Consider the following 86,349-nt stretch of genomic DNA (forward strand, 5'->3'; position numbering starts at 1 on the left):
CAACTGGCACACCGGCCAACCGGTCATGCGATCCCTGACCGCCTACGACCACTGACCCCTTGGAATCGATCATCTAGTTGAGGATCGTCGCGCTCGGCGTGGGCCTACACGGGGGAGTGCCGCCGGCGCTCCACTCACGATGCACCGATGACCAGCGAAGACGGCCAACCGGGTTTCCGGTTGCCGCTGAGGGCGGGTATCGACGAGAGTCGCCGTATGGCTGACTCACGCGCCGAGGCGGCGACCTCCGGCGGCGAACCCACGCGGACCTTCGGTTGGTCGTACCTGTTCGTTCATCCGGACGACGACCCACGCTCGGACGGCAACTTCGCTGACGAGCGGACCGTTCTCGTCGAGTATTTGCGCGACCAACGCCTCACCTTCGAGTTGAAGTGCGACGGCCTGAACGCCGAGCAGTTGGCCCGACGGTCGGTGCCACCGTCGACGATGTCGCTGCTCGGGTTGATCCGTCACCTGGCCGAGGTGGAGCGCGGCTGGTTCCGCAGGACAATGGCCGGCCAGGCGGCGCCCCAAAGGTACTGCTCGGACGACGATCCGGACGGCGACTTCGACGGCGCGGTCGCCGATCCGACGGTGGTCGACGAGGCGTACCGGGCCTGGCGTGCGGAGGTGGCGTTCTCCGAACAGTTCGTCAGCGAGGCGGCGGATCTCGACGTGCAGGGGCGGCAACGCGACGGCAACGTCATCGTGCTACGCAGGCTTCTGGTGCACATGATCGAGGAGTACGCGCGGCACAATGGCCACGCCGATCTCCTACGCGAACGTATCGACGGAAGGGTGGGTCAGTGATGGCCGATGGGTTCGACGTCCGGTTGACGCGGGCGCAGGAGCGCTACGAGCAGGCGGTCTTCGGTGGTGACGCGACGTCGTTGGACGAGGCCGAGCGGGATCTCGTCGCGGTGGAGGCGGACACGGCCCTGGCTCGTGGACGGCTGTTGCACGCCCGTTTCCTCGAAACCGGCGCGGAGGACGCGGCCGAGATGTCGCTCTTCGAGAGGGCGGCGCAGCTCTACCGCGAGGTGGGCGACGCCCGTGGTGAGGGTGAGGCGCTGTTCTGGGTGGGCACGGTCCACCAGGTGATCCGGCAGGACCAGGCCGCCGCCGATCCGGCCTTCGCGCGGGCGCGTGAGCTGGCGACGGAGGCGGGGGACGAGCTGACCCTCTCGTACGTGCTGCGGCACCTCTGCTTCGGCGAGCAGGCCGCCGGCCGGGTCGAGGCGGCGCGGGAGTTGCTGGAGGAGTCGACGCGGTTGCGCCGGAAGGTGTCCTTCACGCCGGGGGTGGCGGCGAATCTGATCGGTCTGGCGGACCTGGCGGCGAGCGACGGTGACCGGGACGCGGCCCGTGACCTGCTCGACGAGGCCACGTCACTGGCTACCGGCAGCGGCGCGTACGGCATCGTCCGGTGGATCGACGAGGCCCGCGACGAGCTGAAGCTCGCCTGATCACACGGTGGGTCCATCGCTGCGCGGCTCAGCCCTCTCCGTAGCGCCGAGCGGCGGTTGACCGTGTTTATTAACATCGCTCCATGGCGAGATCCACTACGGGCAGCAGCAGTTCCGGTTTCTGGGCGTGGGCGGTCGGCCTTTTGTTCGGCCTGGCGATCGGTATCCCTTCGTTCGGCCCGAAGGGAGGGGTGGCGTTCGGTGTCGCCATGGCCGTCGTCGTCGGTATCGCGTTCGGTGCCACCCGGAAGCGGGTCGATGACGGCGCCAACGGGGAGCCGTGATCGACTCGACATCGCCGATATCGGGGTGTCCGGGGGTGCGGGATACCGCGACATCGCTGAAATGGAGTGGATCAAGGGCGGCGCTGACCCGGACTCCGCGTTCGGTCGCGGAGGCGGTGGCCGTACAGGAGGAGTTGCGGCCGCTGGTCGACCTGGTCGGGCCCGGCCCGCTCGCGCCGGAGCCGGTGGCCGGCCTGGACGTGGCGTACGCCGAGAGCGGTGACCTCCTCGCGGCGGCCGTGACCGTGCTGGATGCTCGGACGCTGACCGTGGTGGATTCGGCGGTCAGCTTGGGCCGGCCCGCGTTCGACTACGTGCCGGGGTTGTTCGCCTTCCGGGAGGCGCCGGCTCTGCTCGCCGCCCTGGACGCGTTGAAGACCATCCCGGACCTGCTGGTCTGTGACGGGCACGGGGTGGCGCATCCGCGCCGGTTCGGGCTGGCCTGTCACCTCGGGGTGGTCACCGGCCTGCCCGCGATCGGAGTGGGAAAGACGCCGCTGGTCGGCGAGTGGGAAGCCCCGGCCGCCGAGCGGGGCGCCTGGTCGGCGCTGCGCGACGGGGGTGAGGTGCTCGGCCGGGTGGTGCGTACCCGGGACGGGGTCAAGCCGGTCTTCGTGAGCGTCGGGCACCGGATGAGTCTGGAGAACGCCGCTGCCCAGGTGCCCGCGCTGACGCCGCGCTATCGCCTTCCCGAGACGACGCGCACCGCCGACCGGCTCTGCCGTGACGCTCTCGCCCGGGCCGGACGCGGGTCGTAGACCGTAACGCCGCACACATACCGGCCGCTCTATGACCGGTGGTGGGAGTGGCCCGGTAGTAGCCTGTCCGGCGGACCCCACCCGGGGAGGAACGGTGAGGTGATCATGACGCTGCGTCGACGTGCCGCACGGCTCGCGACGGTCTGCGGTCTGCTGGTCGGTCTGGTGATGCTCGGTGCGTCACCCGCGCTGGCCGACGAAGACTCGGTCCGTGTGGGTGCGGCCAGCAGCTTCGCCGCCGGAGGTTCCCCGCAGGGAGTGAACGTCGCGGTGCGCAAGCGCTCCGAGGGATGCGTCCTGCTGCGTACGGCTCTGGGCCTGAGCCTTGAGGGTCTTGAGCCGGATCAGGTGGCGGTCCAGGTCAACGCGGGCGGACGCTGGTTCCCGGTGAGCGTGTCCGGTGGTGGTGGCAACGTGAGCACCGCGCAGACCTCGCCGGCCAAGCCGACGTTGTGCAAGGGCAAGGGCATCACCGTGCGGTACCGGGTGGCGTTCGCCGCCGGTACGCCGGGCGGTCGGCTCTCCGTGACCGGTGTGGGTCTGACCGCCGCCGGCCAGCAGTTGGGGCAGGGCAGCGACACGGCCAAGGTCGCCGGGCGGCTCTCGCCGTCGCCCACCCCGACGCCGTCGAAGAAGCCGACCCCGACCCCGACACCGACCCCGACCGAGGTCGCGGCGGCGGGCGAGGTGGTGGATCCGGCCGTACTGAGCCCGGCCTCCGTCGGGCCCTCGACGACGGCGGTGGCCGCCAAGGCCGGTGGTGGCGGTTCGCTGATCATGTTCTTCGGCATCGCGATGGTGGCGGTGGGTGTGTTGTTGATCGTGCTGCTGGTCCGCCGCTCCCGGCAGGACCGCACGCCGACCGACGAGCCCGGCCCGCTGCCGGGCAACCCCGGTGGAACCACCTACCGCGCCGGTGGCGGGTCGCCGGCCGCGCCCGGTCACCCTGGCCCGGTGTACGGCCAGCAGCCGCCGGCGGTACCCGTCCCGCGACCCGCTCCCGGCGGCGTCTACGGGGCACGACCCGCCACGCCCTCGCCGGACGCCACCCAGGTCATGCCGGACGCCACTCAGGTCATGCCGGGTGCCCCCGGCGATCCGGGTGCTCGGCCCCGGCCCGACGACCCGGACGGCGGCGACCACACCGTGTTCATGCCCCGGCTCCCCGGCTGAGCGGGGCGCGGTCCGGTCGCTCCGATACGCTCAGGTTCGTTGGAAACCTGCGGCCAAGGAGCGGAACTAGTGTCTGATCTGTCCCAGATCGTGAAGGCGTACGACGTCCGAGGGACGGTGCCGGACCAGTGGGACGAACGGGCCGCCGAGGCGCTCGGGGCCGCCTTCACCCAGTTGCTCAACGCCACTGACGAGCCCGGTGACGCCGTCGTCGTCGGGTACGACATGCGGGCCAGCTCGCCCGGCCTGGCGGCCGCCTTCGCCGCCGGGGTACGGGCCGAGGGGCGCTCGGTGATCGAGATCGGGCTCGCCTCCACCGACCTGCTCTACTTCGCCTCCGGCTCCCTCGGCCTGCCCGGGGCGATGTTCACGGCCAGTCACAACCCGGCGCAGTACAACGGCATCAAGATGTGCCGCTCCGGCGCGCGGCCGATCGGCCAGGACAGCGGGTTGGCGGAGATCCGTGACCGGGCGCAGGCGATGCTGGACTCGGGCGCGTCCCGCCCGGCGGGTGAGCCGACCCGGCCGGCCGAGCGGCGCGATCTGCTCCCGGACTACGCCGCGTACCTGCGCAAGCTGGTCGACCTCTCCGGCATCCGGCCGCTGAAGGTGGTTGTCGACGCCGGTAACGGGATGGGTGGCTACACCGTCCCCACCGTGCTCGGCGAGGCCGCCCTGTCGGCCCTGCCGCTGGAGATCGTGCCGCTCTACTTCGAGCTGGACGGCAGCTTCCCCAACCACGAGGCGAACCCGCTGGACCCGGCGAACCTGGTCGACCTCCAGCGTGCCGTCGTCGAGCACGGCGCCGACATCGGCCTGGCCTTCGACGGCGACGCCGACCGGTGCTTCGTGGTCGACGAGCGCGGCGAGCCGGTCTCGCCGTCGGCGATCACCGCCCTGGTGGCGGCGCGGGAGCTGGCCAAGCACCCGGGCTCCACCGTGATCCACGGTCTGATCACCTCCAGCGCCGTCGCGGAGATCATCCGTGAGCACGGTGGGGAGCCGGTGGTGGCCCGGGTCGGGCACTCCTTCATCAAGGCGGAGATGGCCCGCACCAACGCCGTCTTCGGCGGGGAGCACTCCGCCCACTACTACTTCCGGGACTTCTGGTTCGCCGACACCGGGATGCTCGCCGCGATGCACACGCTGGCCGCCCTGGGCGAGCAGTCGCTGCCGCTGTCCGTGCTGGCCGGCGAGTACGAGCGCTACGTCGCCTCCGGCGAGATCAACTCGACGGTCGCCGACCAGGCCGCGGCGGTGGCCGACGTGCGGGCCGCGTACCCGGACGCGACGACCGACGAGATGGACGGGCTGACGCTGCGCTTCGAAGACGGCGCGTGGTTCAACCTGCGCGCCTCCAACACCGAGCCGCTGCTGCGGCTCAACGTCGAGGCGCCCACCCGCGAGCGGATGGTCTCGCTCCGGGACGAGGTGCTCGACCGCGTTCGCCGATAAGATCGCCTGCGCCGGTCGGCACCGCCGTCGGTGACCCGCACTCGTGGAAGGAGCCGTGCCATGGCCCTGGATCCGCAGTTGCTCGAGATCCTCGCCTGCCCGGACACGCACCACGCCCCGCTGACCTACGACGCGGAGGCGCAGACGTTGACCTGCACGGAGTGCGGTCGGATCTTCGAGGTCCGCGACGATGTGCCGGTGCTGCTCCTCGACGAGGCGCGTGGCGGCCCCGGGCAGCAGTCATGATCGACGGTACGGCCGGGGTCAGCGGTCGGCGCGACGCCGACGAAGCCCTGCTCGACAACCCGAACGCGCTGGCCGAGCACGACCCGGGCGACATGCTGCGGCACACCGCCTCGGGCGGCGCCCAGGTACGCGAGAGCGCGGCGCTGGCCGCCGAGGCGAACCTCGCGGTGCTCGCCGACGACGGGCGGCCCCGGGCCGTGGTGATCGCCGGCATCGGCACGGCCGGGCGTACCGGTGACGTGCTGGCCACGGTCGCCGGGCCGCGCTGCCCGGTCCCGATCATCGGGCACCGCAGCGCAGGCGTACCCGGTTGGGTGGGCGCCGCCGACGTGGTGATCGCGGTGAGCGCGTCGGGTCGCAGCCCGGAGGCGCTCGGCGCCGCCGAGGCCGCGCACCGGCGCGGCGCTCGACTGGTCGCGGTGGGCGCACCGGACTCGCAGTTGCAGTCGGTGGCCGAGCGGGCCCGCGCGCCGTTCATCCCGGTGCCCCGACGGGCACCGGCCCGGGCCAGCCTCTGGGCGCTCACCGTGCCGGTCCTGCTGGCGGCGCGGTCGCTCGGCCTGGTGAAGGTCAATGAGGCGGACCTGGCGGAGACGGCGGCCCGGCTCGACGCGGACGCTGACCGCTGCCGGTCCACCGCCGACTCGTTCGTCAACCCGGCCAAGTCGTTGGCGCTGGGCCTGGCCGGCTCGATCCCGATCGTCTGGGGCTCGTCGCCGTTGGCGACCGTGGCGGCCCGCCGGTTCGGCGACACCCTGTCCGCGAACGCCCGCTACCCGGTGGTCACCGGCGCGCTGGGCGAGGCCGGGCGGGGGCGGGTCGGGCTGCTGGACGGCGTCTTCGGCGGCCTGGCAGAGGGCGAGCGGGACATTTTCGCCGACCCGTCGGAGGACGACGGCGAGGGCACCCGGCTGCGGCTGGTGCTGCTGCGCGACGGTGGGCTGAACGCCGACGAGGACACGGACGAGCCGCTCGCCGTCGAGGAGCGCCGCGCGGACGCGGTGCAGACCCTCGCCGAGCGCCGTGGCGTTCGGTGCGACGTGGTGACCGCCGAGGGCGGGTCGGCTCTGGAGCGGCTGGCCTCGCTGATCGCCGTACCGGACTTCGCCTCGATCTATCTTGCTCTGGCACACGGGTTGGACCCGATGGCCGTACCGGCCATCACTGAGATGAAGGAGCTGTCGAACCAGTGAACGAAAGCAGGGGGCGGCGCGGCACGAACGTCACCACGACCCGAAGCGAAGTGGCGGCGTGAGCGCGAACGGCGGGACGAAGGCGATCGTCGCCGCCCTGCTGGCCAATGTCGGCATCGCCGTCACCAAGTTCATCGCGTTCCTGCTCTCCGGGTCCTCGTCGATGCTGGCCGAGGCGGTCCACTCGGTCGCCGACTCCGGCAACCAGGGTCTGCTGCTGCTCGGTGGCAAGCGGGCGAAGCGCGCGGCCACGCCGGAACACCCGTTCGGGTACGGCCGGGAGCGCTACATCTACGCGTTCATCGTGTCGATCGTGCTGTTCAGCATCGGTGGACTGTTCGCCCTCTACGAGGGGTACCACAAGTGGTCGGATCCGCACGGCATCACCGAGTGGCAGTGGCTTCCGGTGGCGGTGCTGCTGGCGGCGATCGCCATGGAGTCGTTCTCCTTCCGGACGGCGATCAAAGAGTCCAACCACATCCGGGGCAAGCAGTCCTGGGTGCGTTTCATCCGGGGGGCCAAAGCGCCGGAGCTGCCGGTGGTGCTGCTGGAGGACTTCGGCGCCCTGGTTGGTCTGGTCTTCGCGCTGTTCGGCGTCGGCATGACGCTGGCCACCGGCGACGGCCGGTGGGACGCCGCCGGCACCGCGATGATCGGCGTCCTGCTGGTGGTCATCGCCATCGTGCTGGCCATCGAGACCAAGAGCCTGCTCCTCGGTGAGGGTGCCGAACAGCAGGACCTGGCGGCCATCGAGCGGGCCATCACTGAGGGCCCCGAGGTGGAGCGGATCATCCACATGAAGACGCTCTACCTGGGTCCGGAAGAGCTGATGGTGGCCGCGAAGATCGGCGTACCGTCCTGCGAGAGCGCCGAGGCCCTGGCTCGCGGCATCAACGCCGTGGAGGCGCGCATCCGTACCGCCGTGCCGATCGCTCGGGTGATCTACCTGGAGCCGGACATCTACAGCGTCGCCGCCGCCAAGGCCGGCACCGGCGCCGCTGCCGACACCGCCGTACCGCAGCCGCAGGAGACCGCGGGCGAGGCGGTCGGACGGCCCGGGGTCTGAGACGGTGGAACCGCTGTACGGACCGATCCGGGACTACGCCTGGGGGTCCCGCTCCGCCATCGCGCTGTTGCAGGGGCGACCGGTGCCCAGCCCCGGCCCGGAGGCGGAGCTGTGGTTGGGCGCCCACCCGGGCGCCCCGGCCAGCGTGGAGCGCGCCGGAGCCCGGGTGAGCCTCTGTGACCTGGTACGCGACGAGCCGGGGCAGTGGCTGGGCCAACGGGTGGCCGGCCGTTTCGGCAGCCGGCTCCCGTTCCTGCTCAAGGTCCTCGCCGCCGACTCGCCGCTGAGCCTGCAGGCCCATCCGGATGCCGAGCAGGCCCGGGCGGGGTTCGCCGCCGAGGCGGGTCTTCCTCCCGAGGAGCGCAACTACACCGACCCGCACCACAAGCCGGAGTTGTTGGTCGCGCTCACCCCGTTCGAGGCGCTGTGCGGCTTCCGCGATCCGGTGGAGTCGGCCGAGGCGCTCGCCGCGTTCGGCGTACCCGAGTTGGGGCCCGTGGTCGACGCGCTGCGCACCGGGCCGGCGGGCCTGCGCACGGCGGTGGGGACGCTGCTCGGCTGGCCGGTCGCGGAGCGCGACGGGCTGCTGCGGGCCGTCGTGGCGTCGGCGGTCGAGGGCCCGGACGCCGAGTTGGCCCGCCGGCTGGCGAAGGCCTATCCGGGCGACCCGGGCGTGCTGGTGGCGTTGCTGCTGCACCATGTGCGGCTGGTGGCGGGCGAGGCGATCTGGATGCCGGCGGGCAACCTGCACGCGTACCTCAGCGGCTGTGGCGTCGAGATCATGGCGGCCAGCGACAACGTGATGCGCGGCGGTTTCACGCCGAAGCGGGTCGACGTGGACGAGTTGGTGCGGGTGCTGCGCTTCGAGGTGCTGGACGATCCGGTGCGCGCCGCCCGGCACGTCGCCCCGGGGGTGGACTGCTGGGCGGTGCCGGTGGACGACTTCGCGTTGCACCGGGTGCGGGTCGGCGCGGACGTGCCGGAGGCCACGTTGGCTCTGCCCGGTCCCCGGGTGGTGCTCTGCGGCGCGGGCTCGGTGACGGTCGATGACGGGGCGGGCGCTCTGACGTTGACGTCCGGTCAGGCGGCAATCGGCACGGCGGCCGGCGAGCCGCTGCGGATCAGCGGTGACGGCGAGGCGTACGTGGCGACGTCGGGCCTGCGCTGATCCGACACAAGTCCGACTTTCCCGGAATAGCTTGACTCAGCATTGCCTGAGTGTGACTCTATGAGTACGCAGCGTTATCGCGACGACGGTCCGGCAACGTGCGGGGAACCAAACCGGGGGGATGCGCGGGGCGGGCGGAGGCGGGCAGCAGGTCTGTCCACCACCGACCGCCCCGTGCGCTGTCCGCTGCCCGTCCCCGGGCGGCCGTCGCTGGCGCGCGTAAGGTGGAGGATCGGCGCAGACATCGTTCGACAGGAGCTTTCATGACCAGCACCCTCCCGGCGGCCGCCAGCGGTACGCCGTCCGAGGCCCGGCCGAGCACGCTCGCCGACGGCGACTTCAAGGTGGCGGATCTGTCGCTCGCCGAGTTCGGGCGCAAGGAGATCCAGCTCGCCGAGCACGAGATGCCCGGTCTGATGGCGATCCGGCGGGAGTTCGCCGAGGCGCAGCCGCTCGCCGGCGCGCGGATCACCGGCTCGCTGCACATGACCATCCAGACCGCCGTCCTGATTGAGACGCTGGTCGCCCTCGGCGCGCAGGTCCGCTGGGCGTCCTGCAACATCTTCTCCACCCAGGACCACGCCGCCGCCGCGATCGTCGTCGGCCCGGACGGCACCCCCGACGCCCCCGCCGGCGTTCCGGTGTACGCCTGGAAGGGCGAGACGCTGCCCGAGTACTGGTGGTGCACCGAGCAGGTGCTCCTCTGGCCGGACGGCGAGGGCCCCAACATGATCCTCGACGACGGCGGTGACGCCACCCTGCTCGTGCACAAGGGCACCGAGTTCGAGAAGGCCGGCGTGGTGCCGCCGGTCGAGTCCGCCGACTCCGAGGAGTACGCGGTCATCCTCGAGCTGCTGCACCGCTCGTTGGGCGAGGACGGCCAGCGCTGGACCCGGATCGCGGCCGGCATCAAGGGCGTGACCGAGGAGACCACCACCGGCGTGCACCGCCTCTACGAGATGCACCGCGCCGGCACGCTGCTCTTCCCGGCCATCAACGTCAACGACTCGGTGACCAAGAGCAAGTTCGACAACAAGTACGGCTGCCGGCACTCGCTGATCGACGGCATCAACCGGGCCACCGACGTGCTGATCGGCGGCAAGATGGCCGTGGTCATGGGCTACGGCGACGTGGGCAAGGGCTGCGCCGAGTCGCTGCGCGGTCAGGGCGCCCGGGTCGTGGTGACCGAGGTCGACCCGATCTGCGCCCTCCAGGCCGCGATGGACGGTTACCAGGTCGCCACCCTGGACGACGTGGTCGAGCAGGCGGACATCTTCATCACCGCCACCGGCTGCTTCGACGTCATCACCAACGACCACATGGCCCGGATGAAGCACCAGGCCATCGTGGGCAACATCGGCCACTTCGACAACGAGATCGACATGGCGGGCCTGGCCAAGCGGTCCGACGTCGAGCGGATCAACATCAAGCCGCAGGTCGACCTGTGGCGCTTCGCCGACGGGCACGCCATCATCGTGCTCTCCGAGGGGCGTCTGCTGAACCTGGGCAACGCCACCGGGCACCCGAGCTTCGTCATGTCGAACTCGTTCGCCAACCAGACGATCGCCCAGATCGAGCTGTTCACCAAGACCGAGGAGTACCCGGTCGGCGTCTACGTGCTGCCCAAGCACCTGGACGAGAAGGTGGCCCGCCTGCACCTGGGCGCGCTCGGCGCGAAGCTGAGCACGCTCACCAAGGAGCAGGCCGCGTACCTGGGCGTCTCCCCGGAGGGCCCGTTCAAGCCGGACCACTACCGCTACTGATCAACCTTTCCTGAACCGGGCCGGCTGCGAGCAGCCGGCCCGGTTCGTCGTTTCCGCCGCCCCTACCCGCCGCGCCCGGGCCTCGCGCCCCCGCTCCCGCCTGCCCCCCGCCCGCGCGACCTTGCCTGCCCGACCTTGCCTGCCCGCCCCCGCGATCTTGCAGTTTCGGTGGACGATTTGCGCGGCTAGACCTGATATGTCGCCGCAGAAAGTGCAAGATCGCGGGGGTGCGGGGGCGGGGCGCGGGGTGCGGGCGCGGGGGTGGGTTAGTTGCGGCGGCGGGTGGGGCGGAGCCAGGTCCAGGCGCACCAGGCCAGCCAGGCCAGCGACACGACGGTGGCCAGGGTTCGCTGGCGTAGCGCGCTGAGCAGCATCACCACGGCCAGCACCGCCAGCCACGGCAGGAAGGCTTTCACGACGGGGATCCTCGCACGGTCGGTCGATGGACGGCGTGCGGCGGGGCGTCGAAGGCCAGGTCACGGGAAGAGTGAGCTTGCCATGAACAACTTGACGGGGCTGTTGAACTGGAGGAAGGTATGGCTGCCCTAAGTTAGTGAAGGCGTGCCTAATGAACACGGAGCGGGGATGTTCGCCACCTACCTGATCGGCCTGCGGGAGGGCCTGGAAGCGACCCTGGTGGTCAGCATCCTGGTCGCCTTCCTGGTGAAGTCGCAGCGCCGGGACCGGTTGCCCCAGGTGTGGGCCGGCGTCGGCCTGGCCGTCGCGCTCTCCGTGCTGTTCGGCTGGCTCATCGAGTACACCTCGACCTCGCTGCTGGCCCGTTCCGAAGATCGCGAGCTGTTCGAGGCGATCACTTCCGTCGCCGCCGTGGTGTTCGTCACCTGGATGATTTTCTGGATGCGCAAGGCGGCCCGCACCATCGCGGGTGAACTCCGCGGCAAGTTGACCGAGGCGCTCGCCGTCGGGTCGCTCGCCGTCGCCGGAATGGCCTGCCTCGCCGTGATCCGCGAGGGCCTGGAGACCGCGCTGATCTTCTACTCCGCGGCTCAGGGCGCGGCCGGGGACAGTGGACCGCTGCTCGCGCTCATCGGCGGCATCGTGACCGCCGTGGTCCTCGGCGTGCTGCTCTACGCCAGCGCCCTCAAGATCAACCTCAGCAAGTTCTTCACCTGGACCGGCGCGCTGCTGATCCTGGTCGCCGCCGGCATCCTCAAGTACGGCGTGCACGACTTCCAGGAGGCCGGTGTCCTGCCCGGCCTCGGTAACCTGGCGTTCGACATCACCAACGTGCTCGACCCGACCACCTGGTACGCGGCGCTGCTGGCCGGCATGTTCAACGTGACCCCCGCGCCCACCGTGCTCGAGACCATCGCCTGGATCGGGTACGCCGTCCCCGTCCTGCTGCTCTTCCTGCGCCCGACCCGCCGTACCCCGGCATCGGGAGCGGCCACGACGGGCCCGGCGGCGCCCTCCACGCCGGCGCCGGCCGCGGCCTCGGGGCCCGGTGTCGAGGCGTCCGAGCGCACGTCGCCGTCCACCACCACCGTCACCGAGCGCGGGGCCGACACCGGCGCCGAGGCCGAGGCCGAGGCGGCATCCGCGCCGCAGCGTGCCTGACCCCACGAGGAGAGACAGCTCAGATGCGTACCACCCGATTCTTCGCGCTGGCCGCTGCCGGCGTGCTGGCGACGGCCGGCGTCGCCGCCTGCTCCAAGGCTGACTCCGACAAGTCGGACGCGGCGGGCGGCCCGATCGTGGTCAAGGCCACCGACACGGCCTGCGACGTCGCCACGACCGACCTCGGCGCCGGAACGGCCACCTTCAAGATCACCAACTCGGGCGCGAAGGTCACCGAGTTCTACGTGTACGCCTCTGGCGACCGGGTCATGGGCGAGGTGGAGAACATCGCGCCCGGGTTGAGCCGTGAGCTGCACGTCGAGCTGCCCGCCGGCACGTACGAGACGGCCTGCAAGCCGGGCATGAGCGGCAAGGGCATCCGGGGCGCGCTCAAGGTCAGCGGGTCCGCGCAGCCGCTGACCGCCGACGCCGCCCTGGCCGGCGCCACCGACAACTACCAGCGCTACGTCAAGAGCCAGACCGGCGCGCTGCTGGAGAAGACCGAGGATTTCGTCGCCGCGGTGAAGGCCGGCGACGTGGCGAAGGCCAAGTCGCTGTACCCGGTCGCGCGCACCTACTGGGAGCGGATCGAGCCGGTGGCGGAGATCTTCGGCGACCTCGACCCCAAGATCGACGGCCGCGAGGAGGTCATCGAGGAGGGGATGGAGTTCACCGGCTTCCACCGGATCGAGAAGGACCTCTGGCAGTCCGGCGACATCAGCAAGGACGGCCCGATCGCCGACCGGCTGCTGGTCGACGTCAAGGAGATCGTGGCGAAGGCCAACGCCGAGAAGCTCTCCCCGCTCCAGCTCGCCAACGGCGCGAAGGAGTTGCTCGACGAGGTCGCCAGCGGCAAGATCACCGGCGAGGAGGACCGCTACTCGCACACCGACCTGTGGGACTTCGCCGCCAACCTGGAAGGTTCCAAGGCGGCCCTGTCGGCCCTGCGGCCCGCGCTGGAGCAGCGTTCGCCGGAGCTGGTCAAGCAGCTCGACACCGAGTTCGCGAACGTCGAGGCGCAGCTCGGCAAGCACCGCGACGGCGACGGGTGGAAGCTGCACACCGCGTTGAGCAAGGCCGAGCTCAAGGAACTCTCGGACGGCATCAACGCGCTCGCCGAGCCGATCAGCAAGGTCGCCGCAGTCGTCGCGAAGTGACCGGGACGCAGGGGGAGTCGAGTCGATGAGCGTACGCAGGTTGACCCGTCGGCGGGCTATCACGCTCGCCGGCGCCGGGGTGGCCGGAGTCGCGGGCGTCGCCGCCGGCGCGGGCGCGCTGGTCGGCGACTCGCGTGGTCCGGCGGCGGCCAGCGACCACCCGGCGGGCGCGGTGCCGTTCTTCGGTGAGCACCAGGCCGGCATCGTCACCCCCGCCCAGGACCGGCTGCACTTCGTCGCCTTCGACGTCATCACGAAGGACCGGGCCCGCCTGGTCGCGATGCTCGAAGAGTGGACGGCCGCCGCCGCCCGGATGACCGCCGGCCGTGACGCCGGTGTCCTCGGGGCGGTCGGCGGGATGCCCGAGGCCCCGCCGGACGACACCGGCGAGGCGCTCGGCCTCCCTCCGTCGCAGCTCACCCTGACCATCGGCTTCGGGCCCACGCTGTTCCGCGACGCCGACGGGCGGGACCGGTTCGGCATCGCCGACCGCCGCCCGGCCGCGCTGGCGGAGCTGCCGAAGTTCCCCGGCGACGCGTTGCAGGCCCCGATCTCCGGTGGCGACCTGTGCGTGCAGGCCTGCTCCAACGATCCCCAGGTGGCGGTGCACGCGATCCGCAACCTCGCCCGGATCGGCATGGGTGTGGTCAGCGTCCGCTGGTCGCAGCTCGGTTTCGGTCGTACGTCGTCGACCTCCCGGGACCAGGCGACCGCCCGCAACCTGTTCGGCTTCAAGGACGGCACGGCCAACCTCAAGGCCGAGGAGACCGACCTGCTGCGCGACCAGTTGTGGGTGCAGCCCGGCGACGGGCCGGACTGGATGACGGGCGGGTCGTACCTGGTCACCCGCAAGATCCGGATGCTCGTGGAGACCTGGGACCGGACCTCGCTGGCGGAGCAGGAGGAGATCGTCGGCCGGACCAAGGGCAGCGGCGCCCCGCTCGGGCGCAGCAAGGAGTTCGACGAGCCGGACTTCGCGGCGCGCGGTGACGACGGCAAGCCGCTGATCGCCGAGCACGCCCACGTCGCCCTCGCCCATCCGAGCCGCAACAACGGCGCACACCTGCTGCGCCGGGGCTACAACTTCGTCGACGGCTCGGACGGCCTCGGCCGGCTCGACGCCGGTCTGTTCTTCATCGCCTACCAGCGGGACCCGCGCCGGCAGTTCGTGCCGATCCAGACCCAGTTGGCCCGCCACGACGTGATGAACGAGTACCTGCGGCACGTCTCCAGCGGCCTGTTCGCCTGCCCGCCCGGCGTACGCGACGGTGGCGACCACTGGGGCCGGGTGCTCTTCGGCTGAGCGCCGCCGCGACTGGCCGGTGACGGCGGTGGTGGCGCCGGACGCCGCCGAGGGGGGATCATGGGGGCGGCCGGCGCGGGGGATCATCCCTCTGCCGGCCCTCGCACCACGCGGCGCCGCCGCCGCGGGTCGTGCAGGATTGCCGGCGGCGCTGTCGTTCCGGCTGACGCCGGTCCCACCGAACTGAACGGGGATGCAATATTAATCCCATGAGAGCCCGGGTCCTGGTGGTCGACGACGACCCCGCACTCGCCGAGATGCTCGGCATCGTGCTGCGCAGTGAGGGTTTCCTGCCCTCGTTCGTGGCCGACGGCGAGCGGGCGTTGGCCGCGTTTCGTGACAGTCGTCCGGACATTGTCCTGCTCGACCTCATGTTGCCCGGAATGAGTGGTATCGACGTGGCCCGGTCGATTCGTGCCGAGTCTGGCGTGCCGATCGTGATGCTGACCGCCAAGAGCGACACCGTGGACGTCGTCCTCGGGCTCGAATCCGGCGCCGACGACTACGTCGTCAAGCCGTTCAAGCCCAAGGAGCTGGTGGCCCGGATGCGGGCCCGGCTGCGCCGCGGCGAGGACGTCGCGCCGGAGATGCTGACCATCGGGCCGCCCGGCAACCAGATCAGCATCGACGTGCCCGCCCACACCGTCAGCCGCAACGACGAGGAGGTGAAGCTGACGCCGCTGGAGTTCGACCTGCTGGTCGCGCTCGCCCGCAAGCCGCGTCAGGTCTTCACCCGTGAGGTGCTGCTGGAGCAGGTCTGGGGCTACCGGCACGCGGCCGACACCCGACTGGTCAACGTGCACGTGCAACGGCTGCGCGCCAAGATCGAGCCAGATCCGGAGCGACCGGAAATCATCCTCACCGTGCGGGGCGTGGGCTACAAGGCGGGCACCGGATAGCCTGGTCGCACTGTGTCGACCTCGCCGCCCCCGCAGAACACCACAGCCCGCCGGCTCGCTGCCGGTCGGGAGGTCTGGCGTGTGCTGAGCGGCCGGGTCGCGCGGATGTTGGCCCGGGTGCACCAGACCTGGCGGCGCTCGCTCCAGGTCCGGGTGGTCACCATCACATTGGTCGCCTCCAGCCTGCTGGTGGGCGGATTCGCGTACCTGATCGCTGACAAGATCACGACGATCCTGCTCGACAACGCGCGCACCGACGTCCAACTGCGTCTCAAGGGCGGCGCCGGGTACGCGGCCAAGCAGGTCTCCCTCTACGGCCAGCCGCAGGAGGCACAGCTCCAGGAGACCATCGAGGGCACGGTCAACTACCTGGCCGGGGGCGACCCCCAGCAGACCAGTGGCGTGGTGGTGGCCATCACCGCCGCCGACTACCCGACGATGATCCAGACCCGTACCGCGCCGGCGGTCAACGTCCAGCCCCTGATCAGCAAGGAGTTGCGGGCCGCGGTCGCCAGCGGCAAGGTGGCCAGCCAGATCCAGACCGGGCGACTCACGGGCGAGCCGACGAAGTACCTGGTCTACGGCTCGCCGGTGCCGACCCGCTTCGGGCAGATCGAGCTCTACTACCTGGTGCCGCTGACCCGTCAGGACGCCACCGCCGCCGACGCCCGGGCGACCGTGGTCGGCACCGGCATCGCCCTGGTGATCCTGCTGGGGCTGCTCGCCGCACTGGTCACCCGGCTGGTGGTCAACCCGGTCCGGGTCGCCGCGCGGACCGCCCAGCGGCTCTCCGCCGGCCTCCTCGACCAGCGGATGGTGGTCAACGGCGAGGACGACCTCGCGTTGCTGGCCGCCTCGTTCAACCAGATGGCGACGAACCTGCAACGGCAGATCCTGCGCCTGGAGGAGATGTCCCGGTTGCAGCGCCGCTTCACCTCCGACGTGTCGCACGAGCTGCGGACCCCGTTGACCACGGTCCGGATGGCCGCCGACCTGATCTTCGCGGAGCGCGACGAGTTCGATCCGGCGGTGGCGCGCAGCGCCGAGCTGCTCCAGGCCGAGCTGGACCGTTTCGAGGAGCTGCTCACCGACCTGTTGGAGATCAGCCGGTTCGACGCGGGCTTCGCCATGCTGGACGCCGAGCCGACCGACCTGGTGCCCGTGGTTCACCGGGTCGTCGACCGGTTGGCCGGGCTGGCCGAGCGGGTGGGCGTGGAGATCGAGCTGGACCTGCCCAGCACCCCGGTGATCGCCGAGGTCGACCCCCGCCGGGTGGAGCGGGTGCTGCGCAACCTGGTCGGCAACGCCGTCGAGCACGGCGAGGCCCGGCCGGTGCTGATCACCCTCGGCATCGACGAGACCGCCGTGGCGATCACCGTCCGTGACCACGGGGTGGGGCTGAAGGTGGGCGAGGAGAAGCTGGTGTTCAACAGGTTCTGGCGGGCGGACCCGTCGCGGGCCCGCCAGACCGGCGGCACCGGGCTGGGCCTGTCGATCAGCCTGGAGGACGCCCGTCTGCATGGTGGTTGGCTGGAGGCCTGGGGAGCGCCCGGTCAGGGCGCCCAGTTCCGGCTCACCCTGCCGGCCCGCGCCGGTGACCGGCTCACCACGTCGCCGCTGCGGCTGGTGCCCGCCGACGCGGCATTGCCGTTCGGCGGTCCACGCGACGGTGGCCCGCTGGCCATCGGGCCGGGCAGCGGCGGAGCGTTGGCAATCGGCCCGGCGTCGGCCGACAGCGGCGAGCGGGAGGAGGTGCGATCGTGAGGGCTCGACCACTGCTCGGCGCTTTCGGCGCGGCGCTGCTCCTCAGTGCCGGTTGCGGCATCCCGGCCTCGTCCGACGTGCGGGTCGACGGCAAGGCCGGCACCGCGACCGAGGCCGGATCGAGCAACGGCCGCAGCAGCGAGCCCCCGTCGCGGGCCGCCAGCGGCAGCGACAACGCGGCCTTCGTGCGCAACTTCCTGTCCGCCGCCGCTGGCGAGCCGGACCGGGCGTACGAGCGGGTGAAGGCGTTCATCGCCCCCGAGCACCGGCCCCGCCTGCAGGACAAGAAGGGCAGCGAGGTCGCGCTGACCGTGGTGCGGCTGCGCGAGACCGTCTTCACCTTCAACAGCGACTCGACCACGACCGTCAAGATCACGGTGCAGCAGATCGGCGTGCTGCGGACCAACGGCACCCTGGCGCCCCCGGTGGCGACCGAGACCCAGTACGAGTTCCGGCTGCGCAGCGCGGCCCTCGGCGGAGCCGGCAGCGACGAGCGCGCCGGCCAGTACCTGCTCGACCCGCCGAGCGTGCTGCTGCTCAGCGACGTCGCCCTGCAGCAGTACTACCAGGACGAGTCGATCTACTTCTGGAGTTCCGACCGCACCCGGCTGGTGCCCGACCAGCGCTACCTGCCGTACGCGGTGCCGGACGAGCGCCGTGTCAACGAGGTCGTGCGGTGGCTGGTCGGCGGCCCGTCCGACTGGCTGCGGCCGGGTGTCGTCGGGCTGCCGGACGGCACCGAGCTGATCAACAACGCCACCGGGGCGAACAACCGCTGGGAGGTCAACCTGGACATGTCCGGCGACGACCAGAGCCGGATCGACCAGGTGATGACTCAGCTCGCCTGGTCGCTGGGTGACCTGCCGGGCGAGCTGGAGCTGAAGATCCGGAACAACTCGCAGCCCGTGCAGAACCTCGACGAGCGTCGGACGGCCCAGCGGCTCTACCCCGTCCGGGAAGAGCCGCAGCGGTACGGCGTCTACGAGGGCGCGATCCGCCCGCTCGACTTCGCCGGCGAGCCCAGCGGCGCGGTGCCCCTCACGCCGGAGGTCAACCGCAGCATCGTGTCGGCCGGTCTCGCGCGGGGCGTCGACCGGGTGCTCGCCGCGCTGGTGGTGACCAGCGGCAAGGACCGGCAGCGACTCGCGGTGGGCACGGGCGCGGACACCGTGGCCACCCTCGGCCGCAGCGCCGGGGAGTACGCCTCGATCGGCCGCCCGGTCTGGCTGCGTACCGTCGACACGCGTCCCGCGCAGGGGCTGGTGGTGGCCGACGGTCGCCTCTACCGCTTCGACGAGGCTGCCGGAATGGCCGAGGTGCCGCTCAACCTGCCCTCGCCGGAGGTCACCGCGGTCGCCTCCGCGCTGGACGGTCAGCGGGTCGCGTTGATCGCCGGCGGGCGGCTCTACGTCGCGGCGCTGAACCTCGACGGCTCCGGCAACGGGGTGTCCATCGGCCCGCCCCGGGCGCTGGTCACCTCGTTGACCAACCTGACCGCGGTGGACTGGATCGGGGAGGACCGGCTGGTGGTGGCCGGCTCGGCGGGCCAGCCGGCGATCTACGAGATCAGCGTGGACGGCGCCCTGGAGACGCCGCTGCGCACCGATGTGGGCGCCAAGGTCAACCACCTGACGGCGTACCCCACCAACCGCATCGTGCGCGTGCCCACCGGGGCGTACATGTACGAGGCGAACAAGGTGGCCTACCGCAGCAGCCCGTTCGAACGGATCGCGCCCGAGCAGGTCCGCGATGTCCCCACGCCGCCGGCCGGAGTCCGCCCGAGCAACCCGTCGGCTCCGTTCTTCCTCTACTGACGTCGTGCGCGGGCTCTGGGCGGACCTCGCCGACCTGGTCCTCCCCGCGGACTGCGCCGGCTGCCGGGAGCGTCGCCAACGGATGCGACAGGGGGTCTGCCCCTCCTGCGTCGCGGCACTGAGCGCGCTGCGTCCCCGGGTCACCCGCCCCACGCCCGCCCCGGCCGGCCTGCCGCGCTGCGTCGCCCTCGGCCCGTACGACGGTCCGCTACGGGAGGCGCTGCTGGCGTACAAGGAACACGGCCGGCACGGTCTGGCCCGTCCGCTCGGCGCGCTGTTGGCCGAGGTGGTCGCGGCGGCGGTCGGCGAGGTGCGTCCGCTGGCGCTGGTGCCGGTGCCGGACACGGCGGCTGCGGCGCGTGCCCGCTACGGCGACCACCTGGACCGGCTGGCCCGGCACTGCGCGGCCCGGCTGGGCCGGTGCGGCTGGCCCGTACGGGTGTACCGGCCGCTGCGTGCCCTGCCCCGGCCCGACTCCGTGACTCTGGACAGCGCGGGCCGCGCGGCGGCCGCCGAGGCGGCGTTCCGTCCCCGTTCCGGCGCGTCGGGTGGGCCCGGCCCTTCGGACGGCGGGCCCGCCGTGGTGCTGCTCGACGACATCGTCACCACCGGTGTGACGCTGGCCGCGGCGGCCCGGGTGCTGACCGCGATCGGATGGCGACCGGGCGTCGCCGCGGTTCTCGCCGCAACCGAGAAAAGACGCCACTTGTAACCGACCGTGTTTCCGTTTCACCCGTTGGTGTATGAGGTGCGAAAAATACCGGGTGGTCTTGGCGACAAGGGGTGACTGCCGGGCGAACAGGAGTTAGCGTTTCGCTGTCGGGGGTAGGAGGTCGTTCCATCCCGCCCCTGGCGGTGAGAGGAGGCGTAGCCGCACTGACCGGTCGACGCCAGCGGGTCTTCCTACGGCGTGCGACCGGGAAACCGGATCGAAGACGTCCGAGCAAGGGAGGTCACGTGGACATCGTGGTCAAGGGCCGCAACGTCGAAGTGCCGGACCATTACCGGGTACACGTAGCCGAGAAACTCGCAAAGGTCGAACGTTACGACCATAAGATTATTCGCATCGATGTCGAGCTGTTTCACGAGCGCAATCCGCGCCAGGCCGACCACTGCCAGCGGGTGGAGATCACCTGCGTGTCGCGTGGTCCGGTGATCCGGGCCGAGGCCTGCACGAACGACTTCTACAGCGCGCTCGACGCCGCCATCGCGAAACTCGATACCCGGCTACGCCGCGCGGCGGACCGCCGGCGCGTACACCGTGGTCGGCACGCGCCGATCTCCGTGGCCGCCGCCACCGCCGACCTGCCGGTCACCGACCTGGTGGCCGCCCCGCTGTCCGCGTCGAACGCCCGCGCCGGCACCGCCGTCGCGGAGCGCGTCGAGGAGGAGTACGACCAGCCGTGGCACCTCGCCCGGGAGAAGGTGCACCCGGCCGAGCCGATGACCATCGACGACGCGTTGTTCCAGATGGAACTGGTCGGCCACGACTTCTACCTCTTCCAGGACAAGGAAACCGGCCGCCCCAGCGTCGTCTACCGACGTCACGCCTACGACTACGGCATCATCTCCCTCGACACCTGAGCGACCCGTCGGGCACGGGGCCGTGGCGGTCGTCCGTCACGGCCCCCGTGCCTCGTCAGCGAAGATCGGTCGGCAGCAGGGCGAAGGTCAGGTCGTCGAGGCGGGTGCCCGCCAGACCGGGCAGGCGCCCCCGTTGCAGGCCCTCGCGCTGGAAGCCGACCCGCTCCAGCACGCGGTGCGAGGCGCTGTTCTCCGGCACCGTGCCGGCCGTCAGCCGGGCGAGACCGGCCGGCCCGAATGCCCAGGCCGCGAGCAGCCGGACCGCCCGGGTGGCGTACCCGTGCCCCCGCCACCGGGGGAGCAGCGCGTAGCCGATCGACCCCTCCCCGCTGGTCACCTCGGTGTACGACAGTCCGCAGCTGCCCGCCGGCTCGCCGGTCGCCACGTCGACGATCAGGAGCCGGACGATGTCGCCGGTCAACCACGCGCTCTCGGCCAGCCGGCAGCGCCGCTCGATCGACTCCCGCGTCGGTGGCACCGGCGGCGCCTGGTTGGCGACCACCTCCGGCCGGCTGTGCAGCCCGTACATCATCTCCGCGTCCTCCGGCGCGAGCCGGCGCAGCGCCACCACCTGGTCGGTGAGCACCCCGTCGGGCAGATCGGGCAGCAGCCGGATGGTCGGGCCGGGCGGATCCTCGGCGAGGCGTACCCACGTCAGCAGGTCGTACCGTCTGCCGTTCCGGTCCTGACCGGCGGACCGCCGCCGGCCCTCGTAGCCGAAGCCGGCGGCCAGTGCGACGCGCTGGCTGGCCGCGTTCTCCGGCTCGGTGTGCAGCTCCAGCCGCCGCGTTCCGGCGTCGAAGGCGTGCTGGCTCAGCGCGCGGGTCGCGGCGGTGGCCAGTCCGCGTCCCCGCGCCGCCGGCCGCAGCCAGTAGCCGATGTCCGCCTGACTCCGGGCGGGCATCGGGTTGCTCAACCCGGTAGCGCCGAGCAGCCGGTCGGTGGCCGGGTCCGCGATGGCGTACGCGGCGCCGCCGCCGGCCCAGACCGCCGGCGCGCCGGCCTGCACCCACGAGCGGGCGTCGACCTCGGTGTACGGGGAGGGCATGGTGGACACGAACCGCTGGCTGAGCGGGTCCGCGCACCCGTCGACCAGGTCCGCGATGTCGTCGGCGCGGAACGGCCGCAGCCGTACCCCGTGCGCCTCGATGACCGGCGGCGTGCCCGTCACGTCAGGTCCTCGGCGAGCAGCGCGCCCACCCAGGCGTCGACCCGTTCACCCCGGTGCTGGACCCCGCCCCGGGCCGTCCCCTCGAAGGTGAAGCCCGCCTTTTCGGCGGCCCGGCGGGAGGAGGTGTTGCCCACGTTCGCCTTCCATTCGATGCGCGCCACGCCGAGGGCCGTGAAGCCCCAGGCGCTGAGCGCGAGGAGCCCGGCCGGCATGTACCCCCGCCCGCGTGCCGCCGGGGCGACCATGAAGCCCACGTCCCCGAGTAGCGGGTCGGCGGGGGAGAGCCGCAGGTCCAGAGTGCCGACGTAGGTGTCGTCCGGGTCGGCGATCACGAAGCAGGCGGAGTCTTCCCGTGCCCAGGCATCCTGGGCGTAACCCCGGTAGCCCCGCGCGTCGGAGAGGTCGTACGGGTCCGGGACGGTGGTCCAGCGGATCGTCTCCGGGTCCCGGCAGGTCTGCACCACGGCGTCGAGGTCGCGCTCTTCCATCGGTCGTAGTCGCAGCTCAGCGCCGGCCGAGGTGGCGAACAGCGTCGGCTGCGGGCGGCCGAAGACAGCGGCCCGGCGAGCCGCCAGGGTGCCTCGGGCGGCCGGCCCGGTCGACCCGGGTTCGGGTACCTCGCCGGGCAGCAGCGAGCCGATCCAGCCGTCCACGCCGCCGTCCGGCGGGGGGTTCGCCCGGCGTACCCGGCCGTCGATCCGGAACCCGGCCCGCAGCGCGACCAGCCGGGAGGCGTGGTTGCCCACCTCCGCCTGCCACAGCAGCCGGCGCAGCCCCAGCTTCTCGAAGGACCAGCGGGACACCGCCCGGGTGGCCCGGACAGCCACGCTCCGGCCGCGCGCCCACGGGGCGGTCCAGTAACCGATCTCGCCGGTGCCGGCGTTGTCGATGGAGATCAGCCCGCACGAGCCGAGCAGGTCGCCGTTGGCCGCGTCGCAGACGGCGAACGGCGCCCTGATGCCCTCCGCCCATGCTTCCGGGCTCAGCCGCGTGACGAAATGGTGGGCGTGTTCGCGAAGGTACGGGCGCGGTACGGTGGTCCAACGCTGAATGTCCCGGTCCTGGCAGGCGCGGTACACGCCGTCGGCGTCCGCCTCCCGCCAGGGCCGCAGCAGGACGCCGTCCTCGATGATCTCCACAGGCTCCACCCGTGCATCGTGCCGGAACGTTCGCCCTGGGCGTAACCGGATAACGTCCCGGGCGCGGCCCGTGCGCGTGTTATGTCGGGTTCGGCGGAGCGGACCACCGCCACCAGTGACCATCGCGCCGATGTTGCGCCTACGATGGTTCGAGACTGTCTAGGGGAGCGTTGATCCGTGTCGATTCTGGAAAAGGTCCTTAACGCGGGCGAGGGCCGCATGGTGCGCCGGCTCAAGGCCATCGCCGCCGCCGTCAGCTCGATCGAGGACGACTACGTCAACCTCACCGACGAGGAGCTGCGCGGCATGACCGAGCAGTTCCGTGAGCGGCTCGCCGATGGTGAGACCCTCGACGACCTGCTGCCGGAGGCGTTCGCGGTGGCCCGCGAGGCGGCCGCCCGGGTGCTCGGCCAGCGGCCGTACGACGTCCAGGTGATGGGCGGCGCGGCGCTGCACTTCGGCAACATCGCCGAGATGAAGACCGGTGAGGGTAAGACGCTGACCTCGGTCATGGCCGTCTACCTCAACGCGCTCTCCGGCGACGGCGTGCACGTGGTCACCGTCAACGACTACCTCGCCCAGCGCGACGCGGCCTGGATGGGCCGCGTGCACGAGTTCCTCGGGCTGACCGTCGGCGTGGTGCTGCCCAACCGGCCGGCCGTCGAGCACAAGGCCGCCTACGAGTGCGACATCACCTACGGCACCAACAACGAGTTCGGCTTCGACTACCTGCGCGACAACATGGCCTGGTCGAAGGACGAGCTGGTCCAGCGGGGCCACAACTTCGCGGTCGTCGACGAGGTCGACTCGATCCTGATCGACGAGGCGCGTACCCCGCTGATCATCTCCGGCCCGGCCGAGCACTCGGCCCGCTGGTACGGCGAGTTCGCGGGCGTGGTGGCCCGGCTCCAGCCCGGCACCGACGGTGAGGGCGACTACGAGGTCGACCACTCCAAGCGGACCATCGCGGTCACCGAGCGCGGTGTCGCCAAGGTCGAGGACCGGCTCGGCATCGACAACCTGTACGAGTCGGTGAACACCCCGCTGGTCGGCTACCTGAACAACGCCATCAAGGCCAAGGAGCTCTACAAGCGCGACAAGGACTACATCGTCAGCGACGGCGAGGTCCTGATCGTCGACGAGTTCACCGGTCGCATCCTGCACGGCCGTCGCTACAACGAGGGCATGCACCAGGCGATCGAGGCCAAGGAGGGGGTGGAGATCAAGCAGGAGAACCAGACCCTGGCCACGATCACCCTCCAGAACTACTTCCGCCTCTACAACAAGCTGTCCGGGATGACCGGTACGGCGCAGACCGAGGCGAGCGAGTTCAACAAGGTCTACAAGGTCGGCGTCGTGAGCATCCCGACGCACCGCCCGATGGTCCGCGAGGACCGGCCGGACGTGATCTACAAGACCGAGAAGGCCAAGTTCAACGCCGTCATCGAGGACATCGCGGAGCGGCACCAGATGGGCCAGCCGGTGCTGGTCGGCACCGTCTCGGTGGAGAATTCCGAGATCCTCTCCCAGCTGCTGCGCCGCCGGGGCATCCCGCACAACGTGCTGAACGCCAAGTTCCACGCCCGGGAGGCCGAGATCGTCGCCCAGGCCGGGCGCAAGGGCGCGGTCACCGTCGCCACCAACATGGCCGGCCGTGGCACCGACATCCTGCTCGGCGGCAACCCCGAGTTCCTGGCGGCCAACGAGCTGCGCCAGCGCGGCCTCGACCCGCTGGAGAACGAGGAGGACTACGCCAAGGCGATGGAGGAGGTCCTGCCCACCTGGAAGCAGGCCTGCGACGCCGAGGCGGACGAGGTCGCCGCCGCCGGTGGCCTGTACGTGCTGGGCACCGAGCGGCACGAGTCCCGGCGGATCGACAACCAGCTGCGCGGTCGTGCCGGCCGGCAGGGCGACCCGGGTGAGTCCCGGTTCTACCTGTCCCTGCAGGACGAGCTGATGCGCCGCTTCCGGGCCGGCGCGGTCGAGGCCGTGATGGAGCGCTTCAACATCCCGGAGGACGTGCCCATCGAGTCGAAGATGGTCACCCGCCAGATCAAGAGCGCCCAGGCCCAGATCGAGGGCCAGAACGCCGAGATCCGCAAGAACGTTCTGAAGTACGACGAGGTGCTCAACAAGCAGCGCCAGGTCGTCTACGCCGAGCGGCTGCGGGTGCTCAACGGCGAGGACCTGTCCGAGCAGGTCCGCAACATGATCGACGACACCGTCGAGGCGTACGTGCGGGGTGCCACCTCGGACGGCTACGGCGAGGACTGGGACCTTGAGCAGCTCTGGTCCAGCCTCAAGCAGCTCTACCCGGTCGGCGTGACGATCGAGGAGCTGGAGGAGGAGGCCGGCGGCTCGCGGGCCGGCATGGACGCCGACTTCCTCGTCGCCCGCCTCAAGGATGACGCCAACGCCGCGTACGACCGCCGCGAGGAGCAGCTCGGCACCGAAGGGGTGCGCCAGCTCGAGCGGATGGTGCTGCTCCAGGTGATCGACCGCAAGTGGCGCGAGCACCTCTACGAGATGGACTACCTCCAGGAGGGCATCAACCTCCGGGCGTACGCCCAGCGCGACCCGGTGGTGGAGTACCAGCGCGAGGGCTTCGACATGTTCGCCACCATGATGGAAGGCATCAAGGAGGAGACCGTCGGTTTCCTTTACAACGTGGACGTCCAGGTCACCGAGCCGGAGCCCGAAGCCGACTCGGAAGAGGTCACGCTGCTCGACAAGCCGGTGGAGATCCGGGCCAAGGGTCTGAACCGTACGCCGCAGCGGCAGGGTCTGCAGTACTCCGCTCCGACCATCGACGGCGAGGCCAGCCCCGGTGCTGTCGCCTTCGAACAGGAGCAGCAGCAGGCACCGGCGCTCGGCGTGGGCCGCCCGCCCCAGGGCGCTCCGGCGGCACCCGGGCAGAGCGCACCGTCCGCCCCGCAGCGGCCGGCCTCGGGGCTGCGCGGCCCGACGCTCCCGTCGGCGGGGTCCCGGCGTCCGGCCTCCAACCAGGCCGACGCCGGCAACGGCCCGTCGCGCAACGCGCCGTGCCCGTGCGGTTCGGGTCGTAAGTACAAGCGCTGCCACGGTGCGCCCAACGGCGGCAACTGACCGACACCGCGTCCCGATGGGCCCCGACCGACAAGGCCGGGGCCCATCGGCGTCTCCCGCCCCGGGTCGGCCTGGCGTGTCCGGCCCGGGTCGGCCTGGCGTGTCCGGCCCGGGTCGGCCTGGCGTCTCCGGCCTCGGTCAGCGTCCGGCCGGGGGGTGAGATCGACTCCGCTTCCGGGAAGTCGGTGTGTCAGCGGCTGGTTGATGCCGCGCCTTCCTGCATGTCGAGCTGATCACTGCGCGGGCGAGCGGGTCAGAGGACGTGCAGGGCTGTGCACAGCCAGCGGCCCCGCCGGTGCTCCAGGCGTACCGCCATGGCCCAGCTGCGGCCACCAGGGCCGCTCACCACGGCGGCGGCCTCCACGGCTGCCTCGTGAGGTTCGCAGACCCGCAGCCGGGTGAGCCGCAGTGCCGGCCGGGTCGCCCGACGCCGCGCCGGACCGGCCCGCCCGGTGGCCCGAGCGAGTTCGGTGAGCAGGTCGGTCGCCCGGCCCGGGTCGAGCAGAGGGCGTACCTGAGCCGGCGAGCGGTAGCCGTTGACCACCTCAAGGCAGGTGCCGACGAAGCGGTGCGCGGCCCGGGTGGCCTCGGGCGCTGTCGTCGGGGGCAGGGGAGCGCCCGGGTGGTTGGCCGGATGCGCGGGCGTACGGCGTGGGGCCGTTCGGCGCACCGCGGGCCGGACCGGATCCGGTCGTGTCGAGGCGAAGAGGTCGAGGGCGAGCTGACCGTGGGTCGGCCCCGGCCAGTACGTCTCGTCCTGGTACGGCGGGTCGATGGGCGGGACGGGACGCAGGCGCACGGGTGGTCGGGAGACTCCGGGTCGACGCTCGCTCATCGCTGCCTCCCATGATCTTGCGTTTGCTTTCGTTTGCCTCCGACTCACTAGATTCTCGACCACAGAGTGGTCCCGGTCAATGACCCTCGCGGCGCATGGGCCGCGCACCCGCATGATCGACTCGGGATCGCGGATGTGGCGGTGTCCCGGCCGTTCGGACGGCACGACATCGGTGATCTGGAGTGGATCACCGAGCGGAGAGCCGGGCGTGGCTACTCGGGGTCGCGGTCGACGAGGGGGTTCTCGCGTACCCAGTCGGCGGTCTCGGCGTACTTCTGCGCGATGTACTCCTCTAGTCGCGCCCGCTCGACCCGCCACTGACCGCGCCCGCCGACCTTGATCGCCGGCAGCTCCCCGCTGCGGACCATGTGGTAGACCTGCGAGTCCGACACGTTCAGCTCGGCGGCCACGTCGGAGAGCAGCAGGAACCTCGGCTCCACAGGAACTCCCGGGGTTGACGTCGTTTGCCTCAGTTTGCCACCGACAGTGCTCACCGCCCAACGCTGCGGCGGCCATCGGTGGCGGACACACCGGCGGGAAACTTCCACCGGCCGGAGGCGAGGTGTATGACGGTCACGGCGTGCGGCATGATCTGCGCCCGTGCCGGCTACCGCCGGCACGGAATCGAGCGGGGAGACGACCGGTGACCGACGAGCTTGTCCGGGTGTACGTGCCGGCGACCGTACCCATGCTGGCCCGCCTGCGCGAGCAGGCGCTGACCGCCGACACCGCGCACGCGGTGACGCCCGCGCTGCGCGAGTGGTACGCCGAGGGCGACGAGGAGGAGTTGGAGTACGTCGCGTTCACCCGGGCCGCCCAGGACGCGCTGCACCTGCTCCGGGAGGATCCGGCCGCACCACGCCGCCGCGTGGTCGTCTCGGTCGACCTGTCGCCCGCCGCGCTCGGTCGTGGCGACGGCGAGCTGGGCTCGAGCCTGGTGACGTTGACCGACACCGTGCCGGTGGGGGCTGTCGCGGCGATCCATGTGGACGGCACGGATGCCGTCGAAGAGGTCGCCGCAGCGGCCGACGTGGTGGCCGAGGCCGCCGCCGGTGACCCGGACGCGCAGTTCACCGTCGACGGCGCCGAGGATCACGAACTTGAGTGGTACGACGTGACGGAGTTGGACATCCTGCTGCGCGCCGCCGGCTGAGCAGCCGGCACGCGTCTCAGCGGGCCGGGTCGGCGTCCGCCTCCCGGACCGCCGTGTCCGGCTCGTCCTCCTCGACGTCGTCGGCGGCGTTCGCGGTTGTCGTCGGCTCGGTGCCGGGTCGGCCGGTCGGGGTCGGCTCGTCGTCGATCTGTGCTGGGCCGAGCGTTCGGCCGAACGCGACGAGCGCGGTCAGCGCCCCCACGAACAGCACCCAGATGCCGTTGTCCACCCGCGAGGTGCCCAGCGACGTCTGCGCCACCGCGTCCGCCTCGCTGAGCGCGCTGGCCAGGTCGAGCAGTGAGCGACCGCCGATCCGGATGATCACTTCGGCGAGCAGCAGGAGCAGGCCCGGTCCGGCGCCTGCGAGCAGGTACGCCGGCCAGCGCAGCGCGCGCGTCTGCGGATCACGCCGCAGGGCTCGACGCCGCGCCCAGGTGAGGTAACCGAAGGCGAGTAGTCCGGCGACCAGGCCGCCGAGGAGCGACTCGGTGCGGGACACCCACTTGGCCGCGTCGACGAGCGACTGCTGGGTGTCGCCCGCGCCGAAGAGGTCGAACAGCGGGTCCCGGGCACGGCTGAATGCCACTACGAAGACCAGCGTGCCCAGCGCGGCGGTCACCACCGCACCGACCGCCGGGGCGGTCCGGGCGCCCGCGATCGCCCCGCCGATGATCGCGGCGGCCGCGGTGGTGCCGGCGATCACGTTGGTGGTCGAGGTGTCGAAGTAGGTGAGGTTGATCGCCACCGCGGCGAGCAGCCCGACCACCATCCCGGCCCCGATCGCGCCGACGAAACGCAGAGTGGCCCCGTCGCCGTACCGGCGGGACAGGAGGTTGCCGAAGGCCAGCGCGGTGGCCGCGCCGGCCACCAGCGCGGCGGAGATCACGCCGGGCAGGGCGAACGCGGACAGGCTGATCGCGGTGATGCCGGCCGCCGCCGAGGTGATGGCCTCCCGGGTCGACCAGAGCATGGCGGCCAACCAGCCGAGCGCCAGCAGCGCGAGGACCGCCGCTCCGGGCGCCGGGACGGGCCCGGCCGTCGGGGTGGTCGCGTCGACCTCCGGCTGGTCCGACTCCGCGGCTGAGTCGCGGCCGGGCTGCTTGGTCATCGTCTCCCCTTCGAGGCGCCAGGTCACCGACCATTCAGGGTACGCGGACCGCCGCGCCCCCCACCGAACGAGCCACACCCCCCGGGTACGTCGACCCGCCCCAGCCGAGCCCTCAGTACAAGTCGAGCCCTCAGTACAAGTCGAGCCCTCAGTACAAGTCGAGCCCTCAGTACAAGTCGAGCCCTCAGGACAAGTCGAGCGCCGTCGAACTGCCCCAGGGGCGGGACACGCTCGCAGCTCCGCAGGACGGGCGGCGCGTCGATTTCGCAGGACGGGCGGCACGTCGAGGCGTACCCCAGAAGGAGCCGCAATGGGCGCGCGGACGGCGACCAACGTCGGGGCTGGGGCGAGCGTCCCCGGCGGAGGGATCAAGCCTGACCGCCCGGAGCCGGGGACGCTCGCCCCAGCCCACCACCGCGACCGGTAACGGCCCGCCCCAGCCCCACCACGGCGAGCGGTAAGGAGAGAAAGGGCAGGGCGGTCCTTCGCGATCGAGTGACGGCGGCGGCAGGGCCAGCACCTACGCGTGAAACAATCGCGGGAGGTCCCGCCGCTGCTCGGCTACCCCGCGCGGCGTCCGGTGTCCGACTATCCGGTCGGTGCCCGCGGGTCCGGTTTCGCCACCGCTGTCGAGATCGCCAGGAGCCTTGATGGATGCCGTGTTCTCCGTTCCCGAGCCGCGCAACGAGCCGGTCCGCAACTACGAGCCGGGCAGCGCAGACCGGGAGCGGTTGCAGCGGCGGCTGACCGAGCTGGCCGCCGAGCGCATCGACCTGCCGATGACCATCGGCGGGGAGCAGCGGATGGCGGCGGGCGACCCGATCAACGTGGTGCAGCCGCACAAGCACGCGCACGTGCTGGGCGTGACCGCGCACGCCTCGCACGACGACGCCCGGGCCGCGATCAAGGCGGCCAAGGACGCCGCGCCGATGTGGCGGGCGTTGCCGTTCGAGGAGCGCGCCGCGATCTTCCTGCGCGCCGCCGAACTGCTCGCCGGCCCCTGGCGGGACACCCTCAACGCCGCCACCATGCTCGGCCAGTCGAAGACCGCGATCCAGGCGGAGATCGACTCGGCCTGCGAGTTCATCGACTTCCTGCGCTTCAACGTGCACTTCGCGCGGCGTCTGCTCGAGGAGCAGCCGGCGTCGTCGCCCGGCGTGTGGAACCGCTTCGACCACCGGCCCCTGGAGGGCTTCGTCTACGCGGTCACCCCGTTCAACTTCACCGCCATCGCCGGCAACCTGCCTTCCGCGCCGGCGCTGCTGGGTAACACCGTGATCTGGAAGCCGGGCCCGACCCAGCAGTTCGCCGCGCACTTCACCATGCGGCTCTTCGAGGCCGCCGGCCTGCCACCCGGCGTTATCAACATGGTGACCGGCCGGGGCGAGGAGGTGTCCGATGTCGTGCTCGCCGACCCGGACCTGGCCGGTATCCACTTCACCGGTTCGACGAAGGTGTTCCAGCACCTGTGGAAGACCGTCGGCGACAACATCGCGCGCTACCGGGGCTACCCGCGGTTGGTCGGCGAGACCGGCGGCAAGGACTTCGTGGTCGCGCACACCAGCGCCGACGTGGACGCCCTGCACACCGCGCTGATCCGCGGCGCGTACGAGTACCAGGGCCAGAAGTGCTCGGCCGCCTCGCGGGCGTACGTGCCGCGCTCGATCTGGGAAGGTGGCCTGCGCGACCGTCTGGCCGCGACCGCCGACTCGCTGACCTACGGCGACGTGGCCGACTTCGGCAACTTCGGCGGCGCGGTGATCGACGACAAGGCGTTCGCCCGGCACACCGCGGCGCTGGAGCTGATCAACGGCGACGACAGCTGCCGGGTGCTGGCCGGTGGCACGGCGGACGACTCGGTCGGCTACTTCGTCCGGCCGACGCTCTTCGAGTGCTCCGACGCCGCGCACGAGACGTTCACCACCGAGTACTTCGGGCCGATCCTCGGCGTCCACGTGTTCGACGACGCCCGCTTCGACGAGGTTGTCGCGCAGGCCGAGTCGATCGCCCCGTACGCGCTGACCGGGTCGGTGTTCGCCACCGACCGCCGGGTCGTCGACGCGGTCGGCGAGCGCATGCGGTACGCGGCCGGCAACTTCTACATCAACGACAAGCCGACCGGCGCGGTCGTCGGGCAGCAGCCCTTCGGTGGGGCCCGTGCCAGCGGCACCAACGACAAGGCGGGCTCCTGGCTCAACCTGGTCCGCTGGGTGTCGCCGCGCACGATCAAGGAGACTTTCGTTCCGCCGACCGACCACACGTACCCCCACATGGGCTGACCTGCGGCGATCCGCCGGCGGCGTGCGTAGCGCCGCCGGCGGTCGGCCGAGGGCGGCAATCCATCGATAGTCCTCAACGGACAGTCTGTCGCCGACAGTGCACTTAGGAAGTCCTTCTTGGGTGGCAAACCGCCAAATCCTGGACGCCGGCAGCGCAAAGTGGCAGCGTAACGGGCATGGCGGAATCCGGAGTCAACCCCACGGCGGCGGCCCTTCTCGGGCTGCTCCACGAGGGTCCCATGACAGGCGGCCAGTTGATGGCCGCCGCAGAGCGCCGGCTGGCGCCCTACTGGTCGATGACCCGTAGTCAGGTCTACCGCGAGTTGCCGGTCCTGGCCGAGCGGGGCTACGTACGGCTCGGCAAGCCGGGCCCCCGAATGAGTCAGCCGTACGCGCTCACCGCCAGCGGGAAACGGACGTTCACCCGCTGGCTGGCGGAGAACCCGGGGCGGGACACGATCCGCAACCCGATAGCGCTCCGGATGGCCTTCGGCAACCTCCACTCGTCCAGCCAGCTCAAGAGCCTGTACGCCTCGGCCAACGAGTACCACACCGAGGCCCTCGCCCAGGTGCGGGAGCAGGTCAAGAACGCCAAACGGGACGGCGAGACGTACGACGCCAGCGCGCTGGAGTTCGCCGTTGCCTACCATCGGGCGGCCCTGTCCTGGCTGAAGTCCGCCCCCGCCGGGTGATCGCCGGCGGGTTCGCGGACACGGAACGGGCTGCGACTTCCACGACGCGGAGTTTATTTGGCGCGGACCTGCGGGGCTCGCAAGCTCACTCCTCGTCCGCGCGAAGCTTATTTGGCGCGGACCTGCGGGGCTCGCAAGCTCACTCCTCGTCCGCGCGGAGCTTATTTGGCGCGGACCTGCGGGGCTCGCAAGCTCACTCCTCGTCCGCGCAGTACGCTTGTCTGTCGTGACCGCTGCCGATTACGCCGAACAGCTCAAGGAACTCGACGCGACCCTGCGCAACATCGAGGCCGTCCTCAATCTGGACCGGCTGCACGAGGACAAGGCCCGCTTGGAGCAGGAGGCGTCCGCCCCCGACCTGTGGGACGACCAGGCCAAGGCTCAGCAGGTGACCTCGCAGCTGTCGTACGTCAATGGCGAGATCAGCAAGCTGGGCAGCCTGCGCTCGCAGCTCGACGACGCCCGGGTGCTGCTGGAGCTTGCCGAGGCCGAGTCCGACCCGGGTGTGCTGACCGAGGTCGAGGTGGAGATCACCGGGCTGACCAAGGCCATCCAGGAGATGGAGGTCCGCACCCTGCTCTCCGGCGAGTACGACTCCCGGGAGGCGCTGGTCGCCATCCGCGCCGGCGCGGGCGGTGTGGACGCGGCGGACTTCGCCGAGATGCTGCTGCGGATGTACCTGCGCTGGGCCGAGCGGCACGGCTACCCGACGGAGGTCTACGAGACCTCGTACGCCGAGGAGGCGGGCCTGAAGTCGGCCACCTTCGCCGTCAAGGTGCCCTACGCCTACGGCACGCTCAGCGTCGAGTCGGGCACCCACCGGCTGGTCCGGATCAGCCCGTTCGACAACCAGGGCCGCCGGCAGACCAGCTTCGCGGGCGTCGAGGTGCTGCCGGTCACCGAGCAGACCGACCACATCGACATCCCGGAGAACGAGGTCCGGACCGACGTCTACCGCTCGTCGGGCCCGGGTGGGCAGAGCGTCAACACCACCGACTCGGCGGTCCGACTCACCCACATCCCCACCGGCATCGTGGTGACCTGCCAGAACGAAAAGTCCCAGCTGCAGAACAAGGCTTCCGCACTGCGAGTCCTCCAGGCTCGGCTGCTGGAGCGCAAGCGTCAGGAGGAGCAGGCCAAGCTGGAGGGCCTCAAGGAGAACGCCGCCGGCTCGTGGGGCGACCAGATGCGCTCGTACGTCCTGCACCCGTATCAGATGGTGAAGGATCTCCGAACCGAGCAGGAGACCGGCAATCCGAGCGCCGTCTTCGACGGCGAACTGGACGGTTTCATCGAGGCGGGTATCCGTTGGCGTAAGCAGCGGCAGCTCGCCAGCGACAGTGCGTAACGATGCGTGGGCGGAGCGCGTCATCGATCTCCAGGTGAGAGCCTGATTCGACGACGCGCGCCCCATCTGCGGGGCGTGGGGCTTGGCTCAGTTGTTACACCGCGTAGACTCACCACCCGTGATTCAGCTTGAGCAAGTGACGAAGACGTACCCGAAGGCGTCCCGGCCTTCGCTCGACAACGTGTCCGTCTCGATCGAGAAGGGCGAGTTCGTCTTCTTCATCGGTCCATCCGGCTCCGGCAAGTCCACGATCATCAAGATGCTGCTGCACGAGGTGACCCCCAACAAGGGACGCGTCATCGTCAACAGCAAGGACGTCACGTCGATGCGCTCCTGGAAGCGACCCCACTTCCGGCGTTCGATCGGCTGTGTCTTCCAGGACTTCCGGCTGTTGCCGAACCGCACCGCCTACGAGAACGTGGCGTTCGCTCTCGAGGTGATCGGCAAGACCAAGGCGGTTGCCCGCCGGGTCGTGCCGGAGGTGCTGGAGCTGGTGGGGCTCGGTGGCAAGGAGCATCGCTATCCGCACGAGCTCTCCGGTGGTGAGCAGCAGCGGGTCGCCGTCGCCCGGGCGTTCGTGAACCGTCCGCTGATCCTGCTGGCGGACGAGCCGACCGGAAACCTGGACCCGGACACCTCGATCGAGATCATGCGTCTGCTGGACCGGATCAACCGCACCGGCACGACCGTCGTGATGGTCACGCACGACTCCAACATCGTGAACCAGATGCGCCGCCGCGTCATCGAGATCGAGAGCGGCCGCATCGTGCGTGACCAGGCCCGCGGCGTCTACGGGTGAGCCGGCGCTCACCCCTTACGCAGCCTGACGACGAACACCTCATGCCGGAGACCCGGAGGAAATCCCGATGCGCGTGAAATACGTCCTGTCCGAGGTACTGGTCGGACTGTGGCGCAACGTGACCATGACTGTCGCGATGATCATCACGATGGCGGTCTCGCTGACCATGCTCGGTGCCAGCGGTCTGATGTACCGCCAGGTTGACGACATGAAGGACCTCTACTACAAGAACATCGAGGTCTCGATCTTCCTGACCCAGGAGGTGAGCGAGCAGCAGCGCACCGACCTGAACGACAAGCTGAAGAACGACCCCCTGGTCAAGGACGTCATCTACGTCAACAAGGACGAGGCGTACAAGAAGTTCCAGGAGATGTACCAGGACGCGCCGGACCTGGTGAACGCGGTCAAGCCGGATCAGCTTCCGGAGTCGTTCCGGCTCAAGCTGAAGAACCCGGAGCAGTACAAGAACATCTACGACCAGTACAAGGAGACCGAGGGTGTCGACGAGATCGTCGACCAGAGCCGGCTCCTGGACAAGATCTTCGACGTCCTCACCGCGATCCAGAACATCGCTCTGGCCGCCGCGATCGTGATGGCCATCGCCGCGCTGCTCCTGGTGGCCAACACCATCCAGGTCGCCGCGTACAGCAAGCGGCGCGAGGTGGCGGTCATGAAGCTGGTTGGCGCGTCCAACTGGTTCATCCAGGCGCCGTTCGTGCTGGAGGCCGTGGTGGCCGGTCTGATCGGCGCACTGCTCGGCCTGGTGGCCCTGGTGGCAGCGAAATATCTGCTCTTCGACGGGTCACTCAAGGCGTTGCAGGGTCTGCTGTCGCCGATCAGCTGGGGCGACATCCTGGTCATCTTCCCGCTGATGGCCTTCGTCGGTGGTCTGGTCAGCGCCGCCACCGCCTGGATCACCCTGCGCTTCTACCTGCGGGTCTAGTCGGGTTCGTCCTCTGACAAGGACCCTCCCGTGGCCGGAAATAAACGGCAGGGGAGGGTCCTTGTTACTCCGGTAGCATGATCGGTTGTCCGGCCGGGGTGACTCCGCAGCCGGACGAACCAGGGAAGGGGGTGGCGCCGATGCCACGGGAAAAGGGGCGCAAGGTGGTCGCCTCCAACAAGAAGGCGCGCCACGACTACTCGATCCTCGACACGTACGAGGCGGGCATGGCGCTGACCGGCACCGAGGTCAAGTCGCTGCGGGCCGGGCGGGCATCGCTTGTCGACGCGTTCGCCCAGGAGCGCGACGGCGAGCTGTACTTGCATGCGATGCACATCCCGGAGTACACCCAGGGCACCTGGACCAACCACGAGCCCCGGCGTACCCGCAAGCTGCTGCTCAACCGTGGTGAGATCGACAAGCTGGTCGGCAAGACCCGCGAGGGCGGTCTGACCATCGTCCCGTTGCAGGTCTACTTTTCCGACGGCTGGGCCAAGGTGGAGATCGCCCTGGCCAAGGGCAAGAAGTCGTACGACAAGCGCCAGGACCTCGCCAAGCGCGACGCGGACCGGGAGATCGCCCGGGTGTCCGGTCGGCGCGGCAAGGGGATGACCGACTGATTCATCCCGTTTGTCCGGGTCGGTGTGCCGGACCGGGCCTCGGGATGAAAGCCGTTGCGGCAGGCGTTAGTCTTGTCAGTGCCACCACATCGGTGGCCTGTCGAGGGGGTGACTGGTTTCGACTTCGTACGCAGCGACAGGGGAAGCGAGCCGAGGAAGCCGACGTCGTCTCGAGAATCGGTCGTCGGAAACTTATAAGCGCCAAGAACAATCGCGCTGACTTCGCTCTCGCCGCCTGAGGCGAGTAGCTAAGTCTGTCGGCCTGGGAACGCCTTCGTCCCAGTAGCCGGCATCAGCTAGAAGGCTGGCCAATCGGACCCGGTCGCGGGGTCCGTGCGGCGAGATCAATCAGCGACTGGGCCCGTCACACCAACTTGCTCGCGTGAGCGGTGGGGCCGAGTAGAGGCACAGCGAGCTGCGCTCGGAGAAGCCCTGACAAACCGGCGAAGGACCCGGGTTCGATTCCCGGCACCTCCACCACCTCGAAACGATGCGCCCCGGCCCACCGGCCGGGGCGCATCGTCGTATGTGACGAGTGGGGCGTTGCCGCCTACGCTGCGGCTGTGGCGAACCAGGGACTGCGTCTGTCGGTCGGCGCGTCAGCCGGTCAACGCACGCTCGCGGTGGTGACGGGGGTGCTCGTCGCGGCGGTCGGTGCGGCATTCGTGCTGGGGCCCGTGATCGCCGGCGGGCTGCTGCGTCGCCTCACCGGCCCCGGGGATGGGTTCGCCACCTATGAGGAGGCCCGTGATCTGCCGCCCGGCATGCTGCCGCCCGCGCTGCGGAAGTCCGGAGGCGGGTCGGGGCGGGGACTGTTCCTCGGGCTGTGTGGGCTCCCGTTCGTCCTGCTCGGTGTCTACCTGGTGCTGCGGGTGCTGCGGACGGCCGCGTGGTTGGACGGGAGCCGGGTGCACGTGCGAGGTGCGCTGCGCAGCCGAACCGTCGATCTCGCCAACGTACGCGTCGACCCCGGGTCGTACCGCGACCCGGACGGCCGTGGTGGTCCTTCTGCCATCGTCGTCACCGATCGGGTCGGCGGGCAGCGGGCTACGATCCCGCTTCGGGGCATGGGTCTGCCGGTTCTGCCGCCGTCCGAGCTGCGCGCGCTGGCTGACGCGTTCGTCGCGGGTGGGCCCGAGGCTGCACCCGACGCTCGCGCCGTCGCCGCCCACCTGCGCCGACTGGCGGACGCCTGAGCTGGTAGCGGCGCGGTGCGGGAGGCGTACCAGATGGATCTGGGTGGCGGGACCTGAGCCGACACCGGAACCGACGCCGCGGCGGCACCGTCGAACCCGGCATGCGTCGACCGGTCCTGCTGCTCGTCCTGCCCCTGCTGTCCATGGTGTCCTGCGCCGCGCCCGGCGCCGACCCCGCCCCCGGTCGCGGTCCCACCACGTCGGCCAATCGTGCGTTCGACGACCGGGCCGCCGCCGTCGCCGCGGCCTGGCGGCCCGGTCCCGGCTGGCGTGACGGGTACGTCCCGCTCCAGGCGCCGACCGTGCTCACCGGCGATCCGCGTTTCACCCCGGACACCGAGACGGCCTTCCGGTCCGGCTGGTACCGCGCGCAGGTCGCCATTCCGTCGACCGGTGTCAGCGGCGAGATCCGTTTCCCGGACGGTCGGTTGACCCTGCCGCTCATCAGCGCCGCCGAGGCGTACCGGCAGCTCGCCCAGGGCGACCCGCTGCCGTGCCCGGGTCGGCCGAAGCGGCCCGGACTGCCGACCCCCGGCGGTCCCACGGTCGAGCCTGGGCCGGACGGTTGGGCCACCAGCACGACGCAGACGGCCTGCCTCCCGCTGACCGTCACCGGGGTGACCCTCGGCACCGTGCCCGTCCGTACGAGTCGGGGCGAGGCGCAGGTACCGGCGTGGCTGTTCACGGTGGAGGAGTTGGCCACCCCGGTGGCCCAGCTCGCCGTCGCGCCGACGGCGGTCACCCCGGTTCCCTCGGTGTCCCCACCGACGCAGCCGCCACCGGACGGCGTGGTCGCCGCACAGGACCTCGTGGCGGTGGACGGCGCACGACTGACCGTCCACCTGGGCGTCGGCTCCTGTGACACGGGCATCACCCCGCTGGTGTCGGAACGGCCGGACGTGGTGGTGGTCGGCGGCACGGTCACCCGGTCGACCGGCGTCTGCAACGCCATGCTCAAGCTTCAACCGGTCACCGTCACCCTGGACGCGCCGCTGGGGGCACGGCCCGTGCTGGACGTCGTCAACGGCACCCTGCTGACGATCGCCCCACGGTGACGGCCCCGTACGCCGGTCAGAGGATCGTGGGCACGTCGGTGCTGATCGGCACCGGCAGCACGGTGGGACCTCCGGCGCGCAGCCCGGCCGCGAGGGCCGCGCCGAACTCGTCGGGGGTGCGCACCACCTCGGTGGCGCAGCCGTAGCCGGCCGCGATCGCCGTGACGTCCAAGCCCGGCAGGTCCAGCCCGGGTACCCCCGGAGTGTCCTTCAGCTCGGCGAACGCCTTGAGGATCGCGTACTGCTGATTGATCGGGACGACGACCACGACGGGCAGGGACAGGCGTGCGGCGGTCCAGAGCGCCTGTACGGAGTAGTGGAACGAGCCGTCGCCGATCACCGCGACCACCGGCCGGCCGCGCCCGGTATCCCGCTCGGCCAGGGCCACGCCGATCGCGGCCGGCAGGCCGTAGCCGAGGCCGCCGCTGGCCATCGTGAAGTACGACGCCGGTCGGGTGATGCGCAGATTGCGGCGCAGCGCGGCCAGGTTGGACGGTGACTCCTGGACCAGCACGCCGTCGGCCGGCCAGTGCGCCGCCAGCGCGGCGAACATCGCGTCGGCGCTCAGCGGCACGGTGACCTCCGGTGGCGGCGGGACGGCCCGGGGCGCCGGCGGCTGTCGGCTGGCGGCCGGAAGCAGGTCGAGCAGGGCGGTGAGGGCCAGTCCGGGGTCGCCGAGCAGGCTGTCCCCGACCGGGGCTCGGGCGGCCTCGTCCGGGTCGTCCGTGACGTGCAGCAGCCGGGCGCCCTCCGGCAGGTGGTTGCCCGGCACGTGCGGGTAGTAGCGGAACACCGGGGCGCCGACGACCAGGACGGTGTCGTGCCCGTGCAGCGCCTCGGCGAGCGGCCCGATGGCGAACGGCAGGACCCCCCGGAACTGTGGGTGGTCCTCCGGGAAGACGGCCCGCTCCGGTGCCGGTGCCGACCAGACCGGTGCGGCAAGTCGTTCGGCCAGCGCGACGGCCGCCGGCCAACTGCCGGAGCGGTCCACGCCGGGGCCGAACACCAGGACCGGGTCGCGGCTGTCGGCCAGCACCCGGGCGAACATCTCCAACCGCTGCGGGTCCGGCCCGAAGCGGGTCGCCACCGAGCGCGGCGCGGGGGGCGTCTCGGCGGGTTTGGCCCAGTCGTCCATCGGCAGGGAGAGGAAGACCGGTCCGACCGGGGGCTGTACGGCGGTCGCGTACGCTCGCAGCAGCGTCGCCGGGATGTCCTGCGCGCGGACCGGCTCGTAGCTCCACTTGACGTACGGCTCGGGCAGCTCGACGGCCCGTCGGTTGGTCAGCCGGGGCTCCAGCAGCAGCATCTCCCGGGTCTGCTGACCGGCGGTGACGATCAGTGGCGTCTTGTTGTGCCAGGCGGTCACCAGGTTGCCCATCCCGTTGCCCATGCCCGGCGCGGTGTGCAGGTTGACGTGCGCAGGCCTGCCGGCGGCCTGGGCGTACCCGTCGGCCATCGCCACGGCCGTGGCCTCGTGCAGGGCGTGGACGTAGTGGAAGTCGGCCGGGAAGTCCCGCAGGAACGGCTCCTCGGTGGAGCCAGGGTTGCCGAAGACGGTGGTCATGCCCAGGGTGCGGAGCACGTCGTACGTCGCGTCCCGGACCGTTGCCATCGTCGCCTGCCTCCGCTCGCGCGCAGGGGCGACCGTGGCCGCCCTCCCGATCAGCCGAATCTATCGGGATGTGACAGACCTTTCGGGCTTTTCCGGCGTCCGGGGAGGTCGTCCGGGAGCGCTCAGGGGAGCGCGAAGGGCAGTTTGATGCCGTCCAACGCCCGACCACACGCGCAGTCCTGCTCGGCGGGGAGCGCGGCCAACGCGTCCAGCAGCACGTCCCGCAGTCGGTCGGTGTTGGCCGCGAACACCCGGAACACCTCGTCCTGGGTCACCGTCTCGCCCGCCTGCACCCCGGCGTCCAGGTCGGTGATCAGCGCGATGGAGGAGTAACAGAGCGCCATCTCCCGGGCGAGCACCGCCTCCGGGTGGCCAGTCATGTTCACGACAGTGCCGCCGATCGACGCGTACCAGCGGGATTCGGCACGGGTGGAGAACCGAGGGCCCTCGACCACCACCACGGTCCCGCCGTCCACCGCCGTGACGTCCCGCCCGGCCGCCGCGGTGAGCAGGGCGTGGCGGCCCTTCGGGCAGTACGGGTCGGCGAACGGCACGTGCACCGCGCCCTCGTCGTAGTAGGTCTGCACCCGTCCGCTGGTGCGGTCGACGAGCTGGTCCGGCACCACGAACGTGCCCGGGCCCAGCTCCGGGCGTAGCCCGCCGACCGCGCACGGCGCCAACACCTGGCGTACGCCGAGCGAGCGCAGCGCCCACAGGTTGGCCCGGTACGGGATCCGGTGTGGCGGATACCGGTGGTCGGAACCGTGCCGGGGCAGGAACGCGACCCGTCGCCCGGCCACCTCCGCGATGGTCACCGCGTCCGACGGTGGGCCGTAAGGGGTGCCCAGCTCATGGGGGGTGCCGTCAAGGAGCGCATACAGCCCCGAGCCGCCGATCACCGCGAGGTCCGCTGTCGGTGCCATGGAACCTCCGTCGCAACTGTCCGATCACCCGCCGCTCAGACCTTAGCCAGCGCCCGGGACGCAGGCTATGGTGCCAGGCATGGCGTTGACAGCGCGCTGACACCGATGCACCGTGCGGAGGCGGCGGATGACGGAACCCGGGTGCGGGCTCACGGCTGACGGGTAGGTGGGATGCAGGGAGAGGGCCAGGCGATCGGCGGACGAGCGATGGAGGCGATGACCGGGCGACTGCTGGTCGCGACTCCGGCGCTCAAGGACCCGAACTTCGACCGTACTGTGGTGCTGCTGGTCGCCCACGAGCCGGGAGGCGCGCTCGGCGTCGTCCTGAACCGGGCGACCGAGGTGCCGGTGGCCGAGGTGCTGGGCGACTGGAGCGACCTGGCTCGCCACCCGGCGGTGCTCTTCGAGGGCGGCCCGGTGCAACCCGACTCGGCGATCTGCCTGGCCCGGATGCGGCAACCGCTACGGCGACTCAAGGGCTTCCACCAGGTGTCCGGCGCGGTCGGCACGATCGACCTCTCCGTCGACCCGGAGAAGCTGCGGGAGAGCATCGGAGGCATCCGGGTGTTCGCCGGCTACTCCGGCTGGGGCAGCGGCCAGTTGGAGCAGGAGATCGCCGACGGGTCCTGGTTCGTGCTGGATGCCCTGCCCGGCGACGCCTTCGTCGACCGCCCTGACGACCTGTGGCCGATGGTGCTGCGCCGGCAGGGCGGGATGATGGCCGCCGTCGCCCACTTCCCGCCGGACGTGGCGCTGAACTGACCCGGCCGGGTGGGGACCCCGCGAGATGACCATGCGGGCGGGTCTGTGTATAGTTTCCCAGTGCCCGGGCGACCGGGACGACAGCAAGGGGCCGTGGCGCAGCTGGTAGCGCACCACACTGGCAGTGTGGGGGTCAGGGGTTCGAGTCCCCTCGGCTCCACCCTTGTTTGTGCAGCTCAGCGGCTTGGTCGGGAATACCGATCGGGCCGCTGAGCTGTTTCGCGTGGTACCTCTCGCCCGATCGAGGCGGTCCGGGGAGTCTGCGGCGGAACTGTCGGTAGCCGGACGATGAAGGTCGCCCCGGCACCGGGCCGGCTGTCGGTGGAGATCGTCCCGCCGTGGCTGGTGACCACCTCCTTCACCAGGGCCAGGCCCAGACCGAAGCGGCGGTCCGCCGCCCCGGCGCCGCGGTGGAAGCGGTCGAAGAGGTGTGGCGCGTCGGCGGGGTCGAAGCCGGCTCCGCTGTCCATGACCACCAGGTCCGCGCCCCGGCGCGAGGTGTGCAGGGCGACGTCGATGCGACCGCCGGTCGGGGTGTGGGTGAGGGCGTTGGCGAGCAGCTCGCCGACCACGCGGCGCAGGGCCGAGGCGATGCCGCAGACGAGAACCGGGGTGTCCGGGACGGTCATGTGCAGCTGGACGCCCTGCTCCGCGGCGCGGTCGGCCTCGCAGTCGACGGCCTGGGCGGTGAGGAGGGCCAGGTTGACGGGCTCGGAGGGGTGCCGGCCGACCGGGGTGGCGGCGAGGCGGGCAGAGAGCAGGAGCTCGTCGACGATCTCACCGAGCCGGCCGGTGGTCTCGATCAGGCGGTCGTAGTCGGCGCGGTCGGCGCCGGCGCGGCGGGCCAGGATCTGGGCGCGGGTGTGTACCTGGGCGATGGGGGTGCGCAACTCGTGGCTGGCGTCGGCGACGAACCGGCGTTGCCGGCCGAGCGCCTCGGCGAGCGGTGCCACGGCTCGGCGGCCCACGGCGATGCCCGTGAGCGCTGCCGCGGCGAGGCCGACGATCGCGGCGAGGAGGAAGGCGGCGAGCAGGTGACGCCGGTCGGAGATCTGGAAACGCGCGTCGAACACCGCTTGCACGACTCCCGTGCCACGGGGCTGGGTGCGGACGTAGTAGGTCGTGCCGTTGCGGTCGACTTTGTCGCTGTGGACCTGGCCGTCGAGGGCCGCCGCGTCGATGGCGGACCGCAGGGGGAAGCCCGGCGGGGGTGGGTTCCGGCCCAGGTCGATGCGGCCGCCGTCGGACAGGACGATCCAGCTGCAGGCCGGCGGTCCGTTGATGGTGCCGTGGACCACGCCGTAGCTGAGCTCGCGTTCGATCTGTTCCTGCTGGTTGTGCAGCAGAGCGACGTACGAGATGGCGGCGCCCAGGGCGAGCAGCCCCGTCATCGTGAGTCCGACGAGCAGGCTGACCCGAGCCCTGGCCCGGCGCAGCATGGTGTCCTCGAAACTCACAGGGTCCCCAGCTTGTAGCCGAGACCGTGGACGGTCCGGATCACCGAGCGGCCGAGTTTCCGACGCAGGTAGTAGACGTACGTGTCGACCAGGGACGCCGCGGCCGCCTCGTCGAAGACCCGGCTGCGCAGCTCGGAGCGGGAGTGGACGGTGAGCGGCCGGGCGGCGAGCACCCGGAGCAGCTCGAACTCGCGTGCGGAGAGGGCGATCCGGGTGCCGTCGGGCAGGACGGCGTCGCGCGCGGAGAGGTCGAGCTGGCCCGCCCCGAATCGCAGCACCTCGGTGGAGTCGGTGCTGCGACGGCAGAGTGCCCGGATGCGGGCGCTCAGCTCGTCCAGGTCGAAGGGCTTCGTGAGGTAGTCGTCGGCGCCCGCGTCGAGGCCGGCGACCCGGTCCTCGACGGTGCCGAGCGCGGTCAGCAGCAGCGCCCGGGCGGCCACCGCCCGGGAGCGCAGCCGCACGACCAGGTCCAGCCCGTCGAGGGCGGGTAGGCGTCGGTCGATCACCATCACGTCGTACGGCCGGGTGAGCCCCAGGTGCAGGCCGCGCTGGCCGTCGGGGGCCTGGTCGACGACGTATCCCTCGCCGGTCAGCGTCTCGGCCACCATCCCGCGTAGCTCCGAGTCGTCCTCGACGAGCAGGAGTCGATTCATGTATAGATACTGACACCGACAGATCGAGATGTCTCTATGTCTCGGAAAACTTGTCGTCGCAAACAACAATCTACGGGGTTCCGGCGGTCACGAGCGAGGGCGCAGCGGCGCTGGTGCGGGCCTCGCGCCGCTCGATCCAGCTCAGCAGCGGTGTCGTCATCAGCGTCGTGATGAGCGCGACCAGCACCAACACCGTGAAGAGCGACGGGTTGACGATGCCCGCCTCCAGACCCACGTTGAGCGCGATCAGCTGCATCAGGCCACGGGCGTTCATCAGGGCGCCGATGCGCAGAGCGACCCCGTTCGGCTCACCGCGCATGCGGGCCGCGGCCCAGCAGGCCCCGTACTTGCCGGCGATCGCCACGGCCACACACGCGGCGGCGAATCCGAGGACAGCGGGATTGCCCAGCAGCGCGAACTCGGTGCGCAGACCGGAGTAGGTGAAGAACAGCGGCAGGAACACCGTCGCGGCGATCGGCGACAGCGTGTCGACCACCTTGTCGGTCTGCTCGGAGCGCGGCATCACCACGCCGACCGCGAAGGCGCCGAAGACCGCGTAGAGCCCGATCTCATCGGTGTACCAGGCGACCAGAAAGAGCAGCGCCACCGTGCCGAGCAGCCGCGCGCGGTCCCCCGGGAACCCCATCACGTAGCTGGTCACCCGCCGCCCGCCCAGCCACAGCGCCACCCCGAACAGCACCGCGCCACCCGCGGTGACCAGGGCCGGGCCGGCTTCGCCCGAGGCGAACGCCAGCACCACCGCCAGCATGATCCACGCGACCATGTCGTCGATCGCGCCGCTGGCCAGGGCGAGCATCCCATGGCGGGTACCGGTCTGGCCGCGCTCGGTGATTATCCGGGCAAGCATCGGAAAGGCGGTGATCGCCAGTGCCACGCCGACGAACGCGGCGGACACACCCAGCGACACGTCGTCCGCACGGATCGGTACGAAGCCCGCCACGCCCAGGACCAGCAGGATGCCCAGCACCAGCGGCGCGGTGACACCCGCGAGCGACACCGCTCCCGCCGTGCCGGCGAGATTGTTCAGCCGGTGCGAGGTGAAGGCGTACCCGGCCTGGAACATGAACAGCACCAGGCCGACCTGGCCGACCACGTACAGGATCGGCAGCAGCGGCGCGGGAAAGAGCGCGGCCTGCGCGCCCGGCCAGAGCAGGCCGAGCAGCGACGGGCCGAGCAGCACCCCGGCGAGCATCTCGCTCACGACGGCGGGCTGGCCCACCTTGCCGAGGAGCCAGGCGACCAGCTTGCAGAAGAGCAGGATGACCGCGACCGCGATGAAGAACCGCGGGGCGAGTTGAGTGGGCGTCACGAGCCGACCTCCTTGAAGAATCGGGTGCACAATTTCTGTCGTCGGGCGTCGACGACCATCCACGTCCCGCAGACCAGCTGCTTCACCGAGCGGCCCACGTCGAAGAGGCGGTCGCGCTGCCGCATCAGGGCGAGCCGGTTGCGGCCGGGCCCCGGGAGGCCCCGGGGCGTCAGGTACGCGGGACCGCGACTGGGCAGCGAACGGGTGTGCGCTGCCGAAGACGCGACCGAGAAGCGCCGCAGCACCTCCCGGGTCGCCGCGCGGAGCTGGACCGGTGCCGAGCCGCGCGCTGGACAGGCCCGGTTGGCGGTGACGCCGTACGGGATGAAGTGCGCGTCCTGCCGTCGCAACGACAGCCAGCGGTCCGGGTCGAACTCGTCGTCGGCGGCGGGACCGGTGCGCTGGTAGGCCCGGTAGTTGAAGAGCAGCACCGATCCGGTTCGCAGGACGTGGTCTCCCACGGTGATCGGTCCGGAGGTGATCCGGTGCGCGATGCCGAACAGCGGGTACACGCGGAGCGTCTCGTCGATGATCCGATCGAGGGAATCGTCCGAGGTGTCCTCGACGGACTGGGCGCACAGCAGGATGTGTGTCATGGCCTCCGACATCTGCACCACTGCCGTGTTGAAGAAGGCGCCCTGGAGGTACCAGGCGGTCTCCAGAGCGGTGAAGGGCGGCGGCAGCACGACCGGGCACGTCCCCGCGTCGATTCGGTCCAGCAGGTAGCGCGTCAGCCGATCCCGCCGGGACATGTGCCGCAGACTCATTCCCTTCAGCGCCGTGACCACGTCGTCCGCGTTCGCCACGATGAGGTCCCGCACCTCGCGCGGGCAGGATGCGCCGAACACCAGCTCGTACGAGACTTCGGCCCAGATCGGCATCATCAGGTCCCGGAGCCGCACGTGACTGGTCCGGCCGGTCGGGAGCGCGTCGAGGATCCGTCGGGTCGCGGCCGTCGCCAGCTCGTCGGAGCGCGGGTGAGGGATGGCCAGCACCTGACGGGTCGTCCGCGCGACCGTCTTGTACCGCTCGCCGGGCTCCAGGTGCTCCTGATGCATCTGTGGACCGGGAGCGAGCCAGTACCAGAAGAGGTCCGACAGGGCCGCCCCGCGGCTGCGCCCGTCGGCGGCCGGGTGGCTGTAGACCCGCTCGAAGTCCTCCAGCCCCACCAGCGGCCCGGGCACCGCGATGCCCTCGCTCCCGTTGACCCACTCGAAGATCCACTCCCGGAGGTCGACCACGGCCTTCACCGGGTCACCACCACGTCGGGCGTCAGGTCGGCCGGTCGCCGCGCTCCGGCCAGGGCGAGGGCATGATCCAGCTCGCCGGTGAGTCGTTCGAGCACCTGCCGTACGCCCACCGCCCCGGCCGCCGCGAGCCCTCGCACCACCGGCCGCCCCACCAGCACCGCCCGCGCCCCGAGCGCCAGCGCGATCACCACATCGGTGCCGCCGCGCACACCCCCGTCGAGCAGCACCGGGAGCTGCCCCTGCACGGCTGCCACCACCGCGGGTAGCGCGTCGAGCGTGGGGACCGTCCCGTCGAGCTGTCGTCCGCCGTGGTTGGACACGATCACACCGGCGGCACCGTGCTGGACCGCGAGGCGGGCGTCCGCGGGATGCAGGATTCCTTTGAGCAGGATCGGTAGTCCCGTGACACCGCGCAGCCACCCGATCCGGTCCCACCCCGCCGTCGCGTCCATCGCGATCGAACGCACCCGGCCGGTTGCGTCGCGCATGTTCTCGCAGGCGTAGCCGGGCGGCAGGTCCGTGAAGCCGTTGCGCAGGTCACGCTCGTGTCGCCCGAACACCGGGGAGTCCACGGTCACCACCAGCGCCTGGCAGCCCGCCGATTCGGCGCGCTTGACCACGTACTCCGTGAAGTCGAGGTCGGGTTGCGGGTAAAGCTGGAACCACAGCGTCCCGCCCGCCGCCGCGATCTGCTCGACCGGCTGGGTGGCGGCCATGCTCACCACCATCGCCGTGCCGGCCGCCGCAGCCCCCCGTGCCGTGGCCACCTCGCCCTCGGGGTGCGCGAGCCGATGAAAGGCCGTCGGAGCGACCAGCACCGGTGCGGCCAACGATGTACCGGCCACCGTGGTCCGCAGGTCGCGTTCGCCGGTCGCCCGGAGCGCCCGTGGCACGAGCCACCGCCGCGCGAAGGCCTCCTCGTTGGCGGCCAGGGTGCGCTCCCGCCCGGCGCCGCCCTCGAAGAAGTCCTGGTGGACGGGGTCCATGTCAGCCCTTGGCACCGGACAGGCAGCGGCGGACGAACTCCTCGAGTGGCCCAACGTGGACGTCAGGCCGATCCCACCGGTTCTCCAGGTTCTCGGCGAGGTGGTGGGTGCTGATCAACTGGCCCTCGCGGTGGTAACGGACCACCGGGTGCAGGTACGCCGCGTCGTGCGCCTGCCCCACGACATCCTGAGCGACCCGGGATACGGTGATGTCGAACGGGTCGACCTGGTCGTGATCGGGCCCGTACTCCAGCGTTACGACGAAGGCCTGGTCGTACTCGTGGTCGGCGGTGTGCAGGCCCGTCGACACGAGGTAGTCCACCGGCACCTCCTCGTGGTACCGGGCCTCGTCTCCGGCGACGGTGAGCACGTCGGCGAGGAACCCGAACTGCTGCCACAGGGCCGAGCTGCGGTTGACCCTTGCGATGACGGCCGCGGTCATGGCCGCCGGCTCGGCGGCGAGCTTGTCCGACGGCCAGTCCGTGGCGTCGTACCGGCGGGAGAGGATCCGGTGCAGAGCGCGTACGGCATAGCGGAAGCCGTGCACGAAACCGCTCGTGGACTTCTTGAAGTCGCGTTCCTGCGAGATCGTTCCGGCGAAGAACAGCCCCGGCACGTTCACCGACTCCCACGCTTCGGTCTGGGCCGGGAACCGGTCCTTGATGGCGAGTTGCGGCCGTGCCGAGGCGTCGAAGATCGAGGCGTCGAACCGGAATCCCGTACACGCCAACACCCGGTCGTAGTACAGCTCCTTCACGACCTCGTTGGCCCGGGAGAAGCTGAACGTGACTTTGTAGCCCGTACCGTCGCGCTCGATGCTCTTGATCGTGCCGTCGAGGATCGCGTTCGCGGACTTGAGCTGATAGGTGTCCAGGAAGTTGTTGTTCACCGCGCGCAGGTGCCCGACGTAGTGGGTACGCCACGCCATCCGGACCGAGCTGGGCCCCGCGACGTGGATCAGCGTCGTGGTCTCCATGAGGCTGTCGGCGGTCTCGAAGGCGGAGTTGCCCTTGCCGATGATCAGGACCTTCTGGTCGAGATAGTCACGCGGCTCGACGCTCATCACGTCGTACCACTCGGCCAGCTCGAATCCGGTGATGTCCGGCTCGTAGGTCTTCGAGACGCCGGTGGCGACGATCACCGCACGGGCCTCCCAGCGCTGGTCGCTGGCCTCGACCGTGAAGACGTCGTCGTGCTTGGACACGCGGGTCACCCGGGTGCCATACCTGACCTTGACGCCCGTCTTCGCCGCGAAGTCGGCGAGGTACCGCACCATCACGTCGGCGTCCGGGAAGTACCGCTCGGTGTACTGCGTGAACAGCAGCGCCGGATCGTCGGTGAGTAGGGAGTTCCAGTCGAGCCGCAGATTCAGTTCAGGATCGTCCGTGCCGGTGTGCGGCTTGTTGATCGAGATGAGTGTCCGGTGTCGCGGATAGGTGGCGAAGAAGGCCCCCGGCCCGTCGGCACCCTCCAGCACCAGATAGTCGCGCTTGCCGTCGGCCTCGAGCAGGGCTGCGAGCTGAAGACCGGCCGGCCCGGCCCCGATGATCAGGTAATCAAGCATCACGGCGCTCACCGTACGAGCGGGAAATCAGAGATTTTTCAAGCTCTTCCAGAATCGCGACCGCCGTTCGCACGTCACCGTCGAGTGGTCGGTCCGGATCGATCGGGGCGATTGCCTCTTCCAGGGCCCGGAGAGCGCGGTCGCAGCCCGCCGCCGTGGGACGGCGTGCTCCGACGTGCACCGCCTGACGCAGCCCCAGCCCCAGCGAACCGGTGATCAGGCGCAGGAGTTCCGCCTGGTCCAGAGCGCGGAGCGCGGCCTGCGTGCCGAGCGGGATGACATCCTGGTTGTGCAGGTTGGTGGGGAGGCTCTGGGCGCTCGCGGGCACGGTGTCCCGCCGGATCTCGGTGATGAGCGCCGTCGACGCGAGCTGGACGCCCTGTAGCCCGTGCTGCTGCCCCGGCCCCGCCGCGAGCATCGGTGGCAGTCCGCCGTTGCGACCCGGATCCACCAGCAGGTCGAGCTGGCGTTCGGCGAGGTTGCCGATCTGGGCGATCACCATGGACAGGACGTCGGCGGCGAAGGCGGCGGGCTGACCGAAGAAGTTTCCCCCGTGCACGACCTTGTCGTCGTCCGGGAAGAACAGCGGGTTGTCGCTCACCCCGCCGAGGTCGGCCGCCACGACGCCGTCCACATAGCGCAGGGCGTCCTCGGCCGCCCCGAGCAACTGCGGGGCGCAGCGGATGCTGTACGGCTCCTGCAGGGGTCTGCTGCCGGACGGCCGCAGTCCGGCGCAGGTCGCCCGCATCGCGGCGCCCACGTCGATGGCACCCCGGTGACCGTAGGCGGCCAGCAGGGCGGGGTCGAGGAACTGCGGGTCGCTGCCGAGCAGGTCGGCGAGGAGGCACGTCAGCATCTGCACCACACGGTGCGCGGCGCGGACCCGGTCCAGGGCGAGGGTCAGCGCCGCGGTGGTCAGCGACGTGCCGTTGACAAGCGCGAGCGCGTCCCGGCCGTCGAGCGGCAGCGGCTCCAGCCCAGCCTTCGTCAGCGCGTCCCCGGCGGGCATCCGGACGCCGTCCACATAGGCGTGTCCACGGCCGCGCAGCGCCTGGGCGGCGGCACCGAGCGGGATCAGATCGCCGCTGGCGCCCACCGAGCCGAGCCGGGGCATCGCCGGCGTGAACGTCGTGCCGAGCATGGCCGCGAGCGCGTCGATCACGTGCGGCGAGACCCCGGACGCGCCCCGGGCCAGGGACCAGGCACGGACCAGCAGCGTCGCGCGTACGACATCCGGGGCGAGGTCGGGTCCCTGACCCGCGCCGAGGTGGGCGAGGGTGTTGTCGGCCTGGTCGCGTTGGTCGGCTCGGCCCGCGTACCCCACGAGCGCCCCGAAGCCGGTGGTGGCGCCGTAGATGGCCCGGTCGTCGCCGAGTGCCTTGCCGAGGAACGTCCGGCCGCTCGTCACCCGGGCGCGCACCTCGTCACTGATCACGAGCGTGACCGGGCCGGCCGCGAGGCGCAGGTCGGCGGGGTGCAGCGGTGCTGCCAGATCCACCTGAATCGTCATGGAAGCGGATGCTAGAAACAGTTTCTCAGAGCGCTCTGAAATCGCCTCAGTACATTTCCCCGCATGACGCACGATTGCCTGATCATCGGAGCCGGGCCGGCGGGTTTGCAGCTCGCGGCCCTGCTCGAGCGCGACGGTCACGACTACGTGGTGCTGGAGGGTGGACCCCGTCCGGGCATGTTCTTCGAGACCTATCCCCGGCACCGCCAGTTGATCTCAATCAACAAGGTGTGGACCGGCTCGGAGGACCCCGAGTTCAATCTACGGTCGGACTGGAACTCGCTGCTGTCCGACGATCCGGCGCTGCTGTTCAAGAACTACAGCACGCGTTACTTCCCCGCCGCTGGCGATCTGGTGCGTTATCTCGCCGACTTCGCGCAAGGTCTGCGCGTCCGTTACGACACCCGGGTGACGGCGGTCTCCAAGACCGCTGACGTGTTCACGGTGCAGGCCGGTGACCAGGTCTTCAAGGCCCGCCGAGTCGTCGTCGCCACCGGCGTCTCCCAGCTCTACGTGCCGCCGATCGAGGGCGTGGAGCTGGCCGAGCGCTACGACACCGTCTCTGTCGACCCCGCCGATTTCGTCAACCAGCGGGTGTTGATCGTCGGTAAGGGCAACTCGGCCTTCGAGACCGCTGACGCGCTGATCGAGACCGCCGCGACGATTCACGTCGCCGGGCCGCACTCCATCAAGCTGGCCTGGCAGACCCATTACGTCGGGCACCTGCGCGCGGTGAACAACAACTTCCTGGACACCTACCAGCTGAAGTCGCAGAACGCCGTTCTGGACGGCACGGTGGAGCACATCGGCCGGCGTGAGGACGGCGGATTCCGAGTGCTCTTCCGGTACGCCCGGACGGTCGAGAACCTGCGCGAGATCGAGTACGACCGGGTCATCCTCTGCACCGGGTTCCGCTTCGACGCGTCCCTCTTCGCCGAGTCGGCCCGGCCGGAGCTGGCCATCAACGATCGGTTCCCGGCGCAGACCGCGGCGTTCGAGTCGGTGAACGTTCCTGGCCTTTACTTCGCCGGCACCCTGAGCCAGCAACGTGACTTCAAGAAGTCCACCAACGGCTTCATCCACGGCTTCCGCTACGCCACCCGGGCACTGCACCACATCCTCCGCGAGCGGCACCACGGGCAGCCCTGGCCGTCCCGGCAGATCGCGCTGACGCCGGAGGCGATCGCCGACTCGATCATCGCCCGGATCAACGTGACGTCGGCGCTGTGGCAGCAGTTCTCGGTGCTCGGCGACGTGATCATGGTCGAGGGCGAGGCCGCCAGGTACCGCGAGGAGGTGCCGGTGGCCTATCTGCGGGACGCCGAGCCGGACGCGTTCGCGTTGGTGGTCACCCTCGAGTACGGCCCCGACCACGACCAGGTCGACCCGTTCGACATCAGCGTGCCGCGTCCGGCCGAGAACGACGCGAATGCCGCGCACGACGCCAGCTATCTCCACCCCGTGGTGCGGGTGCGGCGCGACGGGCAGGTCGTCGCCGAGCACCACCTGGCCGAGAACCTGGAGAACACGTGGGACCTGCCGACCGTGCATCGGCAGCCCCTCGAGGTCTTCGTCAAGGGTGTCCTCGCCGATGCCCGGTGACGTCTGGCCGCAGCCCGTCCTCGGCCTCCTGAACGCCGGCGGAGAGCGGCCGGTCTTCGAGGACGGGCCGGTCGTCACGACCGCGTCGGAGATGGCGGGTCTGATCCGGCGCATCGCGGCCGGGCTGCGCTCGTGCGGCGCGGGGCCGGGCGTGGGTGTCACGCTCGACCTGCCGGTCACCGCCGCGGCCTTCGCCGCCACGGTTGCCGCCTTCGCCGTGGGCGCGCGGGTGTCCGGGTGGCGTGCGGACCTGAGCCCGGCACAACTGTCCGGCTCCCTCGTGGTCGACCCGACTCGGCTGGCCTCGTTCACCGAGCAGCCTGACGACGGGCTGCCACTCGTCGCGGCGGGACGGGCCGACGATCCCGCACGGATCATCTGGACCAGCGGGAGTACGGGGACACCCAAGGGCGTGGTGCAGACCTACGCCGCCATGTCGGCGTCCTGGGTCCCGTACCCGGACCGGTGGCCCCCGGCCGTCGCCGACCTGGCCACCCGGATGCAGCGCTACCTGGTCTTCGGATCGCTGGCGAGTCAGGTGATGCTGGAGTACGGCATCCTCGCCCTGGTGGCGGGCGGCACCCTCGTCGTGGCGCCCCGACCGGTCTTCCCGGACGCCCTGGTCGAGCACCGGGCCACGGCGAGCGTGATCACGGTCGGCAAGCTGCACCAGCTCATCCGGGACCAGCGCTCCCACCCGGTGGACCTGCGTCACCTGCGGGCGCTGATGGTCTCCGGGTCGCCCCTCGCGCCCGGCCGACTGGCGGAGTCGCTCGACGTGCTGGGTCCGGTGCTCTTCCACGGCTACGGCCAGACCGAGACGTCGATGATCGCGATGGTGACCCCCGCCGAGATGCTGAGCGACCCCGCCACACTCGCCACCGTCGGACGTCCGGCCGTCGAGGTCGCTCTTCGCGATGGGGAGATCTACGTCCGCACACCCGCGCAGGCATCGTCGTACTGGCAGGACCCGGCCGAGTCGGCCGAAGTGTTCGTGGACGGCTGGGTGCGGACCCGAGACCTGGGGGAGCTCGGTGCCGACGGTTACCTGCGGCTGCTCGGCCGTACGCGGGACGTGATCATCGTGTACGCGCAGTTGGTCCACGCCGGAGTGGTGGAGCGGGCGCTCGCCGCTGACTCCGCGATCGCCGAGGCGTACGTCGTCGGCGATTCGGACGAGGTGACCGGCGAGGCCGTGCACGCCTTCGTGGTGCCGGCCGCCGGGAGGACACCCGATCCGGACCTGCTGCGCAAGCTCGTGGCCGTACAGGTGGGCGACCTCGCGGTGCCGCGCACCGTCACGGTCATCGACCGGGTCCCGCTCGCCGCCAGCGGCAAACCCGACAAGAGTCAGCTCCGACAGCTCCGGTAGCGCGAAGCGTAGGACGCCCGGACCGGTTCGCCGGTCCGGGCGTCTCGTTGCCTGCCGCCGCTACTGGCCGAAGCGCGCCCGGATGTCGTACTCGTAGGACGCCTTCTGCCAGATCACCGAGAAGCGGCCGGTCGGGCTGGACGCCGGCTGCGCGTACCGCCCGTCGGGGGCGACGATCTCGTCGGTCCCGAACGCGCCGTCCTGGCCGATCGTCCGGGCGTGCACCTGGGTGGTGGCGACGTCCCGACCGAAAGCCTGCCAGGTGACCAGGCCGTCGCCGTCGTCGTCGAGGGTGATCTTCGGCCAGTCGCCGACGCCGAGCCGGGTGACCGTGCCCAGCATGCCGGTGGAGGAGATCGAGCGGGCGAAGACCTGGATACCCTCGGGAGTCCAGCGGCCCCAGGTCAGCACCGCGTCGCCGTCGAGATCGCCGTCGAGTTCGTCGAAGAGGCTCAGCTCGTGGGCGGCGGGCGAGACGCTGAGGACGCTGCCCAACGTGTCGGTGTGGCTGTAGTGCCGTGCCCGCAGGCGGGGCGGCTCGCCCGCCCTGGACCACCGGTAGCTGATCACCGCGTCGCCGTCCCGGTCCACGGTGAGCGAGACGCTGGCGTACCGCACGTCGGTGGCCCGCCCGGCGATGACGCGCAGCGGTGCGACCCCCTCCGGGCGGACCCGGCGCGCGACGACCCGCTCGTAGCTCTCCGTCCAGGCGACCACCGCGGTTCCGGTGCGGTCGACGCCCACGACCGGCTGGTCCTCACCGACACCGAGGGTCAGCTCCGGGCCGAGGGAGCTGTCCGCGCCGAAGTAGCGGGCCTTCGTCGTGTACGCGCCGTCGCGGATCTCCATCCAGGTGACCAGCGCCAGGCCCGACGGGTCGACCGCGACGGCCGGACTGATCCCGTGCCACGTGGCGATCATCTGGAGCGGACCCAGTTCGCCGGTGGCGGACACGCGGCGCCCGGCCACGAGGCCGTCCTGTGACCACACCACGGCCGAGTCGCCGTCGTCGTCGGACGCGATCTTGGGCCAGGACGCGGACGCGCCGAGCGGCGAGAGCGTCTGGACCGGGCCGGCTGTGCCGTCGACCGGGACGAGTTGCGCCTTCACCTGGTGGTAGCAGCTACTCGCGTTGTTGTCGCAGCCCGCCCAGGCGAGCAACGAGTCGCCCTGCCGGTCGACCGCGACGAAGGGCTGGTCCTGCCCGTCCCAACCGGCCTCCGACGCCACCTGGATCGGCGACCACGTGGCCGCCCACGCGGGTGCCGGCACGGCCGCCAGGGCCGCCAACACGCCGACCACACCGGCGGCGAACTGTCGCGTACGCCGTCGGATCGCTGTTCTCTCTGCTCCGTGCACCGTCGCCCCCTCGATCGATGAACATGCTTGATCAAGGGGCATGATGCCATCGACCGGTCCGCATCGCGGCGAAACGCCCCGACCGGATGGTCCCGGTCGGGGCGTTCTCGACAATATGTCCGGTAAGGGGTTGATCAGCCCTGACGGCTCTTCCACTGCGGGTTCGCGCGGTTCACCACGACCACCCGGCCGCGACGACGGACCACCACCGAACCGGGCTTCTGCTTCAGGGAACGCAACGAGCTACGTACCTTCATGTCTGCCTCCTCGGCCTGGGGGTCTGGCCTGTATCGGTACCGGTTATCGGAACGCCGGGGACCGCCGCGCGATTCCCGCGCCCCGGGCGTCGAACCTTTGACCTTCCGCGCCCGTACCACTGCCCGGGAGGTCAAGCCATGAGCGTGCGTCGGATGCTCGTCACGGTGCTGGTCGCCGTGGCGGCGGCACCGCTGGGCGCGGCGCCGGCCTGGGCGCACGGCGCCCCCACCGACCCGGTGAGCCGGGCGGCGGCCTGTGGACCCGAGGGCCGGTACGCGTCGACCAGCGCCTGCCGGGCGGCCGTGGCGGCCGGCGCGGCGGTGCGCGAATGGGACAACGTACGCGTCGCGGCCATCAACGGTCGGGACCGGGAACGGATCCCGGACGGGGAGCTGTGCAGCGGAGGGCTCTCCGCGTACCGGGGGCTGGACCTGCCCCGGACCGACTGGCCGAGCACCCGGTTGACCACCGGAGCGACGTTCACCTTCCGGTACCGGACCACCATCGAGCACCGGGGCACCTTCCGGCTCTACGTCACCACGCCCGACTACGACCCGAGTAAACGGCTGACCTGGGCGGATCTGGAGCCGCGTCCGTTCCTGACGCGAACCGACCCGCCCGTGCGGGCCGGCGCGTACCAACTGGCCGGTCGGCTGCCCACGGGGCGCACCGGCCGTCACCTGATCTACACGATCTGGCAGAACTCCAACACCCCGGACACCTACTACTCCTGCTCCGACGTGGTCTTCGCGGCCCCGCCCGGCACCGAGAAGCGGGCCGCCACGACGAAGGCCTCCGCGCGTACCCCCGCGAGCCGGCCGGTCGCCAGCGAGTCGGCGGTGGCGGCGGCGGCCGACCCGGGCGTGCCGGTGGCGTCGGTGCGCAACCTCGACGGCCGGTGGCCGGTGCTGGCCGGCGCGGCCGTCGTGCTGGTCCTGGCGGTACTGCTCGGCGTGGGCCGGCGTCGGCGCGACACCGTCGCGCCGACGGGACCACGGTGCGAGGTGCGCAACCACCGGGCCGGGCGGCGCCGGATCTGGTGACCCGACCCGCCCGTGGTCCGGCGGTCAGCCCAGCAGGCGGTCGATCTCGGCCAGGTCCTCGGCGTCGAGATCGAGCTTGTGCACGGCGGCGATGTTGGTCTCCAACTGCTCGACGCTGCTCGCCCCGATGATGAGGCTGGTCATCCGCGGATCGCGCAGCGCCCAGGCCAGCGCGAGCTGGGCCAGGGACTGACCGCGCCGCTCGGCGACCGCGCCGAGCCCTCGGATGGTGGCCATCTTCTCGTCACCGAGGTCGCTCTCGTTGAGGAAGACGCTCGTCCGCACCCGCGAGTCGGCCGGGATGCCCTTGAGGTAGCGGTCGGTCAGCAGACCCTGCGCGAGAGGGCTGTACGCGATGCAGCCGGCGCCGACCTGCTCCAGCGTGTCGAGCAGGCCGTCGTCCTCGGTCCAGCGGTTGAGCATCGAGTACGACGGCTGGTTGATCAGCAGCGGCGTGCCCAGGTCGCGCAGGATCGCCGCGGCCCTCGCGGTCTGCTCCGAGTTGTAGTTGGAGATGCCCACGTAGAGGGCCTTGCCGGAGCGGACAATGGCGTCCAGCGCGCCCATCGTCTCCTCCAGCGGAGTGTCCGGGTCGAACCGGTGCGAGTAGAAGATGTCGACGTAGTCGAGGCCGATCCGGCCCAGCGACTGGTCTAACGACGAGATCAGGTTCTTGCGCGAGCCCCACTCGCCGTACGGGCCGGGCCACATGAGGTAGCCGGCCTTGCTGGAGATGACCAGCTCGTCCCGGTACGGCTTCAGGTCGGTGGCGAGCATCCGGCCGAAGTTCTCCTCCGCCGAGCCGGGCGGCGGGCCGTAGTTGTTGGCCAGGTCGAAGTGGGTGACGCCGAGGTCGAACGCGCGCCGGACGATGTCCCGCTGGCGCTCGTACGGGCGGTCCGGGCCGAAGTTGTGCCACAGGCCGAGAGAGACGGCGGGCAGCCGCAGGCCACTGCGTCCGCTGCGCCGGTAGGTCATGGTGTCGTAGCGGTCTTCCGCGGCGAGGTAGGTCACGATCATGAGCCTAGCCCCGGTCCGGCGTGCCCGAGATCGGGCGTGGAAAGCCGGACATCGGGGTAGTTTCGACCCGACGACCGGCCCAGCACCGCGGAAAGTGAGCGACGTGGACGACATCACCGCACTGATCCTGGACGACCACGCCGCCTTCCGGCGCGGCTTCGCCCGCCTCGACGACGCCCGCGACGAGCAGGAACTGCTGGCCATCTGGGACGCCCTCGCCCTGCACCTGGACATCCACGCCGAGGCGGAGGAGGCGATCCTCTACCCGCACCTGGTCAAGCACGGCGACGACGGCGAGGACGAGACCGCCGACGCGATCGGCGACCACAACAAGATCCGGGACGCCATCGCCGAGTCCAAACTGCACCCGGTCGGTTCGAAGCCCTGGTGGGAGGCGGTCGGTACGGCCCGCCGGGAGAACAGCGAGCACCTGGCCGAGGAGGAGGACGAGGCGCTGCCCGACTTTCGCCGGCACGCCGGCTTCGAGCTGCGGGCCGAGCTGGGGCAGCGCTGGCTGACCTTCTACGGCGAGCACAAGAACGGCCGCGACCTGCCGTTCCGCGACAAGGACCCGCAGGGGTACGTGGCCGACCACCGCTGAGATCTCCCCGCCGCGGGGGAGTCGCGCACCCGGTCCACGCCAGCAGAATGACCGGATGACCCTCCGCGCGGCGCTGGCCCCGCTGGTCGCCGGCAGTACCTGGCGACGCGGCGTGTTCCTGCTGCTCGGCGGCGTGCTGGCCCTGCCGTACGGTGTCCTCGCGGTGACCTTCGCGCAGATGCTCACCGACTCGGAGATCCCCCGCCCGCTGGTGTACGTCCTGCTGGTGGTCGCGGCGCTGATCGCCGTGGTGCCGCTGCTGCTGGACGGCAGCCGGGCCCTGGAGATCGCCGCCGTCCGGGCGCTGCTCGGCGTCGACCTGCCCGACCCGGCGCCGGGGCACCGGGGCGATCGGGAGAGCCGCCTGCGCAGCGCGCTCTGGATCGCCACGCACCTCATCGTCGGCGCGCTGGTGATGACCGCGCTGTTCAGCGCCCTGCCGATGGCGCTGGCGTTCATCGCCCAGCAGTTCGGTGTGGGCGACGAGCTGACCAGCCGGGAACGGTTCGGGCCGCTGGACGGTCGGGACAGCGGCTGGCTCACGCTGGCCGGGGTCGCCCTGCTGGTGGGCCTCGGCTACGCCGTGGCCGGGCTCGGCGCGCTCGCCGTGTCGATGGCCCCGGTGCTGCTCGGCCCCGCGCAGGCGGAGCGGATCGCCGCCTTGGAGGCGCGGGCCACCCGGCTCGCCGAACGCAACCGGCTGGCCCGCGAACTGCACGACTCCGTCGGTCACGCGTTGACCGTGGCGACCCTGCAGGCCGGGGCGGCCCGCGAGGTACTGGACACCGACCCGGAGTTCGTCCGGCGCGCGCTGACCGCCATCGAGGACGCCGGTCGGACCGCGATGGACGAGCTGGACCACGTCCTGGGGCTGCTCCGCGAGACCGGCGGCGGCCGGCCCTCGGTGGCGCCCCAGCGCACGCTCGCCGACCTGGACCGGCTGGTCACCGATGCTCGGGCGGCCGGGCTGACGGTCTACGACAGCCGCGCCGGCGATCCCACGGCGGTGCCCGCGGTCGTCTCACGGGAGGGTTACCGCATCGTCCAGGAGGGACTGACCAACGCCGCCCGTCACGGCCACGGGCCGGTGACACTGCGGCTGGACCTGCACCGCGATGCCCTGGAGTTGGAGATGGAAAATGCCCTCGGCCGACAGCGCCGCTCCGATCCGGGGCGGGGTGGGCGTGGCCTGGACGGCATTCGGGAACGGGTGCTGCTGCTCGGCGGCCGGCTCACCGTCGGCCCGGACGGCGACCGGTGGCTCGTCCGCGCCCGCCTGCCGTACGAGGACGCCCGATGACCACCGGCGTGCTGATCGTCGACGACGACGAGCTGATCCGCGTCGGGCTGCGAGCCATCATCGACGCGCAACCGGATCTGCGGGTGCTCGCCGAGGCCGCCGACGGGGCCGAGGTGCCGCCCCTGGTCGCCCGGCACCGCCCGGAGGTGGTGCTGATGGACGTGCGGATGCCCGGCATCGACGGCATCCAGGCCACCCGGCACCTGCTCGCCACCTCCGCCGACCCGCCCCGGGTGCTGGTGGTCACCACGTTCGCCAACGACGAGTACGTCTACGAGGCGCTGCGCGCCGGCGCGTCCGGCTTCCTGCTCAAACGGGCCCGCCCGGCGGAGGTCGTCGAGGCGGTCCGGGTCGTCGCGGCCGGGGAGTCGCTGCTGTTCCCGGCGGCGATCCGCCAGCTCGTCGGGGCGTACGGGCCGGTGGGCGGGGACCGCCTGCAAGCCGCACGCCTCACCGAGCGGGAGGCCGAGGTGCTGCGGCTGATGGCGACCGGCCGGTCCAACCCGGAGATCGCCGCGCACCTGGTCGTCGGGGTGGAGACGGTCAAGACGCACGTCGGCAACGTGCTGGCCAAGCTGGGCGTGCGCGACCGTACCCAGGCGGTCATCGCCGCGTACGAGTCCGGCTTCGTCACCCCGTCCGGCTGATCCCTCGGCCGGGGGAGCGGGTTCACCGCCGACCGGGAGGGAACCGGTCGCCGATCGGTCGACGCTGAGAGCATGACGACGATCAATGACCTTCGAGCCCGTACCGAATCCCGCTGGCCCGACCGACTCGCCCCGCTCGCCGCCGGTTGGCTCGGCCTGTGGGGCGTACTCGCCCTGCTCGGCATGCTCACCGGCGCCGGCTACCCGTTCGGCCCGAACGACCCCCACGGCGGTGACGTCAGTCTGCTGCGCCTGGTGCCGGTGGACGTGGCCACCCCGCTCTTCGCCGGAGTCCTGCTGACCGCCGCCGTGGCCGCCCTCGCCATGAGCCGCCCGGCGGTCCGCCCACCCGGCCCGCTGCGGGCACTGCTCGCCGGCTACGGCTGGGCGGTCGCGTTCCTGCTCGCCGTGGTCGTGCCGGACGTCCGCGTGCTGGTCATCCTCGGCTACCTGCCGATCCTGATCGTCGGCGCGCCGTTCGGCTGGCCGCCGGTCGACTACGCCGACATCTTCAACTGGGCCCTCTTCGGCCGCTTCGCCGCGCTGCTCGGCGGGCTGCTGCTGGCCGGGGCGGTGCTCGCCTGGCAACGCCGTACCGCCGGAAGCTGCGTCTCCTGCGGGCGGGACGGCACCGACCGTGGCTGGACCACCCCGACCGCCGCCGCCCGCTGGGGTCGGTGGGCCGCCGGCATCGCGGCGATCATTCCGGTGACGTACGCGGCGATCCGGTTCGCCTGGGCGGCGGGCATCCCGCTGGGCATCTCCCGGGAGTTCCTGACCGAGATGCAGGACAGCGGGCTGGTCTGGGCCGGGTTCGGGCTGGCCGCCTTCGCCACCGTCGGCGCGGTCCTCACCCTCGGGCTGGTGCAGCGCTGGGGTGAGCGGTTCCCCCGCTGGATGGTTTGGCTTCCCGGTCGTCGGGTGCCGGTGAAGCTGGCCGTGGTGCCGGCGACCCTGGTCGCCATCTCCGTCACCGCGGCGAGCCTCGGCCTGCTCAGCAACCCCCAGTTCTGGGAGCTCACCGGCGGGACCAGCCTGACCGGAGCGCCGATGCTGCTCTGGCCGGTGTGGGGCGTGGCGCTCGGCGCGGCGACGTACGCGTACCACCTGCGCCGCCGGGGCGCCTGCCGGCGCTGCGGCCGGGGCTGAGGGCGGCCGTGGGGGTGCCACCCGAACCCGGAGGCGCCCCCGAAAATGTGAGCTAGCGTTACTCGGGTGACTGCGCCTACCCCGGTAATCCCGGTTCCACCGGCCGACCTGCCCGGCACGCTCGGCGCGCTACGGGCGGCCGGTCACCAGTACCGCACCGTCAAGCAGGAACTCCGCGACAACCTCCTCGCCCGGATGCGCTCCGGCGAGACCCGTTTCCCCGGCATCGTCGGCTACGACGACACCGTCCTGCCCGAGGTCGAGCGTGCTCTGCTCGCCGGGCACGACATGGTGCTGCTCGGCGAGCGCGGCCAGGGCAAGACCCGACTGATCCGCGCCCTGGGCTCGCTGCTCGACGAGTGGACCCCCGTCATCGCGGGCTCGGTCCTCAACGAACACCCGATGCACCCGCTCACCCCCGCCTCGGTCGCCCAGGTCGCCGAGGCCGGCGACGACCTGCCCGTCGGCTGGCTGCACCGCTCGATGCGCTACGGCGAGAAGCTCGCCACCCCGGACACCAGCGTCGGCGACCTGATCGGTGACGTCGACCCGATCCGGATCGCCCAGGGCCGCACCCTCGGTGACCCGGAGACCATCCACTTCGGGCTGGTGCCGCGTACCAACCGGGGCATCTTCGCCGTCAACGAGCTGCCCGACCTGGCCGAGCGCATCCAGGTGGCGCTACTCAACGTGCTGGAGGAGCGCGACATCCAGGTCCGTGGCTACCAGCTCCGGCTGCCGCTGGACCTGCTGCTGGTGGCCAGCGCCAACCCCGAGGACTACACCAACCGGGGTCGGATCATCACCCCGCTCAAGGACCGGTTCGGCGCGGAGATCCGTACCCACTATCCGGTCGACCTGGAGTTGGAGCTGGCGTTGATCCGCCAGGAGGCGGACCTGGTCGGGGCCGTCCCCGAGCACGTGCTGGAGGTGCTGGCCCGCTTCGCCCGCGCCGTGCGGGAATCCCCGTCGGTGGACCCGCGCTCCGGAGTCTCCGCCCGGTTCGCGATCGCCGCCGCCGAGACGGTTGCCGGTGCCGCGCTGCGTCGTGCCGGCCTGCTCGCCGCCTCCGACGACGCGGACGGTCGGCCGGAGGCCGCGGTGGCCCGGGTCGGTGACGCGGTGTCGGTGACCAGCACGCTGCGCGGCAAGGTGGAGTTCGAGAGCGGCGAGGAGGGGCGGGAGATCGAAGTCCTGGCTCACCTGCTGCGGACCGCGACCGCCGAGACGTTCCGCGCCCACCTGGCCGGGCTGGACCTGTCCGGGTTCACCGCCCTCGTCGAGGACGGGACGGCGATCGAGACCGGCGAGCTGGTCGGTTCCGCCGAGCTGCTGCGGCAGGTGGGCACGGTGCCCGGTCTGGCCAAGGTGCTCGACCGGCTCGGCCTGGGCGACGCGCCCACCCCGGAGGAGGCCGCCGGGGCAGTGGAGTTCGTGCTGGAAGGGCTGCACCTGACCCGCCGGCTCGGCAAGGACGTCACCGAGTCCGGGCGCACCGTCTACGGCGGCCGGGGCTGACTGTGGCCGGCAACCGGTTCCGGTACGGCCAGTGGAACGGCGGGCCCGATCCGCTGGCACCCCCGTACGACGTGCGCGAGGCGGTGGACGCGGTCGGCGCCGAGGTGCTGGCCGGCGGCAGCCTGCGGCAGGCGCTGCGCGATCTGCTGCGCCGTGGCCCGCAGGGGCGGGGCGGGTTGGACGACCTGGCCGCGCGGGCGCGACGGCTGCGCCGCGAGGCGCTTCGTCGCGGCGATCTCGACGGCGCGGTGACCCGCGCACAGGCCCTGCTCGACCAGGCTCTCGCCGCCGAACGTGACGAGCTGCGGAGCCGCGACGACGACGGCGCGCGGTTCGCCGAGTCGGTGCTGGACAATCTGCCCCGCTCCACGGCCCGGGCGGTGGAGGAGCTGTCCGGCTACCAGTGGGCCAGCGAGGACGCCCGTCGTTCGTACCAGCAGATTCTCGACCAGCTCCGGGACGACGTGCTCGGTCAGCGGTTCGCGGGCCTGCGGGACGCGGTGCGCGCGTCCGCCGATCCGGCCGCGCAGCAGCGGCTCGGCGAGATGATGCGGGACCTGAACGACCTGCTGGCCCGGCACGGCCGCGCGGAGGACACCGCCGACGCGTTCGCCGAGTTCATGCGCCGGCACGGCGACTTCTTCCCCGAGCAGCCGGAGACGGTCGACGAGCTGATCGACGTGCTGGCCCGCCGTTCGGCGGCCGGTGAGCGGCTGATGAACTCGCTGTCCGAGCGGCAGCGCGCCGAGCTGGCCGGTCTGATGCAGCAGTCCCTCGGCGACCGGCTCGCCAGTGAGCTGTCGGCGCTTGACGCGAACCTGCGGGCGTTGCGGCCGGATCTGCGCTGGGGGCGCGGCGAGCGGGTCCGGGGCGACCAGCCGTTGGACTACGCCGACGCGGCGGGCGCGCTCGGGGAGATCGGCGAGCTGGACGACCTGCTGGACCAGCTCGATCAGGAGCACCCGGGGGCCACGCTTGACGACGTGGACGTCGACGCGGTGGCCCGGACGCTGGGCCGGGACGCGGCGGACGACGTCCGCCGGCTGCGTGAGCTGGAACGCGAGCTGCGCCGGCAGGGCTGGGTGGGCCGGGACGCGGACGGGCTCACACTCAGCCCGAAGGCCCTGCGCCGGCTCGGCGGTACGGCGCTGCGGAGGGTCTTCGCCGACCTGACGGCCGGTCCGCGCGGTCAGCACGACCTGCGTTCGGCGGGTGCGGCCGGCGAGGTCAGCGGTGCGTCCCGCCCCTGGGAGTACGGCGACGAGCAGCCGCTGGACGTGGTCCGCACGCTCACCCGGGCGGTACGCCGGGCCGGGCCGACGGTTCCGCTGCAACTCGAAGCGGACGACTTCGAGGTGGTGGAGACCGAGAAGCGTGCCTCGGCGGCCGTGGCGCTGTGCGTCGACCTGTCGTACTCGATGATCTCGCAGGGTCGTTGGGGGCCGATGAAGCAGACGGCGCTGGCGTTGGCGCACCTGATGGAGACCCGTTTTCCACAGGACGCCCTGCAGATCGTGGGCTTCGGTCGGGAGGCGACGACGCTCACCCAGCAGGAGTTGGCGGCGGTGGAGCCGGATCTGCAACAGGGCACGAACCTGCAACACGCGCTGCGGTTGGCCGCTCGGCACCTGCGCCGCCATCCGGATGCCGAGCCGGTGGTGCTGGTGGTCACCGACGGGGAGCCGACCGCCCACCTCGATCCGGACGACGGGGAGGCGCTGTTCCACTGGCCGCCGCTGCCGGAGACGATCGAGGCGACGGTCCGCGAGGTGGACCGGCTCAGCCGCTACGGTGCGACCCTCAACCTGTTCATGCTCGGCGACGACGAGGGCCTGCGGCGCTTCATCGACGCGGTGGCAAGACGCAGCCGTGGCCGCATGTTCACCCCCGACACGGACGACCTGGGCGAGTACGTGGTCTCGGACTACCTCCGCTCCCGCCAGTCCCGCCGCTGAACGCCCTTCCCGACCGCCCCGTCGATCATGGAGTTGTGGTGGGTGGCAAATGCCGCTCGTCCGGGTGAATCGGGCACCACAACCCCATGATCGACGGGGTGGGGTTGTGGGGTGGGGGTGTGGTGGCGGCGAGTGGTGGGTTGCGGCGGGCTTATGTCGGGGTGTTTGGGGAGATTGACGGGGTCTCTTTTGGGCCTGCCCCTGGGGGGCAGTTGAGCGCCGAGCAGATCGTGGCGCACCTGGTGGCCAACGACGAGCTGATGATCCAGGCCAGCGAGGCGTTGCTCGCGGGGTCGCCGTTCGCCTACTACGAGCTGGAGGAGGACATTCACCGTCCGCAGCTCGACGCGTTGGCCGCCGAGCAGGGGGGTCTGCGCGGGCTTGCGGCACTGCTGCACAGCACCAGCGAACGGCTGTGCGGGCTGGTCGACCAACTCGGCCTGGCGGCGGAGGCGCCGGTGGAGACCCACCTGCGCGAGGGCTTCGACCTGATCGTCGACGAGCCGCTGCCCTGGTCCCGCACGCTGGACCTGCACGCAAGGGTCCACCTCCCCAAACACCAGGCCCAGCTCCACCTGCTCCGCGTGTGACCCCACCCCACGGACCTCGTCGATCTTGCACTTTCTGCGGCGACAAAGGCCCGCGTAAGGGGCATCTCGGCGACAGTAAGTGCAAGATCGCGGGGGTCAGGCGCGGGTCAGCTCTTCGCGGGGGTGGAAGGTGCGGCGGTAGGTGGACGGGGCCACGCCGATGCGTTGGTGGAGCTGTTGGCGGAAGGCGGCGGTTGTGCCGAAGCCGCAGCGGCGGGCGATCTGGTCGACGGTGAGGTCGGTCGTCTCCAGCAGCAGTCGGGCGTGGTCGGTGCGCTGCCGCAGCAGCCACTGCGCGGGGCTCAGTCCCGTCTCCAGCCGGAAACGTCGGGTGAAGGTGCGGACGCTCATCCGGGCCTGCTCGGCGAGGTCGCGCAGGGCGATCGGCTCGTGCAGGCGCTGTCGGGCCCACTCCCGGGCGCTGGCGGTGCTCGCGTCGGTGGCCTTCGGCACCGGCTGTTCGATGTACTGCGCCTGCCCGCCGTCGCGCCACGGCGGCATCACGCAGCGTCGGGCCGCCCGGTTGGCGATCTCGCTGCCGTGGTCGAGGCGGATGACGTGCAGGCAGAGATCGATGCCGGCGGCCACTCCGGCCGACGTGAACACCCGGTCGTCGACGATGAAGAGCACGTCCGGGTCGAGGTCCACCCGGCCGTACAGGCGGCGGAACTGCTCGGCGTACGCCCAGTGGGTCGTCGCCCGGCGTCCGTCGAGCAGGCCGGCCGCGGCCAGCACGAACGCGCCGGTGCAGATCGACATGATCCGGGCGCCCCGCTCGTACGCCGACCGTAGCGCCTCGGCCACCTCCGGCTCGACCGTGCCGGACGTCAGCAGGGCGCCGTCGTGGATGCCCGGGACGATCACCGTGTCGGCGGTGTCGAGTAGCTCCAACCCGTGGTCCGGGAGCACCTGGAAGCCGGCGGTGCTGCGGACCGGCCTGCCGCCGGGGGTGCACACCCGTACGTCGTAGCGGTACGCGTCGTCGGCGCCCCGGGCGGTGCTGAAGACCTGGGACGGGGTGCCGAGGTCGAGGCCGACGACGTGGTCGAGGGCGAGGACGGCGATCCGGTGCGGGCCACTGCTCATGGCCCGATTATTGCGCATGATGGCTTTCCGGCCACTCGTCGCGGTGCCGGGTGCACCCCAGACTGGTCGCGTGAGCAAGAATCGTCGCCTGCACCCCGCCTGGCTCGTCGCCGCCGTCGCCTTCGTGGCGCTGGTCGGCGCGGCCGGGTTCCGCGCCACCCCGTCGGTGCTGCTGCACCCGCTGCACGCGGAGTTCGGCTGGCCGCTCGCCACCATCTCCGCGGCCGTCTCGGTCAACCTGCTCCTCTACGGGCTCACCGCGCCGTTCGCCGCCGCGTTGATGGACCGGTTCGGCATCCGCCGGGTCGTCTCGGTGGCGCTGCTGCTGGTCGCCGCCGGCAGCGGTCTGACGGTGTTCATGACCGCGAGCTGGCAGTTGCTGCTGTGCTGGGGCGTCCTCGTCGGTCTGGGCACCGGCTCGATGGCGCTCGCCTTCGTGGCGACCGTCACCGGGCGCTGGTTCGTCCGCCGTCGGGGCCTGGTCACCGGCGTGCTCACTGCGGGCGGGGCCGCCGGGCAACTGATCTTCCTGCCGCTGATCGCCGTGCTGGTACGCGACCAGGGCTGGCGCACGGCGGCGCTCGTCGTGGCCGGTGCCGCCCTGGCTGTCGTACCCCTGGTGGTGTGGCTGCTGCGCGAACACCCGGCGGATCTCGACCTGCCCGCCTACGGCGCGACCGAGGTCGTCGCGGCGCCGCCGCCGACCGGCGGCGCGGCGACGCGGGCGCTCGGCGCGCTGGCCGCCGCGGCCCGGACGCGACCGTTCTGGCTGCTGGCCGGCGGGTTCGCGATCTGCGGCGCGACCACGAACGGCCTCGTCGGTACGCACTTCGTGCCGGCCGCGCACGACCACGGCATGACCGAGACCACGGCGGCGGGACTGCTCGCGCTGGTGGGGCTCTTCGACATCGTCGGCACGATCGCCTCCGGCTGGCTGACCGACCGGGTGGACAGCCGGCTGCTGCTCGGCGCCTACTACGCGCTGCGCGGGCTGTCGCTGCTGGTGCTGCCCAGCCTGTTCGCGGGTACCGCCGAGCCGAGCATGCTGGTGTTCATCGTCTTCTACGGCCTGGACTGGGTGGCCACGGTGCCGCCGACCGTGGCGCTGTGCCGGGAGTACTTCGGTGGCGCGGGCGCGGTGGTGTTCGGCTGGGTGTTCGCCGCCCACCAGTTCGGAGCGGCGCTCGCCGCCACCGGCGCGGGGCTCGTCCGCGACCGACTCGGCGACTACGCGATGGCCTGGTACGTGGCCGGCGCGTTGTCGATCGGCGCGGCGGGGCTGTCGCTGCTGCTGAGCCGCAGGCCGGGTCGACCGGTGTCGGAGGCCGTCCTCGTCGCCGCGACCGCACCCAGGGCATGGAGCTTCCGGGGTTAGCCCACCGTCCACTGTTGGGCGGGCCGGCCGTCGCAGGGTCGCTGGCGGATGTCCTTCCCGGCCTCGACGCCGTCGTCGTCGGCCTGCGCGCACTTACCGCTGTGCACCGCGACCAGCAGCAGGGGGCCGGCGCCGGTGGGGGTCAGCCCCCACTGCTGGTTGGCCTGACCGTGGCACGGGAACTGTTGTAGCCGCGCGCCGTCGTCACCGCTGCCGCCCTCGACATCGAGGCACTGCCCGTGGGCGGCGTTGGTCAGCGTCACCGCTCCCGTTGCGACCGGGTTGACCACCCACTGCTGTTCCGGGCCGCCGGTGCAGGCGGCCAGCTCGGCCTCGGCCTTCTCGCCGTCGCCGTCGAGCCCGAGGCAGAGCCCGGAGGGCGACCGCAGCACGTGGGCGCCGCTGGTGGGAACGGCCGGGGTGGCCGACGGGGTCGGCGACGGCTCGACCGAGGGCGTCGGGGTCGGCGCGGCCGCCGGGATGGTCGGCTCGGCCGCGCTGGACGGCGTGCCGACGGCCGCCGGCACCACCGGCTCGTCGTCACCGTCGAGCAGGCCGGTGGCGAAGACCACACCGAGGAGTACGCCCACCAGCCCGACCGCCAACGCCACCCGCAGCAGCGGGTCGGCCAGCGGGCCCGAGCTGGCTCGGCGTCGGCCGCCATAGACGGTGCCGACGGGGTCGGGGCGTTCCTCGGGGGCGGGCATAGCCGCCATCCTCACCCACGGCGGCGGGCCGGAGCCAACCGGACGACGGCAGCGCAGAGTTCAGCGGGTGGGCTGCGGGTCGGTGACGTCGGCCACAGTGGCGTCGAGGGCGGCGATCGCGGCGTCGGCGTCGACCGCCACGGCGAGACCCCGCTCGCCCGCGCCCAGGGTGATCTGCCGGCCCCGCAGTCGCTCGTCGGCGATCACCGGCCAGGCCGTGCTCGCGCCGAACGGGGTGATGGTGCCGCGCTCGTACCCGGTGGCGGCCAGCGCGCCCGCCGCGTCCGGCATGGAGATCCGCTGCACCCCGAGCAGAGCGCGCAGCTTGGGCCAGGAGATGACCCGGTCACCAGGGGTGAGCACGAACAGGTGGTCGTCCGCGGCGCGGCGGACGACGATCGTCTTGACCACGTCCGGGATGGCCACACCACGGGCGGCGGCGGCCTCCGCGAGGCTGCCGACCGCGCCGTGACTGACCAACCGGTACGGCAGTCCGGCGGAGTCCAGGGCGGCGATCGCGGGCGACGGCATGCCCGCCACGGTAACCGCCGGACCTGCTGTCGGACGGGAAACGGCAGGCGAGGACATCCCACGATTTTCCCGGGTGCAGGCGTAAGGTGATCACATGCGCGCTGAGCGTGTGGATCACCCAATTGACCATGATCAAGCGGTGGACACGCTGCGGCGGTCGTACGCCGCGGTGCCCACGGGCGAGCCTGTCCGGCTGGCCAAACGCACCTCCAACCTGTTCCGTCCCCGATCCGCTCCCCGCACCCCGGGCCTCGACGTGAGTGGCCTGAACGGGGTGCTCTCGGTCGATCCGGCCGAGCGTACGGCCGACGTGCAGGGCATGTGCACGTACGAGGACCTGGTCGACGCGACGCTGCCGCACGGGCTGATGCCACTGGTGGTGCCGCAACTGCGCACCATCACCCTGGGCGGCGCGGTGACCGGCCTCGGGATCGAGTCGACGTCCTTCCGCAACGGCCTGCCCCACGAGTCGGTACGCGAGATGGACATCCTCACCGGCTCCGGCGCGATCGTCACCGCCCGCCCGGACTCCGAGCACGCGGACCTGTTCCGCGCGTTCCCCAACTCGCTGGGCAGCCTCGGCTACGCGACGAGGCTGCGCATCGAGTTGCAGCCGATCGGCCGGTACGTGGCGTTGCGCAACATCCGGTTCACCCAACTGGAGGCGCTCACCGACGCGATCGCCGAGGTGAGCGCCACCCGGTTGTGGGCCGGCCAGCCGGTCGACGTGCTGGACGGCGTGATGTTCAGCCCCGGTGAGGCGTACCTGGTGCTGGGGACCTTCACCGACACCGCCGATCCGCCCAGCGACTACACCGGCCAGGCGATCTACTACCGGTCGCTGCGTCAGCGCACCCGCGACGTGCTGACCGCGTACGACTACCTGTGGCGCTGGGACACCGACTGGTTCTGGTGCTCGTCGGCGTTCGGCGCGCAGCACCCGGTCGTGCGCAGGCTCTGGCCGGCGCGCTACCGGCGCAGCGACGTCTATCACCGACTGGTCCGCCTCGAACACCGGCACCAGGTGGCGGCCCGGATCGACCGGCTGCGCGGCCAGCCGGCCCGGGAGCGGGTCGTGCAGGACGTGGAGATCCCGCTGGACCGCATGGCGGACTTCCTGCGCTGGTTCGCGGCCGACGTGGGGATGACCCCGGTGTGGCTCTGCCCGCTGCGGTTGCGCGAGCCGGAGGGGCCTGGTTCCGCGCAGACGTGGCCGCTGTATCCGCTCCACGCGGGGCAGGACTACGTCAACATTGGTTTCTGGGGGAGCGTGCCGATCGCGTCCGGCGCCGCCGACGGCGACGTCAACCGCACGATCGAACGCAGGGTGTCGGAGCTGGGTGGGCACAAGTCGCTCTACTCCGACGCGTACTACGACCGGGACGCCTTCGATCGCCTCTACGGCGGCGAGACCTGGCGCGCGGTGAAAGACCGCTACGACCCGGACCACCGGCTGACGGGACTGTACGAAAAGGCGGTAGCACGAGCATGAGCCTGACCGACCGAGATCAGGGGGCGGCGAGCGTCCCCGCCACCCCGCCGGCGGGGGGCCGGCGCACCGGTCCGACCGTCGCGGACGTCATCCGCGCGGTCACCGCCGGGCCGTTGCCGATCCGCATCACCGGGTACGACGGCAGCGCCGTGGGCCCGACCGATGCCGGCATCACCCTGGCGATCCGTTCCGAGCGGGGTCTGTCGTACCTGCTCACCGCCCCCGGTGACCTGGGCATGGCCCGGGCGTACGTGAGCGGCGACCTGGCGTTGCAGGGGGTGCACCCGGGTGACCCGTACGAGGCGTTGCGGGTGCTCAAGGACGAACTGCGGCTGCGTCCACCGTCGGTGACCGATGGCGTGGCGCTGGTGCGCGGACTGGGCTGGGAGCGGCTGCTGCCGCCACCGGCGCCTCCGCAGGAGGCCCAGCCGCGCTGGAAGCGGGTGATGAACGGGCTGCGGCACTCCCGGGTCCGCGACAGCACGGCGATCTCGCACCACTACGACGTCTCGAACGCCTTCTACGAGAAGGTGCTCGGCCCGTCCATGACGTACACCTGCGCGGTCTTCCGCTCCCCGAGCGACACCCTGGAGCAGGCCCAGGCGGCGAAGTACGACCTGGTCGCCGGCAAGCTGGCGCTCAAGAAGGGCATGCGGCTGCTGGACGTGGGCTGCGGTTGGGGCGGCATGGTCCGGCACGCCGCGCGCGAGTACGGGGTCAAGGCGCTCGGGGTGACCCTGTCGAAGGCGCAGGCGCAGTGGGCGCAGGCCGCGATCGAGCGGGAGGGGCTGACCGAGTTGGCCGAGGTGCGTTACCTCGACTACCGGGACGCGCCCGCGGAGCAGTTCGACGCCATCTCCTCGATCGGGCTGACCGAGCACATCGGCGTACGCAACTACCCGTCGTACTTCGGGGCGCTGCGCTCCCGGCTGCGTACGGGTGGGCGGCTGCTCAACCACACCATCACCCGGGCCGACAACCGGGCGCCGCACCGCTCGGGCGCGTTCATCGACAGGTACGTCTTCCCGGACGGCGAGCTGGCCGGCCCGGGTCGGCTGATCAGCGAGGTGCACGACGCCGGGCTGGAGGTGCACCACGAGGAGAACCTGCGCCAGCACTACGCGCTGACCCTCGCCGCCTGGTGCCGCAACCTGGTGGAGCACTGGGACTTCTGCGTCTCGGAGGTCGGCGCCGGGACGGCCCGGGTGTGGGGTCTCTACATGGCTGGCTCGCGCATGGCGTTCGAGCGCAACGGCATCCAACTGCACCAGGTGCTGGCCACCCACAACGGCCCGGACGGCGTGAACGGCTACCCGCTGCGACCGGACTGGTTGCCCTGATCATCTGCTGAGCGTCGCCGGAAGCTGCGCATCGCCTGAAGCCGCGTCGAGAAAGTCGGCGTGGCTTCTCGCGAAGCAATTGACAAACAAGTTTTGTACGTACAAACTGATTTTGCCATGAGAGACGTCCTGTACCTGGAGCAGATCGAGCAGGCCGAGGTCCTGCTCAAGCCGCAGCGCGTGGAGGTGCTGCGGCAACTGGCCGAACCGCGCACCTGCACCGAGGTCGGGGCCCGACTCGACCAGACGCCACAGCGCGTCTACTACCACGTCAAGCAGCTCGTCGCGGCCGGCCTGGTCGACCTGGTCAACGAGCGCAAGGTTCGCGGGATCACCGAGGGCATCTACCAGGCCGCCGCCCGGTCCTACTGGCTCTCGCCACGGCTCGTCGGCCGCATCGGGTTGCGCCGGGCCCGCGACGAGCTGAGCCTGGGCTACCTGCTCGACCTGATGGAGGAGGTCCAGGCCGACATCGCCGGCCTGGACCGGGCGGCGCCCGAGCTGCCCTCGATCGGGGTCTCCGGCGAGATCCGGGTGCCCGCCGAGCAGCGCCAGGAGTTCCTGCACGACCTGCAAACCGCACTTCAGGACCTGTTCACCCGCTACGGCGGCAGCGAAGGTGACGCCTTCAAGCTGGCCGTCGCCTGCTATCCGAAAGGGAACGACAATGAGTGAACCGTTGAAGGTGCAGGCCCGCCTGGCCGCCCCCGTGGCGCGCGTCCGCCAGGCCCTGACCGACCCGGCCGAGCTGCGCCTCTGGCTGGCCGAGCACGCCGAGGTCGAGCTGCCCGAGCGGTACGAGTTCTGGGGCCGCTACACGCCCGAGGGTGACGCCCCGCACCAGCGGCTCCTGCACGCCGACGACGACTCGCTGCGCTTCGGCTGGCTGCTCGACGGGGTCGAGACCACCACAGAGTTCGGGCTTGCCGCCGACGGCCCGGACGCCACGGTGCTCACGCTGACCCAGAGCCACTTCGACTTCGCCGAGGCGATGACCGGCTCCAGCATTCGGGGGGTGCTCCAGACGTACTGGGCGCTGTCCATCGCGAACCTGGCCTCCCACCTGGAGGGCAAGCCGCTGCTGCCGCGCACCGACTTCACCTCCGCGGACCTGCGCGGCGAGCTGGTCATCGGCGTCCCCGCCGACAAGGTGTGGGAGTCCCTGACCGACTCCGAGCAGGCCAGCGCCTGGTTCGGCTACCCCATCGGGATCGAGCCGTGGGTCGGCGGCCGGTACGCCATGGGTGGCTTCGAGCACGGGTACGCCGCCAAGATCGTCGACCTGGAGCCCGGCCGGCGGATGTCCGTCGACTGGGGACCGACCGGCGTCACCAGTTGGGAGCTGGCCGAATCCGGCGGCCGTACCACGCTGACCTTCGTGCAGAGCGGCTTCGACGAGACCAACCCGCCGTACGCTGCCTGGTCCGGGTCGGTGGCCGGGCTGTCCGAGCTGCGCCGCTTCCACGAGATGGCGGCCTGGCAGCCGATCTGGCTCGCCGAGGAGGTCCCCGGCCTGGAGCCGGCCAACTGATCCTGTAGCACTCCCACTTGATCGTGCTCGATCAAGGATTTAGTGGCCTCGTTCGCACCTCGAAGGCACTACATCCTGGATCGAGCACGATCTTGTGCGTGGGGAGAGGGTGCTGCCCGCAGGCGGCTCACGCGATGGCGGAGATATCACCGTCGTCGAAGTAGATGGCCTGGTGGAGTCGACCGCCGAGGGCGACGGCGTATCGGGCCACCACCTCCTGGCCGGAAATCCGGCCCTGCTCGATCTGGGACACCCGGCCCTTCGTGACGCCCATGCGCTCGGCGATCTGCTGCTGAGTGAAGCCGCGGGCTCGTCGTACCTCGGCGAGTCGGTGTCCGACGACCTGCGCGAGCAGTTCCTGCTTTCCGGCTTCGACGGCCTCCTCGCCACCGGCCCGCTGTACGTACTCCGACCGAATGTCCGACCACCGCACATGCCCACTCATCGCTGGCCCCCCTCCTGCTGCGCGCGTTCCTTCAAGTAAATCTCGTAGCGTTGCTCGGCGAGCGGAATGGCCTGTTGATACCAGCTCTGCCACTGGCCTGCCTTGTCGCCCGCGACCAGCAGAATGCTTGCGCGCCACGGGTCGAAGACGAAGAGGATGCGGACGGTGCCAGGTCGCAGCTCCTTGAGGTTTGCCAGTGCCGACCCGCTGATCGTGTCGACCAGAGGGCGGCCCAGTCCGGGTCCTGCCTCGGCGAGCGCGTCGATCGCCTGGACGACCCGGACGAAGGTCGCCTCGTCCAGGCTGTCGATCCAAGCGCGGACCTCGTCGACGACGAAGACCTCCCACTCATCTTGCGACATCCGGGGAGTATATCAATCGCTATACCGCCTTGTGCGGATCTTGCAGCCGGTGGGGCGGGTTCGGTGACTTTTCGGGGTGGAGTGGGTACTGCCGGGCGATGTTCCTCATCTTTGGTCTGCGCACCAAGGTCGACCGGTCCGGTGTCGTGCAGGAGGTCTGCCGTCACTGCGGCAACCACGCCGCACAGGTGATCACCCGCCGGTCGACGAAATTCACCCTCTTCTTCATTCCCCTCATCCCGATCCGCACCCGGTATGCGCAGCAGTGCACGTTCTGCGGCGCGGAGTACGAGATCGCCAAGTCCGACGCTCAGCGTCTCCCGGTCGGCTGAGCCGCAGATGGCCCGCTTCCTGTGCTGGCTGATCGGCCGACCGTCGTCGGCCGGACCCGACGTGCACACCTCCGCCCGCCCGCCGTGCACCCCCGGGCGGCGTCGACGTCGACCGGTCCGTCGCCCGCTGGCCGGCACCGCGTTGCCCCGCTCACCCTGGAACCGCTCCGCTGGCCGCTGACCTGACTGTCGGCCCGCGACGGACACCGAGCGCCAGGACAGCCCGGGGAGACCGCATCGGCCTGGATGTTCGGCCCTGGCGGCGTTCCCGGGCGCTGGCTAGGCTTTCGAGGTTTGCCGTGGACCGGTCCGCCCGACTGTGCACACCCGACGAAGAGCCGGAGCGACCGTGTCGCGACAGGACGTGAAGCAGGCCGCGGGGCAGCTCAAGCCCATCGGCCCGATCGTCGCGATCGCGGTCCTGGTCGTGGAGGCCGGCTGGTTGGCCGCCGCGCTGCCCGGCGCCGCGCTGGTCAGCGACGTGGGCGCGCTCCTGGTTGCCGGCTGGGCGACAGTCGCCTGTGCCGGCGTGGCCCGTCGACACCCGGCCCCGTTGCGCAGGTTCTGGACGCTGCTCGCCGTCACCATGGCGCTCGCCGCGCTGGGTCGGGGAATCTGGACGGCGCAGCGGCTCGTCGGCGACGACCTGCCGCACAACGCGCTGATCGGGGTCGTCTTCAGCGCCGGCATCCTCACCGGCACCGCCGCGCTGCTCAGCTCCCCGTCCGGGCCACGGACGGCGGTCGGGCGGGCCCGGACGCTGCTGGACGGCGTGATCGTCGCGCTGGCGCTGGTGCCGGTCGGCTGGGTGCTGGTGTTCCGTGGGGTCGCCGCCGCCGAGCTGGCCGATCCGGCGCGCACGCTGGGGCTGCTCTACCCGATGTTCGACCTGATGCAGCTCACCATCCTGGTGGCGGTGGCCGGTCCGGCGCGGCCCCTGTGGCGGCCGATGCGCGTGCTCGCGGCGAGCCTGACCATCCGGGTGGCGGCCGACGTGGTGTACGTCTCGCTGGTCGCCCGGGGGGACTACGCCGCCGGTCACCCCATCGACCTGTGCTGGCCGCTGAGCTACCTCCTGATCGGGCTGGCCACCGGCAGCCGTCCGCCGCCGGACTGCGACGGCACCGACGAGACCGCCGAGTCCCCGCTGCCGCCGTGGTGGCGGGTGGCGCTGCCGTACCTGCCGGTCGGCGGGGCGATCATCGCGGTGCTGCTGGCCCGCCGGCCGACCGGCCAGACTCCGCCGCTGGTCTTCGTGACCATGATGGCCCTGCTCGCCGCCCTCGCCGTACGTCAGGGGCTGGCCGCCAACGAGAACCTGCGTCTGGTGGCGCGACTGCGCCGGCTCGCGTACGGCGACCAGCTCACCGGGCTGCCGAACCGGCTGCTGTTCAACCGACTGCTCCGGCTGGCCCTGCGTGACGGTCGGCCGGTGGCCGTCCTGCTGCTCGACCTCGACGGGTTCAAGCAGGTCAACGACCGGTTCGGGCACGCCACCGGGGACGCCCTGCTGACCGGGCTGGCGGCCCGGATGCGGACCGCCGTGGACGGCGACGGCACGATCGCCCGCCTCGGCGGCGACGAGTTCGCGGTGCTGGTCGAGGGGGACCGGCCGGTGTCCCCGGAACGCCTGGCCGAACGCCTGCTGGACGCCCTGCGCCCGTCGGAGGGGGAGGAGGACGTGGGTGTGCACCCGTCGGCGAGCATCGGCATCGCCGAGTACGGGCCGCAGCACGCCTCCCACTCCGACCTGCTGCGTGACGCCGACATCGCCATGTACGCGGCGAAGGCCTCCGGCAAGTCCGCGTACCGGACGTGCACCCCGGCGCTGCGTGAGTCGGCCGTTTCCCGGGCGGAGCTGATCGCGGACCTGCGCCGGGCCGTCGACGAGGAGCAACTGCACCTGGAGTTCCAGCCGATCGTCGACCTCGCCACCGGTGCGGTACGCAGCGCCGAGGCGCTGGTGCGCTGGCGGCACCCCCGACTGGGGATGTTGCCCCCGGCGCGGTTCCTGCCGCTGGCCGAGGAGACCGGCCTGATCCTCCCGATCGACCGCTGGGTGATCCACGAGGCGTGTCAGGCGGCGGCGGGCTGGCGCGACCGTGTGCCGGAGGCGACTGTCGCGGTGAACATCGCCGCGGCGCATCTGCGCCGGCCGGACCTGATCGCCACGGTCACGGCGGCCACCGCCGGCGCCGGGCTGGCACCCCGGGCGTTGACGCTGGAGCTGACCGAGTCGGCGTTGATCGAGGGGACCGACGCCGTGCTGGAACGGCTGCACCAGCTCCGGGAACTGGGCATCCAGATCGCCATCGACGACTTCGGCACGGGCTACTCGTCGTTGAGCTACCTGCACCGCATCCCGGCCACCGAGTTGAAGATCGATCGCTCGTTCGTGGCCCGCCTCGGCACGGACGAGCGGGCGTACGCCACGGTGGAGATGGTCACCCGGCTGGCTGGCGCGTACGACCTGGCGGTGATCGCCGAGGGGGTGGAGACCGCGCGCCAGCACGACGCGGTCACCGCCATCGGCTGCCCGCGCGGCCAGGGCTATCTGTACGGGCGTCCCGACAGCCCCGCCACGGTGGGTCAGAATCGGGCTTGACCCTGACGTAACGGCAGGTAGGAGCCTGGTTTCCGGAAGGGAGGGGAACCATGGCGTACACGGTGGGTCAGGTGGCGAAGATCGCCGGCGTGACGGTACGGGCGCTGCACCACTACGACGAGATCGGTCTGCTCTCGCCGAGCGGCCGGACGTCGACCGGCTACCGCCGCTACGACGACACGGACCTGCAACGGTTGCAACTCGTCCTGTACTACCGCGAGCTGGGTTTCCCACTTGAGGAGATCACCGCGATCATCGACGACCCGGCGGCCGATCCGGCCGCCCACCTGCGCCGTCAGCACGAACTGCTGACGGTACGGATCAAGCGGTTGCAGGAGATGGTCACGGCGATCGAGTTCGCGATGGAGGCGAGCAAGTTGAACATCCAGCTGACACCCGAGGAACGGTTCGAGGTCTTCGGTGACTTCCGACCGGAGGAGTACGAGGCCGAGGCGGAGCAGCGCTGGGGCGACACCGACGCGTACCGGGAGTCGAACCGGCGGGTCGCGCGGTACACCAAGGAGGACTGGCTCCGGAACAAGGCGGAGAACGAGGACTGGGGCCGGCGGATCGTCGCTCTGCTGACCTCGGGCGTACCGGCGGACAGCCCGGAGGCGATGGACCTGGCCGAGGAGCACCGACAGCTCATCAGCCGCTGGTTCTACGAGTGCTCGTGCGAGATCCACACCGGGCTGGCCGACATGTACCTGGCCGACGAGCGGTTCACCGCGTACTTCGAGAACATCGCCCCTGGCCTGGCCGCCTACGTGAACGAGGCGATCCACGCCAACGCCATCAGCCGGGCCTGACCAGCGCTCACTCCTCGACCGCTCCGTCGGATGGGGGGACCAGGAAGTCGTAGACGGTCCTGGCCATCCGGCGGACGGTCTCGTCCCCGGTCGCCATCGGTCCGGCGGTGAGGAACGCGACGGCGGTCTCGGTGCCGGGGATCAGGTAGTAGCCGACGTCGTGGGAGGCGTCCGGCAGGTCGCCGGTCTTGTGGGCCACCGGTACGCCGGGTGGCAGCGCCGCCGGAATCTTGGTGTTCAGGGTCTGCTCGCGCATGAAGCCGATCATCAGGTCCCGGGAGGCCGGGGTGAGGACCTCGCCGTCCCAGACCGCCCCGAGCAGCGACACGACGTCGTCCGGGCTGGTGTAGTTCTCCTCGCCGCGCTGCGCCGCCGCGCTGTCGAGCATCCGCCGGGCCAGGATGGTGGAGCGCTGGTTCATCGAGTCGATCAGCGCGTTGACCGGGGCGAACCCACCCAGGTAGGTGATCAGCACGTTGGCCGCGACGTTGTCGCTGTATTTGATCAGGTACCGGGCGAGCCGGTACAGCGTGACCACCTGCGGGAACGTCTCGAACTGGAGCTGGCCGGTGCCGCCCACCACGTCGGCCGGGGTGACCAGCACGCCGTCGTCGAGAGACACCTGTCCACAGTCGACCCGGCGGAGGAGCTCGACCAGGATCCAGAGCTTGATGACGCTCGCGGCCTTGGGACGCAGCGACCCGTTGACCGAGACCTGCTGGTCCCCGTACCGGCCGGAGAGGTCCCGGACGGTGGCGCCCGCGGGGTTGAGGCTGGCATCGGCGACCACCCGGGCGAGCTGCCCGCTGAGCGGGAACAGCCGTGCTCCCGCGACCGGGTCGGTGGGCGGCTGCGGGCTGGTGACCACCACTCCGGTGAGCGTCGTCGGCGGGCGGTGCCGCTGGATCACCTCAAGCGTGCCCTCACTGCGCCCGACCAGCGGCACCCGGTAGCGGTAGGCGGTCCCCCCGACGACGACCGTCCCACTGGCCACCCCGGCGGCGACCCGCATGTCCGGGTCGGCGACCCGGCCGGTGTCGCCGTCGCAGGCCCGGTACCGCACGGTGTGCCCGAGCGAGTCCACCGCGAACGCCCCGCCGGGGAACGACAGCCAGGACACCTCGCTGGTCGGCGCCCGTTCCACGCCCGGCTCCACGCCCGGCTCGTCGCTCCGCCCGCCCTCGTTGTTGGGCCCGTCCTTGTCGTTCGACCCGCCGTCGTCGTTCGACCCGCCGTCGTCGTTCGACCCGCCGTCGTCGTTCGACCCGCCGTCGTCGTTCGACCCGTCCGTGTCGCTCGGCCCGTCAGCGTCGTTCGGCCCGCCGTCGTCGTTCGGCCCGTCCATGCCGCTCGGTCCGTCGTCGGCGGCGAGCCTGTCGGCGGCGGCGAGCCCGTCGGCCGCGTACCCCAGGGTCGTTCGGTGGTTCGGGCCGGGACCGTCGGCGGTGGCCGGTCCGGTCGTCGCTGCGACGACCAGCGCGATCGCCGCCGCGAGCAGGGAAGATGAGCGCCTCTTGTCCCTTTTCTTCACGTTTGTACGATAAGAAGCGTCGGCGGCGGATGGGCCTGCCGGGGCGCGAGTCACCCGTCCGGGAGGCCGCGCCCGCGAGAGCGTGATGCCTCAGTGGGATCAAGATGACTCACCGGCATCACGCTCACCAGCGAGCGGCCGGCCCCGCGCCGAGCCGGCCCCGCGCCGAGCCGGCCCCGCGCCGAGCCGGCCCCGCGCCGAGCCGGCCCCGCGCCGAGCCAGCCGCCGAGCCGGCCCCGCGCCGAGCCAAACCCGCGCCAAGCCGGCCCCGCGCCGAGCCAGCCCCGCGCCGAGCCGCGCCGAGCCGGCCGCCGATCGAGCCGGCCGCCTACCGAGCCCGCCGATCGAGCCGGGCTACATCGGCGGTCCCGGGGTGGGTGGCTCGGCGGGCAGGCCGGGTGCCAGGCGGCGCATCGACGTGAAGGTCGGCACCAGTGCCTCGTACAGCTCGGCGAAGAGGGGCAGCAGTGCCGCGTAGGTGGCGGCGGCGGCCGGGTCGGGACGGATGGTCTCCTCCATCTGCACTAGGTCGGCGGCGACGTCGATGCTGGGGATCAGGCCCAGCGCCTGCATGCCGAGTAGCGCCGCGCCGAAGCTCGACCCCTCGCGGCCGGCGGGGAAGCTCACCGGCATGCCGAGCACGTCGGCGAGCATCTGTCGCCACAGGCCACTACGGGCGAAGCCGCCGCCGGCCCGGATCTCGCGGACCTCGTTGCCGGCGGCGCGGACCGAGGTGAGGACCAGTGCGAGTTGCTGGCAGACCCCCTCCATGGCGGCCCGGACGAGGTGTTCGCGGCGGTGCCCGTGGGTCAGCCCGACGTACGCGCCGCGGGGCAGTGCGCTCCAGTGTGGAGCGCGTTCGCTGTGCAGGTAGGGCAGCATGATGAGTCCGCCCGAGCCGACCGGCGCCCGGGCCGCCAGGGCGACCAGGTCCTCCTCGGGGTGCTCGCCCAACTCCGGCGCGAGCGCGGCGCCCGCCCACTTGAGGACGATGCCGCCGTTGTTGATCGCGCCGCCGACCGCCCAGCGGTCCTCGGTCAGCGCGTAGCAGAACACTCCGCCCAGCGGGTCGACGCCGGGGCGCTCGACCATGACCCGCATCGCGCCGCTGGTGCCGATCGAGCAGGCGACCATGCCGGGGTGCACCGCGCCCAGACCCAGGTTGGCCAGCGGCCCGTCGCCCGCCCCGACCACCACGGGCGTGCGCTGCGGTACGCCGACGGCGTCGGCGGCCGGCGCGGTGAGGCCGGGCAGGACGGCGGTGGTGGCGACCAGTCGGGGTAACCGCTCCTCGGTGATGCCGGCGATGGTCAGCGCCTCGGCGTCCCACTCGAGGGTGTGAATGTCCATCAGGCCGGTGGCCGAGGCTATCGAGTGGTCGGTGACCAGCTCTCCGCAGAGCCGCAGCAGCACCCAGTCCTTGATGCCGACCCAGTGCGCGACGCGTTCGAAGAGCTTGGGCTCCTGCTCGGCGAACCAGAGCAGCTTGGGCAGGGGCGACATCGGGTGCATGGGCGTACCCGTGCGCCGGTGTAGCGCCAGCCCGGACGGCACCGCCCGCAGCCGCTCGGCCTGCCGGGTGGCCCGGGAGTCGGCCCAGGTCACCGACGGCGTGAGCGGCTTGCCGGCCGCGTCGAGGCCGATGAGGCTGTGCATGGCGGAGCAGAACGCCAGGCCGGAGATCGGCGCGGCCACCTCGGCCACCACGGTCCGGAGCGACTCGACGACGGCGGCGAGGATCACGTCCGGGTTCTGCTCGGCGTACCCGGGGTGCGGGTTGTCGAGGGGATAGCCGACGGAGTGGCTGGCGAGCAGACGCCCGTCGGTGTCGTACGCCGTGGTTTTCGTGCTCGTGGTGCCGATGTCGATCCCGATCACCACACCGGGCGGGGTGTCTGGCGGCATGACCGTCAGTATCGCCCTATCGTCCGGGTTGATCCGCCGTTCGGGTAGTTCGCCCGTCCTGGCGTGTCCCGGCCGCCTGTCACAACTGTTAATCCGAGTGCACCCCAGATTGGTGGCCTACGCGGCGAAGGAGTCGGCGTGGCAAAGACTGATTCGACGGGTTCCACATGGCGGTACCGCTGGGCGCAGCGGCAGAACGTGCGGCGCATCAGCACGTACCGCGGCGCGGAGACGGCCTGGCGGCGACGCGACGACGAGTTACGGCGGCTGCGCGCCCTGGCCGCCGACTTCCACGGTTCCGCCGCGGCCGGCGCGGGCCTTCCACTCGAACTCCTCGACGACGAGGTGGTGCTGTGGGCGCTGCCCGCCGCGCAACTGGTCGAGGTGCGACACACGGCCGTGCTGGCCGCGCCGGACCTGACGGTCGCCGTGCCGGCCGCGCCGCTGCGTCCACGGCGACCCGACGGCGTGCGCGTCACCGACGCCGGCATGGCCGTCATCACCAGTCGCCGGCTGGTGCTGCTGGGCGGGCGCGGTCGGCGCGACTGGGCGTATGGCCGGATGACCGGGCTGGCCCACGACCCGGTGGGGCCGGTGACCCTGATCCAGGTGCTGGACCGGCGGCGTACCTCTGGGCTGTTGCTCCCCACCGACGCGGCGGGGGACTTCCGGTTCAAGCTGACGCTGGCCTTCGCCGACTCGATCGAGCAGCGTGCCGCGGTGCTCGCCCAGCTCGACGAGCTGATCGCGGAGCACGACCAGCTCAAGCCGTTCCGGCCGGCGGTGGCCACCCCGGCGCAGGCCCGGCTGTCCGCGCTCGTGCCCGGCGGTCGTCGGTCCATCGCGGTGGCGGCGGCGGTCGCGTTGCTCGTACCGGCGGCGCTCTTCGAATCGAACCCGTCGGACCCGACCGGGGGCGCGGAGGTCGCTGTGGCGGCCACGCCGGCACCGGCCGCCAGCGCGCCTCCCGCGCTGCTCCGGCCGGCGGTCCCGCTGCCCGCGCCCACCACCACGCCCAAGCGGAAACCGTCGCCACGGCCGTCGCCGAGCGCGACGTCCGGGCCGCGCTGCGGGGCGCCGGAGAACCCCCTGGGGTACGACTTCTGCGGCGGGACGAGGATCCGCCGGCCCGCCGTCGAGGTGTGCGACTGGTTCGACTGCGTGCCGCAGTTCTGGGCGGGACGGGGGTACCTCGTGCAGTGCCGGGACGGCTCGGTCAGCCTCGCGGGTGGCCGGGCGGGCGCGTGCGCCGAGCATCGGGGCGTCCGGCGGACCGTCACGAAATAGCGCGTTTTGACCATAACGATCGTTCAGGTCGGCCAGAATGATTGAGTGGAGATCCGATCCGACGACGGTGCCCGGGTGCGGATCCGCCCGGTCGGCTACCAGCCCGGCATCGACCCGCCCGACGACCCCGATCTGGCGGCGCCGGGCTGGCAGGACTGGCTGCTCATCGAGGTGGACGCCCGCACCGCCGACGGTCAGCTCTGGTCGCACCACTACCCGAGCCTGCTCGTCGAGGAGGCCCGCGCGCTGGGCAGTTGGCTGCACGGCCAGGCGGCGGCGGCCGGCGGTCCGAACCCGCCACCGGCGATGGTCCGCTTCACCGAACCCAACCTTGCGCTGCGTACCCGGGCGATCCGCCGACGTCGGCTCGAACTGATCGTCGAGTTCTCCGCCGAGTCGCTGCCCCCGTGGATGCGCCGGCCGGCCACCGCCATCTACCCGCTGGTGCTCACCGTCTCCGCCGACGCCCTCGCCGTCGCCGCCGCCCAGTGGGTCGGGCACTGCGAGGCGTACCCGCCGCGTACGCGATCGCGGTTCCCGGCCGACGACCCGCTGCTCGGCTCCCCGTCGCGTCGGCGACGAGCGGGCTGATCCCTATTACATCAAATCAGTTTGATGTAATCTGCGGGAGTGAGGGCATCCGGCACCAGCGCGCCACCGGGGTTCGTGACCGCCGCGGGGCACCCCGTGCGGTGGGGTCTGCTCAGCGAACTGGCCCGTGGTGACCTCGCCGTACACGAGCTGACCGCCCGTCTCGGCCAGCCGCAGAACCTCGTCTCGTACCACCTCGGCAAGCTCCGCAAGGCCGCCCTCGTGACCGCCCGGCGCAGCAGCGCCGACGGGCGGGACACCTACTACTCGCTCTCCCTGGCCCACTGCGCCGGCCTGCTGTCGGACGCTGGCGCGGCCCTGCATCCCGGGCTGCGGCTCGCCCCGCCGTCGCCGGCCACCCCGGTGACCGGCCGGGTGTTGTTCCTGTGCACCGGCAACAGCGCCCGCTCGCAGATGGCCGAGGCGTTGCTGCGGGAACGCACCGCCGGTGCCGTGCAGGCGTTCAGCGCCGGGAGCCGGCCGAAGCCCGTCCACCCGCACGCCGTGACCGTCATGTCGGCGCGCGGCATCGACCTGGGCTCGGCCCGGCCCGCGCACCTCGACGAGTTCGCCGGTCAGCCGTTCGACGCCGTGATCACCCTCTGCGACCGGGTCAAGGAGGTCTGCCCCGACTTCCCCGGAAGCCCGCGCAGCGCGCACTGGAGCATCCCGGACCCGGCCGTGGACCCCAGCGGGCTACCCGCGTTCGAACGGGTCGCCGGCGACCTCGCCCAGCGGATCGACTTCCTGCTGCACACGCTCGCCACCCCAGGAGAGAGGGCATCATGACCAGCCCCATCGATGACAGCACGGTCAGCGTGCGCTACCTCGTCGACGACGTGGCCGCCGCGATCGACTTCTACACCGTCCACCTCGGCTTCACCTCGGCCAGCGCCTTCCTGCCCGCGATCGCCGACGTGCGGCGCGGCAACCTGCGGCTGCTGCTCTCCGGTCCGGCCAGCTCGGCGGGCCGGGCCCTGCCCGACGGCCGCCGTCCGCAGCCGGGCGGCTGGAACCGCATCCACCTGATCGTCGCCGACATCGATGCCGAGGTCGCCCGGCTGCGGGCCGCGGGTGTCGCCTTCCGCAGCGACGTGGTCAGCGGCCCGGGCGGCCGGCAGATCGTCCTGGACGACCCTTCCGGTAACCCGGTCGAGCTGTTCGAGCCCGCCGAGGGCTGAGCCGCTCGTAAATTCTCTCCTTTCGGGCGCAACGGGATGCATCGATCTCGGTCGCGTTGCCTGTCACGTACGTGAGCGGTTGTAACGCGTGTGACCGTGACCTCTGTGGCCCATGCCCCCTGGCGGACCGCCTGGGCCGAGCGCGAGAACGAGCGCCGGCAGCGCGCCTACCGCGACGCCACCGACGCCTGGCAGCGCCGCGACGACCACCTGGTCCGGCTCCGCATCGAAGCCGCCAGCTTCCTCGCGTGTACGCAGCCCCGCACCGGCCTACCGGTGGAACTCGACGACGACGAACTCGTCTTTCGCGTCCTTCCCGGCGCCACGCTTGTCGAGGCCGAGGCGCGGCACGTCCCCGGGCTGCCCACGCCGGGCCTGTGTTCCTTCGCCGAGCCGTCTTCCGAGGCACTGCCGGCGAGCCTGCGGGCGGTCGACACCGGCATGGCCGTGGTGACCAGCCGACGGGTGGCCTTTGGCGGTCAGGAGCACCGGCGGGAGTGGCGGTACGACGACCTGACCGGCCCCGCCCACCACCCCGACGTGCCGGTCACCCTGCTGCCCGACCGCGGCCGACTTGACGGGCTGCTGGTCCCGGCGGGTGCCGTGGTGAACTTCCGCTTCTATCTCACCCTCGCGACCAGCGAGGATCGCGCCGCAGTCATCACGCAAGTCGACGCGCTTCTGGCCGCCCACCGGGCCGTCCCGCCCGCGCCTCCTGCGTTGGTGGGGCCCGACGACGCACCACTGAAGGCGGTACGCCCCGACCGGCGGGCGATCGGTGCTGCCGCCGTCGCCGCACTGGTGTTCGTGACGCTCGGACCGGGCGCTCTGGGCCCTGGCGCGTCAGGATCCGTCGGCCCGGTGCCCTCGGCGGAGATCGTCGCGTTGGACCTGCCGAGGGCCGGGGCGACCCTCGTGCCGCTCTCGCTCGTCGGGCCGGTGCCACCCAGGACGCGGATCGGCTCGGCCGTGAGCGCCGTATCGACCGCCCCTCCGGCCTGGACTGTCCGGCAGGCGGCCCCGACAGACGCCTCTACGGTGGTGTCCCCGGTCGTAGCGGTGGCCCGGCCGCCGGCAGCCGCGCCGCCCGTCGTCCCGACCCCCTCGGTGAGTGCGGTGCCGACGCCGGTCCCACCCACGGACCCGCCCGCGTCAGCTCTGCCGACGCCGCCCGTCGCGTCGGCCTCACCGACGCCGACCCCGACTGCGACGGCTACGCCGGATGCGGGGGTGCTGGCTATCTGTCTGGACGCTCTTCAGCTGCCGGTGCTGGACCCGCTGCTCTGCCCGTCCCCGGCGCCTTGATCGGCGTCTTCGCTGTTCGCTGCCGCTTGCTCAGTTCATGGCGCTGAAGTCGGGGACGGTGAGGGAGCCGTCCTCCGCGAGGGTGAAGCCCGGGTTCCAGGCGATCTCCCACAGGTGACCGTCCGGGTCGGCGAAGTAGCCGGCGTAGCCGCCGTAGAAGGTCTCCTCGGCCGGCTTGGTCACCGTCGCGCCAGCCTTGGTCGCGGTGGCGATCACCTTGTCGACTTGGGCTTGGGAGCGGACGTTCTGGGCGAGGGTCATCCCGCCAAAGCCGTCGGTTCCTGGGTCGTCGATGTTGGCGTCGGCGGCGAGCTTGTCGCGGCCCCAGAGGACGAGAGCCAGGCCGCCGGCCTGGATGAAGACCGTCCCCTCGACCTCCTGGCCTCGCCAGCCGAGCTGCTCGTAGAACGCCTTCGCGCGGGCTACGTCCGCGACTCCCAGGGTGATGAGGCTGATCCGCTGCTCCATGGGCATCAACCTAACGGCACGAGCACGCTCGCACTCCGGTAGTTGTCAAGTCAAACTGAGACGGTCTGTTCCTGCTGGGTTGGCTGGTTGATCCAGGCATGGTCGGGCAGCCTCGGTGCCCGTGGCCGGCGGTTGAACCGGTCCGGCTGGGCGGCGTGCGCCGCGTCGAGGGCGTGTTGGCGTTGCTCACGGATTTGCTCGGCGGTGCCGTAGTGCACCGAGGCTGGGGTGTGCCAGCCGATCCCGGAATGCCGGTGTTCGTGGTTGTAGGCGGTGAAGAATCCGTCGCAAAAGGCTCTTGCGTCAGCGAGGGACCCGAATCTGGCCGGGAAGTCTGGCACGTACTTCATGGTCTTGAACTGGGCCTCGGAGTACGGGTTGTCATTCGAGGTCCGAGGTCGGGAATGCGAGCGGAGGACACCGAGGTCAACGAGCATCTCCGATACCGGCTTCGACACCATGGAGCCGCCACGGTCGGCGTGGATGGTGTGCGGCTCGATCCCGTTACGGCTGATCGCGTCTGCCAGGAAGTCGCGGGCTACGACCGCGTCCTCCCCGGCCGCGACGAGCCAGCCGGTGACGTACCGCGAGTAGATGTCGATAACGACGTAACACCGGTACCAGACGCCTTTGACAGGTCCTTTCAACGCGGTGATGTCCCAGGACCACACCTGACCCGGTCCGGTCGCGACCAACTCCGGACGCACCCGGGGTGGATGGGTCGCCAGCCGGCGTCGTTCCCGGCTCTGCCCGGCCGCACGGGCGATGCGATACATCGTGGACATCGAGCAGTGATAGCGGCCCGCGTCGAGTTCCCGGGCCCAGACCTGCGGGATCGCCAGGTCGGCGTAGGTCGGCGAGTTCAGCACCGCCAGCACACGATCGCGTTCG

The 86,349-nt window shown here is 71.4% G+C and carries 80 protein-coding genes, 1 tRNA gene and 1 other RNA gene; 55 read left to right on the top strand and 27 right to left on the bottom strand.

Going from position 1 to position 86,349, the window contains the following annotated elements:
- Positions 1-216: 216 nt before the first annotated feature.
- From ACLQ25_RS18680 to ahcY, 11 genes are all read left to right on the top strand, one after another.
- A complete protein-coding gene (locus tag ACLQ25_RS18680; RefSeq protein WP_425732119.1) occupies positions 217-810 on the top strand; it encodes a DinB family protein in 594 nt (197 codons plus the stop codon).
- Positions 810-1,466 carry a tetratricopeptide repeat protein gene (locus tag ACLQ25_RS18685; RefSeq protein ID WP_425732120.1) on the top strand — a complete coding sequence of 219 codons (657 nt, stop codon included), beginning with the start codon at positions 810-812 and terminating at the stop codon, positions 1,464-1,466. Before ACLQ25_RS18680 ends, ACLQ25_RS18685 begins: the two co-directional genes overlap by 1 nt.
- Positions 1,467-1,549: 83 nt before the next feature.
- The gene (locus ACLQ25_RS18690; RefSeq protein WP_425732121.1) at positions 1,550-1,750 is read left to right on the top strand and encodes a hypothetical protein; all 201 of its coding nucleotides are present in this window, start codon (positions 1,550-1,552) and stop codon (positions 1,748-1,750) included.
- 116 nt (positions 1,751-1,866) lie between these two features.
- Complete coding sequence (locus ACLQ25_RS18695; protein WP_425732122.1) at positions 1,867-2,508, top strand: endonuclease V; 642 nt, start codon at positions 1,867-1,869, stop codon at positions 2,506-2,508.
- A gap of 105 nt (positions 2,509-2,613) precedes the next feature.
- On the top strand, positions 2,614-3,681 hold the full coding sequence (locus ACLQ25_RS18700) for a hypothetical protein (RefSeq protein WP_425732123.1): 1,068 nt from the start codon (positions 2,614-2,616) through the stop codon (positions 3,679-3,681).
- 69 nt (positions 3,682-3,750) lie between these two features.
- Entirely contained in the window at positions 3,751-5,136 is a 1,386-nt protein-coding gene (locus ACLQ25_RS18705; RefSeq protein WP_425732124.1) for a phosphomannomutase/phosphoglucomutase, read from the top strand.
- A gap of 60 nt (positions 5,137-5,196) precedes the next feature.
- Positions 5,197-5,382, top strand: a complete 186-nt coding sequence (locus ACLQ25_RS18710) for a Trm112 family protein (RefSeq protein ID WP_007455824.1) — start codon at positions 5,197-5,199, stop codon at positions 5,380-5,382.
- Complete coding sequence (locus tag ACLQ25_RS18715) at positions 5,379-6,575, top strand: SIS domain-containing protein (protein WP_425732125.1); 1,197 nt, start codon at positions 5,379-5,381, stop codon at positions 6,573-6,575. The genes ACLQ25_RS18710 and ACLQ25_RS18715 overlap by 4 nt, the downstream gene beginning before the upstream one ends.
- 58 nt (positions 6,576-6,633) lie before the next feature.
- On the top strand, positions 6,634-7,641 hold the full coding sequence (locus tag ACLQ25_RS18720; protein ID WP_425732126.1) for a cation diffusion facilitator family transporter: 1,008 nt from the start codon (positions 6,634-6,636) through the stop codon (positions 7,639-7,641).
- Between the two features lie 4 nt (positions 7,642-7,645).
- A complete protein-coding gene (gene manA, locus ACLQ25_RS18725) occupies positions 7,646-8,809 on the top strand; it encodes a mannose-6-phosphate isomerase, class I (protein WP_425732127.1) in 1,164 nt (387 codons plus the stop codon).
- A 263-nt stretch (positions 8,810-9,072) separates the two neighbouring features.
- Positions 9,073-10,572 (top strand): adenosylhomocysteinase, encoded by a 1,500-nt coding sequence (gene ahcY / locus ACLQ25_RS18730; protein ID WP_425732128.1) that lies wholly within the window; start codon positions 9,073-9,075, stop codon positions 10,570-10,572.
- A gap of 266 nt (positions 10,573-10,838) precedes the next feature.
- Here the strand turns inward: ahcY and ACLQ25_RS18735 are convergent, their stop codons facing one another.
- Complete coding sequence (locus ACLQ25_RS18735; RefSeq protein ID WP_357134730.1) at positions 10,839-10,988, bottom strand: hypothetical protein; 150 nt, start codon at positions 10,986-10,988, stop codon at positions 10,839-10,841.
- Positions 10,989-11,157: 169 nt separating this feature from the next.
- Between ACLQ25_RS18735 and efeU the strand changes: the two genes are divergently transcribed.
- From efeU to hpf, 8 genes are all read left to right on the top strand, one after another.
- The gene (gene efeU / locus ACLQ25_RS18740; protein WP_425732129.1) at positions 11,158-12,150 is read left to right on the top strand and encodes an iron uptake transporter permease EfeU; all 993 of its coding nucleotides are present in this window, start codon (positions 11,158-11,160) and stop codon (positions 12,148-12,150) included.
- Between the two features lie 23 nt (positions 12,151-12,173).
- Complete coding sequence (gene efeO, locus ACLQ25_RS18745; RefSeq protein WP_425732130.1) at positions 12,174-13,307, top strand: iron uptake system protein EfeO; 1,134 nt, start codon at positions 12,174-12,176, stop codon at positions 13,305-13,307.
- Positions 13,308-13,332: 25 nt separating this feature from the next.
- Positions 13,333-14,610, top strand: a complete 1,278-nt coding sequence (gene efeB / locus ACLQ25_RS18750; protein WP_425732131.1) for an iron uptake transporter deferrochelatase/peroxidase subunit — start codon at positions 13,333-13,335, stop codon at positions 14,608-14,610.
- 209 nt (positions 14,611-14,819) lie between these two features.
- Positions 14,820-15,509, top strand: a complete 690-nt coding sequence (gene mtrA, locus ACLQ25_RS18755; RefSeq protein ID WP_355052014.1) for an MtrAB system response regulator MtrA — start codon at positions 14,820-14,822, stop codon at positions 15,507-15,509.
- Between the two features lie 12 nt (positions 15,510-15,521).
- On the top strand, positions 15,522-17,273 hold the full coding sequence (mtrB, locus tag ACLQ25_RS18760; RefSeq protein ID WP_425732132.1) for an MtrAB system histidine kinase MtrB: 1,752 nt from the start codon (positions 15,522-15,524) through the stop codon (positions 17,271-17,273).
- Entirely contained in the window at positions 17,270-19,087 is a 1,818-nt protein-coding gene (locus ACLQ25_RS18765; protein WP_425732133.1) for an LpqB family beta-propeller domain-containing protein, read from the top strand. The genes mtrB and ACLQ25_RS18765 overlap by 4 nt, the downstream gene beginning before the upstream one ends.
- Positions 19,088-19,091: 4 nt before the next feature.
- Complete coding sequence (locus ACLQ25_RS18770) at positions 19,092-19,799, top strand: ComF family protein (RefSeq protein WP_425732134.1); 708 nt, start codon at positions 19,092-19,094, stop codon at positions 19,797-19,799.
- A 245-nt stretch (positions 19,800-20,044) separates the two neighbouring features.
- On the top strand, positions 20,045-20,671 hold the full coding sequence (gene hpf, locus ACLQ25_RS18775; RefSeq protein ID WP_357134743.1) for a ribosome hibernation-promoting factor, HPF/YfiA family: 627 nt from the start codon (positions 20,045-20,047) through the stop codon (positions 20,669-20,671).
- A 55-nt stretch (positions 20,672-20,726) separates the two neighbouring features.
- Here the strand turns inward: hpf and ACLQ25_RS18780 are convergent, their stop codons facing one another.
- Positions 20,727-21,842: a GNAT family N-acetyltransferase gene (locus ACLQ25_RS18780; RefSeq protein ID WP_425732135.1), complete on the bottom strand. Its 1,116-nt coding sequence runs from the start codon at positions 21,840-21,842 to the stop codon at positions 20,727-20,729.
- Entirely contained in the window at positions 21,839-22,990 is a 1,152-nt protein-coding gene (locus tag ACLQ25_RS18785; RefSeq protein ID WP_425732136.1) for a GNAT family N-acetyltransferase, read from the bottom strand. Before ACLQ25_RS18785 ends, ACLQ25_RS18780 begins: the two co-directional genes overlap by 4 nt.
- A gap of 168 nt (positions 22,991-23,158) precedes the next feature.
- Between ACLQ25_RS18785 and secA the strand changes: the two genes are divergently transcribed.
- Complete coding sequence (secA, locus tag ACLQ25_RS18790) at positions 23,159-26,086, top strand: preprotein translocase subunit SecA (protein ID WP_425732137.1); 2,928 nt, start codon at positions 23,159-23,161, stop codon at positions 26,084-26,086.
- Positions 26,087-26,339: 253 nt separating this feature from the next.
- Here secA and ACLQ25_RS18795 read toward each other — a convergent pair whose 3' ends face one another.
- Together ACLQ25_RS18795 and ACLQ25_RS18800 are read right to left on the bottom strand one after the other, a co-directional pair.
- Positions 26,340-26,921 carry an Rv3235 family protein gene (locus ACLQ25_RS18795; protein WP_425732138.1) on the bottom strand — a complete coding sequence of 194 codons (582 nt, stop codon included), beginning with the start codon at positions 26,919-26,921 and terminating at the stop codon, positions 26,340-26,342.
- Positions 26,922-27,133: 212 nt separating this feature from the next.
- On the bottom strand, positions 27,134-27,361 hold the full coding sequence (locus ACLQ25_RS18800; RefSeq protein WP_357134753.1) for a helix-turn-helix transcriptional regulator: 228 nt from the start codon (positions 27,359-27,361) through the stop codon (positions 27,134-27,136).
- Between the two features lie 203 nt (positions 27,362-27,564).
- Here ACLQ25_RS18800 and ACLQ25_RS18805 point away from each other — a divergent pair, with 203 nt between their 5' ends.
- On the top strand, positions 27,565-28,074 hold the full coding sequence (locus tag ACLQ25_RS18805; protein WP_425732139.1) for a DUF6912 family protein: 510 nt from the start codon (positions 27,565-27,567) through the stop codon (positions 28,072-28,074).
- A 16-nt stretch (positions 28,075-28,090) separates the two neighbouring features.
- Here the strand turns inward: ACLQ25_RS18805 and ACLQ25_RS18810 are convergent, their stop codons facing one another.
- The gene (locus ACLQ25_RS18810; RefSeq protein WP_425732140.1) at positions 28,091-29,182 is read right to left on the bottom strand and encodes a hypothetical protein; all 1,092 of its coding nucleotides are present in this window, start codon (positions 29,180-29,182) and stop codon (positions 28,091-28,093) included.
- Positions 29,183-29,832: 650 nt separating this feature from the next.
- Here ACLQ25_RS18810 and pruA point away from each other — a divergent pair.
- From pruA to ACLQ25_RS18855, 9 genes are all read left to right on the top strand, one after another.
- Positions 29,833-31,461: an L-glutamate gamma-semialdehyde dehydrogenase gene (gene pruA, locus ACLQ25_RS18815; RefSeq protein WP_355052003.1), complete on the top strand. Its 1,629-nt coding sequence runs from the start codon at positions 29,833-29,835 to the stop codon at positions 31,459-31,461.
- Between the two features lie 176 nt (positions 31,462-31,637).
- The gene (locus ACLQ25_RS18820; RefSeq protein ID WP_425732141.1) at positions 31,638-32,153 is read left to right on the top strand and encodes a PadR family transcriptional regulator; all 516 of its coding nucleotides are present in this window, start codon (positions 31,638-31,640) and stop codon (positions 32,151-32,153) included.
- Between the two features lie 226 nt (positions 32,154-32,379).
- Positions 32,380-33,501 carry a peptide chain release factor 2 gene (gene prfB / locus ACLQ25_RS18825; protein WP_425732142.1) on the top strand — a complete coding sequence of 374 codons (1,122 nt, stop codon included), beginning with the start codon at positions 32,380-32,382 and terminating at the stop codon, positions 33,499-33,501.
- Positions 33,502-33,619: 118 nt separating this feature from the next.
- On the top strand, positions 33,620-34,300 hold the full coding sequence (gene ftsE, locus ACLQ25_RS18830; protein ID WP_007455859.1) for a cell division ATP-binding protein FtsE: 681 nt from the start codon (positions 33,620-33,622) through the stop codon (positions 34,298-34,300).
- Positions 34,301-34,367: 67 nt separating this feature from the next.
- Positions 34,368-35,243 carry a permease-like cell division protein FtsX gene (gene ftsX / locus ACLQ25_RS18835; protein ID WP_425732143.1) on the top strand — a complete coding sequence of 292 codons (876 nt, stop codon included), beginning with the start codon at positions 34,368-34,370 and terminating at the stop codon, positions 35,241-35,243.
- A gap of 140 nt (positions 35,244-35,383) precedes the next feature.
- Complete coding sequence (smpB, locus tag ACLQ25_RS18840; RefSeq protein ID WP_425732144.1) at positions 35,384-35,863, top strand: SsrA-binding protein SmpB; 480 nt, start codon at positions 35,384-35,386, stop codon at positions 35,861-35,863.
- A gap of 104 nt (positions 35,864-35,967) precedes the next feature.
- Positions 35,968-36,343: a transfer-messenger RNA gene (ssrA, locus tag ACLQ25_RS18845) on the top strand.
- An 83-nt stretch (positions 36,344-36,426) separates the two neighbouring features.
- The gene (locus tag ACLQ25_RS18850) at positions 36,427-37,059 is read left to right on the top strand and encodes a hypothetical protein (RefSeq protein ID WP_425732145.1); all 633 of its coding nucleotides are present in this window, start codon (positions 36,427-36,429) and stop codon (positions 37,057-37,059) included.
- Between the two features lie 101 nt (positions 37,060-37,160).
- On the top strand, positions 37,161-38,114 hold the full coding sequence (locus ACLQ25_RS18855; protein ID WP_425732146.1) for a hypothetical protein: 954 nt from the start codon (positions 37,161-37,163) through the stop codon (positions 38,112-38,114).
- Positions 38,115-38,130: 16 nt separating this feature from the next.
- On the opposite strand, the gene mdlC is transcribed toward ACLQ25_RS18855, so the two are convergent.
- Both mdlC and ACLQ25_RS18865 read right to left on the bottom strand, forming a co-directional pair.
- Positions 38,131-39,726: a benzoylformate decarboxylase gene (mdlC, locus tag ACLQ25_RS18860; protein WP_425732147.1), complete on the bottom strand. Its 1,596-nt coding sequence runs from the start codon at positions 39,724-39,726 to the stop codon at positions 38,131-38,133.
- Between the two features lie 122 nt (positions 39,727-39,848).
- The gene (locus tag ACLQ25_RS18865; protein WP_425732148.1) at positions 39,849-40,649 is read right to left on the bottom strand and encodes an S-methyl-5'-thioadenosine phosphorylase; all 801 of its coding nucleotides are present in this window, start codon (positions 40,647-40,649) and stop codon (positions 39,849-39,851) included.
- A gap of 171 nt (positions 40,650-40,820) precedes the next feature.
- Between ACLQ25_RS18865 and ACLQ25_RS18870 the strand changes: the two genes are divergently transcribed.
- Positions 40,821-41,411, top strand: coding sequence for a YqgE/AlgH family protein (locus ACLQ25_RS18870; protein ID WP_425732149.1), 591 nt, complete (start codon positions 40,821-40,823; stop codon positions 41,409-41,411).
- Positions 41,412-41,498: 87 nt separating this feature from the next.
- Positions 41,499-41,571 (top strand) — tRNA-Ala (locus tag ACLQ25_RS18875).
- A gap of 16 nt (positions 41,572-41,587) precedes the next feature.
- Here ACLQ25_RS18875 and ACLQ25_RS18880 read toward each other — a convergent pair.
- The 7 genes from ACLQ25_RS18880 to ACLQ25_RS18910 all read right to left on the bottom strand — a co-directional run bounded on the left by ACLQ25_RS18880 (position 41,588) and on the right by ACLQ25_RS18910 (position 50,161).
- Positions 41,588-42,868 (bottom strand): sensor histidine kinase, encoded by a 1,281-nt coding sequence (locus ACLQ25_RS18880; RefSeq protein WP_425732150.1) that lies wholly within the window; start codon positions 42,866-42,868, stop codon positions 41,588-41,590.
- On the bottom strand, positions 42,865-43,521 hold the full coding sequence (locus ACLQ25_RS18885) for a response regulator transcription factor (protein WP_425732151.1): 657 nt from the start codon (positions 43,519-43,521) through the stop codon (positions 42,865-42,867). Before ACLQ25_RS18885 ends, ACLQ25_RS18880 begins: the two co-directional genes overlap by 4 nt.
- A 70-nt stretch (positions 43,522-43,591) precedes the next feature.
- Positions 43,592-44,851: a cation:proton antiporter gene (locus ACLQ25_RS18890; protein WP_425732152.1), complete on the bottom strand. Its 1,260-nt coding sequence runs from the start codon at positions 44,849-44,851 to the stop codon at positions 43,592-43,594.
- Entirely contained in the window at positions 44,848-46,101 is a 1,254-nt protein-coding gene (locus ACLQ25_RS18895; protein WP_425732153.1) for a cytochrome P450, read from the bottom strand. Before ACLQ25_RS18895 ends, ACLQ25_RS18890 begins: the two co-directional genes overlap by 4 nt.
- On the bottom strand, positions 46,098-47,087 hold the full coding sequence (locus tag ACLQ25_RS18900) for an alpha-hydroxy acid oxidase (RefSeq protein ID WP_425732154.1): 990 nt from the start codon (positions 47,085-47,087) through the stop codon (positions 46,098-46,100). Before ACLQ25_RS18900 ends, ACLQ25_RS18895 begins: the two co-directional genes overlap by 4 nt.
- 1 nt (position 47,088) lies before the next feature.
- Positions 47,089-48,651 carry an FAD-dependent oxidoreductase gene (locus ACLQ25_RS18905; RefSeq protein WP_425732187.1) on the bottom strand — a complete coding sequence of 521 codons (1,563 nt, stop codon included), beginning with the start codon at positions 48,649-48,651 and terminating at the stop codon, positions 47,089-47,091.
- Entirely contained in the window at positions 48,644-50,161 is a 1,518-nt protein-coding gene (locus tag ACLQ25_RS18910; protein WP_425732155.1) for an aromatic amino acid ammonia-lyase, read from the bottom strand. The genes ACLQ25_RS18905 and ACLQ25_RS18910 overlap by 8 nt, the downstream gene beginning before the upstream one ends.
- Positions 50,162-50,224: 63 nt before the next feature.
- On the opposite strand from ACLQ25_RS18910, the gene ACLQ25_RS18915 reads away from it, so the two are divergent.
- Together ACLQ25_RS18915 and ACLQ25_RS18920 are read left to right on the top strand one after the other, a co-directional pair.
- Positions 50,225-51,763 carry an NAD(P)-binding domain-containing protein gene (locus ACLQ25_RS18915; RefSeq protein WP_425732156.1) on the top strand — a complete coding sequence of 513 codons (1,539 nt, stop codon included), beginning with the start codon at positions 50,225-50,227 and terminating at the stop codon, positions 51,761-51,763.
- Positions 51,753-53,135: a class I adenylate-forming enzyme family protein gene (locus ACLQ25_RS18920; protein ID WP_425732157.1), complete on the top strand. Its 1,383-nt coding sequence runs from the start codon at positions 51,753-51,755 to the stop codon at positions 53,133-53,135. The genes ACLQ25_RS18915 and ACLQ25_RS18920 overlap by 11 nt, the downstream gene beginning before the upstream one ends.
- Before the next feature lie 60 nt (positions 53,136-53,195).
- Here the strand turns inward: ACLQ25_RS18920 and ACLQ25_RS18925 are convergent, their stop codons facing one another.
- Together ACLQ25_RS18925 and ACLQ25_RS18930 are read right to left on the bottom strand one after the other, a co-directional pair.
- Entirely contained in the window at positions 53,196-54,494 is a 1,299-nt protein-coding gene (locus tag ACLQ25_RS18925; protein ID WP_425732158.1) for a hypothetical protein, read from the bottom strand.
- A 134-nt stretch (positions 54,495-54,628) separates the two neighbouring features.
- Positions 54,629-54,751 carry a 50S ribosomal protein L36 gene (locus ACLQ25_RS18930; RefSeq protein WP_091591861.1) on the bottom strand — a complete coding sequence of 41 codons (123 nt, stop codon included), beginning with the start codon at positions 54,749-54,751 and terminating at the stop codon, positions 54,629-54,631.
- Between the two features lie 138 nt (positions 54,752-54,889).
- Between ACLQ25_RS18930 and ACLQ25_RS18935 the strand changes: the two genes are divergently transcribed.
- On the top strand, positions 54,890-55,795 hold the full coding sequence (locus tag ACLQ25_RS18935; RefSeq protein ID WP_425732159.1) for a lytic polysaccharide monooxygenase auxiliary activity family 9 protein: 906 nt from the start codon (positions 54,890-54,892) through the stop codon (positions 55,793-55,795).
- Positions 55,796-55,819: 24 nt separating this feature from the next.
- Here ACLQ25_RS18935 and mgrA read toward each other — a convergent pair whose 3' ends face one another.
- A complete protein-coding gene (gene mgrA / locus ACLQ25_RS18940; protein WP_425732160.1) occupies positions 55,820-56,815 on the bottom strand; it encodes an L-glyceraldehyde 3-phosphate reductase in 996 nt (331 codons plus the stop codon).
- A 103-nt stretch (positions 56,816-56,918) separates the two neighbouring features.
- Between mgrA and ACLQ25_RS18945 the strand changes: the two genes are divergently transcribed.
- The 7 genes from ACLQ25_RS18945 to ACLQ25_RS18975 all read left to right on the top strand — a co-directional run bounded on the left by ACLQ25_RS18945 (position 56,919) and on the right by ACLQ25_RS18975 (position 64,575).
- Positions 56,919-57,416 carry a hemerythrin domain-containing protein gene (locus tag ACLQ25_RS18945; protein ID WP_357127954.1) on the top strand — a complete coding sequence of 166 codons (498 nt, stop codon included), beginning with the start codon at positions 56,919-56,921 and terminating at the stop codon, positions 57,414-57,416.
- Positions 57,417-57,471: 55 nt separating this feature from the next.
- Positions 57,472-58,716 carry a histidine kinase gene (locus ACLQ25_RS18950; protein ID WP_396801336.1) on the top strand — a complete coding sequence of 415 codons (1,245 nt, stop codon included), beginning with the start codon at positions 57,472-57,474 and terminating at the stop codon, positions 58,714-58,716.
- Complete coding sequence (locus tag ACLQ25_RS18955) at positions 58,713-59,363, top strand: response regulator transcription factor (protein ID WP_425732161.1); 651 nt, start codon at positions 58,713-58,715, stop codon at positions 59,361-59,363. Before ACLQ25_RS18950 ends, ACLQ25_RS18955 begins: the two co-directional genes overlap by 4 nt.
- Positions 59,364-59,435: 72 nt before the next feature.
- A complete protein-coding gene (locus ACLQ25_RS18960; RefSeq protein WP_425732162.1) occupies positions 59,436-60,512 on the top strand; it encodes a hypothetical protein in 1,077 nt (358 codons plus the stop codon).
- Positions 60,513-60,578: 66 nt separating this feature from the next.
- A complete protein-coding gene (locus ACLQ25_RS18965; protein WP_425732163.1) occupies positions 60,579-62,030 on the top strand; it encodes a magnesium chelatase in 1,452 nt (483 codons plus the stop codon).
- 2 nt (positions 62,031-62,032) lie between these two features.
- Positions 62,033-63,985, top strand: coding sequence for a vWA domain-containing protein (locus tag ACLQ25_RS18970; protein WP_425732164.1), 1,953 nt, complete (start codon positions 62,033-62,035; stop codon positions 63,983-63,985).
- Positions 63,986-64,071: 86 nt separating this feature from the next.
- Positions 64,072-64,575, top strand: coding sequence for a hypothetical protein (locus ACLQ25_RS18975; RefSeq protein WP_425732165.1), 504 nt, complete (start codon positions 64,072-64,074; stop codon positions 64,573-64,575).
- A 96-nt stretch (positions 64,576-64,671) separates the two neighbouring features.
- Here ACLQ25_RS18975 and ACLQ25_RS18980 read toward each other — a convergent pair whose 3' ends face one another.
- Entirely contained in the window at positions 64,672-65,679 is a 1,008-nt protein-coding gene (locus ACLQ25_RS18980; protein WP_425732166.1) for a GlxA family transcriptional regulator, read from the bottom strand.
- Between the two features lies 1 nt (position 65,680).
- On the opposite strand from ACLQ25_RS18980, the gene ACLQ25_RS18985 reads away from it, so the two are divergent.
- Positions 65,681-67,036, top strand: a complete 1,356-nt coding sequence (locus ACLQ25_RS18985) for an MFS transporter (protein WP_425732167.1) — start codon at positions 65,681-65,683, stop codon at positions 67,034-67,036.
- Here ACLQ25_RS18985 and ACLQ25_RS18990 read toward each other — a convergent pair.
- Positions 67,033-67,743 carry an RICIN domain-containing protein gene (locus tag ACLQ25_RS18990; RefSeq protein WP_425732168.1) on the bottom strand — a complete coding sequence of 237 codons (711 nt, stop codon included), beginning with the start codon at positions 67,741-67,743 and terminating at the stop codon, positions 67,033-67,035. The genes ACLQ25_RS18985 and ACLQ25_RS18990 overlap by 4 nt on opposite strands.
- 60 nt (positions 67,744-67,803) lie before the next feature.
- Entirely contained in the window at positions 67,804-68,274 is a 471-nt protein-coding gene (locus tag ACLQ25_RS18995; protein WP_425732169.1) for an aminoacyl-tRNA deacylase, read from the bottom strand.
- Positions 68,275-68,368: 94 nt separating this feature from the next.
- On the opposite strand from ACLQ25_RS18995, the gene ACLQ25_RS19000 reads away from it, so the two are divergent.
- The 4 genes from ACLQ25_RS19000 to ACLQ25_RS19015 all read left to right on the top strand — a co-directional run bounded on the left by ACLQ25_RS19000 (position 68,369) and on the right by ACLQ25_RS19015 (position 72,637).
- Positions 68,369-69,766: an FAD-binding oxidoreductase gene (locus ACLQ25_RS19000; protein ID WP_425732170.1), complete on the top strand. Its 1,398-nt coding sequence runs from the start codon at positions 68,369-68,371 to the stop codon at positions 69,764-69,766.
- A complete protein-coding gene (locus ACLQ25_RS19005) occupies positions 69,763-71,106 on the top strand; it encodes a class I SAM-dependent methyltransferase (RefSeq protein WP_425732171.1) in 1,344 nt (447 codons plus the stop codon). Before ACLQ25_RS19000 ends, ACLQ25_RS19005 begins: the two co-directional genes overlap by 4 nt.
- A 117-nt stretch (positions 71,107-71,223) precedes the next feature.
- Positions 71,224-71,781 carry a helix-turn-helix domain-containing protein gene (locus tag ACLQ25_RS19010; protein ID WP_425732172.1) on the top strand — a complete coding sequence of 186 codons (558 nt, stop codon included), beginning with the start codon at positions 71,224-71,226 and terminating at the stop codon, positions 71,779-71,781.
- Entirely contained in the window at positions 71,774-72,637 is an 864-nt protein-coding gene (locus ACLQ25_RS19015) for an SRPBCC family protein (protein ID WP_425732173.1), read from the top strand. Before ACLQ25_RS19010 ends, ACLQ25_RS19015 begins: the two co-directional genes overlap by 8 nt.
- A gap of 127 nt (positions 72,638-72,764) precedes the next feature.
- Here the strand turns inward: ACLQ25_RS19015 and ACLQ25_RS19020 are convergent, their stop codons facing one another.
- Together ACLQ25_RS19020 and ACLQ25_RS19025 are read right to left on the bottom strand one after the other, a co-directional pair.
- On the bottom strand, positions 72,765-73,082 hold the full coding sequence (locus ACLQ25_RS19020; RefSeq protein WP_425732174.1) for a helix-turn-helix domain-containing protein: 318 nt from the start codon (positions 73,080-73,082) through the stop codon (positions 72,765-72,767).
- Positions 73,079-73,444 carry a type II toxin-antitoxin system RelE/ParE family toxin gene (locus ACLQ25_RS19025; RefSeq protein WP_425732175.1) on the bottom strand — a complete coding sequence of 122 codons (366 nt, stop codon included), beginning with the start codon at positions 73,442-73,444 and terminating at the stop codon, positions 73,079-73,081. Before ACLQ25_RS19025 ends, ACLQ25_RS19020 begins: the two co-directional genes overlap by 4 nt.
- A gap of 98 nt (positions 73,445-73,542) precedes the next feature.
- Between ACLQ25_RS19025 and ACLQ25_RS19030 the strand changes: the two genes are divergently transcribed.
- The 3 genes from ACLQ25_RS19030 (at position 73,543) to ACLQ25_RS19040 (ending at position 77,190) form a co-directional block, all read left to right on the top strand.
- Positions 73,543-73,776 (top strand): zinc-ribbon domain-containing protein, encoded by a 234-nt coding sequence (locus tag ACLQ25_RS19030; protein WP_355232752.1) that lies wholly within the window; start codon positions 73,543-73,545, stop codon positions 73,774-73,776.
- A 349-nt stretch (positions 73,777-74,125) separates the two neighbouring features.
- Positions 74,126-76,381 (top strand): putative bifunctional diguanylate cyclase/phosphodiesterase, encoded by a 2,256-nt coding sequence (locus tag ACLQ25_RS19035; RefSeq protein WP_425732176.1) that lies wholly within the window; start codon positions 74,126-74,128, stop codon positions 76,379-76,381.
- Positions 76,382-76,431: 50 nt separating this feature from the next.
- On the top strand, positions 76,432-77,190 hold the full coding sequence (locus ACLQ25_RS19040) for a MerR family transcriptional regulator (RefSeq protein ID WP_425732177.1): 759 nt from the start codon (positions 76,432-76,434) through the stop codon (positions 77,188-77,190).
- Positions 77,191-77,197: 7 nt separating this feature from the next.
- Here the strand turns inward: ACLQ25_RS19040 and ACLQ25_RS19045 are convergent, their stop codons facing one another.
- Together ACLQ25_RS19045 and ACLQ25_RS19050 are read right to left on the bottom strand one after the other, a co-directional pair.
- Positions 77,198-78,721 carry a serine hydrolase gene (locus ACLQ25_RS19045; RefSeq protein WP_425732178.1) on the bottom strand — a complete coding sequence of 508 codons (1,524 nt, stop codon included), beginning with the start codon at positions 78,719-78,721 and terminating at the stop codon, positions 77,198-77,200.
- A gap of 354 nt (positions 78,722-79,075) precedes the next feature.
- Positions 79,076-80,626 (bottom strand): gluconokinase, encoded by a 1,551-nt coding sequence (locus tag ACLQ25_RS19050; protein WP_425732179.1) that lies wholly within the window; start codon positions 80,624-80,626, stop codon positions 79,076-79,078.
- A gap of 138 nt (positions 80,627-80,764) precedes the next feature.
- Here ACLQ25_RS19050 and ACLQ25_RS19055 point away from each other — a divergent pair, with 138 nt between their 5' ends.
- From ACLQ25_RS19055 to ACLQ25_RS19075, 5 genes are all read left to right on the top strand, one after another.
- Positions 80,765-81,913, top strand: a complete 1,149-nt coding sequence (locus ACLQ25_RS19055) for a hypothetical protein (RefSeq protein ID WP_425732180.1) — start codon at positions 80,765-80,767, stop codon at positions 81,911-81,913.
- A gap of 45 nt (positions 81,914-81,958) precedes the next feature.
- On the top strand, positions 81,959-82,504 hold the full coding sequence (locus tag ACLQ25_RS19060) for a WapI family immunity protein (RefSeq protein WP_425732181.1): 546 nt from the start codon (positions 81,959-81,961) through the stop codon (positions 82,502-82,504).
- Between the two features lie 39 nt (positions 82,505-82,543).
- Positions 82,544-83,293 (top strand): MarR family transcriptional regulator, encoded by a 750-nt coding sequence (locus tag ACLQ25_RS19065; protein ID WP_425732182.1) that lies wholly within the window; start codon positions 82,544-82,546, stop codon positions 83,291-83,293.
- Positions 83,290-83,685: a VOC family protein gene (locus tag ACLQ25_RS19070; RefSeq protein WP_425732183.1), complete on the top strand. Its 396-nt coding sequence runs from the start codon at positions 83,290-83,292 to the stop codon at positions 83,683-83,685. The genes ACLQ25_RS19065 and ACLQ25_RS19070 overlap by 4 nt, the downstream gene beginning before the upstream one ends.
- Before the next feature lie 105 nt (positions 83,686-83,790).
- Positions 83,791-84,990, top strand: coding sequence for a hypothetical protein (locus tag ACLQ25_RS19075; protein WP_425732184.1), 1,200 nt, complete (start codon positions 83,791-83,793; stop codon positions 84,988-84,990).
- Between the two features lie 30 nt (positions 84,991-85,020).
- On the opposite strand, the gene ACLQ25_RS19080 is transcribed toward ACLQ25_RS19075, so the two are convergent.
- Both ACLQ25_RS19080 and ACLQ25_RS19085 read right to left on the bottom strand, forming a co-directional pair.
- On the bottom strand, positions 85,021-85,458 hold the full coding sequence (locus tag ACLQ25_RS19080) for a VOC family protein (RefSeq protein WP_425732185.1): 438 nt from the start codon (positions 85,456-85,458) through the stop codon (positions 85,021-85,023).
- A 50-nt stretch (positions 85,459-85,508) separates the two neighbouring features.
- On the bottom strand, positions 85,509-86,349 hold an 841-nt coding region (locus tag ACLQ25_RS19085; RefSeq protein ID WP_425732186.1), incomplete at its 5' end, for a transposase.

The sequence above is a fragment of the Micromonospora sp. DT44 genome (assembly GCF_049841635.1).
Taxonomy (GTDB): Bacteria; Actinomycetota; Actinomycetes; order Mycobacteriales; family Micromonosporaceae; genus Micromonospora.

Bases quoted from the DNA above. Each gene is read 5' to 3' on its own strand.
- ACLQ25_RS18820 (WP_425732141.1), top strand. From the start codon at position 31,638: ATGGCGGAATCCGGAGTCAACCCCACGGCGGCGGCCCTTCTCGGGCTG.
- ACLQ25_RS19025 (WP_425732175.1), bottom strand. From the start codon at position 73,444: ATGTCGCAAGATGAGTGGGAGGTCTTCGTCGTCGACGAGGTCCGCGCT.
- ACLQ25_RS19050 (WP_425732179.1), bottom strand. From the start codon at position 80,626: ATGCCGCCAGACACCCCGCCCGGTGTGGTGATCGGGATCGACATCGGC.
- efeB (WP_425732131.1), top strand. From the start codon at position 13,333: ATGAGCGTACGCAGGTTGACCCGTCGGCGGGCTATCACGCTCGCCGGC.
- ACLQ25_RS18885 (WP_425732151.1), bottom strand. From the start codon at position 43,521: ATGAATCGACTCCTGCTCGTCGAGGACGACTCGGAGCTACGCGGGATG.
- ACLQ25_RS19030 (WP_355232752.1), top strand. From the start codon at position 73,543: ATGTTCCTCATCTTTGGTCTGCGCACCAAGGTCGACCGGTCCGGTGTC.
- ACLQ25_RS18920 (WP_425732157.1), top strand. From the start codon at position 51,753: ATGCCCGGTGACGTCTGGCCGCAGCCCGTCCTCGGCCTCCTGAACGCC.
- ACLQ25_RS19000 (WP_425732170.1), top strand. From the start codon at position 68,369: ATGCGCGCTGAGCGTGTGGATCACCCAATTGACCATGATCAAGCGGTG.
- ACLQ25_RS19080 (WP_425732185.1), bottom strand. From the start codon at position 85,458: ATGGAGCAGCGGATCAGCCTCATCACCCTGGGAGTCGCGGACGTAGCC.
- ACLQ25_RS18870 (WP_425732149.1), top strand. From the start codon at position 40,821: ATGCAGGGAGAGGGCCAGGCGATCGGCGGACGAGCGATGGAGGCGATG.
- ACLQ25_RS18985 (WP_425732167.1), top strand. From the start codon at position 65,681: ATGGCTTTCCGGCCACTCGTCGCGGTGCCGGGTGCACCCCAGACTGGT.
- mgrA (WP_425732160.1), bottom strand. From the start codon at position 56,815: ATGATCGTGACCTACCTCGCCGCGGAAGACCGCTACGACACCATGACC.
- ACLQ25_RS18960 (WP_425732162.1), top strand. From the start codon at position 59,436: ATGACGACGATCAATGACCTTCGAGCCCGTACCGAATCCCGCTGGCCC.
- ACLQ25_RS18910 (WP_425732155.1), bottom strand. From the start codon at position 50,161: ATGACGATTCAGGTGGATCTGGCAGCACCGCTGCACCCCGCCGACCTG.
- ACLQ25_RS18980 (WP_425732166.1), bottom strand. From the start codon at position 65,679: ATGCGCAATAATCGGGCCATGAGCAGTGGCCCGCACCGGATCGCCGTC.
- ACLQ25_RS18715 (WP_425732125.1), top strand. From the start codon at position 5,379: ATGATCGACGGTACGGCCGGGGTCAGCGGTCGGCGCGACGCCGACGAA.
- ftsX (WP_425732143.1), top strand. From the start codon at position 34,368: ATGCGCGTGAAATACGTCCTGTCCGAGGTACTGGTCGGACTGTGGCGC.
- ACLQ25_RS18680 (WP_425732119.1), top strand. From the start codon at position 217: ATGGCTGACTCACGCGCCGAGGCGGCGACCTCCGGCGGCGAACCCACG.
- ACLQ25_RS18935 (WP_425732159.1), top strand. From the start codon at position 54,890: ATGAGCGTGCGTCGGATGCTCGTCACGGTGCTGGTCGCCGTGGCGGCG.
- ACLQ25_RS18795 (WP_425732138.1), bottom strand. From the start codon at position 26,921: ATGAGCGAGCGTCGACCCGGAGTCTCCCGACCACCCGTGCGCCTGCGT.
- ahcY (WP_425732128.1), top strand. From the start codon at position 9,073: ATGACCAGCACCCTCCCGGCGGCCGCCAGCGGTACGCCGTCCGAGGCC.
- ACLQ25_RS18995 (WP_425732169.1), bottom strand. From the start codon at position 68,274: ATGCCGTCGCCCGCGATCGCCGCCCTGGACTCCGCCGGACTGCCGTAC.
- pruA (WP_355052003.1), top strand. From the start codon at position 29,833: ATGGATGCCGTGTTCTCCGTTCCCGAGCCGCGCAACGAGCCGGTCCGC.
- ACLQ25_RS18685 (WP_425732120.1), top strand. From the start codon at position 810: ATGGCCGATGGGTTCGACGTCCGGTTGACGCGGGCGCAGGAGCGCTAC.
- ACLQ25_RS19010 (WP_425732172.1), top strand. From the start codon at position 71,224: ATGAGAGACGTCCTGTACCTGGAGCAGATCGAGCAGGCCGAGGTCCTG.
- ACLQ25_RS18915 (WP_425732156.1), top strand. From the start codon at position 50,225: ATGACGCACGATTGCCTGATCATCGGAGCCGGGCCGGCGGGTTTGCAG.
- ACLQ25_RS18955 (WP_425732161.1), top strand. From the start codon at position 58,713: ATGACCACCGGCGTGCTGATCGTCGACGACGACGAGCTGATCCGCGTC.
- ACLQ25_RS19070 (WP_425732183.1), top strand. From the start codon at position 83,290: ATGACCAGCCCCATCGATGACAGCACGGTCAGCGTGCGCTACCTCGTC.
- ACLQ25_RS18810 (WP_425732140.1), bottom strand. From the start codon at position 29,182: ATGACCAAGCAGCCCGGCCGCGACTCAGCCGCGGAGTCGGACCAGCCG.
- mdlC (WP_425732147.1), bottom strand. From the start codon at position 39,726: ATGGCAACGGTCCGGGACGCGACGTACGACGTGCTCCGCACCCTGGGC.
- ACLQ25_RS18865 (WP_425732148.1), bottom strand. From the start codon at position 40,649: ATGGCACCGACAGCGGACCTCGCGGTGATCGGCGGCTCGGGGCTGTAT.
- ACLQ25_RS18990 (WP_425732168.1), bottom strand. From the start codon at position 67,743: ATGCCCGCCCCCGAGGAACGCCCCGACCCCGTCGGCACCGTCTATGGC.
- ACLQ25_RS18905 (WP_425732187.1), bottom strand. From the start codon at position 48,651: ATGCTTGATTACCTGATCATCGGGGCCGGGCCGGCCGGTCTTCAGCTC.
- efeO (WP_425732130.1), top strand. From the start codon at position 12,174: ATGCGTACCACCCGATTCTTCGCGCTGGCCGCTGCCGGCGTGCTGGCG.
- ACLQ25_RS18855 (WP_425732146.1), top strand. From the start codon at position 37,161: ATGCGTCGACCGGTCCTGCTGCTCGTCCTGCCCCTGCTGTCCATGGTG.
- ACLQ25_RS18950 (WP_396801336.1), top strand. From the start codon at position 57,472: ATGACCCTCCGCGCGGCGCTGGCCCCGCTGGTCGCCGGCAGTACCTGG.
- ACLQ25_RS18700 (WP_425732123.1), top strand. From the start codon at position 2,614: ATGACGCTGCGTCGACGTGCCGCACGGCTCGCGACGGTCTGCGGTCTG.
- ACLQ25_RS18930 (WP_091591861.1), bottom strand. From the start codon at position 54,751: ATGAAGGTACGTAGCTCGTTGCGTTCCCTGAAGCAGAAGCCCGGTTCG.
- ACLQ25_RS18975 (WP_425732165.1), top strand. From the start codon at position 64,072: ATGATCGACGGGGTGGGGTTGTGGGGTGGGGGTGTGGTGGCGGCGAGT.
- efeU (WP_425732129.1), top strand. From the start codon at position 11,158: ATGTTCGCCACCTACCTGATCGGCCTGCGGGAGGGCCTGGAAGCGACC.
- ACLQ25_RS19015 (WP_425732173.1), top strand. From the start codon at position 71,774: ATGAGTGAACCGTTGAAGGTGCAGGCCCGCCTGGCCGCCCCCGTGGCG.
- mtrA (WP_355052014.1), top strand. From the start codon at position 14,820: ATGAGAGCCCGGGTCCTGGTGGTCGACGACGACCCCGCACTCGCCGAG.
- ACLQ25_RS18900 (WP_425732154.1), bottom strand. From the start codon at position 47,087: ATGGACCCCGTCCACCAGGACTTCTTCGAGGGCGGCGCCGGGCGGGAG.
- ACLQ25_RS19040 (WP_425732177.1), top strand. From the start codon at position 76,432: ATGGCGTACACGGTGGGTCAGGTGGCGAAGATCGCCGGCGTGACGGTA.
- ACLQ25_RS19020 (WP_425732174.1), bottom strand. From the start codon at position 73,082: ATGAGTGGGCATGTGCGGTGGTCGGACATTCGGTCGGAGTACGTACAG.
- smpB (WP_425732144.1), top strand. From the start codon at position 35,384: ATGCCACGGGAAAAGGGGCGCAAGGTGGTCGCCTCCAACAAGAAGGCG.
- ACLQ25_RS18710 (WP_007455824.1), top strand. From the start codon at position 5,197: ATGGCCCTGGATCCGCAGTTGCTCGAGATCCTCGCCTGCCCGGACACG.
- ACLQ25_RS19005 (WP_425732171.1), top strand. From the start codon at position 69,763: ATGAGCCTGACCGACCGAGATCAGGGGGCGGCGAGCGTCCCCGCCACC.
- ACLQ25_RS18690 (WP_425732121.1), top strand. From the start codon at position 1,550: ATGGCGAGATCCACTACGGGCAGCAGCAGTTCCGGTTTCTGGGCGTGG.